The sequence below is a fragment of the Borborobacter arsenicus genome, from assembly GCF_003934165.1.
GTDB classification, from domain to species: Bacteria; Pseudomonadota; Alphaproteobacteria; order Rhizobiales; family Rhizobiaceae; genus Pseudaminobacter; species Pseudaminobacter arsenicus.
This window is the reverse complement of the sequence record NZ_ML133511.1, coordinates 57,392-171,551: the sequence shown is the minus strand read 5'-3', so window position 1 is coordinate 171,551 and position 114,160 is coordinate 57,392. Positions and strand designations below refer to the sequence as shown.

The 114,160-nt window shown below is 61.9% G+C and carries 101 protein-coding genes, 2 tRNA genes and 3 pseudogenes (2 of these 106 cut by a window edge); 52 read left to right on the top strand and 54 right to left on the bottom strand.

What is annotated here, in order from left to right; translation table 11 throughout:
* From dxs to EET67_RS05625, 4 genes are all read left to right on the top strand, one after another.
* Positions 1 to 479 carry the 3' portion of a 1-deoxy-D-xylulose-5-phosphate synthase gene (dxs, locus tag EET67_RS05640; RefSeq protein ID WP_128625244.1) on the top strand. Its footprint begins 1,435 nt before the window's first position, so 479 of the gene's 1,914 nt are visible here — the last part of the coding sequence; the start codon falls outside the window, past its left edge; it ends in the stop codon at positions 477 to 479.
* Between the two features lie 342 nt (positions 480 to 821).
* A complete protein-coding gene (locus EET67_RS05635) occupies positions 822 to 1,118 on the top strand; it encodes a hypothetical protein (RefSeq protein ID WP_128625243.1) in 297 nt (98 codons plus the stop codon).
* Between the two features lie 70 nt (positions 1,119 to 1,188).
* Positions 1,189 to 1,950 carry a TlyA family RNA methyltransferase gene (locus tag EET67_RS05630; protein WP_128625242.1) on the top strand — a complete coding sequence of 254 codons (762 nt, stop codon included), beginning with the start codon at positions 1,189 to 1,191 and terminating at the stop codon, positions 1,948 to 1,950.
* Positions 1,947 to 3,188 (top strand): class I SAM-dependent RNA methyltransferase, encoded by a 1,242-nt coding sequence (locus EET67_RS05625; RefSeq protein WP_128625241.1) that lies wholly within the window; start codon positions 1,947 to 1,949, stop codon positions 3,186 to 3,188. Before EET67_RS05630 ends, EET67_RS05625 begins: the two co-directional genes overlap by 4 nt.
* 9 nt (positions 3,189 to 3,197) lie before the next feature.
* Here EET67_RS05625 and tldD read toward each other — a convergent pair whose 3' ends face one another.
* Both tldD and EET67_RS05615 read right to left on the bottom strand, forming a co-directional pair.
* The gene (tldD, locus tag EET67_RS05620) at positions 3,198 to 4,610 is read right to left on the bottom strand and encodes a metalloprotease TldD (protein ID WP_128625240.1); all 1,413 of its coding nucleotides are present in this window, start codon (positions 4,608 to 4,610) and stop codon (positions 3,198 to 3,200) included.
* A 94-nt stretch (positions 4,611 to 4,704) separates the two neighbouring features.
* Positions 4,705 to 5,232: an invasion associated locus B family protein gene (locus EET67_RS05615; RefSeq protein ID WP_128625239.1), complete on the bottom strand. Its 528-nt coding sequence runs from the start codon at positions 5,230 to 5,232 to the stop codon at positions 4,705 to 4,707.
* A gap of 362 nt (positions 5,233 to 5,594) precedes the next feature.
* On the opposite strand from EET67_RS05615, the gene coxB reads away from it, so the two are divergent.
* The 11 genes from coxB to rnhA all read left to right on the top strand — a co-directional run bounded on the left by coxB (position 5,595) and on the right by rnhA (position 14,786).
* Positions 5,595 to 6,458, top strand: coding sequence for a cytochrome c oxidase subunit II (gene coxB / locus EET67_RS05610; protein ID WP_165899793.1), 864 nt, complete (start codon positions 5,595 to 5,597; stop codon positions 6,456 to 6,458).
* Positions 6,459 to 6,495: 37 nt separating this feature from the next.
* Positions 6,496 to 8,148, top strand: a complete 1,653-nt coding sequence (gene ctaD, locus EET67_RS05605) for a cytochrome c oxidase subunit I (RefSeq protein WP_128625237.1) — start codon at positions 6,496 to 6,498, stop codon at positions 8,146 to 8,148.
* 149 nt (positions 8,149 to 8,297) lie between these two features.
* Positions 8,298 to 9,248: a heme o synthase gene (locus EET67_RS05600; RefSeq protein ID WP_128625236.1), complete on the top strand. Its 951-nt coding sequence runs from the start codon at positions 8,298 to 8,300 to the stop codon at positions 9,246 to 9,248.
* Complete coding sequence (locus tag EET67_RS05595; protein ID WP_128625235.1) at positions 9,245 to 9,403, top strand: hypothetical protein; 159 nt, start codon at positions 9,245 to 9,247, stop codon at positions 9,401 to 9,403. The genes EET67_RS05600 and EET67_RS05595 overlap by 4 nt, the downstream gene beginning before the upstream one ends.
* 7 nt (positions 9,404 to 9,410) lie before the next feature.
* Positions 9,411 to 10,043, top strand: a complete 633-nt coding sequence (locus EET67_RS05590; protein ID WP_128625234.1) for a cytochrome c oxidase assembly protein — start codon at positions 9,411 to 9,413, stop codon at positions 10,041 to 10,043.
* Position 10,044: 1 nt separating this feature from the next.
* A complete protein-coding gene (locus EET67_RS05585; protein ID WP_128625233.1) occupies positions 10,045 to 10,929 on the top strand; it encodes a cytochrome c oxidase subunit 3 in 885 nt (294 codons plus the stop codon).
* A gap of 159 nt (positions 10,930 to 11,088) precedes the next feature.
* The gene (locus EET67_RS05580; RefSeq protein ID WP_128625232.1) at positions 11,089 to 11,475 is read left to right on the top strand and encodes a DUF983 domain-containing protein; all 387 of its coding nucleotides are present in this window, start codon (positions 11,089 to 11,091) and stop codon (positions 11,473 to 11,475) included.
* Between the two features lie 26 nt (positions 11,476 to 11,501).
* Complete coding sequence (locus tag EET67_RS05575) at positions 11,502 to 12,227, top strand: SURF1 family protein (RefSeq protein WP_281011008.1); 726 nt, start codon at positions 11,502 to 11,504, stop codon at positions 12,225 to 12,227.
* A 92-nt stretch (positions 12,228 to 12,319) separates the two neighbouring features.
* Positions 12,320 to 13,330 carry a 4-hydroxy-3-methylbut-2-enyl diphosphate reductase gene (ispH, locus tag EET67_RS05570; RefSeq protein WP_128625230.1) on the top strand — a complete coding sequence of 337 codons (1,011 nt, stop codon included), beginning with the start codon at positions 12,320 to 12,322 and terminating at the stop codon, positions 13,328 to 13,330.
* On the top strand, positions 13,330 to 14,292 hold the full coding sequence (locus EET67_RS05565; protein ID WP_128625229.1) for a homoserine kinase: 963 nt from the start codon (positions 13,330 to 13,332) through the stop codon (positions 14,290 to 14,292). Before ispH ends, EET67_RS05565 begins: the two co-directional genes overlap by 1 nt.
* Positions 14,289 to 14,786 carry a ribonuclease HI gene (gene rnhA / locus EET67_RS05560; protein ID WP_128625228.1) on the top strand — a complete coding sequence of 166 codons (498 nt, stop codon included), beginning with the start codon at positions 14,289 to 14,291 and terminating at the stop codon, positions 14,784 to 14,786. The genes EET67_RS05565 and rnhA overlap by 4 nt, the downstream gene beginning before the upstream one ends.
* Before the next feature lie 51 nt (positions 14,787 to 14,837).
* Here rnhA and EET67_RS05555 read toward each other — a convergent pair whose 3' ends face one another.
* Positions 14,838 to 15,320 carry a peroxiredoxin gene (locus EET67_RS05555; RefSeq protein WP_128625227.1) on the bottom strand — a complete coding sequence of 161 codons (483 nt, stop codon included), beginning with the start codon at positions 15,318 to 15,320 and terminating at the stop codon, positions 14,838 to 14,840.
* Between the two features lie 80 nt (positions 15,321 to 15,400).
* Entirely contained in the window at positions 15,401 to 16,210 is an 810-nt protein-coding gene (locus EET67_RS05550) for a protein-disulfide reductase DsbD domain-containing protein (RefSeq protein ID WP_128625226.1), read from the bottom strand.
* Between the two features lie 148 nt (positions 16,211 to 16,358).
* On the opposite strand from EET67_RS05550, the gene EET67_RS05545 reads away from it, so the two are divergent.
* Complete coding sequence (locus EET67_RS05545) at positions 16,359 to 16,967, top strand: YqgE/AlgH family protein (RefSeq protein WP_128625225.1); 609 nt, start codon at positions 16,359 to 16,361, stop codon at positions 16,965 to 16,967.
* Between the two features lie 87 nt (positions 16,968 to 17,054).
* Here EET67_RS05545 and EET67_RS05540 read toward each other — a convergent pair whose 3' ends face one another.
* From EET67_RS05540 to thrC, 4 genes are all read right to left on the bottom strand, one after another.
* A complete protein-coding gene (locus EET67_RS05540; protein ID WP_128625304.1) occupies positions 17,055 to 19,922 on the bottom strand; it encodes an EAL domain-containing protein in 2,868 nt (955 codons plus the stop codon).
* Positions 19,923 to 19,952: 30 nt separating this feature from the next.
* A complete protein-coding gene (locus tag EET67_RS05535) occupies positions 19,953 to 20,549 on the bottom strand; it encodes a GNAT family N-acetyltransferase (RefSeq protein WP_128625224.1) in 597 nt (198 codons plus the stop codon).
* A gap of 18 nt (positions 20,550 to 20,567) precedes the next feature.
* Entirely contained in the window at positions 20,568 to 21,860 is a 1,293-nt protein-coding gene (locus EET67_RS05530; protein WP_128625223.1) for a M16 family metallopeptidase, read from the bottom strand.
* A gap of 149 nt (positions 21,861 to 22,009) precedes the next feature.
* Complete coding sequence (gene thrC, locus EET67_RS05525) at positions 22,010 to 23,407, bottom strand: threonine synthase (protein ID WP_128625222.1); 1,398 nt, start codon at positions 23,405 to 23,407, stop codon at positions 22,010 to 22,012.
* Positions 23,408 to 23,835: 428 nt separating this feature from the next.
* On the opposite strand from thrC, the gene EET67_RS05520 reads away from it, so the two are divergent.
* Positions 23,836 to 24,267 carry a hypothetical protein gene (locus tag EET67_RS05520; protein ID WP_245450743.1) on the top strand — a complete coding sequence of 144 codons (432 nt, stop codon included), beginning with the start codon at positions 23,836 to 23,838 and terminating at the stop codon, positions 24,265 to 24,267.
* A 98-nt stretch (positions 24,268 to 24,365) separates the two neighbouring features.
* Here EET67_RS05520 and EET67_RS05515 read toward each other — a convergent pair whose 3' ends face one another.
* A complete protein-coding gene (locus EET67_RS05515; protein ID WP_128625220.1) occupies positions 24,366 to 25,055 on the bottom strand; it encodes an HAD family hydrolase in 690 nt (229 codons plus the stop codon).
* Positions 25,056 to 25,231: 176 nt separating this feature from the next.
* Between EET67_RS05515 and EET67_RS05510 the strand changes: the two genes are divergently transcribed.
* Positions 25,232 to 26,362 (top strand): site-specific DNA-methyltransferase, encoded by a 1,131-nt coding sequence (locus tag EET67_RS05510; protein WP_128625219.1) that lies wholly within the window; start codon positions 25,232 to 25,234, stop codon positions 26,360 to 26,362.
* Between the two features lie 46 nt (positions 26,363 to 26,408).
* Here the strand turns inward: EET67_RS05510 and EET67_RS05505 are convergent.
* Positions 26,409 to 27,020: pseudogene (locus tag EET67_RS05505) on the bottom strand (HAD family hydrolase).
* On the bottom strand, positions 27,017 to 28,144 hold the full coding sequence (gene mutY, locus EET67_RS05500; protein WP_128625218.1) for an A/G-specific adenine glycosylase: 1,128 nt from the start codon (positions 28,142 to 28,144) through the stop codon (positions 27,017 to 27,019). Before mutY ends, EET67_RS05505 begins: the two are co-directional and overlap by 4 nt.
* Before the next feature lie 47 nt (positions 28,145 to 28,191).
* On the opposite strand from mutY, the gene EET67_RS05495 reads away from it, so the two are divergent.
* The 3 genes from EET67_RS05495 (at position 28,192) to smc (ending at position 33,257) form a co-directional block, all read left to right on the top strand.
* Entirely contained in the window at positions 28,192 to 28,701 is a 510-nt protein-coding gene (locus tag EET67_RS05495) for a DUF721 domain-containing protein (protein ID WP_128625217.1), read from the top strand.
* A gap of 311 nt (positions 28,702 to 29,012) precedes the next feature.
* A complete protein-coding gene (locus EET67_RS05490) occupies positions 29,013 to 29,738 on the top strand; it encodes a DsbA family protein (protein WP_128625216.1) in 726 nt (241 codons plus the stop codon).
* A gap of 60 nt (positions 29,739 to 29,798) precedes the next feature.
* Positions 29,799 to 33,257: a chromosome segregation protein SMC gene (smc, locus tag EET67_RS05485; RefSeq protein WP_128625215.1), complete on the top strand. Its 3,459-nt coding sequence runs from the start codon at positions 29,799 to 29,801 to the stop codon at positions 33,255 to 33,257.
* 47 nt (positions 33,258 to 33,304) lie between these two features.
* Here the strand turns inward: smc and EET67_RS05480 are convergent.
* Positions 33,305 to 33,379, bottom strand: a tRNA-Gln gene (locus EET67_RS05480).
* A gap of 218 nt (positions 33,380 to 33,597) precedes the next feature.
* Positions 33,598 to 33,942: a VOC family protein gene (locus EET67_RS05475; RefSeq protein ID WP_128625214.1), complete on the bottom strand. Its 345-nt coding sequence runs from the start codon at positions 33,940 to 33,942 to the stop codon at positions 33,598 to 33,600.
* A 197-nt stretch (positions 33,943 to 34,139) separates the two neighbouring features.
* On the opposite strand from EET67_RS05475, the gene ppdK reads away from it, so the two are divergent.
* The gene (ppdK, locus tag EET67_RS05470; protein ID WP_128625213.1) at positions 34,140 to 36,800 is read left to right on the top strand and encodes a pyruvate, phosphate dikinase; all 2,661 of its coding nucleotides are present in this window, start codon (positions 34,140 to 34,142) and stop codon (positions 36,798 to 36,800) included.
* A 303-nt stretch (positions 36,801 to 37,103) separates the two neighbouring features.
* Here ppdK and EET67_RS05465 read toward each other — a convergent pair whose 3' ends face one another.
* The 3 genes from EET67_RS05465 to EET67_RS05455 form a co-directional block, all read right to left on the bottom strand.
* Complete coding sequence (locus tag EET67_RS05465) at positions 37,104 to 37,511, bottom strand: DUF427 domain-containing protein (protein WP_128625212.1); 408 nt, start codon at positions 37,509 to 37,511, stop codon at positions 37,104 to 37,106.
* 155 nt (positions 37,512 to 37,666) lie between these two features.
* Positions 37,667 to 39,061 (bottom strand): aminotransferase, encoded by a 1,395-nt coding sequence (locus tag EET67_RS05460; RefSeq protein WP_128625211.1) that lies wholly within the window; start codon positions 39,059 to 39,061, stop codon positions 37,667 to 37,669.
* 359 nt (positions 39,062 to 39,420) lie between these two features.
* The gene (locus EET67_RS05455; protein ID WP_128625210.1) at positions 39,421 to 39,777 is read right to left on the bottom strand and encodes a hypothetical protein; all 357 of its coding nucleotides are present in this window, start codon (positions 39,775 to 39,777) and stop codon (positions 39,421 to 39,423) included.
* A 249-nt stretch (positions 39,778 to 40,026) separates the two neighbouring features.
* Between EET67_RS05455 and EET67_RS05450 the strand changes: the two genes are divergently transcribed.
* On the top strand, positions 40,027 to 41,655 hold the full coding sequence (locus EET67_RS05450) for a long-chain-fatty-acid--CoA ligase (RefSeq protein WP_128625209.1): 1,629 nt from the start codon (positions 40,027 to 40,029) through the stop codon (positions 41,653 to 41,655).
* 169 nt (positions 41,656 to 41,824) lie between these two features.
* Positions 41,825 to 42,631 carry a DUF1499 domain-containing protein gene (locus EET67_RS05445; RefSeq protein ID WP_128625208.1) on the top strand — a complete coding sequence of 269 codons (807 nt, stop codon included), beginning with the start codon at positions 41,825 to 41,827 and terminating at the stop codon, positions 42,629 to 42,631.
* Positions 42,632 to 42,684: 53 nt separating this feature from the next.
* On the opposite strand, the gene EET67_RS05440 is transcribed toward EET67_RS05445, so the two are convergent.
* Positions 42,685 to 43,590 carry an MBL fold metallo-hydrolase gene (locus tag EET67_RS05440; protein ID WP_128625207.1) on the bottom strand — a complete coding sequence of 302 codons (906 nt, stop codon included), beginning with the start codon at positions 43,588 to 43,590 and terminating at the stop codon, positions 42,685 to 42,687.
* Between the two features lie 122 nt (positions 43,591 to 43,712).
* On the opposite strand from EET67_RS05440, the gene EET67_RS05435 reads away from it, so the two are divergent.
* On the top strand, positions 43,713 to 44,306 hold the full coding sequence (locus EET67_RS05435; protein WP_128625206.1) for a biotin transporter BioY: 594 nt from the start codon (positions 43,713 to 43,715) through the stop codon (positions 44,304 to 44,306).
* 46 nt (positions 44,307 to 44,352) lie between these two features.
* Here the strand turns inward: EET67_RS05435 and EET67_RS05430 are convergent, their stop codons facing one another.
* On the bottom strand, positions 44,353 to 46,593 hold the full coding sequence (locus EET67_RS05430; protein WP_128625205.1) for an AGE family epimerase/isomerase: 2,241 nt from the start codon (positions 46,591 to 46,593) through the stop codon (positions 44,353 to 44,355).
* 19 nt (positions 46,594 to 46,612) lie between these two features.
* On the bottom strand, positions 46,613 to 48,133 hold the full coding sequence (locus EET67_RS05425; protein ID WP_128625204.1) for a phosphomannomutase/phosphoglucomutase: 1,521 nt from the start codon (positions 48,131 to 48,133) through the stop codon (positions 46,613 to 46,615).
* Positions 48,134 to 48,339: 206 nt separating this feature from the next.
* Between EET67_RS05425 and EET67_RS05420 the strand changes: the two genes are divergently transcribed.
* From EET67_RS05420 to EET67_RS05415, 3 genes are all read left to right on the top strand, one after another.
* A tRNA-Pro gene (locus EET67_RS05420) sits at positions 48,340 to 48,416 on the top strand.
* Positions 48,417 to 48,580: 164 nt separating this feature from the next.
* The gene (locus EET67_RS25555) at positions 48,581 to 48,730 is read left to right on the top strand and encodes a hypothetical protein (RefSeq protein WP_165899792.1); all 150 of its coding nucleotides are present in this window, start codon (positions 48,581 to 48,583) and stop codon (positions 48,728 to 48,730) included.
* Between the two features lie 144 nt (positions 48,731 to 48,874).
* Complete coding sequence (locus tag EET67_RS05415) at positions 48,875 to 49,120, top strand: hypothetical protein (RefSeq protein ID WP_128625203.1); 246 nt, start codon at positions 48,875 to 48,877, stop codon at positions 49,118 to 49,120.
* A 13-nt stretch (positions 49,121 to 49,133) separates the two neighbouring features.
* On the opposite strand, the gene EET67_RS05410 is transcribed toward EET67_RS05415, so the two are convergent.
* The 4 genes from EET67_RS05410 to EET67_RS05395 form a co-directional block, all read right to left on the bottom strand.
* Positions 49,134 to 50,753: an ABC transporter ATP-binding protein gene (locus EET67_RS05410; RefSeq protein WP_128625202.1), complete on the bottom strand. Its 1,620-nt coding sequence runs from the start codon at positions 50,751 to 50,753 to the stop codon at positions 49,134 to 49,136.
* A gap of 1 nt (position 50,754) precedes the next feature.
* Positions 50,755 to 51,873 (bottom strand): ABC transporter permease, encoded by a 1,119-nt coding sequence (locus EET67_RS05405; protein WP_128625201.1) that lies wholly within the window; start codon positions 51,871 to 51,873, stop codon positions 50,755 to 50,757.
* Positions 51,866 to 52,789: an oligopeptide ABC transporter permease OppB gene (gene oppB, locus EET67_RS05400; RefSeq protein WP_128625200.1), complete on the bottom strand. Its 924-nt coding sequence runs from the start codon at positions 52,787 to 52,789 to the stop codon at positions 51,866 to 51,868. The genes EET67_RS05405 and oppB overlap by 8 nt, the downstream gene beginning before the upstream one ends.
* Before the next feature lie 206 nt (positions 52,790 to 52,995).
* A complete protein-coding gene (locus EET67_RS05395) occupies positions 52,996 to 54,588 on the bottom strand; it encodes a peptide ABC transporter substrate-binding protein (RefSeq protein ID WP_128625199.1) in 1,593 nt (530 codons plus the stop codon).
* A 307-nt stretch (positions 54,589 to 54,895) separates the two neighbouring features.
* Here EET67_RS05395 and EET67_RS05390 point away from each other — a divergent pair, with 307 nt between their 5' ends.
* Both EET67_RS05390 and EET67_RS25990 read left to right on the top strand, forming a co-directional pair.
* On the top strand, positions 54,896 to 55,336 hold the full coding sequence (locus tag EET67_RS05390; RefSeq protein ID WP_245450741.1) for a TadE/TadG family type IV pilus assembly protein: 441 nt from the start codon (positions 54,896 to 54,898) through the stop codon (positions 55,334 to 55,336).
* A pseudogene (locus tag EET67_RS25990) lies at positions 55,333 to 55,764 on the top strand (pilus assembly protein TadG-related protein); the annotation flags it as partial. The gene EET67_RS05390 and the pseudogene EET67_RS25990, both read left to right, overlap by 4 nt.
* A 783-nt stretch (positions 55,765 to 56,547) precedes the next feature.
* On the opposite strand, the gene EET67_RS25985 reads toward EET67_RS25990, so the two are convergent.
* From EET67_RS25985 to EET67_RS05350, 8 genes are all read right to left on the bottom strand, one after another.
* Positions 56,548 to 56,985: a hypothetical protein gene (locus EET67_RS25985; protein ID WP_245450739.1), complete on the bottom strand. Its 438-nt coding sequence runs from the start codon at positions 56,983 to 56,985 to the stop codon at positions 56,548 to 56,550.
* A gap of 63 nt (positions 56,986 to 57,048) precedes the next feature.
* Entirely contained in the window at positions 57,049 to 58,680 is a 1,632-nt protein-coding gene (gene bglA / locus EET67_RS05380; protein WP_128625197.1) for a beta-galactosidase BglA, read from the bottom strand.
* A 19-nt stretch (positions 58,681 to 58,699) separates the two neighbouring features.
* A complete protein-coding gene (gene glgX / locus EET67_RS05375; RefSeq protein WP_128625196.1) occupies positions 58,700 to 60,697 on the bottom strand; it encodes a glycogen debranching protein GlgX in 1,998 nt (665 codons plus the stop codon).
* Entirely contained in the window at positions 60,697 to 62,325 is a 1,629-nt protein-coding gene (locus tag EET67_RS05370; RefSeq protein ID WP_128625195.1) for an alpha-D-glucose phosphate-specific phosphoglucomutase, read from the bottom strand. Before EET67_RS05370 ends, glgX begins: the two co-directional genes overlap by 1 nt.
* A 3-nt stretch (positions 62,326 to 62,328) precedes the next feature.
* Positions 62,329 to 63,774, bottom strand: coding sequence for a glycogen synthase GlgA (gene glgA / locus EET67_RS05365; RefSeq protein WP_128625194.1), 1,446 nt, complete (start codon positions 63,772 to 63,774; stop codon positions 62,329 to 62,331).
* Between the two features lie 3 nt (positions 63,775 to 63,777).
* Positions 63,778 to 65,043 (bottom strand): glucose-1-phosphate adenylyltransferase, encoded by a 1,266-nt coding sequence (glgC, locus tag EET67_RS05360; protein ID WP_128625193.1) that lies wholly within the window; start codon positions 65,041 to 65,043, stop codon positions 63,778 to 63,780.
* 18 nt (positions 65,044 to 65,061) lie between these two features.
* Positions 65,062 to 67,278: a 1,4-alpha-glucan branching protein GlgB gene (gene glgB / locus EET67_RS05355; RefSeq protein WP_128625192.1), complete on the bottom strand. Its 2,217-nt coding sequence runs from the start codon at positions 67,276 to 67,278 to the stop codon at positions 65,062 to 65,064.
* 72 nt (positions 67,279 to 67,350) lie between these two features.
* Positions 67,351 to 69,813, bottom strand: a complete 2,463-nt coding sequence (locus EET67_RS05350) for a glycogen/starch/alpha-glucan phosphorylase (protein WP_128625191.1) — start codon at positions 69,811 to 69,813, stop codon at positions 67,351 to 67,353.
* Between the two features lie 152 nt (positions 69,814 to 69,965).
* Between EET67_RS05350 and EET67_RS05345 the strand changes: the two genes are divergently transcribed.
* Both EET67_RS05345 and EET67_RS05340 read left to right on the top strand, forming a co-directional pair.
* A complete protein-coding gene (locus EET67_RS05345) occupies positions 69,966 to 70,889 on the top strand; it encodes a carbohydrate kinase family protein (protein ID WP_128625303.1) in 924 nt (307 codons plus the stop codon).
* Between the two features lie 216 nt (positions 70,890 to 71,105).
* Positions 71,106 to 72,248, top strand: coding sequence for a DegT/DnrJ/EryC1/StrS family aminotransferase (locus EET67_RS05340; protein ID WP_128625190.1), 1,143 nt, complete (start codon positions 71,106 to 71,108; stop codon positions 72,246 to 72,248).
* 13 nt (positions 72,249 to 72,261) lie between these two features.
* Here the strand turns inward: EET67_RS05340 and cysQ are convergent, their stop codons facing one another.
* The 3 genes from cysQ to cysD are packed head-to-tail and all read right to left on the bottom strand — an operon-like array spanning position 72,262 to position 75,915.
* Positions 72,262 to 73,068 (bottom strand): 3'(2'),5'-bisphosphate nucleotidase CysQ, encoded by an 807-nt coding sequence (gene cysQ / locus EET67_RS05335; protein ID WP_128625302.1) that lies wholly within the window; start codon positions 73,066 to 73,068, stop codon positions 72,262 to 72,264.
* Positions 73,069 to 73,078: 10 nt separating this feature from the next.
* Positions 73,079 to 75,007 (bottom strand): sulfate adenylyltransferase subunit CysN, encoded by a 1,929-nt coding sequence (gene cysN, locus EET67_RS05330; RefSeq protein ID WP_128625189.1) that lies wholly within the window; start codon positions 75,005 to 75,007, stop codon positions 73,079 to 73,081.
* A 2-nt stretch (positions 75,008 to 75,009) separates the two neighbouring features.
* On the bottom strand, positions 75,010 to 75,915 hold the full coding sequence (cysD, locus tag EET67_RS05325; protein WP_128625188.1) for a sulfate adenylyltransferase subunit CysD: 906 nt from the start codon (positions 75,913 to 75,915) through the stop codon (positions 75,010 to 75,012).
* On the opposite strand from cysD, the gene EET67_RS05320 reads away from it, so the two are divergent.
* Positions 75,895 to 76,113 carry a hypothetical protein gene (locus tag EET67_RS05320; protein WP_128625187.1) on the top strand — a complete coding sequence of 73 codons (219 nt, stop codon included), beginning with the start codon at positions 75,895 to 75,897 and terminating at the stop codon, positions 76,111 to 76,113. The two genes, cysD and EET67_RS05320, sit on opposite strands and share 21 nt — an antisense overlap.
* On the opposite strand, the pseudogene betB reads toward EET67_RS05320, so the two are convergent.
* From betB to betI, 5 genes and pseudogenes are all read right to left on the bottom strand, one after another.
* A pseudogene (gene betB / locus EET67_RS05315) lies at positions 76,107 to 77,529 on the bottom strand (betaine-aldehyde dehydrogenase); the annotation flags it as partial. The gene EET67_RS05320 and the pseudogene betB overlap by 7 nt on opposite strands.
* 332 nt (positions 77,530 to 77,861) lie before the next feature.
* Complete coding sequence (gene betA, locus EET67_RS05300; protein ID WP_425359508.1) at positions 77,862 to 79,511, bottom strand: choline dehydrogenase; 1,650 nt, start codon at positions 79,509 to 79,511, stop codon at positions 77,862 to 77,864.
* Positions 79,512 to 79,519: 8 nt separating this feature from the next.
* Positions 79,520 to 80,158, bottom strand: coding sequence for a glutathione S-transferase family protein (locus EET67_RS05295; RefSeq protein WP_128625184.1), 639 nt, complete (start codon positions 80,156 to 80,158; stop codon positions 79,520 to 79,522).
* 1 nt (position 80,159) lies between these two features.
* Positions 80,160 to 81,683 (bottom strand): choline-sulfatase, encoded by a 1,524-nt coding sequence (betC, locus tag EET67_RS05290; protein WP_128625183.1) that lies wholly within the window; start codon positions 81,681 to 81,683, stop codon positions 80,160 to 80,162.
* Positions 81,680 to 82,273: a choline-binding transcriptional repressor BetI gene (gene betI / locus EET67_RS05285; RefSeq protein ID WP_128625182.1), complete on the bottom strand. Its 594-nt coding sequence runs from the start codon at positions 82,271 to 82,273 to the stop codon at positions 81,680 to 81,682. Before betI ends, betC begins: the two co-directional genes overlap by 4 nt.
* Before the next feature lie 177 nt (positions 82,274 to 82,450).
* On the opposite strand from betI, the gene EET67_RS05280 reads away from it, so the two are divergent.
* Genes EET67_RS05280 through EET67_RS05265 form a run of 4 tightly spaced genes read left to right on the top strand, consistent with a single transcriptional unit; the run spans position 82,451 to position 85,899 of the window.
* Positions 82,451 to 83,617: an acetyl-CoA acetyltransferase gene (locus EET67_RS05280; protein WP_128625181.1), complete on the top strand. Its 1,167-nt coding sequence runs from the start codon at positions 82,451 to 82,453 to the stop codon at positions 83,615 to 83,617.
* Positions 83,614 to 84,357, top strand: coding sequence for an SDR family NAD(P)-dependent oxidoreductase (locus tag EET67_RS05275; RefSeq protein ID WP_128625180.1), 744 nt, complete (start codon positions 83,614 to 83,616; stop codon positions 84,355 to 84,357). The genes EET67_RS05280 and EET67_RS05275 overlap by 4 nt, the downstream gene beginning before the upstream one ends.
* 16 nt (positions 84,358 to 84,373) lie before the next feature.
* Positions 84,374 to 85,423, top strand: coding sequence for an asparaginase (locus EET67_RS05270; RefSeq protein ID WP_128625179.1), 1,050 nt, complete (start codon positions 84,374 to 84,376; stop codon positions 85,421 to 85,423).
* On the top strand, positions 85,423 to 85,899 hold the full coding sequence (locus EET67_RS05265) for a GreA/GreB family elongation factor (RefSeq protein ID WP_128625178.1): 477 nt from the start codon (positions 85,423 to 85,425) through the stop codon (positions 85,897 to 85,899). Before EET67_RS05270 ends, EET67_RS05265 begins: the two co-directional genes overlap by 1 nt.
* A 7-nt stretch (positions 85,900 to 85,906) precedes the next feature.
* Here the strand turns inward: EET67_RS05265 and EET67_RS05260 are convergent, their stop codons facing one another.
* From EET67_RS05260 to EET67_RS05245, 4 genes are all read right to left on the bottom strand, one after another.
* The gene (locus tag EET67_RS05260; protein WP_128625177.1) at positions 85,907 to 86,296 is read right to left on the bottom strand and encodes a type II toxin-antitoxin system death-on-curing family toxin; all 390 of its coding nucleotides are present in this window, start codon (positions 86,294 to 86,296) and stop codon (positions 85,907 to 85,909) included.
* Positions 86,293 to 86,514 (bottom strand): AbrB/MazE/SpoVT family DNA-binding domain-containing protein, encoded by a 222-nt coding sequence (locus tag EET67_RS05255; RefSeq protein ID WP_128625176.1) that lies wholly within the window; start codon positions 86,512 to 86,514, stop codon positions 86,293 to 86,295. The genes EET67_RS05260 and EET67_RS05255 overlap by 4 nt, the downstream gene beginning before the upstream one ends.
* A gap of 73 nt (positions 86,515 to 86,587) precedes the next feature.
* Positions 86,588 to 88,714, bottom strand: a complete 2,127-nt coding sequence (gene scpA / locus EET67_RS05250; protein ID WP_128625175.1) for a methylmalonyl-CoA mutase — start codon at positions 88,712 to 88,714, stop codon at positions 86,588 to 86,590.
* Entirely contained in the window at positions 88,715 to 90,157 is a 1,443-nt protein-coding gene (locus tag EET67_RS05245; protein ID WP_128625174.1) for a methylmalonyl-CoA mutase subunit beta, read from the bottom strand. It lies immediately after the preceding gene.
* Between the two features lie 277 nt (positions 90,158 to 90,434).
* Between EET67_RS05245 and EET67_RS05240 the strand changes: the two genes are divergently transcribed.
* Positions 90,435 to 91,988 carry a helicase HerA-like C-terminal domain-containing protein gene (locus tag EET67_RS05240; RefSeq protein WP_128625173.1) on the top strand — a complete coding sequence of 518 codons (1,554 nt, stop codon included), beginning with the start codon at positions 90,435 to 90,437 and terminating at the stop codon, positions 91,986 to 91,988.
* Positions 91,989 to 92,020: 32 nt separating this feature from the next.
* Here EET67_RS05240 and EET67_RS05235 read toward each other — a convergent pair whose 3' ends face one another.
* Both EET67_RS05235 and EET67_RS05230 read right to left on the bottom strand, forming a co-directional pair.
* On the bottom strand, positions 92,021 to 92,758 hold the full coding sequence (locus EET67_RS05235; protein ID WP_128625172.1) for a L,D-transpeptidase: 738 nt from the start codon (positions 92,756 to 92,758) through the stop codon (positions 92,021 to 92,023).
* Between the two features lie 199 nt (positions 92,759 to 92,957).
* Positions 92,958 to 93,620 (bottom strand): haloacid dehalogenase type II, encoded by a 663-nt coding sequence (locus EET67_RS05230; RefSeq protein ID WP_128625171.1) that lies wholly within the window; start codon positions 93,618 to 93,620, stop codon positions 92,958 to 92,960.
* A gap of 487 nt (positions 93,621 to 94,107) precedes the next feature.
* Between EET67_RS05230 and EET67_RS05225 the strand changes: the two genes are divergently transcribed.
* From EET67_RS05225 to EET67_RS05210, 4 genes are all read left to right on the top strand, one after another.
* On the top strand, positions 94,108 to 94,986 hold the full coding sequence (locus tag EET67_RS05225) for a branched-chain amino acid aminotransferase (RefSeq protein ID WP_128625170.1): 879 nt from the start codon (positions 94,108 to 94,110) through the stop codon (positions 94,984 to 94,986).
* 163 nt (positions 94,987 to 95,149) lie between these two features.
* Entirely contained in the window at positions 95,150 to 95,746 is a 597-nt protein-coding gene (locus EET67_RS05220) for a superoxide dismutase (protein WP_128625169.1), read from the top strand.
* Positions 95,747 to 95,974: 228 nt separating this feature from the next.
* Positions 95,975 to 96,412, top strand: a complete 438-nt coding sequence (locus tag EET67_RS05215; RefSeq protein WP_128625168.1) for a c-type cytochrome — start codon at positions 95,975 to 95,977, stop codon at positions 96,410 to 96,412.
* A 15-nt stretch (positions 96,413 to 96,427) separates the two neighbouring features.
* Positions 96,428 to 97,378 (top strand): cytochrome c, encoded by a 951-nt coding sequence (locus EET67_RS05210; protein WP_128625167.1) that lies wholly within the window; start codon positions 96,428 to 96,430, stop codon positions 97,376 to 97,378.
* A 118-nt stretch (positions 97,379 to 97,496) separates the two neighbouring features.
* On the opposite strand, the gene EET67_RS05205 is transcribed toward EET67_RS05210, so the two are convergent.
* Positions 97,497 to 99,602 (bottom strand): S9 family peptidase, encoded by a 2,106-nt coding sequence (locus tag EET67_RS05205; protein WP_128625166.1) that lies wholly within the window; start codon positions 99,600 to 99,602, stop codon positions 97,497 to 97,499.
* Between the two features lie 476 nt (positions 99,603 to 100,078).
* On the opposite strand from EET67_RS05205, the gene EET67_RS05200 reads away from it, so the two are divergent.
* Entirely contained in the window at positions 100,079 to 100,507 is a 429-nt protein-coding gene (locus EET67_RS05200; RefSeq protein WP_128625165.1) for a Ros/MucR family transcriptional regulator, read from the top strand.
* A gap of 15 nt (positions 100,508 to 100,522) precedes the next feature.
* Here EET67_RS05200 and EET67_RS25980 read toward each other — a convergent pair whose 3' ends face one another.
* The gene (locus tag EET67_RS25980; RefSeq protein ID WP_245450736.1) at positions 100,523 to 100,873 is read right to left on the bottom strand and encodes a cytoplasmic protein; all 351 of its coding nucleotides are present in this window, start codon (positions 100,871 to 100,873) and stop codon (positions 100,523 to 100,525) included.
* Between the two features lie 224 nt (positions 100,874 to 101,097).
* Here EET67_RS25980 and EET67_RS05190 point away from each other — a divergent pair, with 224 nt between their 5' ends.
* Both EET67_RS05190 and EET67_RS05185 read left to right on the top strand, forming a co-directional pair.
* Entirely contained in the window at positions 101,098 to 101,508 is a 411-nt protein-coding gene (locus tag EET67_RS05190; RefSeq protein ID WP_128625300.1) for a helix-turn-helix domain-containing protein, read from the top strand.
* Position 101,509: 1 nt separating this feature from the next.
* A complete protein-coding gene (locus EET67_RS05185; RefSeq protein WP_128625164.1) occupies positions 101,510 to 102,319 on the top strand; it encodes a DUF6456 domain-containing protein in 810 nt (269 codons plus the stop codon).
* Positions 102,320 to 102,331: 12 nt separating this feature from the next.
* Here the strand turns inward: EET67_RS05185 and EET67_RS05180 are convergent, their stop codons facing one another.
* The 3 genes from EET67_RS05180 to EET67_RS25545 form a co-directional block, all read right to left on the bottom strand.
* On the bottom strand, positions 102,332 to 102,757 hold the full coding sequence (locus EET67_RS05180) for a SufE family protein (protein ID WP_128625163.1): 426 nt from the start codon (positions 102,755 to 102,757) through the stop codon (positions 102,332 to 102,334).
* A gap of 82 nt (positions 102,758 to 102,839) precedes the next feature.
* Complete coding sequence (locus tag EET67_RS05175) at positions 102,840 to 103,154, bottom strand: DUF5330 domain-containing protein (protein ID WP_128625299.1); 315 nt, start codon at positions 103,152 to 103,154, stop codon at positions 102,840 to 102,842.
* Positions 103,155 to 103,231: 77 nt separating this feature from the next.
* Positions 103,232 to 103,381: a hypothetical protein gene (locus EET67_RS25545; RefSeq protein WP_165899790.1), complete on the bottom strand. Its 150-nt coding sequence runs from the start codon at positions 103,379 to 103,381 to the stop codon at positions 103,232 to 103,234.
* Positions 103,382 to 103,697: 316 nt separating this feature from the next.
* Here EET67_RS25545 and EET67_RS05170 point away from each other — a divergent pair, with 316 nt between their 5' ends.
* Genes EET67_RS05170 through EET67_RS05160 form a run of 3 tightly spaced genes read left to right on the top strand, consistent with a single transcriptional unit; the run spans position 103,698 to position 106,565 of the window.
* Positions 103,698 to 105,419, top strand: coding sequence for a PAS domain-containing sensor histidine kinase (locus tag EET67_RS05170; protein WP_342634649.1), 1,722 nt, complete (start codon positions 103,698 to 103,700; stop codon positions 105,417 to 105,419).
* Positions 105,394 to 106,167, top strand: coding sequence for a peptidoglycan-binding domain-containing protein (locus EET67_RS05165; protein ID WP_128625161.1), 774 nt, complete (start codon positions 105,394 to 105,396; stop codon positions 106,165 to 106,167). Before EET67_RS05170 ends, EET67_RS05165 begins: the two co-directional genes overlap by 26 nt.
* Before the next feature lie 50 nt (positions 106,168 to 106,217).
* Positions 106,218 to 106,565, top strand: coding sequence for a DUF1491 family protein (locus tag EET67_RS05160; RefSeq protein WP_128625160.1), 348 nt, complete (start codon positions 106,218 to 106,220; stop codon positions 106,563 to 106,565).
* Here the strand turns inward: EET67_RS05160 and EET67_RS05155 are convergent.
* Complete coding sequence (locus EET67_RS05155) at positions 106,552 to 107,523, bottom strand: DUF2336 domain-containing protein (RefSeq protein ID WP_128625159.1); 972 nt, start codon at positions 107,521 to 107,523, stop codon at positions 106,552 to 106,554. The two genes, EET67_RS05160 and EET67_RS05155, sit on opposite strands and share 14 nt — an antisense overlap.
* 186 nt (positions 107,524 to 107,709) lie before the next feature.
* Between EET67_RS05155 and EET67_RS05150 the strand changes: the two genes are divergently transcribed.
* Complete coding sequence (locus tag EET67_RS05150; protein ID WP_128625158.1) at positions 107,710 to 107,904, top strand: hypothetical protein; 195 nt, start codon at positions 107,710 to 107,712, stop codon at positions 107,902 to 107,904.
* Positions 107,905 to 107,910: 6 nt separating this feature from the next.
* Here EET67_RS05150 and EET67_RS05145 read toward each other — a convergent pair whose 3' ends face one another.
* The 3 genes from EET67_RS05145 to EET67_RS05135 form a co-directional block, all read right to left on the bottom strand.
* Complete coding sequence (locus EET67_RS05145; protein ID WP_128625157.1) at positions 107,911 to 108,453, bottom strand: DUF1254 domain-containing protein; 543 nt, start codon at positions 108,451 to 108,453, stop codon at positions 107,911 to 107,913.
* Complete coding sequence (locus EET67_RS05140; RefSeq protein ID WP_128625298.1) at positions 108,446 to 109,030, bottom strand: DUF1214 domain-containing protein; 585 nt, start codon at positions 109,028 to 109,030, stop codon at positions 108,446 to 108,448. The genes EET67_RS05145 and EET67_RS05140 overlap by 8 nt, the downstream gene beginning before the upstream one ends.
* 99 nt (positions 109,031 to 109,129) lie before the next feature.
* Positions 109,130 to 111,283 carry a transglycosylase domain-containing protein gene (locus EET67_RS05135; protein WP_128625156.1) on the bottom strand — a complete coding sequence of 718 codons (2,154 nt, stop codon included), beginning with the start codon at positions 111,281 to 111,283 and terminating at the stop codon, positions 109,130 to 109,132.
* A gap of 291 nt (positions 111,284 to 111,574) precedes the next feature.
* Here EET67_RS05135 and EET67_RS05130 point away from each other — a divergent pair, with 291 nt between their 5' ends.
* From EET67_RS05130 to EET67_RS05120, 3 genes are all read left to right on the top strand, one after another.
* Positions 111,575 to 112,042: a hypothetical protein gene (locus tag EET67_RS05130; RefSeq protein ID WP_128625155.1), complete on the top strand. Its 468-nt coding sequence runs from the start codon at positions 111,575 to 111,577 to the stop codon at positions 112,040 to 112,042.
* Positions 112,005 to 113,285: a DNA-packaging protein gene (locus EET67_RS05125; RefSeq protein WP_128625154.1), complete on the top strand. Its 1,281-nt coding sequence runs from the start codon at positions 112,005 to 112,007 to the stop codon at positions 113,283 to 113,285. Before EET67_RS05130 ends, EET67_RS05125 begins: the two co-directional genes overlap by 38 nt.
* A gap of 65 nt (positions 113,286 to 113,350) precedes the next feature.
* Positions 113,351 to 114,160 carry the 5' portion of a phage portal protein gene (locus EET67_RS05120; protein ID WP_128625153.1) on the top strand. It continues 369 nt past the right edge of the window, so the window shows 810 of its 1,179 coding nt (coding positions 1–810); it begins with the start codon at positions 113,351 to 113,353; the stop codon falls past the right edge of the window.

Here is a 114,160-nt window from a genome sequence, read left to right as displayed (position 1 = left end):
GTGGCAATGGCGTCGGCGTCGATATGCCCGAACGCGGTTCGGTGCTGGAGATCGGCAAGGGCCGCATCCTGCGCGAAGGCACCAAGGTGGCGTTGCTGTCCTTCGGCACGCGGCTGCAGGATTGCCTGCTTGCGGCGGAGGAACTGACTGCCGCCGGTCTTTCCACCACGGTGGCGGATGCCCGCTTCGCCAAGCCGCTGGATGAGGATCTGGTGCGCCGGCTTGCCATGTCGCATGAGGTGCTGGTGACGGTGGAGGAAGGCGCGGTCGGCGGCTTTGCCAGCCACGTGCTGCAATTCCTGGCCGAACGGGGCTTGCTCGACACCGGCTTGAAGGTGCGGCCGCTGGTGCTGCCCGACGAGTTCACCGACCATGCCAAGCCGGAAAAGATGTATGCGGATGCCGGCCTCGATGCGAACGGCATCGTGCGCACGGTGTTCACCGCGCTTGGGCACGAGATACGTTCCGCCACGGCCTAGGTCGCTTATATCAAGGTCGGTTTGGTTTCTGACCGAAATGCCCTCCTTCTCCAAGGCTATCGTATATAGAAATTCGACCCCCACTCCGGTTTGCTTTGCAAACCACCTCTCCCCCTCAAAAGGGGAGAGGAAGTGCGCCAGCGGGGCGGATGGGGTTTCCTCTCCCCCGCAAGGGGGGAGAGGTGCTGAGCGAAGCGAGGCGGAGTGGGGGTCGATCGTGCCATATGGGATTGCGTCCTAACCAACTGTTTACGCTGCATTTTGGGCTTTGCTTACCCTTTCTCTTGGCCGAATTTTAGTCCGCGCGGATTAAAACGCCTCCCCAGGCAGGGGAGACAGGCAATGAGAATGCTTCTGGCGGGAGCAGCACTCCTGGCGGTCGCGACGGCGGCGTCGGCCGCCGAAATGCGCTACGACGTCAAGCTCGAGAAGGCCGTGATGGAAATCGTGGCGGCAAGGATCGGCGATATTCGCGGCGGTTTTTCCCATGGGGTGAAGCCCGCCTTCGTGACCCTGCAGGCCAGCAATGACAGAGGGGCGATTTTTCTGGAAAGCGCGCGCGCCGAACTGATCCGCAGCTTCGGAGACGGGCTGGTGCCCACGGTCGAACGGAATGTGTCGCGGGTGATCGTGTTCTGATCGGCTGTGACGCCTCCGCCGCAGGCGAACGGCGCTTGCCATCGCGGCCGGCTTTCGCCAATGAGGGGCGATGAACGTCAAATCCACCACGGGCAGCCGGCAGCGGCTCGATGAGCTTCTGGTCACACGGGCACTGTTTTCCAGCCGCTCGCGGGCGCGCGATGCCATCGAGCGCGGCACTGTTTTGGTGGACGGGATCGTGGCAGCGAAGGCGGGGCAGGGCGTATCGCAGGAAGTGCGCATCGAGATCAACGATCCGGCCCGTGCTTACGTCTCGCGTGCGGCGCTGAAGCTGCTTGCCGGCCTCGACCATTTCGGCATCGATCCGGCGGGCAGCCATGCACTGGATATAGGCGCCTCGACCGGCGGCTTCACGCAGGTGCTGCTGGAACGTGGCGCGGCGCATGTGACGGCAATAGATGTCGGGCACGGCCAGATGGTGCAAGAACTGCGCGATGATCCCCGCGTGACCTGCCTTGAGGGCGTGAATGCGCGTGAGTTGACAGCGGCCATGCTGCTAGGGCCGATCGATCTCATCGTGTCCGATGTCAGCTTCATTTCGCTGAAGCTCGCCTTGCCGCCGGCGCTCGAATTGGCTGAAGCGGGTGCGCGGGGCATCTTCCTGGTCAAGCCGCAGTTCGAAGCCGGTCGCGAGGCGATCGGTAAGGGTGGGTTGCTGAAATATCCCGCCGAGGGACCGCGCGTTGCCCAGGCGCTGAAGGATTGGCTCGACGCGATGCCGCGCTGGCGGGCGCTCGGTCTCACGGAGTCGCCGATAGAGGGCGGCGACGGCAATCGCGAATTCCTGTTGGCCGGGGTCAAGGATCGATGAGCGTACAGTTCCAGGTAGAACGGCTTGGCGCGCAGGGCGACGGCGTGGCCGACACGCCGAGTGGCCCGGTTTTCATCCCCTTCACGCTTCCGGGGGAGCGGGTGACGGCCGCGCGGGAAAAAGACCGTGCCGAACTGCTTGCGGTGCTGGAAACTTCGCCGCTGCGGGTTGAGCCGGCCTGCCGCCACTTTACCGAATGCGGCGGCTGCGCGCTCCAGCATCTGGAGATGCAGGTCTATCTCGACTGGAAGCGCGACAAGATCGTCCAGGCGCTGGCAAGCCGGGGCATCGATGCGCCGGTGTCGGCGACGATTGCCTGCCCGCCGGCTTCGCGCCGCCGCGTCGTGCTGTCGGCGCGCCGGACCGAGGCGGGAATGATGCTCGGCTATAACCGGGCGATGTCGCATCGCATCATCGATATCGAGGAATGCCCGATCTCCTTGCCGGGCATCGTTGCCTCGCTCGGGAAATTGAAGGCGCTGGCCGGCTTGATCTGCAATACCGCCGAGCCGTTTCATCTGGCGGTGACGCTGACGGCATCGGGGCCGGATGTGGCCGTGAGCGGGGCCGGCCGACTTGCTGAAAAGGTGCGGCTGGCGATTTCGGATTTTGCCATCCGCGAGGGGTTTGCGCGGGTCTCGCTCGATGGCGAGACGGTAGTCGAGCCCAAGAAGCCGGTTGTGTTGTTCGGCGAGGTTGCGGTTACCCCGCCGCCTGGTGCCTTTCTGCAGGCCGTGGAATCGGCCGAGACGGAAATGGCGCTTCTGGTGATGGATCACCTCAAGCGCGCCAAGAAGGCGCTCGACTTGTTTGCCGGAGCCGGTGCCTTCGCGCTGCGCCTTGCCGCCCGTTCGGAAGTGCATGCGGTGGAAGGCGATCAGGCAGCACTTGCCGCGCTCGATCGCGGCTTCCGCTTTGGCGAGCATTTGAAGCGCGTCACGGTGGAAAAGCGCGACCTGTTCCGGCGGCCACTGACATTCAAGGAACTCAATGCCTATGACGGACTGGTGTTCGATCCGCCGCGCGCCGGGGCCGAGGATCAGTGTAAGCAGATCGCCCGGTCCGAGGTGCCGCTGGTTGCGGCGGTCTCATGCAATCCGGCCACGCTGGCGCGCGACCTGCGCATCCTGATCGACGGCGGCTATACGCTGAAAACCGTCACGCCGGTCGACCAGTTCCTGTGGTCGCCGCATGTCGAGGCGGTGGCGTTGCTGGAGAAGCCGAAGAAGAGGCGGTGAGGCCCAGCCTTAGACCTGCGTGCCGCCAACCGTCATCTGGTTCATTCTGAGATGCGGCTGGCCGACACCGACCGGCACGCCCTGGCCGGCCTTGCCGCACATGCCGATGCCGGTGTCGAGCTGCATGTCGTTGCCGACCATCGAGACGCGGTGCATGGCGTCCGGCCCGTTGCCGATCAGCATCGCGCCCTTGATCGGCTGGGTCACCTTGCCGTCCTCGATCATATAGGCCTCGGTACAGCCGAAGACGAATTTGCCCGAGGTGATGTCGACCTGGCCACCGCCGAAGGAGACGGCATAGACGCCCTTCTTCACCGAGGCGATGATCTCGTCCGGCTCCATGTCGCCGCCGGTCATATAGGTGTTGGTCATGCGCGGCATCGGCTCATGCGCATAGGACTGGCGCCGCCCATTGCCGGTCGGCTCCATGCCCATCAGCCGCGCATTCTGCCGGTCCTGCATATAGCCGACGAGCTTGCCGTCCTCGATCAGCACGTTGCGATTGCTCGGCGTGCCTTCGTCGTCGATGGTGAGCGAGCCGCGCCGCTCGGCAATGGTACCGTCATCGACGACGGTGACGCCCTTGGCCGCGACCTGGCTGCCCATCAGCCCGGCGAAGGCTGAAGTCTTCTTGCGGTTGAAGTCGCCCTCGAGCCCGTGGCCGACCGCCTCGTGCAGCATCACGCCCGGCCAGCCATTGGACAGCACGATGTCGAAGGTGCCAGCCGGAGCAGGGATAGCCCGCAGATTGACCAGCGCCTGCCGCAAGGCTTCCTCGGCGGCGAGTTTCCAGCTGTCCTCGACTAGGAACTCGCCGAAGCCCTTGCGGCCGCCCATGCCGTAGGAGCCGGACTCCTGGCGGTCGCCCTCGCCGACGACCACCGAGACGTTGAGGCGCACCAGTGGCCGCATGTCGGAGACCATCTGGCCGTCGGCGCGCAGGATTTCGACATGCTGCCAGGAGGAGGCGAGCGAGGCGGTGACCTGGCGCACGCGCGGATCGCGGGCGCGCAGCCAGGCATCCATGTCCTGCAGCAGCCGGGCCTTGGCTTCGAAGGAAGGCGAGGGGATCGGGTTCTCGTCGGTGTAGAGATGACGGTTGGTGCGGGCAGGGGCCGGTGCCAGCTTGCCCGAATAGCCGCCCTTTACCGCCGAGACCGCATCGGCAGCTCGCAGCAGCGCGGCTTCCGACAATTCGCTGGAATGCGCATAGCCGCTCGCCTCGCCGGCGACTGCGCGCAGGCCGAAGCCCTGGTCGGTGTTGAAATTGGCCGTCTTGAGGCGGCCATTGTCGAACATCAGCGCCTCGCTCTCGCTATATTCGAGATAGAGTTCGCCATCGTCGGTGCCGTTGATCGTATCGGCCACGATGCGGCGGATACGGTCTTCCGGAATGTCGAATTGACCAAGCAGGCTGTTCATGGCGCGTCGCCTCGTTCAAAAATCGTCGCGACCTCGCATGTAGGCGCGAGCGACCGCCACGGCAATGCGTCTTTGGATATTGGCGCGGCGCGGCTTATTTCGGCAGCGCGGCAAAACCCTCGTCGAAGCCGTTCAGGTCGACCGGAATGCCGATGCCTTCCTCGGGCGTCTGGAACACGATGAAGGTGGCCGAAGTGCCGCCCTTCAGCGTATCGAGCAGCGTCTTTTCCAGGATGACCTCGGCATAGCAGCCGTCGCCAAAGCAGCGCACGAAATAGGCGCGGCCGATATCCTTGCCATCGACATTGAGGCCAAGCCCGTTAGGCAAAAGCACGCCAAGCGGCGCCAGCACGCGCAGGATCTCCGCCTTGTTGTCGGCCGTGCGCAGCACCACCACCGAAAGGCCCATTTCCGGACGGTCCTCGGCGATCACATTCTGCATCATCACGCATTGCTCGGCGGTGGCGCCCGCCGGCGTGTCGCAGATGATCGACCAGGCGCCATGCGTGGAGCGCACCGCGCCGGCAGGCTTCTGCTGCTGGGCAACTGCCGGAACAGTCAGGGCGCACAATGCGCTGGCGAGGATGGCCTTCGCCAAGGTTCCCGAAAGCCGAGATATCATATTGGCTCCATTGCGAATCGCCGCAAACGCGGCCGTAACAGGAAGAACTATAGGGCAAGAACAGGTATTGAAGCAGCCAATCGCGCAGTTTCACCGATTTTCCAAGCCAAATTTGCCTGAAATGCGGCCTTCTTGCTTTTCTCGTTCAGCTCGTTTCCTTTCTTCCTTCTGTTTGTCGGCTTCGCGGCAAGGGCGGCGGCCTGCGGCTTGCGCGCAAAAATGCCGCATGGGTTGTTGCGCTCCTTCCTTGCGGTCGGAAAGAGAGTATGGTTTGAACCAGCGTCGAAAGCTCCGGGATTCCCTCCCGGGCCAACGATTAGTCGTGCACCTCCGGCGCATGGAATTGGGAGACGATGAGGGCAATGAGAAGAATCCTTGCAAGTGCCGGCGCTGCCGCAACCTTTTTCGCGACAGCCGCCCAAGCGGCGCAGCCGACGCCTTGGCAGACCGGGTTTCAGCCGGCCGCAACCGGCATGATGGAGCAGATCACCTGGTTTGAGCACTACACGCTGTGGTTCATCATCCCGATCACGCTTCTGGTTCTCGTCCTGCTGGCCTATTGCATCGTCAGGTTCCGCGCTGCCGCCAATCCCAATGCGTCGCGCACCAGCCACAACACGCTGATCGAGGTGATCTGGACGGTCGGCCCGGTCGTCATCCTGCTGTTCCTGGCGGTTCCTTCCTTCCAGCTTCTGACCGCGCAATATTCGCCGCCGGAAGAAGCCAAGCTGACGGTCAAGGCCACCGGCAACCAGTGGAACTGGGATTACGAGTATCAGGTCGATGAGCCGCTCTCCTTCAACTCGGCTTTGCTTGCTGACGAGGATCGCGCCGAGGCCGGCAAGGAAGATCATGCCGCATATCCGCGCCTTCTGGCTGTGGACAATGAGATGGTCGTGCCTGTCGGCACGCTGGTGCGTGTTCTGGTGACCGCTTCCGATGTGATCCACGCTTTTGCCATGCCGTCCTTTGGCGTGAAGACCGATGCCGTGCCTGGCCGCATCAACGAGATCTGGTTCAAGGCAGACAAGGAAGGTCTCTATTACGGGCAGTGCTCGGAACTGTGCGGCAAGGATCATGCTTTCATGCCGATCGCCGTGCGCGTCGTGTCGGATGGGCAATATGCGACATGGCTGGAGGCAGCCAAGTCCGATTTGACTGGCGCCAACAAGGCGTTGATGGCCGAAATCGAAGGCACCAGCAAGGTAGCCGCCGCCGGCAATTGATGCCGCGGTGAATAGAGTTCAGGGAACGGAGCGGAACATGGCAGGCGTTGCAGCCCACCACGATCACGACCATAAGCCGTATCGCGGCTGGGTACGTTGGGTCTACTCGACCAACCACAAGGATATTGGCACGCTCTATCTGATCTTCGCGATCGTTGCGGGCATTATCGGCGGCTTCATGTCGGTCATGATGCGCTGGGAGCTGGCAGAGCCCGGCATCCAGATTTTCCATGGCTTCGCCTCCATGGTCTATGGCGTCGAGGGCGACTCGGCGCTCGATGCCGGCAAGCACATGTATAATGTGTTCACCACCATGCACGGCCTGATCATGATCTTCTTCATGGTGATGCCGGCGCTGATCGGCGGCTTTGCCAACTGGATGGTCCCGATCATGATCGGTGCGCCCGACATGGCCTTCCCGCGCATGAACAACATCTCCTTCTGGCTGTTGCCGCCGGCGCTGATCCTGCTGTTGATGTCGCTGTTCGTTCCCGGCCCTGCCGGTGGCTGGGGCATTGGCGGTGGCTGGACCATGTATCCGCCCTTCGCCACTTCGGGTCAGCCTGGCCCGGCGATGGATCTGGCGATCCTGTCGGTGCATATTGCCGGCGCCTCGTCGATCCTGGGTGCGATCAACTTCATCACCACCATCTTCAACATGCGCGCGCCGGGCATGACGCTGCACAAGATGCCGCTCTTTGCCTGGTCGGTGCTGATCACCGCCTTCCTGCTGCTGCTTTCGCTGCCGGTGCTGGCGGGTGGCATCACCATGCTGCTGACGGACCGTAATTTCGGCACGGCCTTCTTCGCGCCGGAAGCAGGTGGCGACCCGATCCTGTTCCAGCATCTGTTCTGGTTCTTCGGTCACCCCGAGGTGTACATCCTGATCCTGCCGGGCTTCGGCATCGTCAGCCACATCGTCTCGACCTTCTCGAAGAAGCCGATCTTCGGCTATCTCGGCATGGCTTACGCCATGGTCGCCATCGGCGTCGTCGGCTTTGTCGTGTGGGCGCACCATATGTACACGACCGGCCTGTCGCTCGACACGCAGCGCTACTTCACCTTCGCGACGATGGTGATCGCGGTGCCAACCGGCGTGAAGATCTTCTCGTGGATCGCCACGATGTGGGGCGGCTCGATCACCTTCAAGTCGCCGATGCTGTGGGCGATCGGCTTCATCTTCATGTTCACCGTGGGTGGCGTGACGGGTGTGCAACTCGCCAATGCCGGCCTCGACCGCATGTATCATGACACCTACTACGTGGTTGCGCACTTCCACTATGTGATGTCGCTCGGCGCCATGTTCGCCATCTTCGCGGCCTGGTACTACTGGTTCCCGAAGATGACCGGCTACATGTACTCGCCCGTCATTGCCGACACGCATTTCTGGGTGACGTTCATCGGCGTGAACCTGATCTTCTTCCCGCAGCACTTCCTGGGTCTGGCCGGCATGCCGCGCCGCTATATCGACTATCCGGATGCGTTTGCGGGCTGGAACATGGTGTCGTCCTATGGCTCCTACATCGCAGCCTTCGCGGTGTTCATCTTCCTTTTTGGCGTGTTCGAGGCGTTCTCCAAGAAGCGCATCGCCGGCGCCAATCCGTGGGGCGAGGGTGCGACCACGCTGGAATGGCAGCTTTCGTCGCCGCCGCCGTTCCATCAGTGGGAACAGTTGCCGCGTATCAAGTAAGCGCGCATCGACAGTAGCCCCGGAAACCGGCTTTCCGGGGCTGCGGACAAGAAGCGGAACCGCTTTTTCACGATGAAAGCGGGTTCCAACGTCGGGACCGCCGACAATGATGGCGGTTTCGCGGACGATTGAAGCGGATTAGATTGACAATGGCCCTGGCTGAAGAAAACGCAATGGACGATGGGGGGTTCCGCATGTCGGAAGCGACCGCCGGCGATTTTTTCGCGCTGCTGAAGCCGCGCGTGATGTCGCTCGTCGTCTTCACGGCGTTTGTCGGGCTGATGGCCGCCCCGTTGTCGATCAATCCGTTCATCGCGGTTGTGGCCATCCTGGCCATCGCGCTTGGCGCTGGCGCATCCGGTGCGCTCAACATGTGGTATGACGCGGATATCGACGCGGTCATGTCGCGCACGGCGAGCAGGCCGGTGCCGGCCGGCCGGGTGCGTCCCGGCGAAGCGCTGGTTTTCGGGCTCATCCTGTCGGCGCTTTCGGTGATGACACTGGGCGTCATCGTCAACTGGCTTTCGGCGGCGCTGCTTGCCTTCACCATCTTCTTTTATGCGGTGATCTACACGATCTGGCTGAAACGCTCGACCCCGCAGAACATCGTCATCGGCGGTGCCGCAGGCGCGTTTCCGCCCGTCATCGGCTGGGCTGCCGCGACCGGCACGGTCAGCCTTGAAAGCGTCATCCTGTTCCTGATCATCTTCCTGTGGACGCCGCCGCATTTCTGGGCGCTGGCGCTGTTCAAGTCGGATGACTACGGCCGCGCCGGCGTGCCGATGATGCCGAATGTCGCCGGCGAAGAATCGACCCGCAAGCAGATCTTCGCCTATGCGCTGCTGCTGGCGCCCGTGGGCATGCTGCCCTGGCTTCTCGGCTACACCACCGCCGTCTATGGTCTCGTGGCAACCGCGCTGGGCATCGGCTTCATCTGGTATTCCTGGAAAGTGCTGCTCATGCCCGATGGCGACCGGCTGATGAAGCCGGCCAAGGCGCTGTTCGGCTTTTCGCTGCTCTACCTGTTCGTCATCTTCGCCGCCTATCTGGCCGACAGCATCATCGAGCACGCGCTTGCCGTGCCGGGTGTGCTGCAGTGAAGGAGGATGAACTGCATACGCTGACCGAAACGCAGAAGAAGGCGCGCCGCAGCCGTTCGATCGCGATCGGCCTCGGGCTCGCGGCTCTGGTCGTGATCTTCTACATAGCGACCATCATCAAGTTCAATCCGGCGATCCTGGATCGGGCGATGTGAGGGTGCGATGAGCGAGCAGAAGAAAGAAGTCAGCGCCAGGACCGAGAAGTCCAACCGGGTCGTCGCCGCGGTCTGCGTGGCGTTCTTTGGCGGCATGATCGGCATGGCCTATGCCGCGGTGCCGCTTTACGACATGTTCTGCAAGGTCACCGGTTATGGCGGCACGACCCAGCGCGTGACCCAATATTCCGACCGCGTGCTTGACCGCACCATTACCGTGCGCTTCGACGCCAACACCTCCGGTGCGCTGGATTGGAAGTTCAAGCCGGTGGCGCGCGACATCAAGATCAAGATCGGCGAGACCGCGCAAGCGCACTACTCGGCTGAAAATGACGGGGATAAGCCCACATCCGGGCGTGCCACCTTCAACGTGATGCCGGCGCTGGCCGGGGCCTATTTCAACAAGGTGGAGTGTTTCTGCTTCACCGATACGACGCTGAAACCCGGCGAAACGCTCGATATGCCGGTCGTTTTCTATGTCGATCCAGACATCGTCGATGTTCCCGAACTCAAGGACATCAAGACGATCACGCTTTCCTATACGTTCTTCCCGATCGAGGGGCAGGAGCCTGTGGCTGTCGCGCCGCAGAGCGACCAGACCACAACAAACGACAACACCGACGCAAATCTCGGGGGCTGATATGGCAGACGCGCACGCAAAACCACAACACGATTATCACATCATCGACCCGAGTCCGTGGCCGTTTCTCGGCTCGGTCGGCGCGCTCGTCATGGCCATTGGCGGCGTGGCGTGGATGCAATATCTGAACGAGGGCGAATTCCCCCTCTTCGGTGTCAACATCGCCAATCCCTGGCTGTTCTTCATCGGCGTCGCCATCGTGCTCTACACCATGTATGGCTGGTGGTCGGACACGATCAAGGAAGCGCATGAGGGTCACCATACCCGCGTCGTGTCGCTGCATCTGCGCTATGGCATGATCATGTTCATCACCTCCGAGGTGATGTTCTTCGTTGCCTGGTTCTGGGCATTCTTCGACGCCAGCCTGTTCCCGAACGAGGCCCATCAATATGCACGGGCCGAATATACCGGGGGTGTCTGGCCGCCGCAGGGCATCGAGGTTCTCGATCCCTTCCACCTGCCGCTCTACAACACCATCATCCTGCTCCTGTCGGGCACCACGGTCACCTGGGCGCATCATGCGCTGCTGAACAATGATCGCCGCGGCCTGGTCAATGGCCTGGTCATCACGGTTGCACTCGGTGTCCTATTCTCCTTCGTGCAGGCCTTTGAATATATCCATGCGCCCTTCGCGTTTAAGGACTCGATCTATGGCGCGACCTTCTTCATGGCGACGGGCTTCCATGGCTTCCACGTCCTGATCGGCACGATCTTCCTGCTGGTCTGCCTGCTGCGCGCAATGAAGGGTGATTTCACGCCCAAGCAGCATTTCGGCTTCGAGGCGGCTGCCTGGTACTGGCATTTCGTCGACGTGGTCTGGCTGTTCCTGTTTGCCTCGATCTATGTCTGGGCTTCGGTCGGTGCGACCATCGCTCAGGGCCACTGAGACCTGGATAGGTGAAAGAACAGGCGGCCGTGGCAACACGGCCGCCTTCTCTTTTTCGGCGCAAAGCATCAGCATGCTCGATGCCGAATGCACCAACGCCCCAGTTTCGCTGGAAACTTGGCGCGGCGCCGGAAGGAAAGGACATGGCCGGAGTGACCCATGAGTGAGGACAAGGCGAACTGGCCACCGGTCGAACCGATTGCCGCCGGCCTCAAGGGATGCTGCCCACGCTGCGGCGAGGGGCGGCTGTTCTCGCGCTTCCTGACAGTTGCGCCCCGTTGCGAAGCCTGCGGGCTGGACTATTCCTTCGCCGATGCGGGTGACGGACCCGCCGTATTCGTCATCCTGATCATCGGCTTCATCGTGGTCGGCTCGGCGCTGTGGCTGGAGGTCACCCACAATCCGCCGCTGTGGCTGCATTTTCTGCTCTGGATACCATTGACGCTCGCGCTAACCCTTACCGCCTTGCGGCTGATCAAGGGCGTGCTGATCACGCTGCAATACCGCAACAGGGCCGCCGAGGGGCAGCTGGACCGGTCGCAATGACAGGCTCTGCTCTTTCCAACTCCCAGATGAGCGGCCGACGGCGCCTGCTGGCGCTGATTTTCGGTATCCCGGCCCTGGCCATACTTATCAGTCTCGGCACTTGGCAGGTGCAGCGGCTGCACTGGAAGGAAGCGCTGCTTGCCACGATCGATCAGCGGGTTCATTCCACCCCGCTGACGCTTACCGAAATCGAAGGCAGGTTCGCCAAGACCGGCGATGTCGACTACTGGCCGGTGACAGTGTCCGGTGAGTTCCTGCATGGAGGCGAGCGGCACTTCTTCGCCACCAATGAGGGCCAGTCGGGCTATTATGTCTACACGCCGCTGAGGCTTTCGGATGGGCGCTTCCTGCTGATCAATCGCGGCTTCGTTCCCTTTGACAACAAGGACCCCGCCACGCGGCCGGAAGGGCAGGTTTCCGGTCAGGTGACGGTGACGGGCCTTGCCAGAAATCCACTGGCTGAAAAGCCCTCGTCGATGGTGCCGGACAACGACCCGGCCAAGAACATCTTCTACTGGAAGGACCGCGATGTGATGGCGGCGACAGCCGGCCTGCCCTCCGGAGCTGAACTCGTGCCCTTCTTTGTCGACGCCGATAACACGCCCAACCCAGGCGGCCTGCCTGTGGGCGACGTGACCATTGTCGACCTGCCCAACAGCCATCTGCAATATGCGGTCACCTGGTATGGCTTGGCGGCAGCGCTTGCCGGCGTGCTCGGCACCTGGTTGTGGCGATCGCGCAGGACGCATTGAACCGGGCTCGCCCTTGACATGGGCGGGCCGCTCGCCTCATGTCCGCACCGAATCCTGATGCTCGACAGACCTTAGCGAAAGACTGGGACATCATGCCTGAAAATCCGACCAAGCCGCCACTCACGATAAGGCTGTGCCAGCCACGCGGCTTTTGCGCCGGCGTGGACCGTGCGATCCAGATCGTTGTGCTGGCGCTGAAGAAATACGGCGCGCCGGTCTATGTGCGCCATGAGATCGTCCACAATCGCTATGTCGTGGAAGGGTTGCAAAATCTCGGCGCCGTCTTCATCGAGGAACTGAACGAGATTCCAGACGACCACCATGAATGCCCGGTGGTGTTTTCCGCCCATGGCGTGCCCAAGTCGGTGCCGGCGGATGCGCAGGCGCGTGAGCTCTTCTATCTCGATGCCACCTGTCCGCTTGTGTCGAAGGTGCACAAGCAGGCGATGCGCCACCAGCGGCTGGGCCGCCATGTGCTTCTGATCGGCCATGCCGGCCACCCGGAGGTGATCGGCACGATGGGGCAACTGCCGGAAGGCTGCGTGACATTGATCGAGACTGAGGCGGATGTGGCCAATTTCGAGCCGGCCGATCCGGAAGCGCTTGGCTTCGTCACCCAGACGACGCTCTCGGTTGAAGACACGGCCGGTCTTATCCGCGCACTGCAGAAGAAATTCCCCGAGATCAAAGCGGCAGCGGCGGAATCGATCTGCTACGCAACCACCAACCGCCAGGAAGCGGTGAAGGAGACGGCGCCCGGCGCCGACCTGTTCCTGATCGTCGGCGCGCCGAACTCGTCCAATTCGAGGCGTCTGGTTGAGGTCGCCGAAAGGGCCGGCGCCAGGATGTCGCTTCTGGTGCAGCGGGCTTCCGAAATTCCGTGGGACGAGATCGCCGGCATTTCGACGCTTGGTCTGTCGGCCGGCGCATCCGCTCCCGAGATCATCGTGGACGAAATCATCGACGCATTTCGCGAGCGCTTCGAAGTCTCGGTCGATCTTGCGGTGACCGCGACGGAGACCGAGGATTTCCCGGTGATGCGCGTGCTGCGCGACGTCGAGCTGACAGCCGCCGACATGGCATTCGTCAACGGGACCGTGTGATGGCAGTCTATACCGATGTCTCCGAAAGCGAGCTTGGTGCTTTCCTGGAAAGCTACGCGATAGGCCAGCTCCTCTCCTATAAAGGGATCGCAGAGGGCACGGAGAATTCCAACTTCCTGCTGCACACTTCCAGCGGCGCCTACATATTGACGCTGTATGAGAGGCGCGTCGACAAGAACGACCTGCCGTTCTTCCTCGGCCTGATGGAGCATCTGGCGAAGAAGGATATTTCCTGCCCGCTGCCGGTGCGCCGCAACGACGGCGAGGTGATCGGCACGCTCGCCGGACGCTCGGCGGCAATCATCACTTTTCTGGAAGGCATGTGGATGCGGCGGCCCACCGCCATTCACTGCCGCGAGGTCGGCAAGGCGCTGGCCGGACTGCATCTGGCAGGGGCGGATTTTCAGCTCAGCCGGGCCAATGCGCTCGATAGGGCGGGCTGGCGCAAATTGTGGGATGGTTCGCGCGCGCGTGCCGACGAGGTCGAGTGTGGACTTCTCACCGAGGTTGATGCGGAATTTGCCGATTTCGAGCGCAATTGGCCGAAAGACCTGCCGGCCGGCATCATTCATGCCGATCTCTTTCCCGACAATGTGTTCTTTCTCGGCGAGAAGCTCTCCGGCCTCATCGACTTCTATTTCGCCTGCAACGATTTCTACGCCTATGACCTGGCGACCTGCCTGAATGCCTGGTGCTTCGAGAAGGACAATTCCTTCAACCTGACCAAGGGCAGGGCGCTGCTTGCCGGCTATCAGCAGGTGCGCCCGCTTACCGACGCGGAGCGGCAGGCGCTGCCGATGCTGGCGCGAGGCTCGGCCCTGCGCTTCATGCTGACCCGTCTCTATGACTGGCTGACTATCCCCGACGGAGCGCTGATCCAGAAGCGCGACCCTGTCGAATTCATCCGCCGCATGCGCTTTCACCGCCAGATCGGCTCGGCCTCGGAATATGGTTTGGTATGAAGAAATCGGTCGAGATATTCACTGACGGCGCCTGCTCGGGCAATCCCGGTCCGGGCGGCTGGGGCGCGATCCTGCGCTTCAACGGCGTGACCAAGGAATTGTCCGGCGGCGAAGCCGAGACGACCAACAACCGTATGGAACTGATGGCGGCGATCTCGGCGCTGAACGCGCTGAAGGAGCCGTGCCTGGTCGATCTCTACACCGATAGCAATTACGTCAAGGACGGTATTGGCGGCTGGATCGAAGGCTGGAAGCGCAATGGCTGGAAGACGGCGGCCAAAAAACCGGTGAAGAATGCCGAGCTATGGCAGGCGCTGGACGAGGCCCGCAAACGCCACAAGGTGACCTGGCACTGGGTCAAGGGCCATGCCGGCCATGAGGAAAACGAACGTGCCGACGAGCTGGCCCGCATGGGCATGGCGCCGTTCAAGCCGGCGCGCCCTGCCAGGGAAAGCAATCCGCCAGCTGCCAAGCCGCGGGTCGCGAAGCGGTAAGGCGGAACAAGGGGGAAGCGGCTCGCCGATGGAGCCGCTCCGGTTGCGCTGCTATAGCTGTTCGAGAATTGTGGCTGCACCCGATTCATTCACGCCGGACTTCGTCTCGATATTTAGCGCGCTGACGACACCGTCCTTGACGATCATCGAGAAGCGCTTCGAGCGCATGCCCATCGCGAATTCGCTCATATCGGCCTGCAGGCCGGCGGCACGGACGAAATCGCCATTGCCATCGGCCAGATAAAGCAGCTTGCCTTCGCCGCCGGTGAAGTTTGCCCATGCGCCCATGACGAACTGGTCGTTGACGGCCACCACTGCGATCGTGTCGACGCCGCTGGCAAGGATGGCATCATGGTTTTCCAGATAGCCGGGCAGATGGTTGTTGCTGCAGGTTGGGGTGAAGGCACCCGGAACGCCGAACAGAACGACCGTCTTGCCGGAGAAGACATCGGCGGTGGTAAGGCTCTTGCCGCCGTCGGCCGTCATCGTCCTGAAAGTGGCTTCGGGCAGCTTGTCGCCAACTGAAATCGTCATGATATCTCTCTCGATCCGGTTGAAATCGGGCGATTGGGTAACGGCTTATCGGGGCTGACGCAACCGCCAACCGTATTGGTCTAAAGATAGGGCAGGGTGCCGCTCACCGATCCGCTGCTGGTGACCAGCGTGTAATGCAGTCCGCCTTGTGCCGGAATGTCCTTGGGGCGGTTCAGGATCTCGACCGAAAACAATATCCTTCCGTCACTGCCAATGCGCTCAGGCGTGCCGAATGAATAGCCTTCGGCTCCGACAATGAAGAAATCCGCTGATGCAGCACCCTCCGGCAGCTTCGCTTCAATGACCAGCCTGTTGTCGTCTGTGCTGACGATGGCCGCGCCGAAGTCGGGGCGTGCTGGCGCCGGCAGAGCGTTCACGGCCTGTGAGACAAGGGCGGCATCGGCGGCATTGTCGGGATCGATGGCAGGGTCGAGCAGGAGTTGCGCCTGAACGGGAATGCAGACCGTCTCGCAGATGCCAAGGAAGATATCCGCATCTATCATCGCCGCTTGGCCCGGCGATGTCAGCGTGAAGGTTACCGGCAGGGAAACCGAATGATCATATCCGGCCCATTTCGAATAGCCGTCATCGTGGCGCTGCGGGGCCGGGAACGCCAGTTCCGCCGAGGCGATGTTGCTGCTGCTTTCCGAAATGTTGAGCGAAGGTGGAACACCGCTGTCGCCAGGGTCGCGCCAATAGGTTTTCCAGCCCGGATCGAGCGCAATGTCGAGGACGCCGGCTATGCGGCCCTGGGCATCGGGCCCGCCGCTCGTGACCAGCCGGATGCGCCCGCCCTGGGTCTCGAACCAATCGGTGGAAGAAGCGAGCGCGGGCGTTACGCCCATCGTCGCGGCCAGCGTCATCCACAATGCTGTCGGTATGCGGGTCATGCGTCGGGTTTGGCCGTAAAGTCGAGGTTTCGCAACAGAGAGTGATCGCTGGACCAATCATTTTTGTGTGAAACAGCGACCAGCGCCGAGGCCTTATTCTCCTAACGCATATCTTTCATGACGGCTGAAAACGCGTTAGGTTTCGGCTATGGACCTCCTACGCCAAAAACAGTCCGCGGCGACGCGCGGCTTTCTTGACGATCAGTTCCTGATTGCCATGCCGGGCATGAAGGACGACAGGTTCGCTCGTGCCGTCATCTATGTCTGCGCCCATAGCGATGAAGGGGCCATGGGCCTTATCATCAACCAGAGCCAGCAACTGATGTTTCCAGATCTGCTGGTGCAATTGGGCATTCTTGACGAGAGCGAGGCAATCCGCCTGCCGCCGCCCGCGCGCGATTTCGTGGTGCGCAATGGCGGCCCGGTGGATCGCAGCCGCGGCTTCGTGCTGCACACCGACGACTACAGGGTCGAATCCTCGCTGCCGATCTCGGCTGACATCTGCCTTACGGCGACCGTCGACATATTACGCGCCATTTCATCAGGGCGCGGGCCGCGCAAGGCGCTGATGATGCTGGGTTACGCCGGCTGGGGCGCCGGCCAGCTCGAAAGCGAGATCGCCGCCAATGGCTGGCTGACCTGCCCGGCCCAACCGGATCTCCTGTTCGATTCCGATATCGACCGCAAATATGACCGGTTGCTCGCCTCGATGGGTGTCCATCTGGCACATCTCAGCCAGGAAGCCGGTCACGCCTGAGCCAGAGCATTTTGCAGCCAAGTGGAATCACTTCGCGTTGCATAAATGCGGCTAAAACAAGCAGATAGAGCAACGGTACTGCATCCGTCAGGATGTTTGTTGCTCTATCGGATATTGCTCTTTCAGCATTTTGAGCACCTGATCTGCGGCGATCGGCGGGCCGAACATGAAGCTCTGGCCATATTCGCAACCCATCTGGCGCAGCTGCAGCGCATCGCTCTCATCCGAAATGCCTTCGGCAACGACCGACATGCCGAGGTCATGCGCCATGCTGACCATGGATTTCAGCAAGACTGTGCGCTTGGGCGAGGAATCGTCGAGGAAACTTTTGTCGATCTTGATCGTGTCGAAGGGGTAGCGGGTAAGGTAGGAAAGCGAGGAGAAGCCGGTCCCGAAATCATCGAGCGACAGGCCGATGCCCAGTTTCTTGAGCTTGTTGAGCACATGGGCGCTCTGTTCGGGGTTGTCCATGACCAGCGATTCTGTGAGTTCCAGGCGGAAGCACCGCGCCTTGAGGTTTGCCCGCGCGACGACCGAGCGCACGTCGCTGACCAGATCGCGGCGGATAAGCTGCCGGCTGGACAGGTTGACCGAGACGGATAGCGGCGCGTCGCTGATCTGCTTTTGCCATTCGGCAAGATCTTCGGCGGCGCGCTGCATGGCAAACAGGCCAAGCTGGACGATAAGGCCGCAATTTTCCGCAACCGGAATGAAATCGGCCGGGGGGATCGAACCGCGGCGGGAGTGATCCCAGCGCAATAGCGCCTCGAAGCCGGCGATGCTGCGATCTTCCAGGCGGATGATCGGCTGGTAGGCGAGGGTGAATTCCTTGCGCTCGACCGCGCGGCGCAGATCCGATTCGAGTTGCAGGCGGTCGGTGCCGACCGAGCGGAACGCGGGCCGGAACGGCTCGATCCGGTCGCCGCCGAAACGCTTGGCCTGATGCATGGCAAGTTCGGCATCCTTGACCGTGTCTTCGGCCGAAGCCTGCGATGCCGTCCAGGTGATGAGCCCGATCGAGGCCGTCAGCACGATCTCGTGCTTGGCGAAAGTGATCGGCGCGCGGATCGCCTGCTTGATCGCATCGGCGACCGCCGCGATGCGGGCCGGGTCCACTTCCGACAGAAGCATCAGCGCGAACTGGTCGCCGGTGAAGCGCGAGAGCGAATCCCTGGGCTTGAGCAGACGATGAAGCCGTCTTGCGATGGTCAAAAGGATGGTATCGCCCGCCGAAATGCCGAGGCTGTCATTGACCTGCTTGAAGCGGTCGATGTCGATGACAAAGACGGTCGGACGAATCTTTTCCTCGGTCTTGGCGATCGAGATGATCGCTTCAAGCCGGTTCATGAACAATTCGCGGTTGGGCAATCCGGTCAGATTGTCATGGACGGCGTCATGCAGCAGGCGCTCCTCGGCCTTTTTCTGCTTGGTGACATCGACCAGCGTACCGACGCAACGGATCACCTCGCCATCCGAGCCGATCACCGGCCGGGCGCGCAGCGCAAACCAGTGATAGTGGCCGTCGGCGCCGCGCAGGCGGAAGTTCTGCGCCACGCGCCCGCGCCGGTGCTCCAGAACGATGTCGAGCGTGGTGCGGAAATTGTCGCGGTCGTCGGCATGCAGAACCGGCAGCCAGTTGCGCGCAGCCCCACCGAGGCTGTTGGGGGTGAGGCCGAGTTGCAGGCTGATATCGGGCTTGGTGACGACGCGGTCGCGAAGCACGTCCCAATCCCAGACGATGTCGCCCGCGCCGACCACGGCCAGTGCCTGCCGCTCCAGGTCGCTGAACAGACCCTGCTGCAACGCGCCGCCGGAAAAGGCATGCTGCATCACCGTGAAGCCGATCAAAAGGATGATGAGGATCATGCCGCCGCCAAGGGCCGGCTGGACGATGTCGTTGTCGAGCATGCCGGTGACCGCCATCCAGGCGCCGCACAGCCACAAAAGCACCATCACCCAGCTGGGGATGAGCATGATGGCGCGGTCATAGCCGCGAATGCCGAGCGAGACGATAAGGCCGATGCCGAGGATGGCGGTGGCGGCAAATGACAGTCTGGCAATGCCCGCGGCCACCGCCGGATCGATGATCGCCACGCCGGCAATCAGCACGAGACCGCAAATCCACACGAAGGCGCCATAACTGAAATGGCCATGCCATCGGTTGAGATTGAGATAGGCGAACAGGAACACGACAAGCGTCGCCGCAAGACCGATCTCGGTACTCGCCCGCCATATCTGCTCGCTGCCGGGCGAAATCGCGATGACCTTGTTGAGGAAGCCGAAATCGACCGAGATATAGGCAAGGACCGCCCAGGACAGCGCCGCCGTGGCCGGAAACATAGAGGTGCCCTTGACCACGAACAGGATGGTCAGGAACAGCGCCAGAAGGCCGGAGATGCCGATGACGATGCCGCGATAGAGCGTGTAGGAATTGACCGAATCCTTATAGGCTTCGGGGTCCCAGAGATAGACCTGCGGCAACCTTGGCGAAGCGAGTTCGGCAATGAAGGTGACGACTGTTCCGGGGTTGAGAGTGACCAGGAAGACGTCGGCATCGGGGCTTGCCTGCCGGTCGAGCGCAAACCCCTCGCTGGGGGTGATTGCGGCGATGCGGCTCGAGCCTAGGTCGGGCCAGAACAGGCCGGAATTCACCAGGCGGAAATGCGGTGCGACGATCAGCCGGTCGAGCTGCTGTTCGGTGGTGTTGGCCAGCGCAAACACCGCCCAGTCGCCGCTGGAGCGGGCGTCGTTGGCTTCCACCTCGATGCGCCGCACGATCCCGTCCGGCCCCGGTGCCGTCGAAACCTGGAAGTTCTCACCCTGGTTGCGATAAATCTCCACCGCGCCTGAAAGGTCCAGCGCGACGTCGTCGCGCGCGATCTTGATGGGCTCGACGGCGAATGCCGAGGCCGCAGCAAACAGGCTTGCGACAAGGGCAAGGATAAGGGCCAGCATGCGCCCGGTTGGAAAGAGAACCGCCAAAAATCAACCCTTTGTCCAGCCGCCGTTCCGATCCTGCGCGATCAGGGCGTAGAGGTAATGGTCATGCCAGTCACCGTTGATCCGCAGATAGGATCGTAACAGCCCTTCACGCCGAAATCCGGCTTTTTCAAGCACGCGGATGGAACGCGAATTGTCGGGAATACAAGCAGCCTCGATCCGGTGCAACCTCAGTGTGTCGAATGCGTGGTTGCAGAGAAGCAGCACCGCTTCCAGCATCAGGCCCTGGCCGGCGAACTGTTCGCCGATCCAGTACCCGATCTGCGCGTTCTGTGCCACGCCGTGGCGGATATTGCCGAGCGTGATGCCGCCGACCAGCTTGCCGGAGAAATTGTCGAAGATGAAGAAGGCCATGGCGTGACCGCTGGCGAAATCCGCACGGTAGCGGTTGAGGCGCCGCCGCCAGGCGCTGCGTTCCAACTCATTGGAAGCCCAGCGCGGTTCCCATGGCTCCAGGAAGGCGCGACTTGCCCCGCGAAGGTCCGCCCATTCCTGGTAGTCGTTGGCCTGGGGCGCCCTCAGGCTGATGCGGTTGCCTTTAAGCGCCGGAAAATCACGGCGGAAAAAAGGAAACGCAAACATCGGCCTGACTGCTTCGGTTTACACGGCAAGCCTGCGAGTGCCGCCATTGGCATCCGGCAACGCTGCGTGGATGGCCTCGTAGGGTGCCAGTGCTCCGACAGGCCCGACAGCGGCTATCGTCGGCTTGGTGGAGAACAGCCGCGCCGACAGGTCGGTCAGCCGGTCGATGGTCAGGTTTGCAAGCCGTTCCATCAACTCTTCCTTGGCGATGGGGCGGCCGAAGAGGAGAAGCTGGCGGGCGATCTGCGAGGCCCGGCTGGATGCGCTCTCCCCCGACATGATCAGCCCGGCGCGATATTGCGCCCGCGCCCGGTCAAGCTCGTCCTGGCCGATGCTGGTGCCGGCCTTCTCGAGCTCGGAGATGATGACAGGCACCAGTTCGTCGATATTGCCCTGTCCGGTTGCCGCATGCACGCCAAACAGGCCGGTATCGGAAAAGCCCCAGTGAAAGGCATAGACCGAATAGCAGAGCCCGCGCTTTTCGCGCACTTCCTGGAACAGGCGGGACGACATGCCTCCGCCAAGGATCATCGACAGCACATGGGAGGCGTAGAAGTCGCGCACATGATAGGCGCGGCCTTCGAAGCCGAGCACGATCTGTGCGTCCTGCAGGTCGCGATGCTCGCGATAATCGCCGCCGACATATTGGGCATATTGCGGCACGACGCCGTCGGCCTTCGCCCGGAAGCCGCCCAGCCGCTTCTCGACCTCCCGCACGAAGGCATCGTGCTTGATGTTGCCGGCAGCCACCACCACCATTTTTTCGGCGCCATATTGCCGCTCGATGAAGGCATGGAGCTGCTTTGAGGTGAATGACTGGACCGTTTCGGCCGTGCCGAGAATGGAGCGCCCGACTGTCTGGTGGCGAAAGGCGGTTTCGGTGAAATGATCGAAAACCACGTCGTCGGGAGTGTCGTGGGCGGCGCCGATCTCCTGCAGGATGACGTGCTGTTCGCGCTCCAGCTCACCGGGATCGAACTTCGATTCCGTGAGGATGTCGGCCAAAAGATCCATGGCCAGCGGTACGTCGTCACCAAGCACGCGGGCATAAAACGACGTCGTCTCGACGCTCGTCGCCGCATTGATCTCTCCCCCGACATCCTCGATCTCGGAGGCGATCTGGAAAGCGCTTCGCTTGTTTGTCCCCTTGAACGCCATGTGTTCAAGAAGGTGGGCCATCCCATGCTCGTTGTCGTGTTCGTTGCGGGCTCCTGATTTCACCCACACGCCCAATGCGACGGATTCGATACTTGGAAGGGTTTCGGTGGCGACTGTCAGGCCGTTCGACAGACGGCTTACCTCAACACCCATATAGACATCACTCCCTAGAGCATGTTGCAGCCGAGTGGGATCACTTGGCGTCGCATACATGCGGCAAAACCAACAAATTAGACCATGATGTCGTCCGAAAACCGGTTCCCGCTTTTCGCTGACGCGGTCCTTCGGTTCGGCATCATGGTCTAACGCGTCGCCCGCGCGTGGCGACCTATGTGATCTTCCACCATATTCAGCGCAGATGGAAGTGTCACATATTTTTCTGCCCGTTCCATCAGCCCGTCAAGCCATGCCGGCAATGCAGGCGTGATGCCGCTTGCTTCCTCGACCGCGGCGGGAAACTTTGCCGGGTGCGCGGTGCCCAGCACGATCATCGGAACAGTATGGTTGTCCTGCAAACCGGCGACATGGATTGCGGTGGCCGTATGCGGGTCGGCCAGATAGGAGCTCGCCTTCAGGGTGTCGCGGATGGTGGCGGCGGTTTCGCCCATCGTTGCGCGCCCGGCGTCGAATTCGGCACGGATGCCGGCAAGTGCGCCGGCGTCGATCGTGAATGCGCCGGATTGCTTGAGGCCTGCCATGTAGCGCCGCACCGCCGCTGCATCGCGGTTTGACGCCTCGAACAGCAGGCGCTCGAAATTGGACGACACCTGGATATCCATCGAAGGCGAGGTGGTGACGACGACGCCGCTGGTGCGGTATTCGCCGGTCGCAAGCGTGCGGGCGAGAATATCGTTGTCATTGGTGGCGATCACCAGCCGCTCGATGGGCAGGCCCATGCGCTTGGCGGCATAGCCTGCGAAGATGTCGCCAAAATTGCCGGTCGGCACGGTGAAGGACACCGGCCGGTCCGGCGCGCCAAGCGACAGCGCCGAGGAAAAATAATAGACTATCTGGGCCATGATGCGCGCCCAGTTGATGGAATTGACGCCCGAGAGCGAGACGCGATCGCGGAAGGCGTGATCGTTGAACATGGCTTTGACCAGGTCCTGGCAATCGTCGAAATTGCCCTCGATTGCCAGCGCATGGACATTGGCCGCGCTGGAAGTGGTCATCTGCCGCTGCTGGACCGGCGAAACCCTTCCATGCGGGAACAGCACGAACATGTCGGTGCGGTCGCGCCCGGCGAAAGCCTCGATCGCCGCGCCGCCGGTGTCGCCGGACGTCGCCGCCGTAATGGTCGCGCGCTGGCCGCGCTCGGCCAGCACATGATCCATCAGCCGGGCGAGAAGCTGCATGGCCACGTCCTTGAAGGCAAGCGTAGGGCCATGGAACAGTTCGAGCACGAAGCTGTTGGCGCCGGTCTGGACCAGCGGGCAGACGGCCTCGTGGCGGAAGGTGGCATAGGCCTCGCGCACGATGCGCTCGAAGGCGGCCGGGCTGATCTCGTCCCCGACGAAGGGCGTCAGCAGGCGGATCGCCAGGTCGGCATAGGAGAGCCCGCGCATGGCGCGGATTTCGGCGGCGCTGAATTGTGGCCATTGCTCGGGGATATAGAGGCCGCCGTCACGGGCGAGACCCGTCAGGATCGTATCCGAGAAGCCGAGTGCGGAGGCTTCTCCGCGAGTGCTGACATAGCGCATCTTCATCCGTCCGTAGCGACTAGTGGTTCGTTTCCAACATTTGCATCCCATTTCTATCCGACACCGGGGCAAATGTTGGAAACCGAGGAACCACTAGCAAGTTTATGGTTCTAGTGGAATTTTCGAATTTGACATTCGATCTTACGGCCGACATCAACCGGGCATCGAATGTCAAATTCATTCCACTAGGCCCGCATCTGCAATGCAAGCTGGTGAAAACTGCGTGCCCTCAGTCGCATTTTTGCCGCGCGGTTGCTATACAGCACCAGCTTTGCGAGAGGGAAGTACTGCATATGGTGTTTCGATTGATTGACCGTCGTTTTTTGACGGGGCTGGCAGTTTCTGGCTTTTTTATTGCAGTCGCAGGTTGCCAATCGACAAACAACAGCAACACGCTGGCTGCAGCCGACAGCCAGGAGCAGGCTAAGGTGAACGAGGCCGAACTCAGGGCGTATTGCCCGCCGATCACGCTGCGTGAAGGCACGGCCTATTTCAACACCTATGCCAAGGGCGGCCAGGACGATCCGGCGAAGGTCGTCTACCAGGCCTCCATTACCGATGTGACGCGAAGCTGCAGCCGGACCGATGGCACGCTGACGATGAATGTCGCGGTTGCCGGCAAGGTCGTGCCGGGCCCTGCCGGAGCGGCGGGCACGGTCAAGATGCCGATCCGGGTCGCGGTGGTTCGTGGCGACGAGGTGCTCTATTCCAAGCTGCACAATTTCCAGTCCACGATTACCGATACGTCCTCTGCGACGCAATTCGTCTTCAACGACCCGGCGGTGAGCATCCCGATCCCGGCCGAGCGGAACCTGCGCGTTTATGCCGGCTATGACGAAGGCCCGCCCAAGAAGCAGTGACGCTGGAGCATGATCCCGAAAAGTTGCAACTTTTCGGACAAGATCATGCTTCAATAATAAAGGCTCAGATCGAGATAGGTCATCTCGATCTGAGGGGCTCAGGCGTCTTCCGACCATTCGGCAAGGGCGGCGATGACCCCATGCAGGTCGGCCCAGCGGCGGATGACGGTTTCGGCACCCGCCTCGGTCAGGACATCGGCATGACCGGGATAGCTGTGCGAGCCGCCGGTGAAGCCGATCACCCGCATGCCGGCCGCCTTGGCGCCGGCAATTCCGTGGATGGAATCCTCGATCACGAAAGTGCGCGCCGGGTTGGCCCCGAGCGTGGTGGCGGCATGGACAAACACGTCCGGCGCCGGCTTCGGTTTTTTGGTCGGCGTTTCGCCGGCTGCGAAAATCCGGCCTGCAAACAGCGGCAGCAACCCGGTCTTGCCGAGCATCAATTCAAGCCGGTGCATGCGGGAATTGGAGCAGACGCAGCGCTTGACGCTGACGCCCGCGGCCGCCTGATGCGCGCCCTCGACGGCCCGGACCTCGTTCTTCAGCCGGCGGTCGAGCAGCGTTTCGATCTGATCGATCATTGATGCCTGGAACGGGATCTGCGCCTGCTTCTCGATGCGCAGCAATGTGTCCTTGAAAGTCAGCCCGGCATAGGTCTCGGCCAGCTCTGCCGCCGAGATCGGATAGCCTGCCTCGGTCAGCAGATCGGCTTCCACGCGGGCTGCGATGATTTCGGAATCGACGAGAACGCCGTCGCAATCGAAGATGATCAGGTCAGGCTGGGTCATGAAAATCCATCGGAAGGCAAAGGGGAGGAAGGCCAGCATCGGTGAGCGAGCATTTGCGGCGGGCATACACCATGGCGCCGGAGACGGCAAATCCGCCGCCCCGCTTCATTAAAAATTTACGCCATTGGGTAACCATAACGGAAAGTAAAACAGTAACGCGTGATCCGGGTATCAGAATGTCTGCCTTGCGAGCCGTCGCCGACCAATCTCATCAGCAGAAGGCCGAATGGCTGGACAGGATCCACAAGGGGGATTGCGTTTCGACCCTTGAGAAACTGCCGGAAAAATCGGTGGACGTGATCTTTGCCGATCCGCCCTACAATCTCCAGCTCAATGGCGACCTGCACCGGCCCGACCAGTCCAAGGTCGATGCCGTCGATGACGAGTGGGACCAGTTCGACAGTTTCGCCGCTTATGATGCCTTCACCCGCGCCTGGCTTTTGGCCGCGCGGCGCGTGCTGAAGCCCAACGGCACCATCTGGGTGATCGGCTCCTACCACAACATCTTCCGCGTCGGCGCCTCGATGCAGGACCTCGGCTTCTGGATCCTCAATGACGTCGTCTGGCGCAAGACCAATCCGATGCCGAATTTCCGTGGCCGCCGGTTTCAAAACGCGCATGAGACGATGATCTGGGCGTCGCGCGATCAGGCCTCGAAGGGCTACACCTTCAACTATGATGCGCTGAAGGCGGCCAATGACGATGTGCAGATGCGCTCGGACTGGCTGTTTCCGATCTGCACGGGCGCCGAGCGGCTGAAGGATGAGAATGGCGACAAGATCCATCCGACCCAGAAGCCGGAGGCGCTGCTGGCGCGCATCATGATGGCTTCCACCAAGCCCGGCGACGTGGTCCTCGACCCCTTCTTCGGCTCAGGCACGACCGGCGCGGTCGCCAAGCGGCTGGGACGGCATTTCGTCGGCATCGAGCGCGAGCAGGCCTATATCGATGCGGCCAATGAGCGGATCGCGGCGGTGAAGCCGCTCGATCGCGCCGACCTGGCCGTGCTGCCGGGCAAGCGGGCCGAGCCGCGCGTTGCCTTCGTCAACCTGATCGACAACGGCATCATGAAGGCGGGAACGACGCTCTACGATGCCAAGAAGCGCTGGGCGGCCAAGGTGCGCGCCGACGGCACGCTGGCGATCGGCGAACTGGCGGGCTCGATCCATCGTGTCGGAGCGCAGGTCCAGGGGCTTGAGGCCTGCAATGGCTGGACCTTCTGGCATTATGAACGCAATGGCGGCCTGACCCAGATCGACGAGTTGCGCCGGATCGTGCGGCTCGGAATGGAGCGTGCCGGAGCCTGATCCGGCAGCCATTCAATTCAGAGTTTACCGATGGGCCGGGCTCCAGTCACCGGCTGATCCCGAAACGCTCGAGGTCCGCCTCGAGCGTTTTGGCATTCTGGAACAGCACTGCCTGTCAGCCGGCGGCCCTGGCACCGTCGACATTCTTCTGGCTGTCGTCGATGAATAAAGTGGCCGACGGGTCGAGCCGGAAGGCCGTCGCGTGATGATCGTAGATCGCGCGGTCCGGCTTGATCAGCCCGATCTCGCCGGAAACGGTGATGCCGCGCGAGCTGTTGAGGAAGGCAAAGCGCTTGCGCGCCTCGGCGAATGTGTCGGCGGCGAAATTGGTCAGCATCGTCACGTCATGTCCGGCTTCGATCAGCGCTTCCATGATGGCGACGCTGTCCTCATAGGCGTGCGACACCATTTCGTGCCAGTAGCGGCGGAAATTGCGGATGTTTTCTTCATGCGCCGGATGTTCGGCGATCAGCAGGCTCTCGGCCTCCTGCCAGCTTCGCCCGCGATCCTGCTCGATATTCCAGTCGGAGGTGCAGACATTGGCAAAGAACCAGCGCCGCTCCGTTGCATCCGGAATGAGGCGGCTGAAGGGCAGGTCTGGATCGTAGTGGATCAGCACGCGGCCGATGTCGAAGACGATGTGGCGGATTTGGTTCATGAAACTCTCTTACGGGGGGAGGGTGGCTTGCGGGTCGCGCCGGGTATGGCCGCCTCGATGGCCTTTTTCATGACGGTCGGCAGCGCTTCGCCGTGGAGTCCTGTCAAAGGCGCCCAGAAATGGCCCTCGGGCACCGAAAAACGCTGAATTTCCGTCCGAAAAACGGTGAGTTCCAGCGTAAAATGGGTGAAAACATGCGAAATCGAGCCGGTTTTTTTCCAATTCGCGGCAAAAGGAGCGGCATCTGCGCTGGTCTGGCCGTCATTTCGCGCCGTCCAGCCGGTGGTCGGAACCTCGCTCATGCCGCCGAGCAGCCCCTTGTCCGGGCGCTTGCGCAACAGGATGGCGCCGTCGCTCAGGACGACAAAGGCGGCACCCCGGCGCAAGGGTTTTTCGAGCTTGGGCGCTCTCACCGGCAGCAGTTCCGGATCGCCCCGAGTGAGCGCCAGGCAATCTTCGCGCAGCGGACACAGCATGCAGCGCGGGCGGCGCGGCGTGCAGATGGTGGCGCCGAGGTCCATCATCGCCTGGGCGAAGTCGCCGGGCCGCTCGGAGGGCACGAGGGTTTCCAGCAAAGGACGGATTTCCGCCTTGGCATCGGGCAACGGGGTGGCGATGGCATAAAGGCGCGCCATGACCCGCTCGACATTGCCGTCCATGACGGCGGCGGGCCGCCCGAAGGCGATGGAGGCGATGGCGGCGGCGGTGTAGGGGCCTATGCCGGGCAGGGAAAGCAGCGCTTTTTCCGTATCCGGAAAGCTGCCGCCACCGGCCGCCACCAGATCGGCGCAGGCCTTGAGATTGCGGGCGCGCGAATAATAGCCGAGCCCCGCCCAGGCCTTCATCACATCGTCGGTTTCGGCATCGGCAAGCGATTCGACATCCGGCCATTGTTCCAGAAATTTGCGGAAATAGGGTTTGACCGCCTCGACAGTCGTCTGTTGCAGCATGATTTCTGATAGCCAGACGTGATAGGGGTTGGGACGGGCACCTGCGGCCAATTGGCGTGGCGGCACGCGCCACGGCAGCTCGCGGTGATTGGCGTCGTACCAGCGCAGGAGATGCTGCGCGATGTCGCCACGGGACGGTTCGCCGCTCTTGCGGCTGGTAGCGGGTGATGCCATTGATCGTCTATTGAGCCTGGGTGGTGTGGCAATCTTTGGAGACGGACATGGCAGGGAAAAGGCCCTACGGCAATCCCGTTCCGGTCAGCGATCTCGCCACCCAAATCCTCGACCCGGTGCTGCGCAAGCGGGCCGGCATCTCGGTGGAACTTGTCCAGTCATGGGAAGAGATCGTCGGGTCGCGGCTTGCCGGGCGCACAAGGCCCGAAAAGATCCAGTGGCCGAGGCGTCTGCATGAAGACGATCCGTTCGAGCCGGCGGCGCTGGTGATCGCCTGCGAGGGCGCTGCCGCGCTTCATCTGCAGCATGAGACAGGCGAGGTTATCAGCCGCGTCAACGCGTTCCTGGGATTCACGGCGATTGCCCGTATCCGGATCGTGCAAAAGCCGATGACCACGAGTGCGCCGGCCCTGAGACCGATGCCGCGCAGCCTGAACGCAGGCGAGAAGGCGAAGCTGGCGCAGACGGTCGGCAATATCGAGGATGAAGGCCTGCGCGCCTCGCTCGAACGCCTTGGCGCGACGATCATCGGCACGCGCAAGCCCTCCCGCCCATGATTTGTGAAAGTCCCGTACTCGCGCTTTAGTGATCGGTTGTTGACACTTGGCGATTGGATTGGGGATGGAGATGCCTTAATTCGCGCCGAGTCTCGCTTTTTGGTGCCCTAGTGGAATGAATTTGACATTCGATACCCGATTGATGTCGGCCTCGCAATCGAATGTCAAATTCGAAAATTCCACTAGAATCATAAACTTGCTGGTGGTTCTTCTGTTTCCAACATTTGCCCTCGCGCCTGATACAAATGGGATGCAAATGTTGGAAACGAACCACTAGCATCGCACAATCCAAGGATAGTCAGGTGATTCGCATGATTCGTTCCATTCCGCGCAGAACTGTTCTTTCTTCCCTGGCGCTTCTGCCGGCAGCTATCGTGCTTGCCTCCTGCAGCGATTCCAGCGACCAGGAAGCTGCGCCCAAGACCGAACCGGCAACGCCTGCCGAAACCGCAAAGCCAGCCGCGCCGGCAGTCGCCGCGCCGCAGCCGCAGGGCACTGTCGACATGGCCAAGCTGCTCGAGCCCGGCGCGCTGCCGGACAAGGTGCTCGGCAAGGACGACGCGCCGGTGACCATCGTGGAATATGCCTCGATGACCTGCAGCCATTGCGCGCACTTCGCCAACACCACCTTTCCCGAGTTGAAGACCAAGTATATCGACACCGGCAAGGCGCGGCTGATCTTCCGCGAATTCCCGTTCGATCCGCGCGCCGAGGCAGGTTTCATGCTGGCGCGCTGTGCTGACGACAACTATTTCGCTATGGTGGACGTGCTGTTCAAGCAGCAGGAAAGCTGGGCCGGCGTGGCCGATGCCAAGGCGGCACTGCTGCAAATCGCCAAACTGGCAGGTTTTTCACAGGAGTCCTTCGAGGCCTGCTTGACGGACCAGAAGCTTCTGGACGATGTGAGAGCAGTACAAAGACGCGGCTCGCAGGATTTCGGGGTCGACTCCACCCCGACATTCTTCATCAACGGGAATATGTATAAAGGGGCACTGTCTATTGAGGAAATGTCGGCGATTATCGACGGCATGCTCTGACGGCTCGGCCATGCCGGGGCGCTTGCGCCCCCTTGCGCCCGCGGTCGAGAGGCCGCGCGCATGAAATTTTCCCGCCTGCGCCTTCTCGGTTTCAAGTCTTTCGTCGAACCGGGCGAGTTCGTGATCGAACGCGGGCTGACCGGCGTGGTCGGCCCCAATGGCTGCGGCAAATCCAACCTCGTCGAGGCGCTGCGCTGGGTGATGGGCGAAAGCTCGTACAAGAACATGCGCGCTTCTGGCATGGACGACGTGATCTTCTCCGGTTCCGGCACGCGGCCGGCGAGAAACACCGCAGAAGTCACGCTGTTTCTCGACAATTCGAACCGAACCGCGCCGCCTGCCTTCAACGATGCCGACGAATTGCAGGTATCGCGCCGCATCGAGCGCGAGGCAGGTTCCGTCTATCGCATCAACGGCAAGGAAGCCCGCGCCAAGGACGTGCAGCTGCTGTTTGCCGACCAGTCGACCGGCGCGCGCTCGCCCTCGATGGTCGGGCAGGGGCGGATTGGCGAACTGATCCAGGCCAAGCCGCAGGCGCGCCGGGCGCTGCTGGAAGAGGCCGCCGGCATTTCCGGCCTGCACACGCGCCGCCATGAGGCCGAACTGCGGCTGCGCGCGGCAGAGCAGAACTTGGAACGGCTCGACGATGTGGTGGGCGAACTGGGCGGCCAGATCGAGAGCCTGAAGCGCCAGGCGCGGCAGGCCTCACGCTTCAAGAATCTGTCGGCCGATATCCGCAAGGCCGAGGCAACGCTTTTTCATTTGCGCTGGGTGCAGGCCAAGGCACAGGAAGGGGAGGCGCGGTCCGCTCTTGCCCAGGCGACCTCGCTGGTCGGCGAGCGGGCGGCAGCCCAGATGAACGCGGCCAAGGACCAGGCGGTCGGTGCGCATCGCCTGCCCGAATTGCGCGAGGCGGAAGCCGCCGCCGCGGCGGCCTTCCAGCGTCTGTCGATTGCCCGCACGCAGATCGAGGACGAGGCCGGACGTATCCGCTCCCGGCAGGCCGAGCTTGAGCGCCGGCTGCAGCAGCTCGACGCCGACATTGCCCGCGAGCGGCAGATGGTAAGCGACAATGCCGATATCCTTGCCAGGCTCGATGCCGAAGAAAGGGAACTGAACAGCGAGAATGCCCGCGCGGCCGATCGCGAGGTCGAGACACGTTCGGCTTTCGAGGAAGTGACGGCAACGCTCGTCTTGAGCGAAAGTACGCTGTCCAAGCTGACGGCCGAGCGCGCCGAGGTGGCCGCATCGCGAACCCAGATCGAGCGCATGCTGCGCGATGTCGCCGAGCGGCGGGATCGCTTCGTGCGGCAACTGGCGGATGTGGACCGCGAACTGGCCGGCATAGCGACGAAAATCGCCGGGCTAGCCGACCCTGCCGAGAAAAAGCGCCTGGCCGACGAGGCGCAGGCTGCGCTGGAGCAGGCGGAGAGTACGGCGACAGCGGCGGAAAAGGCCGTGGGCGCGGCGCGGGCGGCGGAAAGTGCGGCGCGTGCGCCGGTGCAGGAGGCGCGCGCCGCATTGGCGCAGATCGAGACGGAAGCGCGCACGCTGGCGAAAATCCTCAATGCGGCGAGCGGCGACCTGTTTCCGGCCGTGCTTGAGCAGATCAAGGTGGAGCGCGGCTACGAGACCGCGCTCGGTGCGGCCCTCGGCGAGGATCTCGACGTGCCGCTGGACCACAGCGCGCCTGCCTATTGGGGCGACAGCGAGCCGGTGGCGGGCGATCCGGCTTTGCCGCAAGGCGTGCGCAGCCTGGCCGAAGTGGTGCGTGCGCCGCGCCAGCTTGCCCGTCGTCTCGCCCAGATCGGCATTGTTGAGGCCGCCGATGGCGCGCGCCTCCAGCCCTTGCTGGCATCGGGGCAGCGGCTGGTAAGCCGCGAGGGCGCGCTGTGGCGCTGGGACGGGTTGACGGCCAGCGCCGATGCACCGACTGCCGCCGCACAAAGGCTCGCGCAGAAGAACCGCCTGGCCGAGCTCGATGCCGAGGCCATAGAGGCAACGGTGAAGCTGCGCGCGACCGAGGAGGCGCTGACCGGTGCCGAAGCTGCCGTGCGCCAGCGCGGCGCTGAGGAGCAGCAGGCCCGGCAGGCCTGGCGTGATGCGCAGCGGGCGGTTGGCGAAGCACGCGATGCGCTGGCGCGGGCCGAAAAGGCTGCCGGCGAACTGGCAAGCAGGCGTGGCGCGCTGGACGAGGCGCGCACCCGCATAGAGGCGGACAGGCAGGAGGCGGCAGCAAGCGTCGCAGAGGCCGAGGAGCAGATCAAGACCGCGCCCGACTTGCGCGACCTGCAGTCGAGGCTTGATCAGGCGGCCGGTCATGTCGGTCGCGACCGCGCGGCGGTGGCCGATGCCCGTGCGGCCTATGAGGGGCTGAAGCGCGAGGCCGAAGCGCGCCGGCGCAGGCTGGAGGCAATCGAGGTCGAGCGGAAGAACTGGAAGTCGCGGGCAGAGAATGCGGCGGGCCAGATCGCCGCCCTTGGCGAGCGGCGTGGGGAAGCCGCCATCGAGATCGAGAGACTGGCCGAGGCGCCTGACGAGATCGATGCGCGCCGCCGGGCACTGCTGACGCAATTGGCGCAGGCCGAAACCTTGCGCAAGACGGCGGCCGATCAGCTTCAGGAAGCCGAGACGCGGCAGGCGGCGCTGGACAAGGCGGCGACTGCTGCAATCCAGGGACTGTCGGAAGCGCGCGAGGCAAGGGGGCGCGCCGAAGAGCGGCTGACGGCTGCCGATGACCGTCGCAAGGAGATCGAGGCGCGTATCCGCGAGGCGCTGAACACCGAGCCGCATCTGGCAATGCGCCAGACCGGGCTCGAGGCCGATGCGCCGCTGCCGGAGGCCGGCGAGGTCGAGCGGCATCTGGAGCGGCTGAAGCTTGAGCGCGAACGGCTCGGCGCGGTCAATCTGCGCGCTGAGGAGGAGCAGAAGGAGCTTTCCGACCGGCTGGAGACGATCGTTTCGGAGCGCGAGGACATCATCGAGGCGATCCGCAAGCTGCGGCAGGCGATCCAGAGCCTCAACCGCGAAGGGCGCGAAAGGCTGCTGGCGGCTTTCGATGTGGTCAACAATCAGTTCCAGCGCCTGTTCTCGCATCTGTTCGGCGGCGGCACGGCCGAACTGCAACTGATCGAATCGGAAGATCCGCTGGAAGCCGGGCTGGAAATCCTTGCCCGCCCGCCCGGCAAGAAGCCGCAGACAATGACCCTGCTTTCCGGCGGCGAGCAGGCGCTGACGGCCATGGCGCTGATCTTTGCGGTGTTTTTGACCAATCCGGCGCCGATCTGCGTGCTGGACGAGGTCGATGCGCCGCTGGACGACCACAATGTCGAGCGCTTCTGCAATCTGATGGATGAGATGGCGCGCACCACCGAAACGCGCTTCGTGGTCATTACCCACAATCCGATCACCATGGCGCGGATGAACCGGCTGTTCGGCGTGACCATGGCCGAGCAGGGCGTCAGCCAACTGGTGTCGGTGGATTTGCAGACCGCCGAGCAACTGCGCGAAGCAAGCTGAAAGCTGCTTGCCGCTCAGGCAATGTCATCGGCTCTGTTGCTGTGAATTGGCTGGGGCGGGAGGGTTCGAACCTCCGAATGGCGGTACCAAAAACCGCTGCCTTACCACTTGGCTACGCCCCAAAACCGAGCGGCGGACACATGGACAAAGCCAGACTGCCACTCACTCTGTTCGTTTTGCCGCATTTCTGCGACGCCAAGTGATTCCACTTGGCTGCAAAATGCTCCCGCCCGAGTCAGGCTTGAGCGGCCTTATATTCAGTGTGAGCGAAAAGCACAATCGCCGCAAATCCGCAGATGTGGAAATTCAGCGTCGATGCAGGAGCCAGGCAGGGCATGGATTATTCGCCCCAGACCGCCAGTTCGTTGCCGGCCGGGTCGGTGAAATGAAAGCGGCGCCCGCCGGGGAAGGAAAAAATCGGCTTCACGATTCTGCCGCCGGCATTTTCGACCGCCTCCAGCGTTTCCTCCAGATTTTCCGAATAAAGCACCGGCAGCGGCTTGCCCGTGCCGTCGCCCGGGTCTGAATAGAAGCCGCCTTCCAGGCCCTCGTCATAGGCTGAGTAGCTCGGCCCGTAATCGGTAAACGACCAGGAGAACGCCGCGCTGTAGAACGCCTTCACGCTGTCGAGCGTGCCGCCGGTAGCGGGCATCTCCAGATAATCCAGCTTGCCGGTCCTTTTCATCGGAGGCCTCATTGTTCTTGATATGTTCTAAATGGATGGCCGACAAAATGCAAGAGTTGTGCGGCATATATTCTGTTAATCGATTGTAGGAGTGGGCAGTCGGCCAGAATGGTTGCGTTTCGCAACGCAGCAATTTATCGCTTCGCAGACTTGTCGGGCCGGTAGCGGCAAGGCGGCGATGAATGCGAGGAGTGATCATGACCAAGTGGGTCTACACCTTTGGCGACGGGGCTGCGGAAGGGCGCGCTGGCGACAGGAACCTGCTGGGTGGCAAGGGCGCCAACCTGGCCGAGATGTGCAGCCTGGGGCTGCCGGTTCCGCCCGGTTTCACCATCACCACCGAGGCCTGCAACTGGTATTACGCCAATGGCCAGGCCTATCCGGCGTCATTGCAGGCCGATGTGGCAAAGGCGCTGGAGCATATCGGCGCGCTGACCGGCCGCAATTTTGGCGACCCGGAGAAGCTTTTGCTGGTGTCGGTGCGCTCGGGCGCGCGCGCTTCCATGCCCGGCATGATGGATACGGTGCTCAATCTTGGCCTGAACGATGTGACGGTCGAGGCGCTGGCTGCCGATTCCGGCGATGCGCGCTTTGCCTATGACAGCTATCGCCGCTTCATCCAGATGTATTCCGACGTGGTGATGGGGCTGGACCATGAGGTCTTCGAGGAGATTCTGGAAGAGGAGAAGGCACGGCTCGGCCACGATCTCGACACCGACTTGACGGCGGCCGAATGGCAGCATGTGATTTCGCTCTACAAGGCCCGCATCGAGGAGGAACTGGGCAAGCCCTTCCCGCAGGAGCCGGGCGAGCAGCTCTGGGGCGCGATCGGCGCGGTGTTCTCCAGCTGGATGAACCACCGGGCGATCACCTATCGCCGCCTGCACGACATTCCCGAAAGCTGGGGCACGGCGGTCAATGTCCAGGCCATGGTGTTCGGCAATATGGGCGACAGCTCGGCGACCGGCGTTGCCTTTACCCGCAATCCGTCGACCGGCGAGAACCTGCTTTACGGCGAGTTCCTGGTCAACGCGCAGGGTGAGGACGTGGTGGCCGGCATCCGCACGCCGCAGAACATCACCGAGCAAGCCCGCATTGCCGCCGGCTCCGACAAGCCCTCGTTGCAGAAGCTGATGCCCGAGGCGTTCGCGACCTTCATGGAGATTTCCGAGCGCCTGGAAAAGCACTATCGCGACATGCAGGACCTCGAATTCACCATCGAGCGCGGCAAGTTGTGGATGCTGCAGACCCGTTCGGGCAAGCGCACGGCCAAGGCGGCGCTGAAGATCGCCGTCGATATGGTGGCGGACGGGCTGATCAGCACTGATGAGGCGGTGACCCGCATCGATCCGACCTCGCTCGACCAGCTGCTGCATCCCACGATCGACCCCAAGGCCGAACGCAACGTCATCGCCATGGGACTGCCGGCCTCGCCGGGTGCTGCGACCGGCGAACTGGTCTTCTCGTCGAACGAGGCCGAGGAAGCCCGCGCCATTGGCAAGAAGGTCATCCTGGTTCGCATCGAGACGAGCCCCGAGGACATCCACGGCATGCATGCCTCAGAAGGCATCCTGACGGCGCGCGGCGGCATGACCAGTCATGCGGCCGTGGTGGCGCGTGGCATGGGCAAGCCCTGTGTTTCAGGCGCCGGCACGCTGCGCATCGATTATAAGGCCGGCACGCTGTCGACGCTCGGCACAACATTGCGCAAGGGCGACATCGTCACCATCGACGGCAGCACCGGCCAGGTGCTGAAGGGTGCGGTGGCCATGCTGCAGCCCGAACTTTCCGGCGATTTCGCCGCGATCATGGAATGGGCCGACAATATCCGCCGCATGAAAGTGCGTACCAATGCCGAGACGCCGGCCGATGCGCGCATGGCGCGGACCTTCGGCGCCGAAGGCATCGGCCTGTGCCGCACCGAGCACATGTTCTTCGAGGGCACCCGCGTCGTTGCGATGCGCGAAATGATCCTGTCCGACACGGAAAAGGGACGCCGCGCCGCACTTGCCAAGCTTTTGCCGATGCAACGCTCGGATTTCCTCGAACTGTTCGAGATCATGGCCGGTCTTCCGGTGACGATCCGCCTGCTCGATCCGCCGCTGCACGAATTCCTGCCGAAGACGGATGAGGAGATCGAGGAAGTGGCCGGGGTCATGGAGGTCTCGGTCGACAAGCTGCGCCAGCGCACGGAGGAACTGCACGAATTCAACCCGATGCTCGGCCATCGCGGCTGCCGGCTCGCCATCACCTATCCGGAAATCGCCGAAATGCAGGCGCGCGCGATTTTCGAGGCGGCTGTTGAAGCCGGCAAGAAAACCGGCAGCCCGGTCGTGCCCGAAATCATGGTGCCGCTGGTGGGGCTGAAGCGCGAATTCGATTTCGTCAAGGCGCGGATCGATGCGGTGGCCAAGGCCGTGGCGGACGAAACCGGTGTCGCGGTCGAATATCTCACCGGCACGATGATCGAACTGCCGCGTGCGGCACTGCGCGCTGACCACATCGCCGAGACGGCGGAGTTCTTCTCCTTCGGCACCAATGACCTGACGCAGACCACCTTTGGCATATCACGCGACGATGCGGCCTCCTTCCTGGAAATCTATCGCCAGAAGGGCATCATCGAGCAGGACCCGTTCGTCTCGATCGACCTGGAGGGCACCGGCGAACTGATGCGCATCGGTGCGGAAAAGGGCAGGGCGACGCGCCCTGAAATCAAGCTCGGCATCTGCGGCGAGCATGGCGGCGACCCGGCGTCGATCCGCTTCTGCGAAGAGGTCGGGCTGGATTATGTCTCCTGTTCGCCGTTCCGCGTGCCGATCGCACGGCTGGCGGCCGCGCAGGCAGCGGTGAAGCGCTGATTAGCGGACAGGGTGCGGCTTTAAAAGGAATCGCCCTCTATGCTGCCGGGATCTTTCCTCTGTTTCGGCAGGGCAATCGCATCTGGCACGATCTACCCCCACTCCGCCTCGCTTTGCTCGGCACCTCTCCCCCTCAAAAGGGGAGAGGAAGGGTGCCAGCCTTGCGGACGGCGCTTCCTCTCCCCCGTCGAACGGGGGAGAGGTGGTTTGCAAAGCAAACCGGAGTGGGGGTCGAATTCCACATGCATTTCCTGCCGTTTACGGAGGGGAGTATAAGGCCGTTTTCGCCAGGACCGGACCGGCCTAGAAATCCGCGCCGACCGCACCGGGCTTGGCGTCTATCCTGACCTTGTCGGGATAGAAGGCGCCGTGACCTCGAATGGCGAGCATTTCGTCGTAAGGAGCCTCATAGGCCCACATCACGTCGTTCAAGGCTTCACCCGACGCACTGACGCGCCAATAGGTGGCGTCGCCCTTGTAAGGGCAGTGGGTGTGCGTGTCGGTCCGGGTAAGAAACTCGAAATAAATGTCCTCGAACGGGATGTAATAGACCGGGGGATAGATCGCCTCGCGCAGGACCTTGGCGTTGTCCGACGAGGCGACGATGGCGTCGGAAAAAGTCACGACCACCGTGCCGTCAAACGGCTCGACGGTGATGCGGTGGGAAGGGTTGCGCTGAAATCCGGGGGCGGGATTGAGGGCGGTTTCCATCGCTGTGCTCCTTTGGCGCGCCTGGCGTCCAATCGACGCTCAAGGACGTGAGCATCGGACCGAAACCGTTTTTGGTTCGATCCGACACGATCGCTGAACAACACCCCAGCCTGTCGTTCGTTCCCTCAGGGCATCCGAGTGATTGGACGTGCGCTTCAGGCGGTGCGCAAGCCCTCCTTGGAGACCCAGGCCTCGGCCTCGTTCAGGCCTTTTTCGAAACGGTCGAAGAGCTCGTTCAATTCGTCTTCCCTGATGATCATGGGCGGGCAGATGGCGATGGTGTCGCCGATGGCGCGAAGGACCGCGCCGTTGTTCTCGATTAGCTTGGCCGTCTGGGGGCCTACGCCCTGCTTGGGGTCGAAGGGGCGCCTGGTCTTCTTGTCTGCGACAAGTTCGGCGCCGCCCACGAAGCCGCAATAGCGAGCCTCGCCAACCAGAGGATGCTCGGCAAGCCGTTTCATGCGGCTCTCGAAGAGCGGCATCAGCTTGCGGACATGGCCGATAATGTCGCGCTTCTGGTAGATTTCGATGGCTTTCACGCCGAGCGCACAGCCGAGCGGGTGACCGCCATAGGTGAAGCCATGGCCGAAAGTGCCGAGTTGGGCGCTGTGGTCGACATAGGACTGGTAAATGTCCTCCGGCACCATCACGGCGCCAAGCGGCGCATAGGCGGAAGTGAGTTGCTTGGCGGTCGATATGGTCTTGGGCTTCATATTGAGGGTCTGCGAGCCCCACCAATTGCCGGTACGGCCAAAGCCGGTAATGACCTCGTCGGAAATCAGGATGATGTCGTGCTCGTCCAGCACCGCCTGGATCGCCTCGAAATAGCCCTTGGGCGGAACGATGACGCCGCCGGCACCCATGACCGGCTCGGCGATCATCGCCGCGATCGTGTCCGGGCCTTCCCGCTCGATCAACTCGCGCAGCGATTTCGCCATGCGGGCGGTGAATTCGGCCTCGCTCTCGCCCTCGGCCCCGAAACGGTAGAAATGCGGGCAATCGGTGTGCAGCACTCGATCGACGGGCAGATCCCAGCCATTATGGTTGCCGGGCAGGCCGGTAAGCGAGGCGGACATGACGGTGACGCCGTGATAGGCCTTGATGCGCGAGATGATCTTCTTCTTGTTAGGCCGGCCGCGCGCATTGTTCATGTACCAGGCGAGCTTGACCTGGGTGTCGTTGGCTTCGGAGCCCGATGAGGTGAAGAACACCTTCGAGATCGGCACCGGTGCGATCTCCTTCAGCTTCTCGGCCAGTTCGATTGCCGGCTCGATGCTTTTGGCGCTGAAGATATGATAATAGGGCAGGGTGCGCAGCTGCTCCGTCGCTGCCTCGATCATCTCCTCGTCGCCGAAGCCGAGACCGGCGCACCATAGGCCTGACATGCCCTCAATATAGCCGCGCCCTTGCGTGTCGAAGACGTGAACGCCTTCGCCGCGCTGCATGATGAGCGTGCCTGTGCTCTTCAGCTTGTGGAGAGGCGTGTAAGGATGGATGAGGGATTCGACGTCACGGGTCTGGAGGTTGGTGAGCGGTGGCTGGTCGAGCATGCGAAACTCCGAAAATCAGAAATTTCGGCGAGCCTAGCCGTTTAGCCGCCAAGGTGCAAAACTCTTCGGCGCTTGGGACAAACTGGACATGGACGTGGCCCAGAGTTGGCACCGGATAGCGTCCTGCACTCCTGCAAGCGGGTTATCGCGTAGGGCGTGATCGACCCCCACTCCGGTTTGCTTTGCAAACCACCTCTCCCCCGCTCGACGGGGGGAGAGGAAATGCCGTCCGCAACGCTGGCGCTCTTCCTCTCCCCTTTTGAGGGGGAGAGGTGGCGAGCGAAGCGAGGCGGAGTGGAGGTCGGTCGCGCCATATGCGATTGCCCTGCCCTCAAAAGGGATGATCGACAATGATTTAGTCAGGCGGCGGTGCCGAAAGCGTCGGCAAGCCCCGCATAGGCCGCGGCGATGCCCGCGATCGGGCTTGTGCTCTTGGCAGCCGTCTCGACGCGAAGCCTGCCACCGGAAATCGGCATGGTCAGCACAAGGAACTGGCGGGTTTCGCCTTCTCCCACAAAGGCTGCCGCCGCAAGGTGCGGCTCTTCCGACTGTTCCACCCGCATCTTGAACAATAGCGTGCCGCCGACCGCGTCGAGGGCGCCTCGCACGACCTCCTCGAAGTCGCTGTCTTCTATGGGAGCGCCCTTTTCGGCAAGCTCCACGGCATTTTCGGATACGGTGTTTGCGATGCTTTCTTCGCCAGCCTGCTGGTCCATGCGAAACCTCATCGGTATTTCGCCAATCGCACCCCCACCATAATCAGGATCGGCAGCGAGAATGGCCGGATTGTGGCGGTGACCGCCGTTGTGATCAGTTCCAACAGCCCGGCGCCAAGAAGGTTCCATTCCACGTTGTTGACGGCCTGCTACCATAGATTAAGAGCTGCAAGATTGCTGGACAATTCGCCTATTCGTTCCACAATGGCCAAAACAAGAATGGGCCAGAACAGGAATGGGAGGATACCGATGCTTGGATTGATGCAGGAATGGCCGCTGCTGTGCCACAAGATACTTGATCACGCAGGTATCCAGCACCCGCATCGGGAAATCGTCTCACGATCGATAGAAGGGCCGATCGTCCGCACCACCTTTTCCAAGGTCAGGACACGTTCGCTTGCGCTTGCCCAGCGGCTGGAGCGTGAAGGTTATGGCGTTGGCGATCGCATCGCCACCCTTGCCTGGAACACCGCGCGCCATATGGAGGTATGGTACGGCATCATGGGCATGGGCGGGGTCTACCACACGCTTAACCCGAGGCTGTTTCCAGAGCAGATCGTCTGGATCATGAACCATGCGCAGGACAAGGCACTGTTCGTCGACCTGACATTCCTGCCGCTGGTGGAAAAGATTGCGCCTTCCGTGCCGACGCTGCGACAGGTGATAGTGCTGACCGACCAGGCCCATATGCCGCAAACCACGCTTGCGAATGCGATTGCCTATGAGGAGTGGTTGGCAGAAGCCGACGGCGATTTCGAGTGGAAGGAACTCGATGAAAATGCCGCCGCCGGCATGTGCTACACCTCCGGCACGACGGGCGACCCGAAGGGCGTGGTCTACAGCCACCGCTCCAACGTGCTGCATGCGATGATGGCCTGCATGCCCGATGCGATGGGGATATCCTCGCGCGACGTCGTGCTTCCGGTCGTACCGATGTTCCATGCCAATGCCTGGGGCCTGGCCCAGAGCGGGCCGATGATCGGAGCCAAGATGGTGATGCCCGGTGGACGCATGGACGGACCGGCGATCTACGAGCTTCTGGATACGGAGAAGGTGACCTTCACCGCCGCCGTGCCGACGGTCTGGCTGATGCTGCTGCAGCATCTGGAGGAGACCGGAAAGAAACTGCCCTATCTGAGGAAGGTCGTGATTGGCGGCTCCGCCTGCCCACGCGCCATGACCAGGAAGTTCGAGCAGAATTACGATGTCGAGGTCGTTCATGCCTGGGGCATGACGGAAATGTCGCCATTGGGATCGCTCTGCTCGATCAAGCCCGACTATTCCGGACTGGAAGGCGATGCGCTGCTGGACCTGAAGGAAAAACAGGGCCATGCGCCCTTCGGCGTCGAGATGAAGGTGACGGACGACAATGGCCGGGCACAGCCTTGGGACGGCAAGACCTTCGGCCGCCTCAAGGTGCGCGGCCCGGCCGTGGCCGGCTCCTATTATGGTGGGGCGGGTTCCGAGCAGTTCGATGCCGAAGGCTGGTTCGACACCGGCGATGTCGCCCATATCGACGCTCATGGCTACATGCAGGTGACCGACCGCGCCAAGGACGTGATCAAGTCCGGCGGCGAATGGATCTCCACCATCGCGCTGGAAAACCTGGCGGTGGGACACCCCGATGTAGCCGAAGCGGCGGTGATCGGCATTCGCCACGCCAAATGGGATGAACGGCCCTTGCTGATCGTGGTGCGCAAGCCGGGCAAGGAGGTCGCCGGCGCTGACCTGCTGCAGTTCATGGCAGGAAAGGTCGCCAAATGGTGGCTGCCGGACGATGTCGCCTTTGTCGATGCGATTCCCCACACGGCTACCGGCAAGATCCAGAAGACGCGGCTGCGAGAACAGTTCCGCGATTACCGCCTGCCGACGGAATAAGGCCTTCAACGCTCGCGCCAAATTCTAGGTCGCCGTGCGTCCTGGCGGACGTATATTGGCGATCTATCACTTTGTTTGAGCATCGGGTTTTCCGAAAACCGGATTCCACTTTGCGGCCCGATGCTCTATTGAGGCGCTTTGGACGCAATGGAGCTGAAGCGCCACGACGATGAGGGCATATCTGGAACGGCGAACCTCGCGCGCTGCCGGCTGGTGCCGGCGGGCCGCCGTCTTTTCGGCGGTGCTGTTCGTGACGGCCGGGCTGTGTCACCGCTACGGCCTGCTGGAAACCCCGGCCTTTCTGTGGGTGCTGGTCATTGTCGCGGCATTGGCGATTGCCGCACTCCTTCTTGCCGCCGTCTCGTTCAGGAAGGTCTGGAACGATGGCGATCGCGGCGGCGGCGACCTGACGCTCGGCATAGTGATTGCGCTGCTGGTGTTGGTGCCATTCCTGATCTCGGCCTATCGCGGCGCCGTCAATCCGGAACTGCACGACGTGTCGACCGATCTTGACGATCCGCCGGCGCTGGCGGTGGCGGCGCGCATGCGCACTCCCGACATGAACCCGCTTGTGCCGGCGACGCCGGAGCAGCGCAAGCTGCAGGCGCAGAAGTTTCCGCAGGTGACCGGGCGTCGCTATGAATTGGCCTTCGACCGGACTTTCGATGCCGTGATGGCGCTGATGGAGCGCAGGGGCTGGAAGCCGATCGGCCCTTGGCTAGAGGCTGGCGGGCAGAGCGAGATCACTATCGACACGGTTGCCTACACCACCATCCTGGCATTTCCGGTCGACGTCGCTATCCGGCTGATCAATGAGGGCGACACGACCTATGTCGATATGCGTTCGGCATCGCGCTACGGTCGCCATGATTTGGGCGACAACGCCGCCCGTATCGTCGATTTCCTGGCCGAACTCGACACGGAAGTTGCAGCCCAGGCGGGTGCCGTGCCGGCTGAGGAGGCGCCTGAGGAATAGAGCGGGATGAGGAAAACTGTGCAGAGGTTTTCCGCCCGCCGGATGGTGAATGGTCAGGCTGGCGCGAAATGGCCGTCGATCGAGATGTCCGGTTCGGCAACGACCTGACCGCGCCCGACAAGATCCTCAAGATGCGCCAGCACCGATAGCGCGGCCGCACCGTGCAGGCGCGGATCGGTGTCGCGGTAGATCGCGGCGACGAGTTCGGCAATCGTCCGGTCGCCGGACTTCAGCCGCTCCACTATGGCGCGCTCGCGCATCTTGCGATGGGCCTTGAGGCCGCGCATGAAGGCGCCGGGCTTCTTCACCGGGCCGCCATGGCCTGGCAGCAACAGCCTGTCCTCGCGCTCCAAGAGCCGGTCGAGCGAGGTCATATAGTCCGACATGGCGCCATCGGGCGGGGCGACGATCGAGGTGGCCCAGGCCATGACATGATCGGCCGAAAACAGGATGCCGGTGCCTTCCAGCCCAAAGGCGGCGTGATTGGCCGCGTGGCCGGGCGTAAGAACGGTGCTGATTTCCCAGCCGTCGCCGGCGACGACATCGCCATTGCCGAGTTTCAGATCGGGGCTGAAATCCATGTCGGCGGCGGCGTCGAGCGGATTGATTTCGCCGATCCGCAAGGGGCGGGCCGAACGGTGCGGTCCTTCGGCGGCGACGATTGCCCCGGTCGCGTGCGCCAGCCTTGCTGCCAGCGGGGAGTGGTCGCGATGGGTATGGCTGACGAAAATATGGCTGACCGGGCGGCCGGCAATGGCACGAATCAGGGCATCGAAATGAGCGTCGTCCTCGGGTCCGGGATCGATGACGGCAAGCGTGTCGCGGCCGACGATATAGCTGTTGGTGCCGTGGAAGGTGAAGGCGCTCGGGTTGTTCACCGTCAGCCGCAGCACGCCATCGGCAAGCTTGACCGCCTCGCCATAGGCCGGTTCGAATTTGGTGTCGAAGTCCATGGCCATTCCCAAATCGTCAAAGCTTGTTGCCGGATCGTTAAAATGGTTTGCCGCTTAGCACGTCAGCGAATATACGGGAACCCGACCGGTATTCGACCGGCTGGCTCTCAACCGGAACGGGGAGAAACATGACGAATTCCACGATCGCGCGCCCATTGGTCTCGCTGGCCTTGCCTGAAAGCCGCGGCGCACGCATTGCCACCCAGATATTCCTTGCCGTGGCAGGCTCTATGCTGCTGGCGGTTTCGGCCCGCATGAAAGTGGTTCTCGGCCCGGTCGACATGTCGCTGCAGACGCTGGTGGTCTTCCTGATCGCGATCGCCTATGGCAGGAAACTTGCCGTTGCGACGCTGCTTCTCTATCTGGCGCAGGGCGCGATGGGGCTTCCCGTCTTCCAGAGCACGCCTGAAAAGGGCATCGGCCTTGCCTATATGCTCGGCTCGACCGGCGGCTATCTTGCCGGCTTCGTCGTCATGGCCGCCATTGTCGGCTGGGCGGCCGATCGCGGCTGGGACCGCAGCCCGGTCAAGCTGTTCGGCGCCGTACTGACCGCCGAGGTGGTGATGATGGCGATGGGCTTTGCCTGGCTGGCCACGCTGATCGGCGTGGAGAAGTCCTGGCAGTTCGGCGTCGTGCCGTTCATCGTGCCGGACCTGATCAAGGTGGCGCTCGCCTCCACCCTGGCCCCGGCGATCTGGGCGCTGCTGCCCAAGCACCGCTGATCCAGCAACAAAAGTTTAGAGCGGTTCGGATGAGACCTGAACCGCTCTAAACAAGGGTTTCGTCGGTATTGTCCAGATATTGGGTCAATGCGCAGACGAGATGATAGAAGATGCTGGCGGGAACATCGGTTGCCAGCGACCTTCCGCGCTCATCGATCTGGTCGATCCACAGCCCGAGTGGGGCGGGATCGATATGCCAGCGAAAGAGCCTTCCCACCCGCGCTTCAATCTCCGGTTTCAGGTCGGGGCCGCTGGCACCGTCCAGCGCAATCGCCGCTTTAATAGCCTCGGTCTGAGGCCAGCTTCGCGACACGCGGTCAAGCGGCATGCCCTGCCGCGACACGGCGCCATAGGCGAGGCCGGTCGCGCGGTTGAGGCCATTGGCGATGGCTGATGCGTAGAGTTTTCGCGCATAGCCGGTCAGGTCCTTCTGGCCGCTCTTTTCAGCAAAATCGATGAGCAGCGAGGCCCATTCGAAATGATGGCCGGGCTCCGTCCAACTGCCCTTTTCGCCCGGCGCGGGTTTCCAGTCATCGTCGAAATATTCGCCCAGTGTCCAGCTCTCGGGGTCGAAGAAATGGCTGCGGAACAGGTCGATGATGCGCGCCGCACGCCGCAGATGGCTGCGGTCGCCGGTGGCGGTGTGCCAGGCGAGGAAGGCTTCCAGGAGATGCATATGCGGATTGGTGCGCCGCAGGCCCTCGCCGGTTGAGGTTTCCAGAAAGCCGGTCAGCCGCTGGTCTTCCAGATGAGCGTCGAGGAAGGCGAGCGTCTGTTGCCCCAGCTTCAGGGCTTGCGGGTTGCCCGACATATGCGCATGCGCCAGCGCCAGAAGCACACAGGCATGGTCATAGGCATCCTCGACCGGATCGGCGATACTGCCATCGACATTCAGCGCGCGAACCCAGCCGCCGCGTTTGGTTCGCCCCTTGCCGGCCATGAAATCGAGCCCATGCGAGATCAGCCGATCGGCAGGGCCATCCCAGCCGCGCGCCTTGGCGACCGCAAAGGCGTAGACCTGGCGGGCCATTGTGCGCATGCGTTTGGGCTTCATCAGCGGTACGCCGTCAAAGCCCAGTGATTCATAGAAGCCGCCATGCTGTTCATCGACGCCGCTTGTCGACCATAAGGGCAGCGTCTCCTCGAACAGCCAATGGCGCACCCGCTGCCGCCAGGCGCCGCTGACCAGCACACGGTCATGCGAGGGCGTGAATTTCGTCTCGAGCCGGCCGCTCTTTTCGAGCTGCTCGACGATGCGCTTCACATTCTGGCTGTGGCTGACCGGGGCAACGAAGGTCGCATCCAGGGTCGAGACGATGGCGATGTCACGAAGGCCGATGGCCGAAAGCAGGCGGCCTTCGCTGCGGATATAGGAGTTTTCGCAATCGATGGCGACGACATCGCCGACGATGACATTACCATCCATGTCGGAGGGGCTGACATCGAGCAGCGATTGCCATGAGCCGAGATCGTTCCAGCGGAAGGTGGCCGGAACCATCGCTATGCGCTCGGCCCGCTCCATGATGGCATAGTCGACCGATATGGACGGGATCGCCTCATAGAGATCGAACGGCATGTAGAGGCCGGACAGGTCGCTGGTCGCCGCCGCGAATGCACGCTCCGCCGTTTGCCAGATTTCGGGTTGGAATTGCAGGAAAGCGTCGCGCATGGCGCTCGCCTGGAACAGGAAAATGCCGGTGTTCCAGAAGAAATTGCCCGCTTCCAGATAGGCGCGGGCAGTGTCGAGGTCGGGCTTTTCGACAAAGCGCGTGACATTGCGGACGGATTTTCCATTGCCCGAGACCTCGATATAGCCATAGCCGGTTTCGGGCTGGTTCGGCTTGATGCCGAAGACGACGAGGCGGCCGTCTTTCGCTGCCGGCACGCCTTGCTCGATCGTACGCCAGAACTGCTCGTCAGTGGAGATTTCGTGGTCCGAGGGAACCACGAGCACGATGCCGTCGCCATAGGAGGAGAGCGTGCGCAGGGTGGCGATCGCAACGGCGGCGGCGGTGTTGCGGCCGTTCGGCTCAAAGATCGCGCCGCCACCGGCAAGGTCGATTGCCGCGATATCGGCATTGACGCGGCTGGCATGCCGCTCGGACGCAATCAGGAAGACCGGCGTCTGGCCGTGCGGCCGCGCCTTGAGCCGGCGCAACGTCTTGACCAGCATCGAGCCGTCACCCGAAAGGTCATGGAACTGCTTGGGGTTATCCTCGCGTGATAATGGCCACAGGCGGGAGCCGACACCGCCACTCATCACGAAACTGACTATCCGCTCTGCCATGCCCTGCTCGCCGCTTACGTCAAAATGTTTGGTTGTAGGCGCCGACCTGCGGGTTTTTCCTCAGCACCGCATCGACAGCATTGAACATTTCGCGCCGCCGATCCGCCGAGATCGGACTTTCCGCGACGACGACGATTTCAGGCTTGTTGGAGGATGCCCGCACCAGCCCCCAGGTGCCGTCTTCAGCCACTACGCGGACGCCGTTGACGGTGATGAGATCGGTGATCTTCTGGCCGGCAAAAAGCTCGCCACGCTCTTTCATGGCGTGAAAATCGGCAACCACCTTGTCGACCACCCCATATTTGACCTCGTCGTCGCAATGCGGCGACATGGTGGGTGTGCCGAAAGTGACCGGCAATTCGCGATAGAGATCGGCCATCGACTTGCCTCGATTGCGGTCGAGCATTTCACAAATCGCGATGGCCGTCACCAGACCGTCGTCATAGCCGCGCCCGATCGGCGGATTGAAGAAGAAGTGGCCGGATTTCTCGAAGCCGGCGATGGCGCCGAGTTCGGTGACCCGCCGCTTGATATAGGAATGGCCGGTCTTCCAGTAATCAGTGCGGGCACCGTTCCTTCGCAGCACCTCGTCGGTTTGGAACAGGCCGGTCGATTTCACATCGGCGACGAAGACGCTGTTCGGGTACACGGTGGAAATGTCGCGCGCCAGCATGACGCCGACCTTGTCGGCGAAGATCTCGTTGCCCTCATTGTCGACCACGCCGCAGCGGTCGCCGTCACCGTCGAAGCCGAGCCCGACATCGGCGCCGGTTTCCAGCACCTTGTCGCGGATGGCATGCAGCATCTGCATGTCTTCCGGGTTGGGATTGTAGCGTGGGAAGGTGTGGTCGAGTTCGGTGTCGAGTGGGATGACCTCGCAGCCGATCGCTTCCAGCGCCTGCGGGGCAAAGGCGCCGGCGGTGCCATTGCCGCAGGCAGCCACCACTTTCAGCTTGCGTCCGATCGCCTTGCCGGGCACCAAATCGGCCAGATAGACCTCGCGGAAACCCTCGATGAATTCGTAGGAGCCGCCGCCGGCAAGGTCGAAATCGCCCTCCAGAACGATGCGCTTCAGAGCGCTCATTTCCTCCGGCCCGAAGGTGAGGGGGCGTGCGGCACCCATTTTCACGCCGGTCCAGCCATTCTCGTTGTGAGAGGCGGTGACCATGGCGACCGATGGCGTGTCCAGCGCGAATTGCGCGAAATAAGCCATCGGCGATAGTGCAAGGCCGACATCCTTGACGCGAGCCCCGGCAGCCATCAGTCCGGAGGTGAGAGCCAATTTGATCGCCATCGAATAGCTGCGGAAATCATGCCCGGTGACGATGTCGGGGCCGATGCCAAGCCGGCGGATCAGCGTGCCGAGGCCCATGCCTAGCGCCTGCACGCCGACAAGATTGAGTTCCGGTTCCTTCGGCGATCCGGGATGGCCGAACCACCAGCGGGCGTCATATTCGCGAAAGCCCGTGGGCTTGATGAGGGCACTGGTCTCGAAGGCGAAGGTGTTGGGCTTGGCAGCGCCAACGGGCTTATGGGTCACGGGCAGCGGCTCCAGATCACGGACTCGGATTTTAACAATAGCAGCAACGGCTTACCGTCACATTAAGCCTTGCAGCCATGGTCTCGCACGCCAGCGAAACCAAAAGGTTTAACGGACTTCGCCAAAAAGCGAAGTTTGCCGTGATGCAGCCTCCATTGACGCTTGCGGTATTTTTTAGCGCCAGCTATAAGCGCCCCGTCTGGTCACGGAGTGTAGCGCAGTCTGGTAGCGCACGTCGTTCGGGACGACGGGGTCGCAGGTTCAAATCCTGCCACTCCGACCAGTAAAATCAAATATCTCCAGAGTATTTTGGATCGCGGTCGTGATTGCGACGATGCGTTCACCACGCTTGATTTCGCTTGCTGGGGTGGCGTTTCGTCGCGAATACTTTAAATGTTAGATAAAATTCCTAAATGATATATGTAACATGGAGTGCATATATCAACGATGGAAGTACGTAGAGAAAAAGCTGAAAACAGACATGTTCGCGCCGACAGGATTGCGCGCGAATATATTGAACGCGAGCGGCGCGAGCGGGAGAAAAAGACTGCTCATTTGCGCGCCCTGCGCCTGAGCATGGAAAATCAGACCAACTAGCCGCCGATAAAAGCAGCCATTGCTTTACCGATTGCAATTCGACGCAAGGCGCGGACATCGCATCGGCCGATTCCGCGCCGCGTCGTCTCCACCGACTGGACAGCAACTGGCGCATCGACTCAACCGTCGCTATGCTGAGGCATGATGCGAAAGCTGAACCTACCCTGCCTGGCTGCACTGTTCTCAACGGCATTCATTGCCGCAGCCTCGGCTGAGGAGGCATTGCCGGGGTTTGAACAGCCCGAACCGATTGTCAAACAACTGCCACCCGAGCCCGACGACGAGGCCGCAAATAGCGGTACGTTCAAGGTCGGGGATTTCGACGTCCGGGTTTCGGGCAGCGTGACAGTCGATATCGGCGTCGGCCCGGTCAAGCCGCCGCGACGTTGAGGCTGCCGGTCGATCAGGCGACGCGAAACCTCGTGACGTCGATCGCTGCCGCCATCAGGGTCTGGGTGTAAACTTCGCGCGGATTGTCGAAAATCTCTTCGGTCGGGCCTTCCTCGACGATCTTTCCCTGTTTCATGACGATGATGTAGTCCGCCATAGCGCGCACGACCGCGAGATCGTGGCTGATGAACAGGTAGGACAGTTCGTGATCTGCCTGAAGCTTGCGCAGCAGGTCCACGATCTGTTTCTGCACGGAGCGATCAAGCGCCGAGGTGGGCTCATCCAGCACGACGACCTTGGGCTTGAGGATCATGGCGCGGGCAATGGCGATGCGTTGCCTCTGGCCGCCGGAAAACTCATGCGCGTAGCGGTTGCGCATGGCCGGGTCGAGCCCGACCTCGTTTAGCGCTTCGACCGCACGGCGGTCGCGCTCCTTGGCCGACAGGCCCGGCTCATGGACCAGCAGCCCCTCGGTTATGACCTGGCCGATGGTCATGCGCGGCGACAGCGAGCCGAACGGGTCCTGGAATACCAGTTGCATTTCGCGCCTGAGCGGCCGCATCTGCTCGCGGTCCGCCTTTGAGATGTCGTGCGTGTCGAAGCGGATGGCGCCCTCGCTGGGCAGCAGCCTCAGCAGCGCGCGGCCGAGTGTCGATTTTCCGGACCCGGATTCGCCGACAATGCCGATGGTCTGGCCCTTGCGCAGGGCAAGGGAGATGCAATCGACCGCCCGCAGCAACAGCGGAGGGCCGGCAAGCAAACCGCCGCCGATCCTGAACACCACTTCGACATTGCGCCCATCGAGCAGGATCGGGGCGGTGTCGGGTGGCGGCGCCTTGCGGCCGGTCGGCTCCGCCGCCAAAAGCATTTTGGTATAGGCCTCCTTGGGAGCCGAAAAGAGCGCTTCGGTGGAGCCTTCCTCGACGATTTCGCCGTAGCGCATGACATAGACCCGGTCGGCAAAGCGCCGGACGATGCCCAGATCATGGGTGATGAAGACGATGGCCATGCCGAGCGTTCGCTGCAATTCGGCGAGCAGTTCGAGGATCTGCGCCTGGACGGTTACGTCGAGCGCGGTCGTGGGCTCGTCGGCTATCAATATGTCGGGATTATTGGCGAGCGCCATGGCGATCATCACGCGCTGGCGCTGGCCGCCGGACATTTCATAAGGATAGGAGCGCATGCGCCGCTCCGGGTCGGGGATTTTTACCAGCTCGAGCAGGCGCAGCGCTTCCTTGCGCGCCTCGGCGGCCGAAAGACGACGATGCCGCCTGATCGGCTCCATCAGCTGGTTGCCGATGGTGTAGAGCGGGTCCAGCGAGGTCATCGGCTCCTGGAAGATCATAGTGATCTTGCGGCCGCGAACGGCATTGAGCTCGGATTTGGTGAGCGCAAGCAGGTTGCGCCCGCGATAATCGACGCTGCCGGTCGCCTCGCCATTGGAGGCAAGCAGCTTCATCGCCGCCATCATGGTCTGGCTCTTGCCGGAACCGGATTCGCCGACGATGGCGACGGTTTCGCCGGCATTGACGTGAAGGTTGATGCCCTTCACGGCATGAACCTCGCCATCCAGCGTGCGGAAACGGACATGGAGGTCCTTGACGGATAGGATCGGCTCGGCGGGTTTTTCCATGTCAGCGATCCTTCGGGTCGAGCGCGTCACGCAGGCCATCGCCGACGAAATTCAGCGCAAACAGCGTGGAGACGAGGAAGAAGGCCGGGAAGAATAGCAACCAGTTGGCGGTGCCGATATTCTTGGCGCCCGTCGAAATCAGCACGCCCCAACTCGTCATCGGCTCCTGGACGCCGAGCCCCAGGAAGGACAGGAAGCTTTCCAGGATGATGACCTGCGGCACGAGCAGGGTCATATAGATGACCACCACCCCGAGCAGATTGGGGATGATGTGCCGTTGCAGAATGCCGCGCCGCGGCACGCCGAGCGCTTCGGCCGCCTGCACATATTCCTGCCGGCGGAGCGACAGGGCCTGGCCGCGCACGATGCGCGCCATGTCCAGCCACAGCACCGCGCCGACGGCGATGAACATCAGCACGAAGTTGCGCCCGAAAAACACCACCAGCATGATGACGAAGAAGATGAAGGGCAGCGAATAGAGCACGTCGACGATGCGCATCATGACCTCGTCGGTCTTGCCGCCGATGAAGCCGGAGGTCGCCCCGTAGATGACGCCGATGGCAACCGCGACCACGCCGGCCAGAAGGCCGATGGCCAGCGATATGCGCCCGGCCATGAGCGTTCGTGACAGCAGGTCGCGGCCGGTATTGTCGGTGCCGAAGAAGAAATATTTCTGCTTGACCGCCGCGCTCATCACCATTGTCAGGCCGTCGTCGGATCGGCTTTCGATCCTGGCGTCGTCGAATGTGTCGGAACGGTCGAGATAGCGCGTGTTGCGCTCGTCAATCTCCCTGGAAGACTTAACGGTCACGAAGACGCGGTCGTCCTCCTGGTGCCATTCCTGGGTGTCGACACGCATGCGCCTGACCGCATCGTGAAGGGCAGTCTCGATCATGTCGGCCTGCGGATAGGCCGACAGGCTGGGTGGCGTGCGCACATAATCGGCATAGATGGTGGTGTATTGGTGCGGCACGAAAAACGGGCCGACAATGCAGATGATGGCCATGAACACCAGATAGAACAGGCTGAACATGGCCGCCTTGTTCGACTTCAGGCGTGCCCAGGCATCGCCCCAGAACGAACGGCCGGTGACCGGCGCGGTGGCTGCGATATCAGTCATAGCGCACCCGCGGATCGGCAAAGGCGTAGAGGATGTCCACGATGAGATTGAACAGGATGGTGAAGATGGCGATCACCACCACCGTGCCCATGACCAGCGTATAGTCGCGGTTGAGTGCTGCATCGACAAAGTAGCGCCCGACGCCAGGAATGGCGAAAATAGTTTCCACGATGATCGAGCCCGTCAGCAGGGCGGCAGCGGCCGGACCGGCATAGGAGATGATCGGCAGCATGGCGCCGCGCAGCGCATGCTTGACCACAACCGACCAGCCGGAAAGGCCAAGTGCGCGCGCCGTTCGGATATGATGGGAGCGCAGGGATTCGATCATCGAGCCGCGCATCAGCCGCGCCACTATGGCGATCTGCGGCAAAGCGAGCGTGAGCACCGGGCCGATCTTGTTGAGGAATGCACCGTCGTTCCAGCCGCCGATGGGCAGGAGGTGCCATGTCAGTCCGAACAGAAGCTGGATCACCGGGGCGATGACGAAGGTTGGGATGGTGCTGCCGGCGGTGGCGGTGGCGATGACCGCATAGTCGCCGATCCTGTTCTGGTTGAGGGCAGCGATGATGCCGAGTGTGCTGCCGACGAGGACTGCCAGGATGAGTGCGGCGGCTCCGATCTGGATCGAGATCGGCAGGCCCTTCGCAAACAGTTCGCCGACGGTGAAATCGGGCAGGTTGTAGCTGGGGCCGAAATTGCCGTGAAGCAGGTTCTTCAGATAGTTGAAATATTGCAGCCAGAGCGGATCGTTGAGGCCGAATTGAGCTTCAAGATTGGCGCGGATTTCGGGGCTGAGGCCTCGCTCCTGATTGAAAGGCCCTCCCGGCGCGACCCGGATGAGGAAAAAGGCGAGGGTGACGATGACGAATAGCGTCGGGATGGCAGTCAGCAGACGCCTGATGACATAGAGCAGCATTGGAAGGCCCCGCTTCGCTGGAGCATCGGACGCGAAGACATGACTTCGGGCGATCGATGCTCGAACAAGGAGTAGAGCGGCGGCACTCCTGAGTCAGAACGCGCCGCTCTGGAAATTCAACGGATCAAGCAGCCGAAGAGACTTCGGCTGCGTGATCGGTGAACCTCGCCGCTCTCCCCAAGGGGAGGCGGCGGTGATGCGAGGCGCTATTCCTTGCTGATGAACCGCGAGGGATGGATATCCATCACATTCGGCACAAAGCCCGTCAGCTTGGGCGAAATGAGGTTCTTGTAGCTGTAGTAGAGCAGCGGGAGGTTGGGGACGTCGTCGACCAGCACGCGCTCGGCTTGCGACAGATATTTCAGGCGTTCTTCCGGCTTGCCGCCGGCCGCTGCCGCCTTATCCATCAGCTCCTCGAATTTCGGGCTGTTGTAGTTGGCATAGTTGTTGCCGCTTGCCTTGCGCGAAATGCCGAGGAAGCTTTCCGGATCCTTGTAGTCGGCGATCCAGCCGGCGCGGGCGACGTCGAAATCGCCCTTCTGTTCCAGAAGCCCGTAATGGGTCTTCGTATCGGTGTTGATCAGGGTGACTTCCACACCGAGAGGCTTCAGCTGTTCCTGGATGGCGACGGCGGTGTTCTTGTGGTTTTCCGACGTGTTGTAGCGGATTTCCATCTTCAGCGGCTTGTCGGGACCGTAGCCGAGTTTTTCCAGGATCGCCTTGGCCTCGTCCTCGCGGTCGATCTGCGACTTTTCGGCGAAGGAGGCCATCGCCGACTCATAGCCCTCGATGCCCGGAGGCACCATCGAATAGCCGGGGATCATCGAGTTCTGCCAGACCTTCTCGGCTAGGAAGTCGCGGTCGATGGCCATGGAGATGGCGTTGCGCAATTCGACATTGTCCCAAGGCGCCTTGTCGGTCTTGATCGCGTAGTAATAGGTGCCGAGATAAGGTCCGATGCGAAGCTGGTCGCCGAACTTGGCCTTCAGGTCGGCCATCTGCTCGGTGGGGATGTCGTCATTGCTGTCGAGTTCGCCGGCCTCGAAACGCTTGATCGCGGTCGAACGATCCTCGGTCGGGAAATAATTGACGACGTCGATCTTCACATTGGCGGCGTCGTGGAACTTGGGGTTCTTGACCAGCTTGATGTGATCGTTGGGGATGAATTCGGCGAGCGTGTATGCGCCATTGGAAACCAGATTTCCCGGCTTGATCCAGTCGTCGCCGAGCTTCTCGATCGCCGCCTTGTTAACCGGATAGGTCGACTGGTGGGTCAGCATTTCCAGGAAATAGGGCGTGGGGGATTTCAGCGTGACTTCGAAGGTCAGGTCGTCCACCGCCTTGACGCCAAGCTCCTCCGGCTTTGCCTTGCCGGTGTTCACTTCCTCGCCGTTCTTCACCACATAGAGCATGGAGGCATATTCCGCGCCGGTAGCCGGGTCCTCAAGCCGGCGGAAGGCGTAGACGAAGTCCTCGGCCGTCACGGGGCTGCCGTCCGACCAGGTCGCGCCGCTGCGCAGCTTGAAGGTATAGACGGTGCCGTCGTCTGAGACCGTCCAGCTTTCGGCGGCGCCGGGGATCATTTCGGCATTCTGGTCCTGCATGACCAGGCCCTCAAACAGGTCGCGCAGGATATGGGCTTCATAGACCGTGGATGTCTTATGCGGGTCCAGTGATTCAGGGTCGGCCGAATTGCCGCGATTGTAGACGGTTTCGGCAAGCGATGGGGCGATGAACGCCCCTCCTGCCACGGACAGGCTTACGGCGAACACGGTCGCCTTCAGCAGATTTTTCAACATTTTCTCTCTCCCGAGTGCCGCGCTTAGACAGCAGCGACAAGTGCTTCGAACGCCCCGAAACCGTGACAAACCGGGTTCGATGAGCGAGCCAACGGTCGTTCCACCGCCGTTCTGCCGCTGACAGTAGCGAGGGTGATTTTCGATTTCAACAGGACTGCCGTTGACCCTACGACAGGCCCGCAGAGCGCCAGAAGACAGGCCTACCAGGGATTTCAATCTGCGGTAGTGTTTAGGGATTTATTATACAATTTAAAGTTACAGAGTAGAGCAACGCACCGCAGGGTTGTATGGCATGGCAGGTGACAAGATGTCCGAACTTTTGAGAGGCCCCCGTTATCGGATCTGGCAAAACCGCGCCGGAACCTCGGCGATCGAGTTCGCGTTCGTTGCGCCGCTGTTCCTCATGTTCTTTTTTGGCATGACCGCCTATGGCATCTATTTCGGGGCCAGCCATTCCGTTCAGCAGATTGCGGCCGATGCTGCCCGCACGGCAATCGCGGGACTGGGCGAAGCCGAGCGCAGCGCGCTTGCCGCAGATTTCATCAATCGCAATGCCGGCGGCTATCCGTTTGTCGATCCGCACAACATCGTGGCCCACACCTATGGCAGCGCTGATGACGACAACCAGTTCGTCGTGGCGATCCGCTATGATGCGCGCACGCTGCCGATCTGGAACCTGCTCGACGGTCTGCCGCTGCCCGGCATGACAATCACGCGCCAGTCAACGATACGGATCGGAGGCATATGATGGCACACGGCCTGATTGGATTCCTGGCAGCGCGGGCGGGGGGGTTCCGCCGTAGCGTTTCCGGAAATATTGCAATCATGACGGCCATGAGCATGCCGGTGGCGATCGTTCTTGCCGCCATCGCCGTCGATGAAGCCTCGCTCTACACCGAAAAGCGCGAAACGCAGGCGCTGGCCGATCTCGCGGCAATTACGGCGGCGGCCAATCTTGCCAAGGCAGAAACCGCCGTGCTGACGACGCTTGGCGACAACGGCATGAACGGCGTCACCATCGCTCGCGGCGACGATTTCGATCCGAGGGTAGAGGGTCCCACCGTTTCCGTCACGCCGGGACGCTACATCGCGTCCTTGGCAACAGATGTCGGTGAACGCTTCAAGGCCGGGGCACAGCCCTACAATGCGGTCAAGGTAACTTTGCGCAGGCTGGGCACACGCTATTTCGCCAGTTCGCTGATCGATCCTCCGGTCATTTCGGCGCAGGGCGTGGCAAGCCTTTCGGCACAGGCGGCGTTTTCGATCGGCTCGCGACTTGCGAGCGTGCATGACGGCATATTGAACGGCGTGCTGGGCGGGCTTGTCGGCGGCAGCCTTTCGCTGAGCGTCATGGACTACGAGGCGTTGATCAAGGCGGATGTGAAACTGTTCGATTTTTTCGATGCGCTCGCCACACGCCTCAGCCTTACCGGCGGCACTTATAACGACGTGCTCGATGCGAGCGCCACGATCGGCCAGATCGCCGCGGCAATGGCATCGGTGCCGGGTATCGATCCGCAAGCCAGGCTGGCGGTCCAGGCGATTGCCAATCAGGCCGGTGACGTGAGGATACCACTTTCGAAGCTTTTCGACCTCGGCTCGACGGGCGCCTTGGCCATTGGTAGCCATCCGCGCGGGTTGGCGGCAAGGACAAGCCTGATGGAGGTGCTGACCGCCGGCGCGGCCCTGGCGAATGGCGACAGGCAGGTGGAAGTCGATCTCGGGGCAAGTGTGCCCGGCCTGCTGACCACGAAACTTGCGCTTGCCATCGGCGAGCCGCCGCAATCTACACCGTGGTTTGCGCTTGGCGAGAACGGTACCGTGGTGCGTACGGCCCAGACACGGCTTTTCCTCGAAACCAGGCTTGGCTTGAAGGTTCTTCCGGTGCTCGACATCGTCGAAATAAGGCTGCCGATCTATGCGGAAGTGGCTTTCGCCGAAGCCAAGCTTGCCGACATTTCATGCCGGGCAGGAAAGCCCACCGTTTCCGTTGCAGCCCGGCCCGGCATCTTCGAACTGCGCATAGCCGACATCACCTCCAGCACCTTCCGCAATACGCCGCTGCCGAACGGACGTGCGGAGATCGCGAGGCTTCCCGCCGTGCGGGTTACGGCGCAAGTCGCAGTCACCAGTTCGAACGTGGCTTACAGCAATCTGGAATTCCGCCAGTCCGACATCGATGCGCGCGCGGTCAAGACCGTATCGACGCAAAACATCACGCAATCGCTGATCAGGTCGCTGATCGGCACTCCGGGTGCGCTGAAGGTAGAGGTTCTCGGGCTCGACCTGCTTGGTCTGGGCAATATCCTGCTGCCGGCGCTGAAGGTGGCTCTGGAGCCGGTGAGCGCGACGGTCGATACGCTTCTTTACAATGTGCTCACCGCGCTCGGCATTCATCTTGGCGAAGCCGATGTCCGGGTGACCGGGGCAAGTTGCGGGCAATCCGTTGGTGCAGTAGGCTTATTCGAACTGCCCGACAAAGGTCGACAGTCCCGGCAGCGATACGACGTTGCCCACCATCGTTGCGCCGAAGCTCGGCAGGCTGAGCGAGGTTACGGAGCCAAGCCCCGCCGGAGCCTGCCATTGCGTCGGTTCGTCGGCGAAATTGAACAGGCACAGCAGCTTTTCATTCGCAGTCTTGCGCAGGAAAGCGAGCATGTCCTTACCTGCGTCGAGGAAGCTGACCGAGCCAGTGACGAGCGCGGGCTGAGCCTTCCGGAAGGCCAGCACCTCGCGGTAATGGGCGAGCACCGACCGAGGATCGGCCTCCTGAATATCGGCGGCGCGTCGGCGATGGCTTTCCTGCACCGGCAGCCAGGGCTTGGCGGCAGAAAAGCCGGCATTGAGCGCCTGCGCCTGCCAGGCCATCGGTGTTCGGCAACCGTCGCGGCCCTTGAAGCCCGGCCAGAAGCGAATGCCATAGGGGTCGCGCAAATCCTCGAAGGCGATGTCGGCCTCCTCGAAGCCAAGCTCTTCGCCCTGGTAGAGGCAGATCGAGCCGCGCAGGCAGGACAGCAGTGTAACGGCGAATCTCGCAGTCTGCCCTGTGTCGCTGCCGGGCTTCGTCCAGCGCGAGACGTGACGCACGACATCATGGTTGGAGAAGGCCCAGCAGATCCAGCCGTCCTTGACCGCCTCCTCGAAGGCCTCGACGCTTTTGCGCACATGGGCGGCCGAAAACTCAGGCCCCAGCAGGTCGAATGTGTAGCACATATGCAGCCTGTCGGCGCCTTCGGTATAGGTCGCGACGGTCTGCAGCGAGCGCGTGCCGTCGCCGACTTCGCCCACCGATGTGCGCGCGCCATATTCGTCGAGCAGGGCCCGGAAGCGCTTCAGGAAATCCAGATTTTCCTTCTGCGTCTTGTCGTAGAGATGCTCCTGATAGCCATAGGGATTGGTGTCGGGAATGTCGTTGGCAGCACCCGGAGGCATCGGCGGGTTGTCGCGCAACTGCTTGTCGTGGACGTAAAAATTCACCGTATCGAGCCGGAAGCCATCGACGCCGCGCTCCAGCCAGAAGCGCACGGTCTCCAGAAGAGCATCCTGGACGTCGGGATTGTGGAAGTTGAGGTCTGGCTGCGAGGCGAGGAAATTGTGCAGGTAATATTGCCGGCGCAAGGAATCCCACTCCCAGGCCGAGCCGCCGAAGATGGAGAGCCAGTTGTTGGGCGGGTTGCCATCCGGTTTGGGGTCGGCCCAGACATACCAATCGGCCCTGGCATTGTCGCGGCTTGCCCGGCTCTGAACGAACCAGGGGTGCCGGTCGGACGAATGCGACAGCACCTGGTCGATCATGACCTTCAGGCCGAGGCGATGGGCTTCGGCGATGAGCATGTCGAAATCCTCGATCGTGCCGAATAGCGGATCGACTTCGCAGTAGTCCGAAACGTCATAGCCCATATCGGCCATGGGCGATTTGAAGAAGGGCGACAGCCAGATCGCATCGACGCCGAGCGAGGCGATGTGCCTGAGCCTTTGCGAAATGCCGTTCAGATCGCCGATGCCGTTTCCGGTCGTGTCCTGAAATGAGCGCGGATAGACCTGATAGATGACGCAGCCGCGCCACCAGTCGGCGTTGTTCGCATCCGTCATTTTGCAATCCTTCCGCTTGTCACATGTCTTTCTCACGGGCGAAGACCACGCTTCTGCCGGCCAGCAGAAAAGCTCCAGCCTCGTGTGCCTGTTCGCCGTTCTCGCCCCAAACCATATGCCAGCGCATGCCGTCGCTGGCGGGCAGGGAGAAGGTCGAGGCGCGGCGATCGGCATTGATCAGCACCGCCAATCGCGTCCCGTCTTTACCGTCGAGCATCATGGTCAAGCGCCGGCGCGCCGGATCGTTCCAATCAGATTCGGTGAGTGGTTGCCCGTTTTCAGAGAGCCATTCGACATCGGGTAGCCCATGCGCAGGCGAGGCCTCGCCGGTGAGGAAATCGACCTCGCCGAGCGAGGGAACGGATTTGCGCAGGGCCGACAGCGCTGCCACCGCTTCTTCAAGCGCGATGTCACGGCCAGCCCAGTCCAGCCAAGTCAAATCATTGTCCTGCGCATAGGCATTGTTGTTGCCGCCTTGCGTGCGTCCGAATTCGTCGCCAGCCGTCAGCATGATGGTGCCGCGCGAGGCAAACAGCGTTGCCAGCAGCGCACGGACATCGCGGTGGCGCCGGGCGATGACCTCCTGGTTGGACGTCTTGCCTTCGACACCATTGTTCCATGACAGGTTCTCGTCGTGCCCGTCGCGATTTTGTTCGCCATTGACGTCATTGTGCTTGTGCTCATAGGCGACGAGATCGGCAAGGGTCATGCCGTCATGGGCGGCGATGAAGTTGACGCTGCGGGTCCGTGCCCCGGAAAAGATCTCCGAGGAGCCGGCAAGCCGGGTCGCCACCCGGCCGACCATGCCTTCGTCGCCGCGCCAGAAACGGCGGATATCGTCGCGATAGCGGTCGTTCCACTCCAGGAAGGGCGGGGCGAAATGCCCGAGCTGGTAGCCACCCGGCCCGATGTCCCATGGCTCGGCGATCAGCACGCGGTCGCCAAGTTCGGCATCCTCGCGGATTTCACGAAACAGGTCGGCATTGCCGTCGAAGCCGTATTCGCCGCGACCCAGCACTGGCGCCAGATCGAAGCGGAATCCGTCGACGCCGGCATGGCGGGTGAAATGGCGGAGCGTGTCGAGGATCATTTCGCGTATGATCGGCCGGTCGCAGGCGATCGTGTTGCCGGTGCCGGTGTCGTTGACGAGCTTTCCCGCTCGGTCGTGCCGGAAATAGGCCTGCGCGTCGAGGCCACGCAGGCACAGGGTCGGACCGAATTCATCGCTCTCGCCGGTGTGGTTGAAGACAAGATCGAGAATGACGCCGATGCCGGCGTGGCGGAGTGCTGCCACCGTTTCGCGCAATTCGGCGATGCCGCCCGGCGCGAGGCGCGGGTCGAGCGCCATGAAGGAGACGGGATTGTAGCCCCAGGCATTGCGCAGGCCGAGCGGCGCCAAATGGCGCTCGTCGATCCAGGCCGTTACCGGCATCAGTTCCACAGCATCAACTCCGAGCTTTTGCAGATGCTCGATGATGGCCGGATGGGTCAATGCCGCGATGGTGCCGCGCTGCGCGTCGGGGATGTCGGGATGGCGCATGGTGAAGGCGCGCACGGGCACTTCGTAGATCAAGCCGCCCGGCCGGAACAGCGGCGGGGAGGCGGGCAGGGGCTCCGGCAGTTCGGTAACGATCGCCCTGGGCATCAACGCGGCAGTGTCGGGGCCTTCGCCACGCCTTGCGGCAAGCTGGGGCGAGAACTGATAGGGCCGGTTGATCGCGACCGCATAGGGGTCCATCAGCAGCTTGCCGGGATCGAACCACAGCCCGCGCTCGGGCGCATAGTCGCCACCGGCGCGAAAACCGTAGCGGGTGCCAGCAGCGAGTCCGGGCACCTGCAATGCGAACACGCCTTCGCCCTGCGGTTCAAGCTCCAGCCGCGCAGTCTCCCTTTCGCCGGAAAACAGCGACACCCAGACCTGCCGCGCGGCACCCGACCAGACCGAAAAGCGCACTCCGCCCGATGTGACCGCCGCCCCGAAACGCGGCCTGGCGTAAGTCCGCTCGCGCGATTTCATCAGGTGATGACGCTCGGGCTCTCACGGCCGGTGTGACGGCGGATGCCGGCGATCTCGTCGGCAGCGGCAATCAGGTCGGAGAGTGCTGCCTGCGTATCGAGGTCGTGGCGTGCCGGATCGGGTTCGTAGCGCTCGACATAGAGACGCAGCGTCGCGCCGGAGGTTCCGGTGCCGGAAAGCCGCAGCACCACGCGCGAGCCGCCTTCAAACAGGATGCGGATGCCCTGGTGTTCACTGACCGAGCCGTCGACCGGATCATGATAGGCGAAATCGTCGGCTTTCGTGATCTTCAGGCCGCGCACGACCTTGCCGGGAAGGCTGGACAGCTTGCCGCGCAATTCATCGACCAGCGCATTGGCGGCATCGGACGCCACCGCCTCATAGTCGTGACGCGAATAATAATTGCGGCCGAAACTCGCCCAATGCTCCGCTGCGATCTCCTTCACGCTCTGGCTACGCACGGCAAGGATGTTCAGCCACAACAGCACGGCCCACAGCCCGTCCTTTTCGCGCACATGGTCGGAGCCGGTGCCGGCACTTTCCTCACCGCAGATGGTCGCCATGCCGGCATCGAGCAGATTGCCGAAGAATTTCCAGCCGGTCGGGGTCTCATACATGCCGATGCCGAGTTTTTTGGCGACGAGATCGGCTGCGCCGCTGGTCGGCATGGAACGGGCGATGCCTTTCAGCCCGGATCGGTAGCCGGGAGCAAGATGGGCATTGGCGGCCAGCATGGCGAGCGAATCCGATGGGGTGACGAAAATACCCCGGCCGATAATCAGGTTGCGGTCGCCGTCGCCGTCAGAAGCCGCGCCGAAATCCGGCGCATCCGGCCCCATCATCTCGTCATAGAGCGCCTTGGCGTGGACGAGATTGGGGTCGGGGTGGTGCCCGCCGAAATCGGGCAGCGGCACGAAATTGCGGGCAGTGCCTACCGGAGCGCCGAGGCGACGTTCCAGTATCTCCTTGGCATAGGGGCCGGTGACCGCATGCATGGCGTCGAAAGCCATGCGGAAGCCGGAGGCGAACATTTTGCCGATGGCCTCGAAATCGAACAGGCTCTTCATCAGTTCGGCATAGTCGGCGACGGGGTCGATGATCTCGACCGCCATGCCGGCAGCCTCCGTCGTGCCGATCGTGTCGATATCGACCGGCGCGATATCGGCGATCATATAGCGCGAAATGACTTTCGAGCGCGCAAAGACGGCCTCGGTAATTTTCTCCGGTGCCGGGCCGCCATTGCCGATATTGTATTTGATGCCGAAATCCTCATGCGGGCCGCCGGGATTGTGACTCGCTGAGAGAACAATGCCGCCGAAGGCCTTGTATTTGCGGATGATATGGGATGCGGCAGGGGTCGAGAGGATGCCGCCCTTACCGATGATGGCGCGGCCGAAGCCGTTTGCGGCGGCCATGGCGATGACCGTCTGGATGACTTCCCGATTGTAGTAGCGGCCGTCGCCGCCGACTACCAGCGTCTTGCCCGCAAAGCCTTCAAGCGAATCGAACAGCGACTGGACGAAATTCTCGACATAGTTTGGCTGCTGGAATACCGGCACCTTCTTCCTGAGCCCGGACGTGCCCGGCCTCTGGTCGGCAAACGGAGTGGTTTCAACGGTTCTTGCCATGCGTCATGCAGCCTTTTTCATAATCAGCGATCGGTAGAGCTGAACGTATTTTTCAGCGCTTCGCTCCCACGACAGGTCGGATTTCATGCCTTGCCGCTGGAGGGCCGCCCATGTCGGGCGCTCGGCATAGGCGGCGATGGCCCGGCGGATGGCATGAAGGAATGCATCGCCATTTTCGGGTGCGAACTGGAAGCCGCTTGCCACTGCAGCAGACAGCGCCGCCTCGTTGGCGTCGATGATGGTGTCGGCAAGGCCGCCGGTGCGCGCGACGATCGGCACGCAGCCATAGCGCAAGCCGTAAAGCTGCGTCAGCCCGCAGGGCTCGAAGCGCGAGGGAATGACGATGGCATCGCAGCCGCCCTGCATCAGGTGGGAGAGTTGCTCGTCATAGCCGATGACGGTGCCGACGCGACCGCGATGGCGGGCAGCCGCCGCCAGCAGCGCGCCTTCCAGTGCGGCATCGCCTGCACCAAGAATGGCGAACCGGGCACCGGCAGCAACGGCCTCGTCGAGGATCGAGTTCAGTATGTCCATTCCCTTCTGCCAGGTGAGGCGGCTGACGACGCAGAAAACGGGGCCGCTGTCATGGTCCAGTTGAAAGCGCTCCTCCACCGCCCGCTTGTTGATGGCGCGAGGCTTGAGGGTTTTGGCGGAGAAGTTGGCGGCAAGATGACGGTCGGTCGCTGGATTCCAGATGTCCACATCGATGCCGTTGACGATGCCGGCAAGATCGGCAGCGCGCAGATTGATCAGTCCGTCGAGCCCCATGCCGAAGGCAGGCGTGCGGATTTCCTGCGCATAGGTCGGGCTGACCGTGGTGATTGCCGAAGCCGCCTGCAGGCCGGCCTTGAGAAAGCCGACGCCGCCATAATATTCCACGCCGTCGAGCGTCATGGCGCTGTCGGGCAGGCCGAGTTCGGGAAAGATCGTCGCCGGGAAGCGGCCCTGGAAGGCGAGATTGTGGACCGTCATGACGGAAGGCATGCTGGCTGCCTTGCCGTAGCGCATATAGGCAAGCGTCATCGCTGCCTGCCAGTCATGCGCATGCACCAGATCGGGCACATAGCCGGGCAGGGCACCGGCGGCGATGTCGGCGCCGACCTGGCCGAGCGCGGCGAAGCGCCGCCAATTGTCTGCCCAGTCTGCGCCGCTGGCATCGCCATAAGGGCCTCCCGAGCGCTCAAACAGATGCGGCGCGTCGAGCACGAGCAGGTCCAGATCCGAAACCGACGCTGGGCGAAGAGACGCCTTTCCGCCGTGGAGGTTTTGATAGGTCAGGAGCGGCTTTGACTTGGCAAGAGCTGCCATGACAACCGGATAGCCTGGAAGCAGCGTGCGGGTGGCGACGCCCTGGTGGGCGAGCGCGATGGGCAGCGCGCCGGCGACATCGGCAAGCCCCCCGGTTTTGATAAGCGGAAAAATCTCCGGGGTAACGGAAAGGACCTGCATGCGTCAGGCTTCCAGCCTGTCGATCATCGGCTGGGTGATCAGGCACACGCCTTTTTCCGAGACGCGGAAGCGTTTGGCGTCCAGTTCCGGATCCTCGCCGACCACCAACCCTTCGGGAATGTTCACGCCATGATCGAGGATGACGCGCCTGAGCCGCGCGCTGCGCCCGACATGGCAGTCGGGCAGCATGACGACGCCTTCCAGCAAGGCATAGGAATGGATGCGCGCGCCGGCAAAGATCAGGCTGTGGCGCAAGGTGGCACCGGAGACGATGCAATCGCCGGCGACAAGTGAGGAGACGGCCGAGCCGCGGCGACCGTCCTCGTCATGCACGAATTTGGCCGGCGGCTTCAGTTCGGAATAGGTCCAGATCGGCCAGTCCCGATCATAGAGGTCGAGTTCCGGGGTAACGTCGGTCAGGTCGATATTGGCCTCCCAATAGGCATCAATGGTTCCGACATCGCGCCAATAGGCTTCGCTCTCGGCGCTGGAGCGAATGCAGGATTTGGAGAAGCGATGGGCCACCGCCTTACCGTTCTTCACGATGTGGGGAATGATGTCGTTGCCGAAATCACGGCTGGATTCGGGGTCGTCGGCATCGCGGCGCAATTGCTCCATCAGGAATCTGGTGCGGAACACATAGATGCCCATCGAGGCCAGCGCAAAGTCGGGTTTGTCTGGAATTCCAGGTGGATCGGCCGGTTTTTCGATGAAGGATATGATGTTGTCCTTCTGGTCGACATGCATGACGCCGAAGGCGGAAGCATCCTTACGCGGCACTTCGAGGCAGCCGATGGTGACATCGGCGCCGGCCTCGACATGCTGGCGCAGCATCAGTTCGTAATCCATCTTGTAGATGTGGTCGCCGGCGAGAACGACCATATATTCCGGATTGTAACTCTCGATGATGTCGATGTTCTGGTAGACGGCGTCGGCGGTTCCCTCATACCACTGGGTTTCGGAAACGCGCTGGCTTGCCGGCAGGATGTCGAAGCTTTCGTTGCGCTCCGGGCGCAGGAAATTCCAGCCCCGCTGCAGATGGCGGATCAGCGAATGCGCCTTGTATTGAGTTGCCACGCCGAGGCGGCGGATGCCGGAATTCAGGGCGTTCGACAGGGCGAAATCGATGATGCGGGTCTTGCCGCCGAAAAAGACGGCGGGCTTGGCGCGGCGGTCGGTCAGCTCCTTCAGCCTGCTGCCGCGCCCGCCTGCCAGCACATAGGCCATGGCGTCACGCGCCAGCGGTTGCGTTATTCTTGAAGCCGGCATGGTTTCCTCCCCGGTTACCTATTTCTCGGCAGGTTCGAGCATAAGCGTTGCCAGCGGCGGCAGTTCCAAAGTCGCGTGAACGCTGCCATCCCTGCCGGCCACGGCCTCGATCATGCCGCGATTGCCCTTGCCCGAGCCGCCATAATCGGCCGCATCGGTGTTGATGATCTCGCGCCATTTGCCGGCGGTTGGCAGGGGCAGGCGGTAATTGGCGTGCGGCACCGGCGTGAAATTGGACACGACGGCTATCGGCCTGGTGCCCGGCGCCATACGCAGCCAGGCAAAGACGGAATTGGCGCTGTCATCGACGATCAGCCAGGAAAAGCCTTCCGGTTCGCAGTCGCGCGCATGAAGGGCCGGGCGGGCGCGATAGAGATGGTTGAGATCGCGCACCAGCCGGTGTGTGCCACGATGGGCAGGCCGGTCGAGCAGATACCAGTCGAGCTGGCGCGCCTCGCTCCACTCCGCGCCTTGCGCGAATTCCTGCCCCATGAACAGCAGCTTCTTGCCGGGATAACCCCACATGAAGGCGTAATAGGCGCGCAGGGTGGCGAATTTCTGCCAGTCGTCGCCAGCCATCTTGTTGAGCAGGCTGCGCTTGCCGTGGACCACCTCGTCATGGGAAAGCGCCAGCACGAAATTCTCGCTGAAGGCATAGACCAGCCCGAAGGTGATTTCGTTGTGGTGATGCTTGCGGTGGACCGGCTCCTTCGACAGGTAGCGCAGCGTGTCGTTCATGAAGCCCATGTTCCACTTGAAGCCGAAACCAAGCCCGCCTTCATGCACGGGCTGCGAGACTTTCGGCCATGAGGTCGATTCCTCGGCGATCGTCATGATGCCGGGATGAGCGCCATAGACCGCGATGTTCATGTTCTGCAGAAAGCTCACGGCCTCCAGATTCTCGCGGCCGCCATGCTTGTTGGGCAGCCATTCGCCCGCCTTGCGCGAATAGTCGAGGTAAAGCATCGAGGCGACCGCATCGACCCGCAGCCCGTCGAGATGGTATTTCTCGGCCCAGAACAGCGCGTTGTTGACGAGGTAGGATGCAACCTCGCGGCGGCCGAAATTATAGATCGCCGTGTTCCAGTCGGGATGGTGGCCTTTGCGCGGGTCCGCGTGCTCGTAAAGCGCGGTGCCGTCGAAATGCGCCAGCCCGTGCTCGTCGGTCGGAAAATGCGCCGGCACCCAATCCAGTATGACGCCGATGCCGGCCCGATGTGCGCCGTCGATGAAACGGGCGAAGCCCTCCGGTTCGCCGAAGCGTGCGGTCGGGGCGTAAAGCCCGGTCGTCTGGTAGCCCCATGACGGATCATAGGGATGTTCGGTGATCGGCATGAACTCGATATGGGTGAAGCCCATGTCGGAGACGTAAGGGATCAGTTCGTCGGCAAGCTCGTCCCAACTGAGAAAGCCGCCATCGGCATGACGCCGCCATGATCCGGCATGGACCTCGTAGATGGAGATCGCCTCCCGGCGAGCGTCGGCATTTTGCCAATAGGCCCGATGCTCCTGGTCTCCCCATTCATGGGCGAGCGGAGCGCTGGTGATGGACGCGGTTGCGGGTCGCAATTCGGTACGGAAGGCGAAGGGGTCGGCCTTCAGCGGCAGTTTCTCGCCCTTCGGGCCGATTATCTCGAATTTATAGGCACGACCTGCGTCGATATCGGGGATGAATATCTCCCAGATGCCGGTATCGCGCCGGTGGCGCATCACATCGCGGCGGCCGTCCCAATCGTTGAAATCGCCAACCACCGAAACGCGGCGGGCATTGGGTGCCCAGACCGCAAAATGCGCGCCGGCGACGCCCTCATGCTCGATCAGATGGGCGCCGAGCTTGTCGAACAGCCGCAGATGCGAGCCTTCCGCGATGAAATAATCGTCCATCGGGCCAAGGACCGGGCCGAAGGAATAGGGGTCGAACAACCACCATTCGCCGCCCGCATTGCGTGCCCTGTATTTGATCGGCTGGCGCTTGCGCACCGAAAGCGGACCTTCGAAGAAACCGGCCTCATCGCGGCGGACCAGTTCGCCTGCTGGTTTGCCCGCCAGCGTGAAAGCGGTGACTTCCTTGGCATGCGGGATGAAGCAGCGGGCGACAAGCCGGCCCTGAATTGCCTGGACGCCAAGCACGGAAAACGGATCGCCATGCGTGCCAGCCAGGATTGCTTCGACCTCGCTGGCCGCAACCGTTGCGGGCGGTTCGTCGCTCGCGGTCCTGGCGCGCGGCTTTTTCATCTGGCGGCCGCTCCTCCCTTGTTGCGTCGCGTCTTGCGCGATGACCCACGCGGCAGCCACCATGCAATCACATCAAGCAGTTACGTTCCAGATGTCGTTTGCATATTCGCGGATCGTCCGATCGGAGGAAAACCACCCCATTCGCGCCACGTTGCGGATGGATTTCGCATGCCAGGCGGCGGGATCGCGCCAGACGGCGTCGATTCTGCGCTGCATGGAAGCATAGGCGTCGAAGTCGGCAGCCACCATGAACCAGTCGTGGTCATAGAGGCCGGAAACCAGATCGCGATATCGATTTGGATCGTCGGGCGAGAAAACGCCGGATGAAATCGCCGCAAGCGCCTGCGCCAGTTCGGGCGTGCCTTCGATCAGTGCACGCGGGGCATAGCCATTGTTGCGGCGCTCGGCCACTTCCTCGGCTGTCAGCCCGAAGATGAAGATATTGTCCTCACCGACGTGCTGCCTGATCTCGACATTGGCGCCGTCGAGCGTGCCGATGGTCAAGGCGCCGTTGAGGGCGAATTTCATATTGCCGGTTCCGGAGGCTTCCATGCCGGCAGTCGAAATCTGCTCGGAAAGATCGGCTGCCGGTATCATGATTTCGGCCAGGCTGACATTATAGTTCGGAACGAAGACCAGCTTGAGCAGGCCGCGAACAGCCGGATCGCGGTTGACGACGCGGGCGACGTCATTGGCCAGTTTGATGATGAGCTTGGCGTTGTGATAGCCGGGCGCGGCTTTGCCGCCGAAGAATTTGACCCGCGGGGTCCAGTCGCGCTCGGGATGCGAGCGAATCTGGTCATAGAGCGCCACCGCCTCGACGATGTTCAAGAGCTGGCGCTTATATTCATGGATGCGCTTGATCTGGATGTCGAAGAGGGCGGACGGATCGAGCCGGATGCCCAGGCGCTGCGCGGTGAGGGCGGCCAGACGCTCCTTGTTGGCGCGCTTCACGGCCGCAAATTTCTCGCGGAAGGCGGCGTCTTCGGCAAAGGCGTCCAGGTCTTTCAGCGTATCGATATCGTCGAGGAACCGGTCGCCTATCGCCTCGCGCACCAGCGCCGTCAGCCCCGGATTGCACTGGAACAGCCAGCGGCGCGGCGTGATGCCGTTGGTCTTGTTGCTGATGCGGACGGGATAGAGCCGGTGGAGATCGGCAAACACCGTTTCCTTCATCAACTGCGTATGCAGCGCCGAGACGCCATTGACCGAGTGCGAACCGACAAAGGCGAGATTGCCCATGCGCACGCGGCGCTCGCCATTTTCCTCGATCAGCGAGATGCGGCTGATCTGGCCGCCATCGAACTGCCCGCTTGCGTGTGCCTCGGTCAGCACCTGCGCATTGATGGCGTAGATGATCTGCATATGGCGCGGCAAAAGCCGCTCGAACAGCGGCACCGGCCAGCTTTCCAACGCTTCCGGCAGTAGCGTGTGGTTGGTGTAGGCGAAGGTTTTCCGGGTGATGTCCCAGGCGGCATTGAAATCGATGCCGTGGACGTCCATCAAAAGCCGCATGAGCTCGGCGACGGCAACGGCCGGATGCGTGTCGTTGAGATGGATCGCTGCCTTGTCGGGCAGGGAGTGAAGATCGCCATACTGGCTGAGATGGCGCTGGATGATGTCCTGCAGCGAGGCGGCGGAGAAGAAATATTCCTGCCGCAGCCGCAATTCCTGCCCGGCGGCGCTGGAATCGGCGGGGTAGAGCACACGCGAAAGCGCGTCGGCCTTGTTGCTTTCGGCAAGCGCGCCGAGATGGTCGCCGGCATTGAAGCGGTCGAGCAGGATCGGATCGACCGGCATGCCGGCCCATAGCCGCAGCGTGTTGACGCGCCTCCCATGCCAGCCGACCACCGGCGTGTCATAGGCAACCGCCAGCACTCGCTCCTGCGGCCTCCAGACATGGCGCTCATCCTGGCCGCCCGGACCTGCAATCGCCTCGACCGTGCCGCCGAAGCCGACTTCCATCGAGCGCTCGCGTCGCTCGAACTCCCACGGATTGCCGTGATCGAGCCAGGTCTCCGGCAGTTCGACCTGCCAGCCATCCGAGATTTCCTGGCGGAACATGCCATTGGCATAGCGGATGCCATAGCCATGCGCGGCCACGCCGACCGTTGCCATGCTTTCCATGAAGCAGGCGGCAAGACGGCCAAGCCCGCCATTGCCGAGCGCGGCATCGGGCTCGAGTGTGGCGATCTCGTCCAGATCGACGCCAAGTGACGCCAGCGCTTCCCGCATGGCCGCCATAACGTCGAGATTGGAGAAGGCGTCGCGGGTGAGGCGGCCGATCAGGAATTCCAGCGACAGGTAGTAGACCCGCTTGGCCTGTGCGTCATAGATCTGTTTGGTCGAGGCGATCCATGCATCTACGATGCGGTCGCGCACGACCTTGATGGATGCCGTCAGCCAGTCATGGGGGGTGGCGACATTGGCATCCTTGCCGCCCCGATACCTTAGCGCCTTCACGATCTCGGCCGCGAGTTCCTTCGGGTCGGGCTGTTGCGGCATGGATGATGCGGGCGCTGGTGCAGATTTCATCTTGTCTCGTTACGTTGGTCTGCCCGCCTCCCGTCGCGGGCCTGTGCCATGGAATCGCGGCGGCTTATAGTGCCTTAAATGGGCGAGCGTAAGATGCACGGGAAATCCGACGTGGGACAAGGAGTGCCGCGAGTGTGGAAAGGGAAGCGATCATGATCCTGTGTTGCGGCGAAGCGCTGATCGATATGCTGCCGCGCGTGACCAGCGTGGGCGAGCCTGCCTTCGCGCCCTATGCCGGCGGGGCCGTGTTCAATTCAGCGGTTGCACTTGGAAGGCTGGGGGCACCGGTCGAGTTTTTTTCGGGCTTGTCGTCCGATCGCTTCGGCCAGCAGATCCGTGAGGTTCTGGCATTGAGTAATGTCGGCTCACGCTATGCCGTTATTTCGGAGCGACCGACGACGCTGGCCTTCGTTCACCTCGCCGATGGCCAGGCGGGCTACACCTTCTATGACGACAACACGGCGGGCCGCATGTTGACTGAGGCCGATTTGCCGCTTCTCGATGACGACGTCGAGGCGATGCTGTTCGGCGCGATCAGCCTTATCCCCGAGCCCTGCGGTTCGGCCTATGAAGCGTTGATGCGCAGGGAGTGCGGGCGTCGCCTGACCATGCTCGATCCCAATATACGGCCGGGTTTCATTGCGGACAGGCAAAGCCATGTCGAACGCATCCGGCACATGGTGGGAATAGCCGATATCGTCAAGCTGTCCGACGAAGACCTCGCCTGGTTCGGCCATGAAGGCACGGCCGAGGACCTGATCGGTGCATGGCTGGACGATGGGCCGAAGCTGATCGTTCTCACGCATGGCGCATATGGCGCCGTCGCCTATACCAAAAGGCACAAGGTCGCCGTGGCATCCGAGCAGGTCGATGTCATCGATACGGTCGGCGCCGGCGACACGTTCAATGCCGGGCTGCTTGCCTCGCTGCATGAGCAGGGGGCATTACGAAAGAGCCGGCTGGCAGAGCTTGACGAGGCGGAGATTCGCAGCGCGCTTGCGCTCGGGACGAAGGCTGCCGCGATAACGGTGTCGCGGGCCGGGGCCAATCCTCCCTGGCGGCACGAGATCGGGTAATATCACGGGCGCGATCACTTTATGTTTCTTCGTGATGGATGGAGCGCCTCACGTGACCTAGATTTCACCGCACTTGGCGGGTTTTCACTGGGTTGGCGTCGAGCGCAGGTAACAAGCCCTGAACCCGCTGTTGGCCGTGGCACAGCACGTTTCTTTCTTGGCCGATTCAAACTCTGCTATCAGCACCGCATATCGGCGGAACGATTTGGAGCGAACATGCAATTCATCGATCTTGGCGCGCAGCGGGAGCGAATTCGGGAAAAGCTGAGGGTTGCGATGGAGAGCGTCGTCGATGACGGACGCTATATCCTCGGGCCGCAGGTGGCCGAGTTCGAAAAAAAGATCGCGGCCTATGTCGGCACCAAGCATGCGGTGGCCTGCGCCAATGGCACGGATGCGCTGCTTCTGCCGCTGCTGGCATCGGGCATCGGCCCGGGCGATGCGGTATTCGTGCCGAGCTTCACTTTCGCGGCGACGGCCGAGGTGGTGGCGCTTGCCAAGGCGGTTCCGGTCTTCATTGATATCGATCCCGACGCCTACAATATCGATATAGCAAGCCTTGAAGCAGCGATTGCGATGATCAAGGCGGAAGGCAAGTTGAAGCCGCGTGCGATCATTCCGGTCGACCTGTTCGGCCTTGGAGCCGACTATGAGGCGATCACCGCAATTGCCGAGCGGGAGAACCTGCTGGTGATCGAGGACGCCGCGCAGGCGATCGGCGGCTCCGTCAATGGCAGGATGTGCGGTTCATTCGCCAAGGTCGGCTCGACCAGCTTCTACCCGGCAAAGCCGCTTGGCTGCTATGGCGATGGCGGAGCCATGTTCACCGATGACGATGAATTCGCCGAAAGGCTGCGCTCCTTCGCCTTCCACGGCAAGGGCGAAACGCAATATGACAATATCCATGTCGGCCTGAATTCACGCCTCGATACGCTGCAGGCGGCGATCCTGATCGAAAAGCTCGCCATCCTCGAAGACGAGATGGAGGCGCGCCAGAAAGTGGCGCAGCGCTATCGTGACGGCCTGCACAATGTCGTGAAGGTGGCGCATATCCCGGAAGGCTCGCGCTCGGCCTGGGCGCAATATGCGATCGAGACGCCGCATCGCGATGCGCTCAAGGCGCATTTGCAGGAGCAGGGCATTCCGACGGTGATCTACTACGTCAAGCCGCTGCACCAGCAGGTGGCCTATGCGCAATATCCCCAGGCACCGGGTGGGCTGCCGGTTTCGGAAACTCTGCCGGGACGCATTTTGTGCCTGCCTATGCACCCCTACCTGACGACACAGGATCAGGATCGCATCATCGCCGCGATCAGCGATTTCGTCGCCGCGCAGCCGGCAAGGAGCGCTGCGGAATAGGTAGCAATTTCAGTTACGGCCAGGCCGGAACGCCGGGCTGGCCCGAGATACGGCCGCTAGCGATGAAGGATGGATTGGCGAAGTCCGTCTCCTGCGGCTGGTTGCGCTTGCCATAGACAAGCGGCCTGCCGTCGGGCGTCCGGGTGATGCCGCCTGCCGCGCGCAGGATGGCATCGCCGGCGGCGGTGTCCCATTCCATGGTGCGGCCGAAGCGCGGATAGACGTCTGCCTCGCCGCTGGCGACAAGGCAGAATTTCAGCGACGAGCCGACCGAGACGATTTCGGCGGCCTCGATCTTGCGGATAAAAGCATCGGTTTCGGCCGTTCGATGCGAGCGGCTTGCGACGATGGCGAGCGGCACCCGTGCCTGTCTCACGCCGATCTTGCGCCGACCCGTCATGCGATGGTCCGGGGTCACGTCGATCGCCTGTGCCAGGCCGGGCCGTCCTGAAAAGAACCGCCTCGTGCACGGCGCGTAGACGACCCCGATTTCCGGCCTGCCATTGCGGATGAGAGCGATATTGACGGTGAAATCGGTATGGCGGTCGATGAACTCCTTCGTCCCGTCGAGTGGATCGACAAGGAAGAAAGTTCGGCCGGGATTTGCCGGCGCGATGCCTTCGGATGCTTCTTCCTCGGCCACGCAAGGAATGTGCGGATAGGCGGCACGCAGCCCTTCGAGGATCAGTTTTTCGCTGGCGCGGTCGGCATCAGTGACCGGTGAGGCGTCGGGCTTGCGCCTGACGGTGATGTCGGCATTGAAGACCTCCATCACCACGCGCCCGGCTTCGAGCGCCAGGCGCTCGAACAGGTCGAGCATTGCCTCGTCGTCAGATGCCGTCGCCGTCGTAGAGTTGATCTGCACTGTCGCGCTCGCCTAACCAGCCTTCAAGGACATCTACCATCTCTTCTGGCGATTTGCCGAGCGTTTGCAAGTGAAGTTCAGGTTTTTCCGGAGGCTCATAAGGTGAATCGAGCCCGGTGAAGTTCTTGATCTCGCCTTTGATCGCCCGCGCATAGAGGCCTTTCGGGTCGCGGCGGGCGCATTCATCGAACGGGGTGTCGACGAAAACCTCGATGAATTCGCCTTCTTCCATCAGTTCGCGCGCCACCTGGCGCTCAGCCCGAAAGGGCGAGATGAAGGAGACCAGCACGATCAGGCCGGCATCGGCCATCAGGCGGGCAACTTCGGCGACACGGCGAATATTTTCCACGCGGTCGGCTTCGCTGAAGCCGAGATCGCGGTTGAGGCCGTGGCGGATATTGTCGCCGTCGAGGATATAGGTGTGCTTGCCGGCGACATGCAGCTTCTTTTCAAGCAGGTTGGCGATGGTGGATTTGCCCGAGCCGGACAGTCCAGTGAACCACAGCACCGCCGGCTTCTGGTGCTTGGCCGCCGCGCGCGCCTGCTTGCCGACATCGAGCGATTGCCAGTGGATATTATCGGCGCGGCGCAAAGGATGGAGGATCATGCCGGCGCCGACCGTCGCATTGGTGATGCGGTCGATCAGAATGAAGGCGCCGGTCGCGCGATTGTTGGAAAAGGCGTCGAAGACCAGCGGCGACTGCACGGAAATGTTGACGACGCCGACCTCGTTCATTGCCAGTGACTTGGCAGCCTCATGCGCGAAATCATTGACATTGACACGGTAGCTGAGGTCGGTGACCGTGGCACTGGCCTGGTCGGTCTCGGTGCGCAGCAGGTATGACCTTCCCGGCAAAAGCGCCTGCTCGTCGAACCAGACGATATTGGCGGCGAATTGGTCGGCGACATGGGGCCGCTCTGCTGGCGCGACCAGCACATTGCCGCGCGAGACTTCGATTTCGTCATCCAGCACAATGGTGACGGCCTGGCCTTCGACGGCGCGCGGCAGGTCGCCGCCTTGCGCGACGATGCGCCTTATGCGCGCCGATTTCCCTGACTTCGCCACGACGATCTCATCGCCTGCAGCGATGGAACCAGACGCAACGGTGCCGGCAAAGCCGCGAAAATCCAGATTTGGCCGGTTGACGAACTGGACCGGGAAACGAAAGGGCGCCTGCGCCTGGTCGATCTCCACCGTTTCCAGATGTTCGACAAGGGTGGGGCCCTCATACCAGCCCATATTGGCGGACGAGCTGGTGACATTGTCGCCATAGCGTGCCGAAAGCGGGATCGGCACGATCGTGTCGAAGCCGAGATTCTTCGCGAATTCAACATATTCGCCGGCGATCTTGTCAAAAATCTCCTGATCGAAATCGACCAAGTCAATCTTGTTGACGGCAAGCACGATGTGGCGGATGCCGAGCAGCGAGGCGATGATGGAGTGCCGCCTGGTCTGACGCAATATGCCTTGGCGGGCATCGATCAGGACGATGGCCAGATCCGCCGTGGAGGCGCCGGTCGCCATGTTGCGGGTATATTGCTCGTGGCCGGGTGTATCGGCGACGATGAATTTGCGCTTCGGTGTCGCAAAAAAGCGATAGGCGACATCGATGGTGATGCCTTGCTCGCGCTCCGCCTCCAGACCGTCGACCAACAGGGCGAAATCCATATCGTCGCCGGTGGTGCCATATTTGCGCGAATCATTGTGGAGGGCGGTAAGCTGATCCTCGAAAATCTGCTTGGTGTCGGACAACAGCCGGCCGATCAGTGTCGACTTTCCGTCATCCACGGAGCCGCAGGTGAGGAAGCGCAGCAGCGATTTGCGCTCCTGGCCGGCAAGATAATCCTGCACGCTTGCGGCGGTGACGACTTCTTCTGCCCGGACGTGCTGCATGATCAGAAATACCCCTCGCGCTTCTTCTTTTCCATCGAACCGGCCTCGTCGCGGTCGATCAAGCGGCCCTGACGCTCGGAGGTGCGGGCGATGAGCATTTCGCTGACGATGCCGGGGAGATCCGTGGCGTCGGATTCGATTGCCGCTGTGAGCGGATAGCAGCCCAGCGTGCGGAAACGGACCAGCCGGTTTTCCACGACTTCGCCGGGGCGCAGTACCATGCGCTCGTCATCGCGCATGATCAGCATGCCGTCGCGCTCGACCACCGGGCGCTGCTTGGCGAAATAGAGTGGCACGATAGGAATATTCTCCTGCAGGATATATTGCCAGATATCGATCTCGGTCCAGTTCGACAGCGGAAACACGCGGATGGATTCGCCGGGCAAAATGCGGGTGTTGAAGATTTTCCACATTTCCGGGCGCTGGCTCTTGGGGTCCCAGGCGTGGCTGGAGTTGCGGAAGGAGAAGATGCGCTCCTTGGCGCGCGACTTTTCCTCGTCGCGGCGCGCGCCGCCGAAGGCGGCGTCGAAGCCATGTTTGTCGAGCGCCTGGCGCAGCGCCACCGTCTTCATGATGTGGGTGTGGGTGTTGGAGCCGTGGTCGAACGGATTGATATTGTCGCGAACGCCGTCCTCATTGATGTGGACGATGAGGTCGAAGCCGAGTTGCTTGGCCATGGCGTTGCGAAATTCGATCATCTCGCGGAACTTCCAGGTCGTGTCGACATGGAGGAAGGGGAAGGGCGGCTTGGCGGGGTAAAACGCCTTCATGGCCAGATGCAGCAGGACGGATGAATCCTTGCCGATCGAGTAGAGCATCACCGGCTTGCTGAAGGTCGCCGCCACCTCACGGAATATGTGGATTGCCTCGGCCTCGAGGCGGTCGAGATGGCTGAGCTTGGCGAGCATTCTGGGGCCTTTGGTGGGCGGCGGCTGGGAGGACGCGCGCTTGTTGAAAACCTGCGTGATTTTCCCAGAACGCGCTTTTTGCTCAAGAAGAAGCCTACCAAATTTGCCGGCCTGCCCGACCGGATCGTCCGCTCAAGACCTTTTGCGTGGAATGCTGTTCTCACCGGACATGAAGAGACCGGCAGGGACGCTCAGTAGGGGCTGTCAACGTCGCCTGTCTCGACATAGATCGATTTGACTTGCGAATAGTGGCCAAGGGCAGCCAGTGCGTTTTCGCGGCCGATGCCGGATTGCTTGACGCCACCGAAGGGCATTTCCACCGGCGTGAGGTTGTAGGCGTTGATCCAGCATGTGCCCGCCTGCAACTCGCCGATGACGCGGTGCCCGCGCGCCAGGTCGCGCGTGAATACGCCGGCGGCAAGGCCGAACTCGGTGGCGTTGGCGCGCTCAATGACTTCGTCCTCGCTATCGAATTTCAGCACGCTCATAACCGGGCCGAAGATTTCCTCGCGGGCGATGCGCATGCTGTCGGTGACTTCGGTGAAAACGGTCGGCTCGATGAAGAAGCCGCCGTCGAAGCCTTGCAGGGAAGGCACATTGCCGCCGCAGGCGAGCGCAGCACCTTCCTGCCGGCCGATGTCGATATAGCCGACAACCTTCTCATGCTGGGCCTTGCTGACCAGCGGCCCCATCTGCGTTTCCGGGTCGAGCGGATCGCCGATGCGGATTTTTTTCGTTCGCTCGACCAGGCGTTCCACGAAACGGTCATGGATATCCTTGTGCACGAAGACGCGTGTGCCGTTCGAGCAGACCTGGCCGGTGGAATAGAAATTGCCCAGCATGGCGCCGCCGATGGCGTTTTCGAGATCGGCGTCCTCGAAGACGATCAAGGGCGATTTGCCGCCAAGCTCCATGGTGGCGTGCTTCATCTTCGAGCCGGCGAGCGACAACACCTTCCGGCCGGTCGGCACCGAGCCGGTGACCGAAACCTTGGCGACCACCTCATGCTCGACCAGTGCTGCTCCGACATCGCCATAGCCTTGCACGACATTGAACAACCCGTCGGGAAGGCCGGCTTCGGAATAGATTTCGGCGAGAGCCAGGGCAGACAACGGCGTGGTCTCGGACGGCTTGAACACCATGGCATTGCCCATGGCGAGGGCTGGCGCCGACTTCCAGCCGGCAATCTGGATCGGATAATTCCATGCGCCTATGCCGACGCAGACGCCAAGCGGTTCGTGGCGCGTATAGGCAAAGGGGCCGCCGAGATCGATGAAGTCGCCATTATAGGTGGCGATGGCGCCGGCGAAATATTCGAGGCAGTCGGCTGCGGAGGGGGCGTCGGCAACCAGCGTCTCCTGGATCGCCTTGCCCGTGTCGAGCGTCTCAAGTCGTGCGAGTTCCTCATTGCGGGCGCGAAGGAGGTCGGCTGCCCGGCGCAGGATGCGGCCCCGTTCCACAGGCTTTAGCTGCGCCCATGCGCCCTGTGCTGCGCGGGCGGCCTCGACTGCCAGTTCCACGATATTCGGCGTAGCCGAATGCAGGGTCGCGATCATCTCGCCGGTCGCCGGATAGATGACGGGCAGCGGTGCGCCCTGCTCGTCATCGACGAAGNGATCATCTCGCCGGTCGCCGGATAGATGACGGGCAGCGGTGCGCCCTGCTCGTCATCGACGAAGCGGCCATTGATGTAGTGCGAGGCTTTGGGCTGGGCTTTCATGGCGTGGTCCTGGTTTTTGCCGAAATAGTCGGCCGAATGTTTCGACGTCATTGCTGTTATACCCCCCTCTGGCCTGCCGGCCATCTCCCCCTCAAGGGGGGAGATCAGCAGCTTTAGTCTTGCCGCTCCTTCTGCGAGCCTTTGGAGTGGTGAAACCCAAGCGGCCGATTGATCTCCCCCCTTGAGGGGGAGATGGCCGGCAGGCCAGAGGGGGGTGGCAAAGGCTCTATCTGTCGCTCGCCTGCCAGCGCGGGTTGATCCAGGGTTCCTGGTTGGAAGGCGCGAGCGGCGTGCGGCCGAGTATGTGGTCGGCGGCCTTCTCGCCCGTCATGATGGAAGGGCCGTTGAGATTGCCATTGGTGATGCGCGGGAAAATCGAGGAATCCGCCACGCGCAGGCCATCGACCCCGATGACGCGGCATTCGGGATCGACCACGCTTTTCGGATCGTCGGCGCGGCCCATGCGGCAGGTGCCGCAGGGATGGAAGGCACTTTCGGCATGTTCGCGGATGAAATCGTCCAGTTGTTCGTCGCTCTGGACGTGGCTGCCGGGTGAAATTTCCTCGCCTCGAAAGGGATCGAACGCAGCCTGCCCGAAAATCTCGCGGGTCAGCCTGATGCAATGACGGAAATCGGCCCAGTCATCTGGATGCGACATGTAGTTGAAGCGGATCTGAGGCTTTTCCCACGGATCGGGTGACCGCAAGGTGATGGCGCCGCGCGATTTGGAACGCATAGGCCCGACATGCGCCTGGAAGCCATGCGACTTCGCCGCCGACTTGCCGTCATAGCGGATCGCGGCCGGCAGGAAATGATACTGGATGTCGGGATAGTCCACACCGGGTTTCGAGCGCACGAAGGCGGCGGCCTCGAAATGGTTGGTGGCGCCGAGGCCTGATTTGAACAACAGCCAGCGCGCTCCGATGAGCGCCTTGGAAAACGGGTTCAGAACCGAATAGAGCGTGATCGGCTGCGTCGCCTCCTGCTGGATATAGAGCTCCATATGGTCCTGCAGGTTCTGGCCGACGCCGGGCCGGTCCGCGACCACCTCGATGCCGTGCTCGCGCAGATGCGCGGCAGGCCCGATGCCCGATAGCATCAGGAGCTTGGGCGAGTTGATGGAGGAAGCGGCGATGATCACTTCGCGCCGCGCCTTGACGACCTGAATCTGCTTGCGGGTAACGATCTCGACGCCGACGGCGCGTTGATTCTCGATGACAATGCGCCGGGCGAAGCCATTGACAAGACTCACATTGCGCCGCTTGAGGGCAGGGCGCAGATAGGCGTTGGCGGCAGACCAGCGCCGGCCATGATGGATGGTCTGCTCCATCGGACCGAAGCCTTCCTGCTTGGAACCGTTATAGTCGTCGGTCAGTTCGAAGCCGGCCTGGCGTCCGGCATCGGCAAAGGCGGCATAGAGCGGGTTGAGGCGCGGGCCGCGCTTAATGTGGAGCGGGCCATCGGTGCCGCGCCAGCCTTCCTCGCCGCCATGCGAATGCTCCATGCGCTTGAAATACGGCAGCACATCCGCATAGCTCCAGCCGGCAGCACCTTCCTCGGCCCAATGGTCGAAATCGCGCGCATGGCCGCGCACATAGACCATGCCGTTGATGGAGGAGGAGCCGCCGAGAACCTTGCCGCGCGGGGTGACGAGCATGCGCCCGCCCAGATGAGGCTCGGGCTCTGTGGAAAAGCCCCAATCGTAGCGTGCCATGTTCATCGGGATCGACAGCGCCGATGGCATCTGGATCAGCGGCCCGAAATCGGAGCCGCCATATTCGATGACGATGACCGAATGCTTGCCGTCCTCGGACAGGCGATAGGCCATGGCAGAACCGGCCGAGCCTGAGCCGATGATGACGAAATCCGCTTCCAGGCTGGCTGTCATTTCGCCCTCATGCTGTCATAGGAAATCATCACGTGCCGCGCATAGGTGGGGCGCCTTGTCAGCCGCTCGTAATAGGCTTCAAGATGCGGCAGGTCGGCCCGCTCGATTTCGAGCGTGAAATAGCGGTAGAGCAGGACGCCAGCGACGATATCGGCAAAGCAAGGCTCGTCGCCGCCGAGATAGGCGGCCTCGGAAAGCCGTTCATCAAAGATGCGCATGACGTTGGCTAGTTCCGCGACGCCTTTGCGGATTGCGGCTTCATCGCGCTCGCCGGGACGCTTCGAAATGATCAGCTTGAAGACATTGGTGATGAAGGCCGGCACCAGTGTGGTTTTCGTCCAGTCGCTCCACTGGTCGAGTTTGGCGCGCTTCAACGGATCTGATGGCCAGAACTGTTCCGAACCATAACGCGCGCCCAGATAGCGGACGATCGAGGCGCTTTCCCAAAGATATTCGCCGCCGTCGCGCAGAACCGGCACCAGCCGGTTGGGGTTCATGGCAGCAAATTCCGGCGTATCAAGGCCGCCGAACGGGCCGCCCGCATCGATCCGTTCATGGGGGAGGTCGAGTTCCGCCAAGGCCCACATAACGGTTTGCACGTTGGAAGATGTAGCTCTGCCCCAGACTGTGATCATGTCATTCTCCTCGCGGAAAGCGCTTCTGCTCTTCGAGCACGTTGAGATCCATGTGGTTGCGCATGTAGCGCTCGGAGGCCTTTTGCAGCGGCTGGAATTCCCATGGGTAATAGGCGCCGTTGCGCAGCGCCGGGTAGATGACCCAGCGCCGGGCCTGGCTTTGGCGCACGGCGGCATCAAAGCCCGCCATGTCCCAGCGCGCCCGTACTTTTTCCATGAAACTCGCGACGAGGGCGGCATTGGCCGGGTCGGCGGCAAGGTTGACCAACTCCTGCGGATCCGATTCCAGATCAAACAGTTGCGGCGGGTCGATCTCGCAATGGATGAATTTGTAGCGGCCCTCGCGGATGCCCACGAGCGGGGCAGAGGAGCCTTCGGCGGCGTATTCCATGAAGACAGGAGCGGTGCGGTTTTCTCCTCGTATCAAGGGTAGCAGCGACTGCCCGTCCGTCCACGGCATGATGGCGCTCATGTCGATGCCGGCGAGGTCGCAAAGGGTCGGGCAGATGTCGAGGTTGGACACCGGTGCCTCGATGAGGCCGGGCGCAATGCCTTTGCCGGCGACCATCAGGGGCACCCGCGCGGACCCCTCCAGGAAGCTCATCTTGAACCACAATCCGCGCTCGCCCAGCATGTCGCCATGGTCGGAACAGAACAGGATGATCGTGTCGTCCAGCATGCGGGTGCGATCGAGCACCGAGACCAGTTCGCCGACATGATCATCGAGATAGGAGATATTGGCGAAATAAGCCTGCCGCGAGCGGCGTATCTGCTCGGCCGAGATATCGAAACTGTCATAGTCGCTGGCCGTGTAGAGACGCTGCGAATGCGGGTCCTGTTCGGCATAGGGGATGAAGCCTACCTCCGGCTCCAGCGCTGGACAGCCTTCATAGAGGTCCCAATATTGCCGGCGCGCGACGTAAGGGTCGTGCGGGTGGGTGAAGGACACCGTCAGGCACCAGGGACGGCGGGCAGCATCGTCGGACTGGCGGGAAAGATCGTAGAGCTTCTGCGTGGCGTGGAAGGCGACTTCGTCGTCATATTCCATCTGGTTGGTGATCTCGGCGGTGCCGGCGCCGGTGACGGAGCCGAGATTGTGATACCACCAGTCGATGCGCTCGCCGGGCTTGCGGTAATCCGGTGTCCAGCCGAAATCGGCCGGGTAGATGTCGGTGGTCAGCCGCTCCTCGAAGCCGTGCAACTGATCCGGGCCGACGAAATGCATCTTGCCGGACAGGCAGGTCTGGTAGCCGGAAGCACGCAGATGATGCGCGAAGGTCGGGATCGATGAGGCAAATTCGGCGGCGTTGTCATAGACCTCGGTGCGCGATGGCAGTTGCCCGCTCATGAAGGATGCGCGGCCGGGCGCGCAAAGCGGCGAGGCGGTGTAGTTGTTGCGGAACCGGGCGGAGCGCGCCGCCAGCGCCTTCAGATGCGGTGCATGCAGGAAATCGGCCGGCCCGTCGGGAAAGAACGTTCCGTTCAACTGGTCGACCATGATGATCAATATGTTGGGTCGGGTCATGACTGCCGCTCGCGCTGGGAAAGCTTGGTGTTGAGATAATCTTCGACCAACGAGATCGCGCTCGCTGCATTGGGCGTGCCGTCACGAAGCGCGCGGCGGATATAGAGGCCGTCGATGAGGGCGGCGATCGACTCTGCGGTGTGCTCGGCCTCGGGCCGGGGCATCAATCCGACAAGGCCGCTCATCAGGTTGGAATGCAAGCGGCGCGCATAGATGCGCAGCAGGCGCCGCAAGGCGGTCGTCTTTTGCGCGGCTACATAGAAGGTGAGCCAGGCGGCGATGGTCTCGGGGCGAAACTGCTTGTCGGAAAAGTTCACGGCAATGATGGCGCGGACCCGGTCGCGCGGGGTGTTGGCCGCCTGAAGGCTTGCGCGGGCATCTGCATCGAGTTCGGTAAGCAGATGCCGCATCGTCGCTTCCAGCAGGTCGTCCTTGGCGCCGAAATAATGATGCGCGAGCGCCGAGGACACGCCGGCGCGGCCGGCGATCTCCGACATGGTGACGTCGAGCGAGCCGCGCTCGCCGATGGCCGAGATGGTGGCATCGATCAGCGCCTTGCGACGTATGGGCTCCATTCCGACTTTGGGCACGGCATTTCTCCTTGGTGGCAAGCTTATTTTTTATTGACTGATCAATCAAGAAAAATTGGCCGCAGATCGAAACTGAGAACTTTACCGCACTGCAAAAAAGATTGATTGTTGGCCGGAAGTTGGCGAAATGGATTGGAACGGCAAATGGCGCGCCGGCGCCCGCCGATGGAGGTTTTCATGACTGCATGCATTGTCGGCTGGGCGCATTCGCGTTTCGGCAAACTGGAAGGCGAGACGCTGGAAGGCCTGATCACCAAGGTGGCGGCCGATGCGCTCGACCATGCCGGCATCGGCCCCGACGATGTCGACGAGATCGTGCTCGGCCATTTCAACGCCGGCTTCTCGCCTCAGGACTTCACCGCAAGCCTGGTGCTGCAGGCCGATGACCGCCTGCGCTTCAAGCCGGCGACGCGGGTGGAGAATGCCTGCGCAACCGGATCGGCCGCCGTGCGCCAGGGCATCCGCGCGATCGATGCCAAGGCTGCGCGCACAGTGCTGGTGGTCGGCGCCGAGCAGATGACGACGACGCCCGGCCCGGAGATCGGCAAGAACCTGCTCAAGGCCTCCTACCTTCCCGAAGACGGCGATACGCCGGCCGGTTTTGCCGGTGTGTTCGGCAAGATTGCGCAAGCCTATTTCCAGCGCCACGGCGACCAGTCGGACGCGCTCGCCATGATTGCGGCCAAGAACCACAAGAACGGCGTCGAGAACCCCTATGCGCAGCTGCGCAAGGATTTCGGCTATGAGTTCTGCCGCCATGAAAGCGAGAAGAACCCCTTCGTTGCCGGCCCGCTGAAGCGCACCGACTGCTCGCTGGTGTCGGATGGGGCGGCGGCACTGGTGCTGACGGACAGCTCCAATGCGCTTTCCATGCGCCGGGCGGTGGCGTTCCGGGCCAATGAGCATGTGCAGGATTTCCTGCCGATGTCGAAGCGCGACATCCTGTTGTTCGAAGGCTGCGAGGAAGCCTGGGCGCGCGCGTTGAGGGCGGCCGGCGTGACGCTGGAGGACCTTTGCTTTGTCGAGACGCATGACTGCTTCACCATTGCCGAGCTGATCGAATATGAGGCGATGGGCCTGGCAAAGCGCGGCGAGGGCGCCAAGCTTGCGCTGGAAGGTTATACCGCCAAGGACGGCAAGCTGCCGGTCAACCCCTCGGGTGGTTTGAAGGCCAAGGGGCACCCGATCGGCGCAACAGGCGTTTCGATGCATGTGCTGACCGCAATGCAGCTTACCGGCGAGGCGGGCGGCATCCAGGTGCCGGGCGCCAAGCTCGGCGGCATCTTCAATATGGGTGGCGCCGCGGTGGCGAATTACGTCTCCATTCTGGACCGCATCAGATGAAGCATTCGGCCGTCGTCACCGGAGGCGCATCGGGAATCGGATTAGCGGTTGCCCGGCGCCTGCTCGATGACGGCTGGCCGGTGGCAATTATCGATGCCGACGAGGAAGCGCTGCTGGCGGCCGAAGACCTGCTGGCCGATGAGAATGCGGTTTTCCTCCAGGCCGATGTCACCGACGAAGACGAATTGTCCGACGCCTTTGACGAAGTGGTGGATCGGCTCGGCCTGATCGGCGGGCTGGTCAGTGCCGTTTCGATCATGCGCGACGTTTCGGCAGAAGAAACCAGCGCTGAACTGTTGCGCGAGGTTCTGGATATCAATCTGGTCGGCACCTTTATTGCCGCCAAGGCGGCGCTGGAGCGCATGGGCGCGACACTGTCGATCGTGACGATTGGGTCGGTGTCCGGCCAGCGGGCCAATGGCGGCCATCTGGCTTACGGCGCTTCGAAGGCCGCGGTGAAACTCATGACCGAAGTGCTGGCGCTGGAATACGGCAGCCGTGGCGTGCGAGTGAATTGCGTGGCGCCGGGGCCTGTCGAAATGGATATGTCATCCGTCCGCCCCTCCGCGGAAGAGCGGCGGGCCTGGACAAGCAGCATTCCGCAGGCGCGCTATGGCGAGCCGGAGGAAGTGGCGGCGGCGGTTGCGTTTCTGCTCTCGCCGGAGTCGAGTTATATCAATGGCCACACGCTGGCGGTTGATGGCGGGTTTTTGTCCGGCGGCGTCTTGGCCGGCCGATAGGGGCGAAGTTTCGAAAATGACGGATTCGGTACTTGTCGAGGTTCTGCGCGGCGACGTCGTGGAGAGCGTCCATCGCGGCTGCGTTGCTGTCGTGGATGCGGATGGCGGAACGGTTCTGGAAATCGGCGACATCGAGCGCCCGGTCTTTCCCCGCTCGGCGGTGAAGGCGATACAGGCGCTGCCGCTGGTCGAAACCGGCGCTGCGGACGCCTATGGCTTCAAGGACAAGGAACTGGCGCTGGCCTGCGCCTCGCATAGCGGCGAAGCCGCGCATGTGGAACTTGCCAGTGCCATGCTGGCGAAGGCAGGGCTCGATGTCGGTGCGCTGGAGTGCGGCGCCCATTGGCCGACATCGCAGCAGGCGACCGTCAAGCTGGCGGGCAGTGGCGGATCGCCCACCGCCTTGCACAACAATTGCTCGGGAAAACATTCCGGTTTTCTCTGTGCCTGCTGCCATTCAGGCATCGACCATCACGGCTATGTGAAAGCTGGGCACGAGTGCCAGAAAATGGTGTGCGAGGCGCTGGAGGGGGTGACCGGCGCGCGCCACGGCGCCGACAATCGTGGTACCGATGGCTGCTCGATCCCGACCTATGCGGTGCCGCTGAAAAATGTTGCGCGTGGTTTTGCCCGCATGGCGACCGGCATCGGCCTTGCGCCGGCAAGGGCAAGGGCGGCCAAGCGGCTGATGGAAGCCTGCATGGCCGAGCCTTTCTATGTCGCCGGCAGCGGCAGGGCGGACACGAAACTGATGGAAGCAGCACCGGGGCAAATTTTCGTCAAGATCGGTGCCGAGGGTGTGTTCTGCGCGGCCTTGCCGGAACTGGGGCTCGGAATTGCGCTTAAATGCGATGACGGGGCGGGACGCGCCGCCGAGGTCATGGTGGCTGCGGTGCTGGCCAAGCTTCTGGCGAATGATGCAGCGCTGGCAGGGCAGCTGACAGGATTTGCCAACCCGATGCTGCGCAACTGGAACGGCATCGAGGTCGGCCGCCTGCGCCCGTCTGCGGCTCTAACCTCTGCGAACGCCTTGTCAGCAGTCGCGCCGATCCCTACTTTCTCTTGATGAGCAGGGCATTCACACGCGAAGACGACAATGACAATGTGCTCGCCGATATTGGCGAGCGGCCGGTCAGCCAGCATCGCAATCTGGTGACGCCGGAAGGCTTTGCCGCCATCGAGGCGGAACTGGCGGTGTTGCGGGAAGAACTGGCGACCACCGAGCGTGAGGCAAACCGCGAACGCATCGCCTTGGCTTCACGTGATTTGCGCTACTGGACCGCGCGCCGCGAGACGGCGGAAGTGTCCATTCCCGAGCCGGGCAGCACCGTCGTTCGTTTCGGCATGACGGTGACGATCGAGGATGACGAGGGCGCCAAGAAGCGCTGGAAGATTGTCGGCGAGGACGAGGCGGACGCCGCCAAGGGCACGATTTCGCATGTTTCGCCGATGGCGATGGCTTTGTTCGGCAAGGCAGTGGGCGATGTCGCGGTGGTGAACGGCAAGGAATGGGAAATCACGGCGATGACCGCCGAGGGGTGAGGGAAGATCAGTCCCGCACCGGCTCGGTGTGGTCGCGCAGGAACGCAGTTGCCCCGGCTTCATCGATCTCGCCGGCGGCAACGCCCATCACAAATTCGTAGAGCGTTCCATTATCTGCGGTCAAAGCATAGCCGTTGATGATCAGGAAGGCGCCGGCGGCGACGATCGCCGTGCGCTTGTTGCCATCGACAAAGGCATGGTTTCGCGCGATGCCGAAGACATAGGCGCCTGCAAGCTCGTGAATCGTCGGGTCGCCGTAATGGGCCTTGTTTTCAGCCCGCGCGAGGGCTGACTCAAGAGCGTTTTCATCCCGCAGCCCGAATGCTCCGCCATGCCGGCGCAATTGCTCGGCATGCATCGCCTCGACCGCCATACGGCTCAGAAACTCCCAGCTCATTCGGCCAGCTTCTGAAGCGCGACCTTATATTTATCCATGACTTCGCGCGCGGCCTTCATTTGCCGCTCGAAACTGTCATCTACCGGATGGAGGACAATGCCCTTTTCGGTTTCGATGATCTCCAGCCGGTCTCCTGCCTTGACTTGAAGACGTTCAAGCAACTCTCTTGGCAGGATCACACCTTCCGAATTTCCGATCCTTCGCAGAACGACATTCATGGCTCGCTCCATTGAGTTGCAACAAGAATTATAACTCAATGGGGGCGAGCGTTGCAACAGGGATTATAACCAGTCAGTACCGTGCCAGTAGCGCGTCCATGAGCTTTTCGGCCGCCTCCGGAATGACGGTTCCCGGCGGGAAGATCGCCGACGCGCCGGCCCTGCGGACGGCCTCGTAGTCCTGGGGCGGGATGACGCCGCCGGCGACGATCATCACGTCCTTGCGGCCGAGTTTGTCCAGCGCCTCGCGCAGTTCCGGGATCAGGGTCAGGTGGCCGGCGGCAAGCGAGGACGCGCCGACGATGTGGACATCGTTGTCGGCAGCGATCTTGGCGATCTCTTCCGGCGTCTGAAACATTGCCCCGACGGTGACATCGAAGCCGAGATCGGCAAATGCCGTCGCGATCACCTTCTGGCCGCGGTCATGGCCGTCTTGCCCCATCTTGGCGACAAGGATGCGCGGCCTTGCTCCGGCTTTCTTTTCGAAAGCTGCGATCTGCTCCTGAACGTGGTCAGCCGCGGCGTTCTCGCCGATCTCCTTGCGGTAGACGCCGGAAATGGTGCGCACACTTGCCACATGGCGGCCGAATGCTTTTTCCAGGGCCAGCGAAATTTCGCCAACGGTGGCGTTGGCGCGGGCGGCGCGGATGGAGAATTCAAGCAGGTTTTCACCCGAGCGCGCCGCCTGGGTCAGCGCTTCGAGCGCGCTTTCGGCGGCGGCCACGTCACGGGTGCCCTTCAACTGCTGGAGCTTGGCAAGCTGGCGGGCGCGTACCTCGGCATTGTCGATCTTCAGGACATCGATCTCGATATCCTGCTTCGGCTGGAAGGCGTTGACGCCGATCAGCGCCTGCTGGCCGGAATCGATGCGGGCCTGGGTGCGGGCGGCGGCTTCCTCGATACGCAGCTTGGGGATGCCTTTTTCGGTCGCGGCGGCCATGCCGCCCAGGCCTTCCACCTCCTCGATATGGGCAAGCGCGCGTGCCGCCAGATCATGCGTCAGGCGCTCGACATAGGCCGATCCGCCCCATGGATCGATGATGCGCGGCGTGCCCGATTCCAGTTGCAGGATGAGTTGCGTGTTTCGGGCAATCCGCGCCGAATGATCGGTCGGCAGGGCAAGCGCCTCATCGAAGGAATTGGTGTGGAGCGACTGGGTGTGACCCTGGGTGGCCGCCATCGCCTCAATCATGGTGCGCATGATGTTGTTGTAGGGATCCTGTGCCGTCAGCGACCAGCCGGAGGTCTGGCAATGGGTGCGCAGCGACAGCGAGCGCGGGTTCTTTGGCGAAAAATTCTTCTGCATGAGGCCTGCCCAGATCAGGCGGGCCGCCCGCATCTTGGCCACTTCCATGAAGAAATTCATGCCGATCGCCCAGAAGAAGGATAGGCGAGGCGCGAATTTGTCGATGTCCAGCCCGGCAGCTACCCCGGCGCGGGCATATTCGATACCGTCGGCGATCGTATAGGCGAGTTCGAGGTCCGCCGTCGCCCCCGCTTCCTGCATGTGGTAGCCGGAAATGGAGATCGAGTTGAACTTCGGCATATGGCGCGAAGTATAGGAAAATATATCGGAAATGATCCGCATCGACGGCTTTGGCGGGTAAATATAGGTGTTGCGGACCATGAACTCCTTCAGAATGTCGTTCTGGATGGTCCCGGCAAGGTCCTTCTGCGCGACGCCCTGTTCTTCGGCGGCAACGATATAGAGCGCCATGATCGGCAGCACGGCGCCATTCATGGTCATCGACACGGTCATCTGGTCGAGCGGAATACCGTCGAACAGTTGGCGCATGTCGAGAATGGAATCGATGGCCACGCCGGCCATGCCGACATCGCCCGCAACGCGCGGGTGGTCGCTGTCATAGCCGCGATGGGTGGCCAGATCGAAGGCGACCGAAAGCCCCTTCTGGCCGCCGGCGAGATTGCGCCGGTAAAAGGCGTTGGATTCCTCGGCTGTCGAGAAGCCGGCATATTGGCGGATAGTCCAGGGTTGCTGGACATACATGGTCGGGTAGGGACCCCGGATGAATGGCGCCATGCCGGGATAAGTGTCGAGATAGGGCAGGCCCTCGAAGTCTTCCACCCCGTAGCGATGCTTGACGGGAATGCCTTCGGGCGTATGCCAGACCTCCGCCCCGTTGCCATTCGCGCCCGACGCTTCGCCGGACCATCCGATCTTCGAAAAATCCGGGATCATCTATTTCGCTCCGAGTAGCTCGTCGATCCTGACGGGGCATAGTTTTTGGCAGGATACCGCCGCTTCCGCCGGCGTTATGATCCGCTTTTCGACATTCATCGTCTCGACCGGCCGCTCCGTCTTGACCGGATAGATCGTGGTGCCGACCAGGGCGCGCTTGCCGGTTCGATAGGCTTCCGCGCGCCTTTCCCTCGCCGCAAGCACCCTCTGCTGGATCCGCCCCTGCTTCAGGCTGTTCAAGGCCCCGCCTTCAGCCTCGACCCGCTGGAACTCCTGCCAGGCCTCATCGCAGAGCGCGTTGGTCAAAGCTTCGATACCGCCTGAACCGGAAGCCGGATCAGCGACGAAACCGACATGGCTTTCGCTGGCCATGATGAGTTGGGTGTTGCGGGCGATTCGCCGGGCAAAATGCTCGGGCAGCCCATGGGCGGTTGTGTGCGGCAGGATGGATAGAGAATCCGCGCCGCCGGCGACAGCGGCAAAGCCGGCCAGGGTTGTGCGCAATATGTTGGTTTCAGGGTCCTTGACCGTCATCATCCGATAAGACGTTTCGGCATGGATCGTCGCACGTGAGGGCGGGATCGAGCAGACCTGCTGGATACGAGCCCAGAGCTTGCGCAAGGCACGGATTTTGGCCATCGACAGCAACTGGTCCTGATCGACGCTGATCGAGAAGCCGATATGCGGGGCGGCATAGACGAGCGCCTGCCGCGCTTCCTCGAATAGCCGCAGATGGGCAACTGCCGAGGCCAGCATGACGCCGAGTTCCTGCGCCTCGGTGGCTCCCGCATTGTGCAGCACGCGGCCATCGGCCTCGAGCAGGACACCCGGCACGCCCAGCGCAAAGAAGTGAGCGAGCGACTGCGGCATCGAGGCCTGCAGCGCCTCGATCGACATTCGGAGCCGCCCGGTGCCGGCGAAAATCGCTGCCGGATCGATGCCGAAGGAAAGGTTGAGCTTGGAGGGATCGGCCCGGCGCGTGGTCAGGATAGCAACCAGCCAGTCGGCCATGGCGCGGCTCGCCGGATGCACGTCGATTCTCAGATAGGTCCGGTTGAGCACGATGCCTTCCAGCACCGCCTCCAATGTTTCAGCCGTTGCCGGCAGGCCATAGCCGAAGGCGTTTGGCGCGCCCTCGAACACCAGCGCAAGCCCGGTTGCGCCCTGCGCCAGTTCTTCCAGGGCAAGCGCGTTGGCGCGGCGCGGATCGGGGTCGTCGATGCGCTGTACGATGGCCCAGGGGGTATCCGGGTTCTGGCGTGGCAGGTATTCCGGCTTTTCCGCGCGGTCGTAAAGCGGATCGATGCGAATGCCGTCGTCAGTGTGCGAAACCAATGCCTCTTCGAAAGAGGCGCCGGCAAGCGCCTTTTGCGCCAATTCCAGCCATCTTTGCCGATCATTGGCAGGAAACTCGACATCGCCAAACATGGTTTGCGCGTCCATCCGCATCCCCTTTTCATGCCCGCATCGGCACAGAGTGGAACTCTATGGCGAGCGGCTCGATACCGCAATGCAACAAACGATCAGACATTCGTCGTGGCCTGCGCCGTTGGATGCCAAACAGCGGCCGCAACCGCAACCTGCAATCGTCAATTTGTTCGATTGCCGTTGTGGCGGTGCAACCACGCCACTATACCTTGTCGGGACAGACGGCACCTGAACAATCGCAAGCTTGTCGGGTACCGGTGATTGGATAAGCGATGTCGGAGACGGGAACAGTATGGCGCAGGAAGACAGCATTTTCATCGGTGCCAGCCGCAAGCCGGACGATAGCTACCAGAGGCCCGAAACGCTTCTGCTGAAATATGGCAACAGGCATGGTCTGGTGACCGGCGCGACCGGCACTGGCAAGACGGTGACGCTGCAGATACTGGCGGAAGGGTTTTCCAATGCCGGCGTGCCGGTGTTCTGCGCAGATATTAAGGGCGATCTTTCCGGCATAGCCATGATGGGCGAAGCCAAGGACTTCCTGACGGCGCGCGCCCAGACGATCAAGCTCGACCCCTATGAGTTCCAGGAGTTTCCGGTGATCTTCTGGGACCTATTCGGCGAGCAGGGGCACCCGATACGGGCCACCGTCTCTGAAATGGGGCCGCTGCTCCTGTCGCGCCTGATGAACCTCACCGAAGCGCAGGAAGGCGTGATGAACATCGCCTTCCGCATCGCGGATGAAGAAGGTCTGCTGCTTCTGGACATGAAGGATCTGCAGGCCCTGCTTGCCAATATCGCCAGCCGCGCCGACGAGATCGGTGCACGTTACGGCAACGTGACCAAGCCCTCGGTGGGCGCCATCCAGCGGTCGCTGCTGGTGCTCGAGCAGCAGGGCGGCAACAATTTCTTCGGCGAGCCGGCCTTGAAGATACCCGATCTGATGCGCACGACGCGGGATGGGCGTGGCGCCATCAATGTGCTCGCGGCCGACAAGCTGATGATGAATCCGCGCCTGTATGCGACATTCCTGCTGTGGCTGATGTCGGAACTGTTCGAGGTGCTGCCGGAAGTGGGCGATCCCGACAAGCCGAAACTCGTCTTCTTTTTCGACGAGGCGCATCTTCTGTTCGACGACGCCCCCAAGGCGCTGGTGGACCGCGTGGAACAGGTGGTGAGGCTGATCCGCTCCAAGGGTGTGGGCGTGTATTTCGTCACGCAGAACCCCCTCGACGTGCCGGAGACGGTGCTGGCCCAACTCGGCAACCGCGTCCAGCACGCGCTACGCGCCTATACGCCGCGCGAACAGAAAGCCGTGAAGACGGCAGCCGATACGTTCCGTCCCAATCCTGATTTCAACTGTGCCGAGATGATCACGCAGCTTGGTACCGGCGAAGCACTGGTTTCGACGCTGGAGGCAAAGGGCGTTCCCTCGATGGTGCAGCGGACGCTGATTCGCCCACCCTCATCGCGGCTTGGCCCGATCACGCCCCAGGAGCGGCAGAAGCTGGTCGCCGAGAGCCCCGTCGCGGGTCAGTATGACGAAACCGTTGACCGCGAATCGGCCTTCGAGATTTTGCAGAAGAAGGCGCTTGAGGCGCAGAAGGCCGAGGAGCAGGCCCAGCAGCAGGACGAAGGCCGGGATTCTGGTCGGACGCGCTGGACCATTCCCGGCTTTGGCGATGATGACGATGATCGCTCGTCGCGCCGCGCACCGCGGCCGCGGGCATCGAACCGCCAGACCGTGGCGGAAGCCGCGATCAAGTCCGTGGTGCGGTCTGTGGGATCACAGGTCGGCCGGGCACTGGTGCGCGGCATATTGGGGAGCCTCAAAAAGGGGTTTTGAGGCGCCCCTATGTGGACCGTGGGTGGACGGGGTCAGGCGACCCCGAGACCGCCGGTGACCAGAATCGGCGTCTTGTTGGGGACGCGATCGTAAAGGTCGATGATGTCCTGGTTCATCAGGCGCACGCAGCCGGATGAAACCGACTTGCCGATCGAGAACCATTCCGGCGAACCGTGAACGCGGTAGAGCGTGTCTTCACCTCCCTGGAAGATATAGAGAGCGCGCGCGCCGAGCGGATTGAGCAGGCCCGGATCCATGCCGCCATTGGCGGCGCTGTATTTTTCCAGCTTCGGATCGCGCTTGATCATGTCGGTCGGCGGGGTCCAGCGCGGCCATTTGCGCTTCCACTGGATGACGGCGCGGCCGGACCATTCGAAGCCGGCCCGGCCGAGGCCGACGCCGTAGCGCATCGCCTCGCCGCCTTCGCGTACAAGATAAAGGAAGTGGTTCGACGTATCGACGACCACGGTGCCGGGGCGCTCGCCGGTGGGGTCCTGAACGATCTGGCGATAGAAGCGCTTGTCGACTTTATTGATCGGCACGGCTGGGATCTCATAGCCTTCGTCGATCACTGGGCCATACATTGAAACATAGTTGCCGAAGGCAGGATCAACGCTGAGCGGTGGGGTTTCAGGCGGCGGGCCGTCAATATAGGGGCCGCGCGAAACGGTGCTGCAGGCCGACAGGGCGATCGATGCAGCGCCTGCACCGGCTGCGCTGAGAAACCGGCGCCGGGTGAAATGGGGGAGTGTATCTGAGGTTGTAGCCATGTTGCCCTTCTAATCCGGGATGCCGAAATGCATAGGAGCCGACATCACAAAAAAGCGTGAACGCCGCGTGAGCGGCATGCTTTTCCTCCCGTTACTTTCAGCCAGCGATAGGGGTTCCAAATCTGGCCACAGGGTGAACAAAGCAAGGCGAAGATGTGATCGCCGTATAACTGTGACCTTTCGGCAACAGAATTTACGGTCAGCCGCCGGTGGGCAATCCCTCCAGTGAGGGCAGGATGAGGTCCGGCTGAAGATCGCGATACTCGTCGGGCTGGCTGCTGCGATTGATCCACACGGTGCGGAATCCGAATCGCGCAGCGCCCGCGACATCCCATCGATTCGATGATTGGAACGACACCGCATCGGGATAGAGGCGCCAGGCAGTCGTCACCATGTCATAGACAGCGGGGTCGGACTTGAAACGCCGGACGGCATCGACTGAGAAAATATCGTCGAGCACCTGGTCGAGCGCAGCCGACTTGACTGCCGCCTCCAGCATCGCGGTTGATCCGTTCGACAGGATTGCCAGCCGCGCGCCGTCAGCCTTGAGCGCCTTCAGCACCGCCGGGACTTCGGGATAGCAATCCAGCTGCCAATAGGCTTCGAGCAGATCCTGGCGCAATTGCGGATCGGCGGACGGCACCTTGGCGAAGGCAAAATCAAGCGCCTGCTCGGTCAATTGCCAGAAGTCCATGAAGGAGCCCATGAGGGTGCGCACCCAGGAATATTCAAGCTGCTTGGCCCGCCAGATGTCCGAAAGCTGCTGGGCATCGGGGCCGACCTTGACGGAATGACGGCGGACGGCAGCGTGCACGTCAAACAGCGTGCCATAGGCATCAAACACATAAGCGGTGTGGCGCATCAATCCTCTCGCGCATCGTTGCGCCGGTGCGGCGCAACGAATTGGTATCACCTAGGAGCTAGGTCGTGAACTCATAAATCTGGTCGAAATGGTGTGAGGCCATCTGGTCGGATACGAGGAGCGAAGGCGCAGGAAATGTCGTTCATTTTCAAGTCCTTCGCGACAAAGTAGCCGGCCAGAGGGCCCACATCCGAAGGACGCCGAAACGGCTTCGAGCTGCGGCGTCGATGCCCTTGGCCGATGAATCACATCGACCGGCGGGCTTCTCCTGGCATCTCATCGCCGTTTCAGGCGCCATTTCGATCATATTTATGAGTCCATGACCTAGGCTGGGAACGAATTTCGGATTTAAAGCCATTTCGGCAAAAGGGCCCATGCGGCCGATGCCAGCAGGCCGTGGCATCAACAATTCTCCCGCCGCGACAGTTGACGAGGTACAGCAAACTGTCTTCCAATGAACAGCTCATCACATAGACGGATCACTCCCATGTCACTTTCCACGGCTGCGCAAACCAAGACCTGGACCTTTGTCGATGGCGACTGGTACGAGGGCAATGTCGCGGTGATCGGGCCGCGCAGCCATGCCATGTGGCTTGGCACCAGCGTATTCGACGGCGCTCGCTGGTTCGAGGGCGTAGCGCCTGATCTCGACCTGCATTCGCAGCGCGTCAACACCTCGGCCATCGCGCTCGGGCTCAAGCCGACCATGACGCCGGAGGAAATCGTCAGCCTGACCTGGGACGGGCTGAAGAAATTCGACGGCAATACTGCCGTCTATATCCGGCCGATGTATTGGGCCGAGCATGGCGGCTATATGGGCGTGCCCGCCGATCCGGCATCCACGCGGTTCTGCCTGTGTCTCTACGAGGCGCCGATGATCGCCCCGACCGGATTTTCGGTAACCGTCTCGCCGTTCCGCCGGCCGACCATCGAGACCATGCCCACCAATGCCAAGGCCGGCTGCCTTTATCCGAACAACGGCCGCGCGATCCTGGAAGCCAAAATGCGCGGCTTCGACAATGCGCTGGTGCTCGACATGCTCGGCAATGTTGCCGAGACAGGATCGTCCAACATCTTCCTGGTCAAGGATGGCCATGTCTTCACGCCGGCCCCGAACGGGACTTTCCTTTCCGGCATCACGCGCGCCCGCACAATCTCGCTGCTTGCCGACTATGGTTTCCGCACGACGGAAAAGGCGCTGTCGGTGCGCGAGTTCCTCGAAGCCGACGAGATCTTCTCGACCGGAAACCATTCCAAGGTCGTGCCGGTAATCAAGATCGAGGATCGCGAGCTGCAGCCGGGTCCGGTCGCCAGGAAGGCGCGCGAGCTTTATTGGGACTGGGCGCACGCTTCCGCCTCAGCGTAAGAAAATAATTCCTCAATCCTGCGGATTTTGTTGAAAACTGGCTGCCCCTTTTGCGTCTGTTGGCCTACAACGGGGCGCAGCGATGGGGTTGTCTTGCGGCAATTCCATCTTATGTCTGTCCGGTAGGAATTTACCGCACATTGCCAGATTGAGGAGTATGACCATGGCCTTTGAACTGCCCGCATTGCCCTATGACTACGAGGCACTCCAGCCCTATATGTCCAAGGAGACGCTGGAGTACCATCACGACAAGCACCACAAGGCCTATGTCGACAACGGCAACAAGCTCGCCGCTGAAGCCGGGATGGACAAGCTTTCGCTGGAAGAAGTCGTCAAGCAGTCATTCGGCAAGAATGCCGGTCTCTTCAACAATGCCGCGCAGCACTACAACCACGTCCATTTCTGGAAGTGGATGAAGAAGGGCGGCGGCGGCAACAAGCTGCCCGGCGCATTGCAGAAGGCCATCGACAGCGACCTCGGTGGCTATGACAAGTTCAAGGCCGATTTCATCGCCGCCGGCACGACGCAGTTCGGCTCCGGCTGGGCATGGCTTTCGGTCAAGGACGGCAAGCTCGCGATTTCGAAGACGCCGAATGGCGAGAACCCGCTTGTCCATGGCGCATCGCCGATTCTCGGCGTCGATGTGTGGGAGCACTCCTATTACATCGACTATCGCAATGCGCGTCCGAAATATCTTGAAGCCTTCGTCGATAGCCTCATTAATTGGGATTACGTGCTCGAACTGTATGAGAAGGCCTGATTTATTCGGGATCGATACGGATTGATGATCGATCCCGAGCCATAGTCAGCAAGGTGGCACAAGCCTCGAAACGAAGAAAACCCCGGCTCGGCCGGGGTTTTTGATTCCTGCGGCATGCTGGTTGCGTTCACGTCCCGCTCACGCAATGGTGAGGAGAATGTAAAGGTCTTTTCGGCCATTTTCCGTGGGCGTGCCCAGGCAGCGAAATTGCAACCCGGAGGTTATTTCATGAGAACACTTATACTTGCCCTATCCGCGCTGGCGTTGGCTGGCTCCGCCGCCTTTGCCGATCCGATTGCCGATCGCCAGGCGATCATGAAGGCAAACGGCAAGGCAGTCGGAGCGATTGCGCCGATGGTCAAGGGCGAGAAGCCTTTCGATGCCGCAGTCGTGCTCGATGCGTTGAAGACGCTGAGCGAGGATGCCCAGAAGATCGACGTCGCTGCGCTGTTCCCGGAAGGAACGGACAAGGGCGACACGGAAGCCTCGCCCAAGATCTGGGAAGACATGGCCGGTTTCCAGGCGAAGGTCGAGAAGTTCCGGGCTGATACAGCCGCAGCCGTCGCCGCAGCGCCCGCCGATCTCGATGCGCTCAAGGTGGAGTTCGGCAAAGTGGCGGCCAATTGCGGCGGCTGCCATGAGACCTTCCGCATCAAGAAGAGCTGATCTGGTCGAAGCCGGATGGCTGTGTTCGGTAAATTGGGTGCCGCAGCCCTGTTGCTGTGCGGTGTGGGGGCAGCGGCTTTCTGGCTGCTCACCACACCGACGCGGCTTGACGGGGAAGCGGCAGCTGCCCTTGGCCCTGGAGATGCCGCCAAAGGTGAGCGGATTTTCTGGGCCGGAGGTTGCGCATCGTGTCACGCACGGCCCAAATCGGAAGGCCCCGCACAGCTTGAACTGGTCGGCGGCGTCCAGTTGAAGACGCCGTTCGGCATTTTCGTTGCGCCCAATATCTCTCAGGACGGGACCGACGGCATCGGCGGCTGGTCGCAGGAGGACTTCGCCAATGCGGTGCTGAGAGGCGTTTCCCCTTCCGGGACGCATTATTATCCGGCTTTTCCCTATCCATCCTATGCACGGATGAGGCCGGAAGACGTCGCCGACCTCTACGCCTATATGAAGACGCTGCCGGCGGTTGCCGGAAAAGCAGCCGACCACACGCTGTCGTTTCCCTATAATCTGCGGCGCGGGCTCGGCCTGTGGAAGTTGCTTTACGTCAGTAGCGTACCGGTCATAGCGCTTGAGAGCGGTGCCGCGGAACAGGAGCGGCTGGGCCAGTACCTCGTCGAGGGGCCGGGGCATTGCGGCGAATGCCATAGCCCGCGCGACTTTATCGGCGGCACGGACAAGAGCCGGTGGCTGGCTGGTGCAATCGCGGCCGAAGGCGAGGGTGTAGTTCCGAACATCACGTCGGGTGAGGGTGGTATCGGCTCATGGTCCGCGTCGGAGATTGCGAGCTACCTCGAAACCGGCTTCACGCCGGATTATGATTCGGTCGGCGGCGCCATGGTCGATGTCCAGAAGAACATGGCCAAGCTCTCGCCAGCCGACCGCGAGGCGATCGCCGCCTATCTGAAGGCGGTGCCGCCGCATCCCGATGGCTACCCGCCACGCAAACAGCCGGAAAGCTGAGGCGGCCGATCAGACCGGCCGAGCTTAGAGCGAGATGATTTTTCCTTGAATCGCCATCTCGACTAAGCCTTTGTTATTGATGCGTGATCTTGTCTGAAAAGCCCGCAACTTTTCAGGATCAAGCTCCTGCCTTGCCCGCGACCTTCAGCGCGAAGGCGTAGGTGTAGGCGATTTCTTCCAGCCGTGAAAACCGTCCCGACGCACCGGCATGCCCGGCATCCATGTTGATCTTGAACAGGACCGGGTTCCTGTCCTTTTTAAGCTTGCGCAGACGGGCGACCCATTTCGCCGGCTCCCAATAGGTGACGCGCGGATCGGTGAGGCCGGCAACCGCCAAGATCGGCGGATAGGCGCGGGCGCCGACATTGTCGTAAGGCGAATAGGCGGCGATGGTTTTGTAGTCTTCTTCCGAAGCGATCGGATTTCCCCATTCGGGCCATTCCGGCGGCGTGAGCGGCAACGTGTCGTCGAGCATAGTAGTGAGCACATCGACGAAGGGCACTTCCGCGATGATGCCGCCAAAAGCCTCCGGCGCCATATTGGCGATGGCTCCCATCAGCATGCCGCCGGCAGAGCCGCCCTGCGCAATGATGCGGTCATGCGATGTGTAGCGCTCTGCAACGAGGTGATGCGCAGCGGCAATGAAATCGAGGAAGGTATTGGTCTTCTTCTGCCGCTTGCCGTCGTCGTACCAGGCATAACCCTTGTCCTTGCCGCCGCGTATATGGGCGAGCGCATAGACGAAGCCGCGGTCGACCAGGGACAGGCAATTGGTGTTGATGCCGGCAGGGATGGTGATGCCGTAGGAGCCGTAGCCGTAGAGCAGGCAGGGCGCGCTGCCATCCAGCGGCGTGTCGCGATGGTGGATAAGCGAGATCGGCACCAATTCGCCATCATGCGACGGCGCCATCAGCCGGCGGGTGACGTAGTCTTCCGGGTCATGGCCAGAAGGCACTTCCTGCGTCTTCAGCAGCACGCGCTCGCGGGTGCGCATATTGTAGTCGAAAAGCTGGCTCGGCGTGGTCATCGACGAGTAGGAGAAGCGGATCGTATCCGTGTCGTATTCGTAAGAGCCGCCAAGGCCGAGCGAGAATGCCTCCTCCGCAAACGAGATCAGATGTTCCTCGCCGGTGGCGCGATCGCGGATGACGATGCGCGGCAGGCCGTCCTTGCGCTCCAGCCGGACCAGGTGGTCCTTGAAGCCTAGGATGGACAGGATGAGACGCCCCGGCTCATGCGGCACCAGTTCCTTCCAATTTACGCGACGCGGATCATCGGCTGGAGCCGTCATGATCTTGAAGTCCTTGGCGCCGTCCGCATTGGTCAGGATGAAGAAGATGTCGCCGCCCTCTTCGAGGTCATATTGCAGGCCGGGCGAGCGCGGCTCGACCAGCTTCGGCTCGGCCAGCGGTTCGCTGGCCTTGAGAAGGCGATATTCCGACGTTTCATGGTCATTGATGCCGATGAATATCCAGTCGTTGCGGCGCGCGCCGCCGACATTCATGAAGAAACCGGGGTCGGTTTCCTCATAGACAAGGCGATCTACGGCGTGGTCGGTGCCGAGCTTGTGGAACAAGATCTTCGACGGGCGGTGGTTCTGGTCGAGGCGGGTGTAGAAAAAGCCGTCATCGGTAGCATTCCAGACACCGGCGCCGCCCGTGTCAGGAACAACATCAGCCAGTTCCTTGCCGTTGGCGAGGTCGCGGACATTGAGGGTGTAGAATTCCGAACCCTTGTCGTCGAAAGCCCAGATCAGGCGCTTGTGGTCGGATGAGTGATCGACGCTGCCGATGCGGAAATAGGCCTTGCCCTCGGCTTCGGCATCGCCGTCGAGGATAATTTCCTCAGCCCCGCCGTTACGCGGCGTGCGGAAGAAGCGCGGCTGTTCGCCACCTTTCTTGAAGGAGGAGCCGTAAGCGAAGGGGCCGTCCTTCAAGGGCACTGAAGAGTCATCTTCCTTGATCCGCCCCTTCATCTCCTGGAAGAGGCGCTTCTGCAACTCGACCGTATCGGCCATCAAGGCGCTCTGATAGGCATTCTCCGCCTCAAGATGGCTGCGGATAGCCGGATCGAGTTGCGCGGGGTCGCGGAATACGTCCTGCCAGTTCTGCGCGCGCAGCCAGGAGAACTCGTCAACCCGGGTGATGCCGTGATGGCTGTCCGTTTGCGGACGCTCCTCGGTCAGGGGGCTTTCGATGTCGGAAAATATGCCGGGGCCGGTCATTGTTACTCGCTTTATCGATTTTTCGAATGGCGAATGAACACGCCCGCGGCCTCATGTTCAAGGGTTTCTTTGTAGAGTTTGCCCGGGCGGGTCAACTCGACTGCCTGATGTACATCTTGCCTTACCATAGTGCCGGGCTTGAGCAGGAGCGTGCACTACGTTGAAAAAACTACTCAAAGTTGATTAGCAACAGATAAAAGATGTAGTATATATATGCCTTATAGCGTCGCTTTGCTGAAATTTGGCGATTGCAACGTTTGAGGCGCTGTTCTGCAGAAAGAGAACTCGCTGAAACACCTCGAATGACTAAGACACATTTCATTATTTAAAAAAATGTTGAATTGACTTGCTTGGCAGGCGACGCCATGAAGATTTTCGACGCGAATCGTGGCGCTACTCTCTTGGTCAAAATCGCGCAATGCCTCAAAAAGGAAGAAAGAGGCCAAACTCAAACCCGCATTGGGGCCTGAATAAATATGGACGTTGTCGAGACACCAAATAGAAATCAAGACATGCTGATTGAGCTGACGGCCGACGTTGTTGCCGCCTATGTCAGCAATAATCCGGTTCCAGTCGGTGAACTTCCGAATCTGATTGCCGATGTGCATGCCGCTCTCGGACGTGTTGGCGGCGCGGTCGAACAGCCGCCTGCGGACAAGCAAAAACCTGCCGTCAATCCGAAGCGCTCCGTGCATGACGATTACATCGTCTGTCTGGAGGACGGGAAGAAGTTCAAGTCTCTGAAGCGTCACCTGATGACACATTACGGCATGACGCCAGATCAGTATCGCGAAAAGTGGGGTCTCGATCCGTCCTATCCTATGGTTGCGCCGAATTATGCTGCGGCACGCTCGCAGCTTGCCAAGAAGATGGGCCTGGGCCGCAAGCGCAAGCCGGCCAAATAACGGCAGGCTGAAACCTTAGCGACGGCGCCTTCGGGCGCCGTTTTGCTTTGGCGTTCTTTTCGCTGCCGACGCAAAGCGGCTGTGGATCGCTTCCGCCGAACTTATCAGACGATCCAGCGCCTGTTTCAGCGCGATATGCCGGTTCAGATCGTAGCTCCAGTGCCGGCGAAAGCCTTTGAGCCGCTCGCGTTCGATCGAACGTTCGATCCGGCGAATGAATTTGAGCTTCAGTTCCGGTCCGGCCTGAAGGGCCGCTGCAAGGTCTATGCCGCAGGCCAGGTGCAGTGCGGCAAGCTGCCTCGCATTCTCAATCTCTGCTGATTTTTGCGCTCCGAATGACCGGGCCTGCGCACGGATATCGTTCATGGCTGGAAATTCCCCTGCTGTGGTGACGCTTATTGTCTCCAAGGCCGGCAGGGTGGGGATAAAGACAGGCGGAATCTATTGGCGATAACAGAAGAAGCTGTGGGATTTCAATGGTTTGGTGAATCCACAGAAAAGATTCTGTACCCTATTTGTTCACATGGTCGGAGAAAGCACATATAAGAACATATTCCTACAAATGGTGAGGGGAAAGTTCAGTGCATCTCATGGCCACGGCATCCAAAAAGAAGCTGTCGGAAATCGACAGAATAACCGAGCCCATCCCTGTTGCTTCGGCCTCGACCAGCAGCCGACGCGACGAACGCGCCGTCGAATTATGCGAATGCATGATGGATATCGTGGCGGCCCTGTTCAATGTTTCAAGCAAGGAGATGCGGCGGCCGGGGCGCACCAGCCAGGAGGTTGCGCGGGTGCGCCAGATTGCGATGTATGTCACTCATGTGGTTTTGCAGATGAGCATGCGGGAGGTCGGGCGCGGCTTCGGGCGCGACCGCACCACGGTCGTCCATGCCTGCCACCTCATCGAGGACATGCGCGAGGACGCGGATTTTGAACAGGTCGTGATGATGACGGAGCGCGTGGCACTGGCTGCGTTCCGAGATCGGATGGGCCTTTGACATGACCGACAGCCACGACAAGACCAAATCCATGCAGCGTATAACGCGGCTATTGGCGGGAGGGCCAGCCGCTGCGCGCAAGGCGGCCTTGGCCGATAAGGTCGTTCTGGAAGGACGGGACGGACAAGCGATTGCAGTGGACCATAGTGTGCTGACAGGCATGGTGAAGGCCGGCACCGTTTTGCGCGACGGCGACATGATCGTATTGGCGCCAGGCAGATGCGCTTCGATCCCGGAAAGGCCGGACGTCAGCTTGCCTGGCGCGCCGCGACGCGAGCTTGGCACAGCAGCGGTCGAGGTGAATGGGGAGTTCGGCGAGGCGACGATCAACCTGGCGGAGTCTCCGCTTGCACAATTGATGCGCTTCAAGACGAAACACGGTGCGCCTTTTTTGTCGCGCGCCGAATTCGAGGCCGGCGAGCGCCTGCGTGCCGACTATACGCGCGGGCAGATCATGCCGCGCCTTGGGGCGAACTGGACGGCCAGCGTAGCATCGGGACGGCGGGGGGCCGACAATTGCATTGCTGAACTGACCGACAGCGCGCTTTCCGCGCGTATGCGGGTGGACCGCGCGATCGCCGCCGTGGGCCCTGAACTATCGGGTGTCCTGATCGATATATGCTGTTTTCTGAAAGGCCTGGAACTGGTGGAGAGGGAGCGCGGCTGGCCGGTTCGTTCGGCCAAGATCGTGTTGAAGACCGCACTTGGTGCGCTGAGCCGTCACTACCGGCCGCAAGCCACGCGGCGTGATGCCGGCGCACGGCCATTGCTGCATTGGGGAAGCGAGGATTATCGTCCGAAAATCAGTTGACGATAATTGTCTTCAGGCAGGCTGGAGCGCGGTTTCGGCGTCCTGCTTGATGCGCTTGACCATGGAGCGCAGGCCGTTGGCGCGCTGGGGGGTGAGGTGCTCATCGAGGCCCAGAGAGCGCAAAACCTCCTCGGCGTCGGTGGCGAGGATTTCGCTGGCACGCCGGCCGGAAAACAGCGCCAGCATGATCGCGACCAGGCCGCGAACGATATGGGCGTCCGAATCGCCCTGGAAGCGGATCACCGGGTTTTCACCTTCATCCCGATCCGTAAGCAGCCAGACCTGGCTGACGCAGCCGCGCACTTTGTGCGCCTCGTCGCGGGCAGAATCGGGAAAAGGCGGCAGGGCTTCACCCAGTTCGATGACGTAACGATAGCGATCCTCCCACTCGTCAAGGAAAGAGAAATCGTCCCGGATCGTTTCGATGGTAGCTGACATGGCCCCGATATAGTGACTGGAAGGGGCGGCGTCACGGAAAAAACAAAGGTCTGCCGTTCCGGTGGCGCTTAGCGGCACGAAATCAACTGTCGGCGGGAATGCTTCCGGTCCGGGTTTCGGTATCCGGCTGCCCGAACTGGCTGTCAAGCATCTCGAATGTAATGCGTGCTGCCTCACGCGCCCGCACGCCGACCGTGTGCAAGGCCGTTTTACCGGTCTCGCAGACATCGGGCTTGCGCTCGCAGATGCCGCTCAGGTCCCCCACGGCCTCGCGAGCGGCAAGAAAGGTCTGTATCGCACCGACGCTGGGCTGGTCGCCGGCGGTTTCACCCATGTCAAAGGGAAGCGCCAGAAGCACCAGGGAAAACCAGAACGCGATCCGAATGAGAAAGCCCATGTTCTTCTTGCCTCTGCGATTGCGGGTCATGCTTCTTTTTGCGCATGACCTCGGTTATTGGCGCCAGCATGACACGTTCATGGAAAGGAGCGCTTGCGGAACAACGGAGCATTTTCAGAAAATTTTGCTAGAATTTTAATCAATCGACGTTGGCGCCGATGCTCTTTCGGCAGACAAGCGATGATTTTACCTTTGGTTAAAGATAAAATCCCTTGGTTTTCCTGCATTTATTTTCATTTGAACGAAATCCAACGCTTTTGCCGTCGCTGCCCGCGCCCTGGGCCGCTTGGCTAACCCTCCATTTACTATGTGACCAAGTGGCCGTGCTTCGGCGTGCTGGGCGACCGATAATCGCCATCAATAAGGCGCTGATCGTGCCCGCCTTATCCTTTCCTTAAATGCTGGATGCGAATTTCGGAGCCAACCAGAGACGTCCGCCTGGCGGGCAAGAATGCGAGTGCGTGTGTGAGTGTGTTTGCCACCAGATCCAGCGACGTGTTTGATGCTGTGACCTCTGCATGTGACCGATTGGTGCATCCGGCAGTGGCGGACGAAGCCGAACGCGAGCGTCAGCGCCATTTGATCGGCATGCTTCTGGCAAGCCCGTTTTTGATGGGCGCGGCCACGGCCCTGTTTCTCCCTGCGCTGCTGGGCGCGTCGATGACACTTGCGTTCATCTGCGGGTTGTTCAGCCTCGCATGGCTGTTCGTGTTGCAGATCTCGTCAAGCGGCAGCGACCGGATTGCCGCCCCGCTGGCCCTGGCACTTGGAACAGTGTTCGTTGCCATGATCGTGGCCTCGGCCGGCGGGTTCGTCTCGCCGGTGAGCGTGATGATCGCGGCTCTGCCGCTCGAGGCCTATTTGCGCGAGCGCACATCGCGGTCCCTGCTGGTGGGCGGGGCGGCCGCGCTGGCGGTGCTACCGCTGCAGGCACTGCTTGGATCGATCCTGTTTGCGCAGATAGGACCCGTTGCCGGCTGGCATTGGGTCCTCCCGATCGCCTATGGCATGACGCTTTTGCCGCGGATCGGCGGGCTGATCGGACAGGCAAGGCCGACGCAGCCTGACCAGCGCCCCACTGCGTTGGAAGATATGATCGAGGCCGTGGTCGTGCGCATGACACCGAATGGCGAGGTTGCCGATGTATCGGCGCAGGCGCGGTCGATGCTGCGCATCGCCCCTGAACTGATGCTGGGGTCCGGCCTATTCGATCGCATCCATATCTCGGATCGCGTGGCCTATCTTTGTGCGCTGGCGGACCTGCGCGAGGGTGCCGCGCGCCGAAAGGTGGAACTGCGGCTGCGGTTGCCACGGATGCAGGATGACCAGCCGAACGACAATTACCGGCCTTTTTGCATCGAATTGATGAGCAGCGGTCTTCCCGGGCAGGCGTTTGTCGCGTTGATCCGCGACAATGACGAGGCCGTGCAGTTGCGCGAAGCGCTGGTCGCCTCGGCGGAAGCGACAGAGGCGCTGGAGCTCGCGAAAGGGCGCTTCCTAGCGGCGGTAAGCCATGAGTTGCGCACGCCGCTCAATGCGATCATCGGATTTTCGGACATGCTGCTGCTGGAGATGTTCGGCAGCTTCGGCGATCCGAGGCAGAAGGAATATGTGGCGCTGGTGCGTGACTCCGGGCGCCATCTGCTCGAAGTCGTCAATTCGATCCTCGACGTGTCCAAGATCGAATCTGGCGCCTATGCGACCAATCCCGAACCGTTCCAGTTTGTCGAGGCGGTCCGGATGTGCGAACAGATGATGAGCTTGCAGGCCGAAAACAAGGCGATATCGCTGACCACGCAGATTGCGCCCGAGGCGGGGGAAATCCAGGCCGACAAGCGGGCCGTCCAACAGATGCTGATCAATCTGGTTTCCAATGCGATCAAGTTCACGCCGAAGGGCGGCAGCGTGGCACTCGGCGCCAAGCGGATCGGATCGCGTCTGCATTTCTGGGTGAGCGATACCGGTATCGGCATTGCCGAGGATGACCTTTGTCGGCTGGGCAAGCCCTTTACCCAGGTTCAGAATGACTATACGCGCCAGTTCGAGGGAACCGGCCTTGGGCTGGCTCTGGTCAAGGGGCTGGTGAGCCTGCATGAAGGCACCATGTCCATCGAAAGTGCCTTGGGTGAGGGGACGACGGTGACCATCACCCTGCCGGTTGCAGGTCCGACATCGCAGAAGGGCTGCGAGAAGGGCGCATTGCTGCCGATGCCGCCGGCCAAGAGGAAAGAGGATAATAATGGCGCGCTCCGCAAAGCAGGCTAGACGGCCCCAGCCGAAAACCGGCCTGCTGCAGGAGGGTGTCGTGGCGGTGGGCGCAATGATCTCGCGCAACCCGCTCGCCGTTGGCGGGTCGACGGCTTTCCTGGTTGCGCTGTTCTACGTATCAGCGAATGCCATGTGGTATCAGCCGCATGCGCATACCTCCGCCTTTTTCGCCACGAGGGATTTCAGCCGGCCCCTGGCTGCCGAGGATGCCGGGCAGAACGGCGAATTTGAGACCACGATCCGCATCGAACGGCCCGAAGCCGCGCCTACCCGGCCCGCCGGCGATCCGGTGATCGAGCAGGTGCAGGGCATATTGAGGGATCTGAAGTTCTACGACGGCGCAGTAGACGGATTGGCGGGTCCGAATACGGTCAAGGCAATCGAAGCCTATCAGCGCAAGCTTGGCATGACGCCCACCGGCAGGATCGATGAGCAATTGCTGGGGCAGCTTGGTGCCGCAAACCCTGCCACTGCGGGGATTGCGCCGATGCCGGCACCACGCGCTACGCTGAATGAACCGACGCAGACAGCCTCCATCCAGACAGAGGACGTCAAGGACCGTGTTGCCAGGATACAGGCGGGGTTGAGGGCGTTCGGCAATGATGGCATCGAAATCGACGGTGTCATCGGGGCGCGGACCCGCAGCGCAGTAAAGGAATTCCAATCGCTGTTCGGCCTTCCGGAAACCGGTGAGCCCGACCAGGCGACCTATGCCAAAATGAAAGAGATCGGCCTGACCAATTGACCCAACGCCGTGGATGCGGTTGGTGACGTCATGAATTTTTCAGGTCGAACATGCGTGTAACCACTGATCTATGGGTCTCGGCATTGCTGCGCCAGATTTTTGGTGCCGGCGGATTTGCAGCAGTCATCAAGCGCGGCGCAATGGAGGCGGGGGCGGTCTTCATCCTGACGCGCGACCGCTTGGGCGAGGTCGCGTTATTTGGACCCGCGCCGCAGACCAGCTATGAATCGGCCAGACCTGATGATCGCTATTTCTCGCGATTGAATGACGGCGAGAGCGCCGACCTGCTGGAAGCTCGCCTCGAAAGGGAAAAGCGCTTCGACCCCGATATCTGGATCGTTGAGATCGAGGTTGGGCAGACGCCGATCGAGGCGTTGATTTCTATCACGAAGCCCTGAGCCGGAAGGGCGATTTCGCTTCCACCGGACTGGACGGTTGTCGTGACTTCCACTGGCTGACGACTGCCTCCGCCTTGGCGGGATCGATCCTGCGATAATCTTCGATGAACCCTCTGATTGCGTCCACGTGAGAAAAGCGCCCGGGAAAGGCGGCCGCCATGACGAGGAAAGCGCGCTCTTCAGTCAAATAGAGATAGCGCAACAGGGCCATCAGTGACGAAGAGCCGGAGGCTTCGGCAAGCGCGGGTCCCGCAGGCGCGGCAATGCCGATCGCCTTGGCAAGTGCGCCGGCGAAACTGCCTGCATCGCCCGAAAGGGCAGCATCGCGAAGGCTGACATAGGAAGAGACAGGATGCGGCTTCTGGACCCTCTGGTCGGCGGGGGAGGATGAAACCATCATGGACCGCAAGCGCCGGCGCGCATTTTCTGCCGATGTGCCGGGAAGCGGGCGAGCGCTGTTCCCGGTGCTGTCGTCGCCGGCTTCTTCCAGGGCCTGATCGGCCTGTTGGGGCCTGATATTCGATATGGGCAGCCGGACGAGCTTGGGGTTCTCCAGCGCCCTGATCAGGTCGGAGATCGCAGGGTTGAGATTTGCGCGGCGGGCAATGACGCGGGCATGCGCCAGTCCGTGGCGCCCGATCAAGGCGATGAGATCGATATCCCTGAGAACGGGGGAGCGGATGATGAGCGGCGCGGCCACATCCACCGGCTGATTGCCTAGCAGGCGAACCAGCGCGATCGGCGCGTATTCGCATTCTGAAAGTGCCGCGGCGGCGAAACGGCGCGCTTCGAGCGAGACCATGTCAAAAAGCGGCACCGCCAGATCTTCGAATTGGGCAATTTCCCGCCGCGAAGGGCGCGTCAGCGAACAGAAGGCCGAAACCGCTGCCCGGAAAAGCCGTTCGGCCTTTCCAGCTTCGCCCTTCATCGCGAGTTGCCTGAATTCTGAAGATGACACGAATGCGACGCCTGACCCGAACTGCACAATTCCGAGGCATGGCAGCAGGATGGTGAATTGGCCGATGCCTCGGAGTAAAGCTAAATTTAGCCATGATCTGTTAGCGGACTGTTAACTCTCTGCTGGCCTTATCGAAGGCGGAGGCGTTGCGTTGTTACTCCGGCCAGACCGAGAGGAGCGCGTGTCATGGGCAGCATACTGTCTTTCGTGCCGCGGAAGGCGGCAACGGGCCAAAGCCGGCAGCCGGCGGGATCGGCTGCATCGGTAATTATTTTTCCAGGGGTTCGCTACGAGCGTCGGGCGATGATCGAAGCGACGGGGGTCACCACGATCACCGGCCATGTCGGGCAACGGCAGAAGGAACCTGCGCCCCTGCGGTGAGGGCCGTCAGCGTGAGGTACAGGACATCGTATCGAGAAAGCCTGAAACGGCTTGATCCCAGCTGTCGTCTGGAACAAAGCTGCGCACTACGATGATGCCTTCGGCCAATTCTGTCTCGACAAAGATCGATTTCTTGTAGTCGTCGATCACATCCTTGCGGATTTCCACCACCTGCGACGGCGTCGCGACAACGAAATCGAGAGTGCCGTCTGTCGCTGCACGATCGTTGAAGCTGAAGATATTCTGTCCGGCGCGATTGTAGACTGAAACCGACCAGAACGGGGGGCGGCCGGCGGATCTTATATGGACGACACCGTCGTTCAGATCGAAACGGCAGGCGGCCGCATAAAAGAGCGGGTCACCCGATTTGACCGCGGCTGCCTCGCCGCGTTGGGTGTCGAACCGAACGACCTTGTAGAGATCGGCCGCCATTGCCAGGCGTGACCAGGCGTCCCGCTCGGAAAATTGCGGCACGAGCAGCAGGACCGCGACATGGACGATGCCGGCGCCGACCAGCCCCAGGACGGTGGCGTGTAAAAGCCTAAGCATCGCAAGCCACTTTCGTCACAAGCGGCAGATCGACATCGGCGATGCCAGTGCTGCTTGCAATGCTCGTGTCATAGAGGGTCAGAACGAGGAGCATGGCGCCGGCTCCCCTGACCATCAGCCAGTTGCCCGGCGCAGGATGCGGGCCAACCGCGATCGTGACCGTGTTTTCGGGCCCGCGCAGCACCTCGTAGGAGTGGAGGGCAAAGGGGCGGCGGGTCTGCGTGGGCAAGGCCGACAGCGTTTCATCCGCGGCATAAAGCGTCCAAAAGCGGGCAGGCGGGATAATGCCCTCGATCCTGTAGCTGCAACCCTGGCGCAACCCGTCGCCGGAACTGTCATGTTGGGCGATGAAGGATATGCCTTCCGCGCGGCCGAGCGTCAGGATGCCTTGGCGTGCCGTTCTTGCCTGCGAGTAAGGATCGGCGTCCGGCGTGCCGATGTCGGGAAAGGCGGTCCAGCCGCCGATGGAGACAGCGTCGATGCCATCCTGCCGGTCGAGAGCATACCACACGCTGGATGCACCGCCGCCGATGGCGATGACCAGGACCAGGGCGGTGAAGAGAACGGTTCTGAACATGAAGGGCCGAAAAGAGGGATGCACGGCAGTATCCTGTCCGTGGCGGTCAATGCAAGCCGCAGAATGCCTGCCGGGTGTTGGCCGTAGAAGCATATGCCCTCAGAGGGCAGAGAGCTTTTCCGGTTCCTGCGGCGTCTGCAAGGCGGGGGCGGTGCTGAACAGATCGGTCATCTGGCGCAGCAGCCGTGTCGTGGTGCTGGACAAGACCGGCGGCCGCTCGACGGCCTGGACGGTTTCCTCGCTGTCTTTCTTTTCGGTTTTGGCTGCTTCGGCGACGGTCTTGGCATCCACGAAGGGGTCCTTGATTCCGGGGATGGGCTTGATGTCGATATTCTGGTGCGCATAGGTCATAAGCCGCTGCCAGATCATGGCGGGCAGAGAGCCGCCGGTCATCTCGCGAGTTGCGGTGAAGTCGTCGTTTCCCAGCCACACGGCTGCCGTGTAGTTTCCTGTAAAGCCCACATACCATGCGTCGCGGTAGGATTGCGTCGTGCCGGTCTTGCCGGCTGAACGGATGCCGAGAAGGGCCGAGCGGCGTGCCGTGCCGATTTCGGGAATCTGCACGAGAATGGAGTTCATCGCCGACAGCGCCTGCTCGGACAGAACCCGCTTCGGCTTTGGCGCATCCCGATCGTAGTCGTAGATGACTTTGCCCGAATGGCTCAAAATCTGTTGGATGCCATGGCGCGTACCGGCAAAGCCGCCATTGGCGAAGACATTGTAGCCGGTCGCCTGGTCCATGACGGTCATGCCCGACGTGCCGAGCACCATGGTCTTGTGCGATTCCAGCGGTGATTCGACGCCCATGGCCTCTGCCATGGCCTTGATCGGCGCAGTGGTCAGATGGTCCTTGGCCAGCCTGACCGGAACGGTATTGATCGATTTTATCAGCGCCATCGCAAGCGTGGTGCGGCCGGAATAGCTGCGGCCGTAATTCTTCGGCGACCAGTTGCCCCAACTGATCGGGCCGTCGGATATGACTGACTCAGGTGTGAAGCCGTGCTCCATCGCGGTTGCGTAGACATAGGGCTTGAACGATGAGCCGGCCTGGCGCAGCGCCCGCGTGGCGCGGTTGAACTGGCTGGCGCCATAGTCACGTCCGCCAACGATGGCACGGACCGCACCATTGGTCTCGAGAACGACGATGGCGCCTTCTGTGACGCGATATTCCTTGCCATGCTGGCGCAGGTGGAATTCGAGCGATTCCTCGGCTGCCTGCTGGATGTTCATATCGATGGTGGTGCGCGCCACCATGGAGTGGATGCCCGATGCGGCGGCGACGCGCTTGACCTCCTCGAAGGCCCAGTCGAGAAAATAGTCCGGGCTTTTGCGATCTTCCCGGTCGACGATGTCGGCAGGGTGGAGCCGGGCCGACAGCACTTGGCCTTCGGTCATGAAGCCGCCTTGCACGAGGTTGGTCAAAACGACATTGGCGCGGGCACGCGCGGCCGGCAGGTTGATATGCGGCGCATATTTTGCTGGTGCCTTGAACAGGCCGGCGAGCATGGCGGCTTCCGCGAGGTTGAGGTCCTTGACCTGCTTGCCGAAATAGAAATCGGCGGCCGCCGCGATGCCGAATGTGCCGCCGCCCATATAGGCGCGGTCGAGATAGAGTTGCAGGATTTCGGACTTGGACAGGTTCATTTCCAGCCATACGGCGAGGAACGCTTCCTTGACCTTGCGCTCGACGGTGCGCTCATTGGAGAGGAACAGGTTCTTGGCGAGCTGCTGGGTGATGCTCGATCCGCCCTGGACGACCGAGTTTGCCCGCACATTTTCCGACATCGCTCGGACCAGGCCAAGGAAATCGATGCCGTAATGTTCGAAGAAGCGGCGGTCTTCGGTCGCGAGCACGGCCTTGATGACATGATCGGGCATTTCGTCGATCGGCACGGAATCGCGCTGGATGATGCCGCGTTGACCGATCTCGTTGCCGTAACGGTCGAGGAAGGTGACGGCGAAATCGTCCTGCTGGCGCCAGTTCCCAACGGTTTCATCGAATGCCGGCAGGGCAAGCGCCAGCATGACGACCGAACCGGCCGCCCCCATGGTGAAACCCTCGCTCAGCACCTCGATGATAGCGCGCCGCCAGCCGCTGACCCGGAAGCGCCGAAAGAAGATGGTCAGCGTTTCCCAGGTCTCGCGCGCCTTGAACCCTGCTTCATAAAGCGACGAATCGATCCAGGCATCGATGGCGAGCAGCTTGCCAGCCTTCGGACTTTTCGATTTTCGCGGCTCGAAGGGGTCTTCCATTCTGGGGATCCGGCTGTTGCGCGAGAACTTGGGGTATTTGCGGGAGGCTGGATGCTGCCTTCGTTTCTGCCTTGAACTCAATCTTAGCGGATGCGGCAAGCGAAATCCAAACTTTCACCGGCATTGAGCAATGTGGAATAAAAATAGGAATATATTCTTGACACCGTAACGGTGTTCTGATAGTGTCTGGCTATCGTCGGAAAAGTGCGGGTGCAGGGCCGCTTCGATAGCCACAGCACCGAGAGCTAACAGCCTTTTCTTCCGAACAGCTCAAATCCCGGAGAAATTTCCATGATAGCACGCGCCGTTGAGCGGTGGGTGGCGATCCGCGCTGCACATGAAAGTGCAGGGCTGGATTTCGAACAACTGGCGCTTATCACCGGATGGTCAGTGCGTTCGATCCAGCGTCGCGCAGCACGAGAAAAATGGGTGCCCTGGCGCGTGGCGGGGCGGCAACCGGACATCAAAACGCCGTTGAGAAAGGTGGCGGAGAGCCTGATCGCCCAGGTGCAGACGCTTGCCATAGGTGAAGACGGGGAGCCGCTGGCTTTGGACAAGGCGCGCATCGACACGATTTCGGTGCTGACGCGGACCCTCGAGAAAATCATCGAAATCATGCCCAGTGGCGGTGAAGCCAAGGAAGACCAGACGAAACGAGATGCAGACATGGCCGAAGCACTCAAACGGATCGACCAGCGAATTGTCGAACTCGCCAAGGGATATGCAAGGCAACTGGGCAAGACAAAATCTGAAGGCTGACGCGGTTTCGCTGATCGAGCGAGAATGGTTCACCGAGGCGCGGATAGAGCAATATCTGCTGGGGACACCGCCACAGACCTGGCTGGTCATCGGCGGACGCGGTGCGGGAAAGACGCGGCTGGGCGCCGAATGGGTAAACAGCCTGGTGCGGGGGTTTTCGCCCTTCGCCGACAGGGCGCATGGGCGCATCGCATTGATCGGCGAGACGCTGGGCGATGTGCGCGAGGTGATGATCGAGGGCCCGTCGGGGATCATCACCATCTCCCGGCATGATCGTCCGCGTTTCGAGGCCACCCGGCGCAGATTGGTCTGGGACAATGGCGCAGTGGCGCAGATATTCTCCTCGGAGGACCCGGAAAGCCTGCGCGGGCCGCAATTCGATGCGGCCTGGTGCGACGAACTGGCAAAGTGGAGACATGCGGAGACTTGTTTCGACATGCTGCAATTCGGCCTGCGGTTGGGCGAGCAACCGCGGCAACTGATCACCACCACGCCGAAGCCGATGAAGCTGTTGAAGCGGCTTCTGGCCGATCCGGCGGTGGCGGTGACGCGGATGCGGACAGCCGAAAATGCCGGTAATCTGGCGCCGGGGTTTCTCGACATGGTGCGCAAGCGCTATGCCGGCACGCGCCTGGGACGGCAGGAACTCGACGGCGAATTGATCGAGGACCGGGAGGACGCGCTGTGGTCTCGCAACGGCCTCGAAAACGCCTTCATTGAAGAGGTGCCGGAACTGCGCCGCATCGTGGTCGCGGTCGATCCGCCGGCAAGTTCACGAAAGACATCGGACGCCTGTGGCATCGTGGCTGCCGGGCTGGACGAAACCGGCCGGGCAATCGTGCTAGCCGACGCGACAGTTCGTGCCGCCAAGCCGCAGGATTGGGCGGGTGCGGCGGTAGCGCTGTTTCATCGGATCGAGGCGGATTGCATCGTGGCCGAGGTCAACCAGGGCGGCGACATGGTGACGGCGGTGATCCGGACAGTCGATCCGAATGTGCCGGTGAGGGCGGTACGGGCCCGGCGTGGGAAATGGCTGCGAGCCGAGCCGATCGCAGCACTCTACCAGCAGGGCAGGGTGTTACATGCCGGGCGCTTCGCCGAACTGGAAGACGAAATGTGCGACTTCGGGCCCAATGGGCTTTCCAGCAACCGGTCGCCGGACCGGGTCGATGCGCTGGTCTGGGCAATCAGCGAACTGATGCAGGAAGGCGCGGCGACTCCTCGCATCCGGGACTTTCTATAAGGCACGAGGCTCGTCGCCGAGCCGGTGCGTGTGCACCGGAAATCTCAATCACACAGGATGGACAGATGGCTTGGAAATGGCCTTGGCCTCGCAATGCGGGGAACGGCGGAGCTCGGCCCGAGCACAAGAGCGGTGCGCCGAGCGGATTCGTAGCGCTGCATGCGCAAGGCGAGGCGCGCTGGACCCGGCGGGATTATGCGGCACTGGCGCGCGAAGGCTATATGCGCAACCCGATCGTGCATCGCGCAGTGCGGCTGATCTGCGAGACGGCATCGGCGATGCCGTGGCTGCTTTATGAAGGGGCGGCGGAACTGGAGGACCACCCGCTGCTGCAACTGCTAGAGCGGCCGAACCAGCGGCAGGCAGGCGCTTCGTTTCTGGAAACGCTCTATGGCCATCTGCTTTTGGCCGGCAATGCCTATGTCGAAATGATCGAGGCGAATGAAGGTGCGCGGGAGCTGCATCTTTTGCGGCCGGACCGGGTGAGCGTGGTGACCGATCCATCCGGCTGGCCGACGGCGCTCGACTATCGCGAAGGCAGCGCGCGGCGGCGAACCCCGCTGGCGGCAGAAGGCGGCGGGGCGCTGCATCTGACGCTTTTTCATCCGCTTGACGATCATTATGGCTTTGCACCGCTCGAAGCGGCACTGACGGCACTCGATACCCATAATGCGGCGGGACGCTGGAACAAGGCGTTGCTCGACAATTCGGCTCGACCGTCCGGCGCGCTGGTCTATGCGCCGAAGGAGGGCGGCAACCTGACCGACGAGCAGTTCGACCGGCTGAAGGCGGAACTGGAGGAAGGCTATTCGGGCGCGACCCGTGCCGGAAGGCCGCTGCTGCTCGAGGGCGGGCTGGACTGGAAAGCCATGGGC

Coding starts and splice junctions, on each gene's coding strand:
- EET67_RS05635 (WP_128625243.1), top strand. CDS start 822: ATGAGAATGCTTCTGGCGGGAGCAGCACTCCTGGCGGTCGCGACGGCG.
- EET67_RS05630 (WP_128625242.1), top strand. CDS start 1,189: ATGAACGTCAAATCCACCACGGGCAGCCGGCAGCGGCTCGATGAGCTT.
- EET67_RS05625 (WP_128625241.1), top strand. CDS start 1,947: ATGAGCGTACAGTTCCAGGTAGAACGGCTTGGCGCGCAGGGCGACGGC.
- tldD (WP_128625240.1), bottom strand. CDS start 4,610: ATGAACAGCCTGCTTGGTCAATTCGACATTCCGGAAGACCGTATCCGC.
- EET67_RS05615 (WP_128625239.1), bottom strand. CDS start 5,232: ATGATATCTCGGCTTTCGGGAACCTTGGCGAAGGCCATCCTCGCCAGC.
- coxB (WP_165899793.1), top strand. CDS start 5,595: ATGAGAAGAATCCTTGCAAGTGCCGGCGCTGCCGCAACCTTTTTCGCG.
- ctaD (WP_128625237.1), top strand. CDS start 6,496: ATGGCAGGCGTTGCAGCCCACCACGATCACGACCATAAGCCGTATCGC.
- EET67_RS05600 (WP_128625236.1), top strand. CDS start 8,298: ATGGCCCTGGCTGAAGAAAACGCAATGGACGATGGGGGGTTCCGCATG.
- EET67_RS05590 (WP_128625234.1), top strand. CDS start 9,411: ATGAGCGAGCAGAAGAAAGAAGTCAGCGCCAGGACCGAGAAGTCCAAC.
- EET67_RS05585 (WP_128625233.1), top strand. CDS start 10,045: ATGGCAGACGCGCACGCAAAACCACAACACGATTATCACATCATCGAC.
- EET67_RS05580 (WP_128625232.1), top strand. CDS start 11,089: ATGAGTGAGGACAAGGCGAACTGGCCACCGGTCGAACCGATTGCCGCC.
- EET67_RS05575 (WP_281011008.1), top strand. CDS start 11,502: ATGAGCGGCCGACGGCGCCTGCTGGCGCTGATTTTCGGTATCCCGGCC.
- ispH (WP_128625230.1), top strand. CDS start 12,320: ATGCCTGAAAATCCGACCAAGCCGCCACTCACGATAAGGCTGTGCCAG.
- EET67_RS05565 (WP_128625229.1), top strand. CDS start 13,330: ATGGCAGTCTATACCGATGTCTCCGAAAGCGAGCTTGGTGCTTTCCTG.
- rnhA (WP_128625228.1), top strand. CDS start 14,289: ATGAAGAAATCGGTCGAGATATTCACTGACGGCGCCTGCTCGGGCAAT.
- EET67_RS05555 (WP_128625227.1), bottom strand. CDS start 15,320: ATGACGATTTCAGTTGGCGACAAGCTGCCCGAAGCCACTTTCAGGACG.
- EET67_RS05550 (WP_128625226.1), bottom strand. CDS start 16,210: ATGACCCGCATACCGACAGCATTGTGGATGACGCTGGCCGCGACGATG.
- EET67_RS05545 (WP_128625225.1), top strand. CDS start 16,359: ATGGACCTCCTACGCCAAAAACAGTCCGCGGCGACGCGCGGCTTTCTT.
- EET67_RS05540 (WP_128625304.1), bottom strand. CDS start 19,922: ATGCTGGCCCTTATCCTTGCCCTTGTCGCAAGCCTGTTTGCTGCGGCC.
- EET67_RS05535 (WP_128625224.1), bottom strand. CDS start 20,549: ATGTTTGCGTTTCCTTTTTTCCGCCGTGATTTTCCGGCGCTTAAAGGC.
- EET67_RS05530 (WP_128625223.1), bottom strand. CDS start 21,860: ATGGGTGTTGAGGTAAGCCGTCTGTCGAACGGCCTGACAGTCGCCACC.
- thrC (WP_128625222.1), bottom strand. CDS start 23,407: ATGCGCTATGTCAGCACTCGCGGAGAAGCCTCCGCACTCGGCTTCTCG.
- EET67_RS05515 (WP_128625220.1), bottom strand. CDS start 25,055: ATGACCCAGCCTGACCTGATCATCTTCGATTGCGACGGCGTTCTCGTC.
- EET67_RS05510 (WP_128625219.1), top strand. CDS start 25,232: ATGTCTGCCTTGCGAGCCGTCGCCGACCAATCTCATCAGCAGAAGGCC.
- mutY (WP_128625218.1), bottom strand. CDS start 28,144: ATGGCATCACCCGCTACCAGCCGCAAGAGCGGCGAACCGTCCCGTGGC.
- EET67_RS05495 (WP_128625217.1), top strand. CDS start 28,192: ATGGCAGGGAAAAGGCCCTACGGCAATCCCGTTCCGGTCAGCGATCTC.
- EET67_RS05490 (WP_128625216.1), top strand. CDS start 29,013: ATGATTCGTTCCATTCCGCGCAGAACTGTTCTTTCTTCCCTGGCGCTT.
- smc (WP_128625215.1), top strand. CDS start 29,799: ATGAAATTTTCCCGCCTGCGCCTTCTCGGTTTCAAGTCTTTCGTCGAA.
- EET67_RS05475 (WP_128625214.1), bottom strand. CDS start 33,942: ATGAAAAGGACCGGCAAGCTGGATTATCTGGAGATGCCCGCTACCGGC.
- ppdK (WP_128625213.1), top strand. CDS start 34,140: ATGACCAAGTGGGTCTACACCTTTGGCGACGGGGCTGCGGAAGGGCGC.
- EET67_RS05465 (WP_128625212.1), bottom strand. CDS start 37,511: ATGGAAACCGCCCTCAATCCCGCCCCCGGATTTCAGCGCAACCCTTCC.
- EET67_RS05460 (WP_128625211.1), bottom strand. CDS start 39,061: ATGCTCGACCAGCCACCGCTCACCAACCTCCAGACCCGTGACGTCGAA.
- EET67_RS05455 (WP_128625210.1), bottom strand. CDS start 39,777: ATGGACCAGCAGGCTGGCGAAGAAAGCATCGCAAACACCGTATCCGAA.
- EET67_RS05450 (WP_128625209.1), top strand. CDS start 40,027: ATGCTTGGATTGATGCAGGAATGGCCGCTGCTGTGCCACAAGATACTT.
- EET67_RS05445 (WP_128625208.1), top strand. CDS start 41,825: ATGAGGGCATATCTGGAACGGCGAACCTCGCGCGCTGCCGGCTGGTGC.
- EET67_RS05440 (WP_128625207.1), bottom strand. CDS start 43,590: ATGGCCATGGACTTCGACACCAAATTCGAACCGGCCTATGGCGAGGCG.
- EET67_RS05435 (WP_128625206.1), top strand. CDS start 43,713: ATGACGAATTCCACGATCGCGCGCCCATTGGTCTCGCTGGCCTTGCCT.
- EET67_RS05430 (WP_128625205.1), bottom strand. CDS start 46,593: ATGGCAGAGCGGATAGTCAGTTTCGTGATGAGTGGCGGTGTCGGCTCC.
- EET67_RS25555 (WP_165899792.1), top strand. CDS start 48,581: ATGGAAGTACGTAGAGAAAAAGCTGAAAACAGACATGTTCGCGCCGAC.
- EET67_RS05415 (WP_128625203.1), top strand. CDS start 48,875: ATGCGAAAGCTGAACCTACCCTGCCTGGCTGCACTGTTCTCAACGGCA.
- EET67_RS05410 (WP_128625202.1), bottom strand. CDS start 50,753: ATGGAAAAACCCGCCGAGCCGATCCTATCCGTCAAGGACCTCCATGTC.
- EET67_RS05405 (WP_128625201.1), bottom strand. CDS start 51,873: ATGACTGATATCGCAGCCACCGCGCCGGTCACCGGCCGTTCGTTCTGG.
- oppB (WP_128625200.1), bottom strand. CDS start 52,789: ATGCTGCTCTATGTCATCAGGCGTCTGCTGACTGCCATCCCGACGCTA.
- EET67_RS05395 (WP_128625199.1), bottom strand. CDS start 54,588: ATGTTGAAAAATCTGCTGAAGGCGACCGTGTTCGCCGTAAGCCTGTCC.
- EET67_RS05390 (WP_245450741.1), top strand. CDS start 54,896: ATGTCCGAACTTTTGAGAGGCCCCCGTTATCGGATCTGGCAAAACCGC.
- EET67_RS25985 (WP_245450739.1), bottom strand. CDS start 56,985: ATGAATGCCGAGCGCGGTGAGCACATTGTAAAGAAGCGTATCGACCGT.
- bglA (WP_128625197.1), bottom strand. CDS start 58,680: ATGACGGATGCGAACAACGCCGACTGGTGGCGCGGCTGCGTCATCTAT.
- glgX (WP_128625196.1), bottom strand. CDS start 60,697: ATGAAATCGCGCGAGCGGACTTACGCCAGGCCGCGTTTCGGGGCGGCG.
- EET67_RS05370 (WP_128625195.1), bottom strand. CDS start 62,325: ATGGCAAGAACCGTTGAAACCACTCCGTTTGCCGACCAGAGGCCGGGC.
- glgA (WP_128625194.1), bottom strand. CDS start 63,774: ATGCAGGTCCTTTCCGTTACCCCGGAGATTTTTCCGCTTATCAAAACC.
- glgC (WP_128625193.1), bottom strand. CDS start 65,043: ATGCCGGCTTCAAGAATAACGCAACCGCTGGCGCGTGACGCCATGGCC.
- glgB (WP_128625192.1), bottom strand. CDS start 67,278: ATGAAAAAGCCGCGCGCCAGGACCGCGAGCGACGAACCGCCCGCAACG.
- EET67_RS05350 (WP_128625191.1), bottom strand. CDS start 69,813: ATGAAATCTGCACCAGCGCCCGCATCATCCATGCCGCAACAGCCCGAC.
- EET67_RS05345 (WP_128625303.1), top strand. CDS start 69,966: ATGATCCTGTGTTGCGGCGAAGCGCTGATCGATATGCTGCCGCGCGTG.
- EET67_RS05340 (WP_128625190.1), top strand. CDS start 71,106: ATGCAATTCATCGATCTTGGCGCGCAGCGGGAGCGAATTCGGGAAAAG.
- cysQ (WP_128625302.1), bottom strand. CDS start 73,068: ATGCTCGACCTGTTCGAGCGCCTGGCGCTCGAAGCCGGGCGCGTGGTG.
- cysN (WP_128625189.1), bottom strand. CDS start 75,007: ATGCAGCACGTCCGGGCAGAAGAAGTCGTCACCGCCGCAAGCGTGCAG.
- EET67_RS05320 (WP_128625187.1), top strand. CDS start 75,895: ATGGCTGAGCTTGGCGAGCATTCTGGGGCCTTTGGTGGGCGGCGGCTG.
- cysD (WP_128625188.1), bottom strand. CDS start 75,915: ATGCTCGCCAAGCTCAGCCATCTCGACCGCCTCGAGGCCGAGGCAATC.
- EET67_RS05295 (WP_128625184.1), bottom strand. CDS start 80,158: ATGATCACAGTCTGGGGCAGAGCTACATCTTCCAACGTGCAAACCGTT.
- betC (WP_128625183.1), bottom strand. CDS start 81,683: ATGACCCGACCCAACATATTGATCATCATGGTCGACCAGTTGAACGGA.
- EET67_RS05280 (WP_128625181.1), top strand. CDS start 82,451: ATGACTGCATGCATTGTCGGCTGGGCGCATTCGCGTTTCGGCAAACTG.
- EET67_RS05275 (WP_128625180.1), top strand. CDS start 83,614: ATGAAGCATTCGGCCGTCGTCACCGGAGGCGCATCGGGAATCGGATTA.
- EET67_RS05270 (WP_128625179.1), top strand. CDS start 84,374: ATGACGGATTCGGTACTTGTCGAGGTTCTGCGCGGCGACGTCGTGGAG.
- EET67_RS05265 (WP_128625178.1), top strand. CDS start 85,423: ATGAGCAGGGCATTCACACGCGAAGACGACAATGACAATGTGCTCGCC.
- EET67_RS05260 (WP_128625177.1), bottom strand. CDS start 86,296: ATGAGCTGGGAGTTTCTGAGCCGTATGGCGGTCGAGGCGATGCATGCC.
- EET67_RS05255 (WP_128625176.1), bottom strand. CDS start 86,514: ATGAATGTCGTTCTGCGAAGGATCGGAAATTCGGAAGGTGTGATCCTG.
- scpA (WP_128625175.1), bottom strand. CDS start 88,714: ATGATCCCGGATTTTTCGAAGATCGGATGGTCCGGCGAAGCGTCGGGC.
- EET67_RS05245 (WP_128625174.1), bottom strand. CDS start 90,157: ATGGACGCGCAAACCATGTTTGGCGATGTCGAGTTTCCTGCCAATGAT.
- EET67_RS05240 (WP_128625173.1), top strand. CDS start 90,435: ATGGCGCAGGAAGACAGCATTTTCATCGGTGCCAGCCGCAAGCCGGAC.
- EET67_RS05235 (WP_128625172.1), bottom strand. CDS start 92,758: ATGGCTACAACCTCAGATACACTCCCCCATTTCACCCGGCGCCGGTTT.
- EET67_RS05230 (WP_128625171.1), bottom strand. CDS start 93,620: ATGCGCCACACCGCTTATGTGTTTGATGCCTATGGCACGCTGTTTGAC.
- EET67_RS05225 (WP_128625170.1), top strand. CDS start 94,108: ATGTCACTTTCCACGGCTGCGCAAACCAAGACCTGGACCTTTGTCGAT.
- EET67_RS05220 (WP_128625169.1), top strand. CDS start 95,150: ATGGCCTTTGAACTGCCCGCATTGCCCTATGACTACGAGGCACTCCAG.
- EET67_RS05215 (WP_128625168.1), top strand. CDS start 95,975: ATGAGAACACTTATACTTGCCCTATCCGCGCTGGCGTTGGCTGGCTCC.
- EET67_RS05210 (WP_128625167.1), top strand. CDS start 96,428: ATGGCTGTGTTCGGTAAATTGGGTGCCGCAGCCCTGTTGCTGTGCGGT.
- EET67_RS05205 (WP_128625166.1), bottom strand. CDS start 99,602: ATGACCGGCCCCGGCATATTTTCCGACATCGAAAGCCCCCTGACCGAG.
- EET67_RS05200 (WP_128625165.1), top strand. CDS start 100,079: ATGGACGTTGTCGAGACACCAAATAGAAATCAAGACATGCTGATTGAG.
- EET67_RS25980 (WP_245450736.1), bottom strand. CDS start 100,873: ATGAACGATATCCGTGCGCAGGCCCGGTCATTCGGAGCGCAAAAATCA.
- EET67_RS05190 (WP_128625300.1), top strand. CDS start 101,098: ATGGCCACGGCATCCAAAAAGAAGCTGTCGGAAATCGACAGAATAACC.
- EET67_RS05185 (WP_128625164.1), top strand. CDS start 101,510: ATGACCGACAGCCACGACAAGACCAAATCCATGCAGCGTATAACGCGG.
- EET67_RS05180 (WP_128625163.1), bottom strand. CDS start 102,757: ATGTCAGCTACCATCGAAACGATCCGGGACGATTTCTCTTTCCTTGAC.
- EET67_RS05175 (WP_128625299.1), bottom strand. CDS start 103,154: ATGGGCTTTCTCATTCGGATCGCGTTCTGGTTTTCCCTGGTGCTTCTG.
- EET67_RS25545 (WP_165899790.1), bottom strand. CDS start 103,381: ATGCAGGAAAACCAAGGGATTTTATCTTTAACCAAAGGTAAAATCATC.
- EET67_RS05165 (WP_128625161.1), top strand. CDS start 105,394: ATGGCGCGCTCCGCAAAGCAGGCTAGACGGCCCCAGCCGAAAACCGGC.
- EET67_RS05160 (WP_128625160.1), top strand. CDS start 106,218: ATGCGTGTAACCACTGATCTATGGGTCTCGGCATTGCTGCGCCAGATT.
- EET67_RS05150 (WP_128625158.1), top strand. CDS start 107,710: ATGGGCAGCATACTGTCTTTCGTGCCGCGGAAGGCGGCAACGGGCCAA.
- EET67_RS05145 (WP_128625157.1), bottom strand. CDS start 108,453: ATGCTTAGGCTTTTACACGCCACCGTCCTGGGGCTGGTCGGCGCCGGC.
- EET67_RS05140 (WP_128625298.1), bottom strand. CDS start 109,030: ATGTTCAGAACCGTTCTCTTCACCGCCCTGGTCCTGGTCATCGCCATC.
- EET67_RS05135 (WP_128625156.1), bottom strand. CDS start 111,283: ATGGAAGACCCCTTCGAGCCGCGAAAATCGAAAAGTCCGAAGGCTGGC.
- EET67_RS05130 (WP_128625155.1), top strand. CDS start 111,575: ATGATAGCACGCGCCGTTGAGCGGTGGGTGGCGATCCGCGCTGCACAT.
- EET67_RS05125 (WP_128625154.1), top strand. CDS start 112,005: ATGCAAGGCAACTGGGCAAGACAAAATCTGAAGGCTGACGCGGTTTCG.